The 115,343-nt window shown below is 64.1% G+C and carries 87 protein-coding genes (1 of these 87 running past the window's edge); 50 read left to right on the top strand and 37 right to left on the bottom strand.

Annotated features, from left to right (window positions below; translation table 11 throughout):
• From QME24_RS07135 to QME24_RS07110, 6 genes are all read right to left on the bottom strand, one after another.
• Positions 1 to 461, bottom strand: partial view of an SDR family NAD(P)-dependent oxidoreductase gene (locus QME24_RS07135; protein WP_182364700.1) — the 5' portion only. It extends 307 nt beyond the left edge of the window; only the first 461 of its 768 coding nucleotides appear in the window; its start codon is at positions 459 to 461; the stop codon falls past the left edge of the window.
• A 14-nt stretch (positions 462 to 475) separates the two neighbouring features.
• Positions 476 to 2,122, bottom strand: coding sequence for an AMP-binding protein (locus tag QME24_RS07130; RefSeq protein WP_280091365.1), 1,647 nt, complete (start codon positions 2,120 to 2,122; stop codon positions 476 to 478).
• Positions 2,123 to 2,279: 157 nt separating this feature from the next.
• Complete coding sequence (locus QME24_RS07125; protein WP_280091366.1) at positions 2,280 to 6,773, bottom strand: NEL-type E3 ubiquitin ligase domain-containing protein; 4,494 nt, start codon at positions 6,771 to 6,773, stop codon at positions 2,280 to 2,282.
• Between the two features lie 98 nt (positions 6,774 to 6,871).
• Positions 6,872 to 11,371: an NEL-type E3 ubiquitin ligase domain-containing protein gene (locus tag QME24_RS07120; protein ID WP_280091367.1), complete on the bottom strand. Its 4,500-nt coding sequence runs from the start codon at positions 11,369 to 11,371 to the stop codon at positions 6,872 to 6,874.
• Positions 11,372 to 11,438: 67 nt separating this feature from the next.
• Positions 11,439 to 12,461: an AraC family transcriptional regulator gene (locus tag QME24_RS07115; RefSeq protein ID WP_054904903.1), complete on the bottom strand. Its 1,023-nt coding sequence runs from the start codon at positions 12,459 to 12,461 to the stop codon at positions 11,439 to 11,441.
• 92 nt (positions 12,462 to 12,553) lie between these two features.
• Entirely contained in the window at positions 12,554 to 13,618 is a 1,065-nt protein-coding gene (locus QME24_RS07110) for an AI-2E family transporter (RefSeq protein WP_009684185.1), read from the bottom strand.
• Positions 13,619 to 13,753: 135 nt separating this feature from the next.
• On the opposite strand from QME24_RS07110, the gene yegQ reads away from it, so the two are divergent.
• From yegQ to QME24_RS07090, 4 genes are all read left to right on the top strand, one after another.
• Entirely contained in the window at positions 13,754 to 15,088 is a 1,335-nt protein-coding gene (gene yegQ / locus QME24_RS07105) for a tRNA 5-hydroxyuridine modification protein YegQ (protein WP_280091368.1), read from the top strand.
• Positions 15,089 to 15,133: 45 nt separating this feature from the next.
• Positions 15,134 to 15,562 (top strand): DUF411 domain-containing protein, encoded by a 429-nt coding sequence (locus QME24_RS07100; RefSeq protein ID WP_054904905.1) that lies wholly within the window; start codon positions 15,134 to 15,136, stop codon positions 15,560 to 15,562.
• Positions 15,562 to 15,999: a YqaA family protein gene (locus tag QME24_RS07095; protein WP_009684188.1), complete on the top strand. Its 438-nt coding sequence runs from the start codon at positions 15,562 to 15,564 to the stop codon at positions 15,997 to 15,999. Before QME24_RS07100 ends, QME24_RS07095 begins: the two co-directional genes overlap by 1 nt.
• Before the next feature lie 75 nt (positions 16,000 to 16,074).
• Entirely contained in the window at positions 16,075 to 17,073 is a 999-nt protein-coding gene (locus QME24_RS07090) for an alpha/beta hydrolase (protein WP_009684189.1), read from the top strand.
• 20 nt (positions 17,074 to 17,093) lie between these two features.
• Here QME24_RS07090 and zapE read toward each other — a convergent pair whose 3' ends face one another.
• From zapE to QME24_RS07065, 5 genes are all read right to left on the bottom strand, one after another.
• Positions 17,094 to 18,206, bottom strand: coding sequence for a cell division protein ZapE (zapE, locus tag QME24_RS07085; RefSeq protein WP_054904906.1), 1,113 nt, complete (start codon positions 18,204 to 18,206; stop codon positions 17,094 to 17,096).
• Positions 18,207 to 18,239: 33 nt separating this feature from the next.
• Positions 18,240 to 19,391 (bottom strand): PQQ-dependent sugar dehydrogenase, encoded by a 1,152-nt coding sequence (locus QME24_RS07080; protein ID WP_280091369.1) that lies wholly within the window; start codon positions 19,389 to 19,391, stop codon positions 18,240 to 18,242.
• Positions 19,392 to 19,413: 22 nt separating this feature from the next.
• Positions 19,414 to 19,731 carry a hypothetical protein gene (locus QME24_RS07075; protein WP_009684192.1) on the bottom strand — a complete coding sequence of 106 codons (318 nt, stop codon included), beginning with the start codon at positions 19,729 to 19,731 and terminating at the stop codon, positions 19,414 to 19,416.
• Between the two features lie 144 nt (positions 19,732 to 19,875).
• Complete coding sequence (gene speB / locus QME24_RS07070) at positions 19,876 to 20,841, bottom strand: agmatinase (protein ID WP_161892099.1); 966 nt, start codon at positions 20,839 to 20,841, stop codon at positions 19,876 to 19,878.
• A gap of 24 nt (positions 20,842 to 20,865) precedes the next feature.
• Complete coding sequence (locus QME24_RS07065; protein WP_232891974.1) at positions 20,866 to 21,945, bottom strand: extracellular solute-binding protein; 1,080 nt, start codon at positions 21,943 to 21,945, stop codon at positions 20,866 to 20,868.
• A 102-nt stretch (positions 21,946 to 22,047) separates the two neighbouring features.
• Here QME24_RS07065 and QME24_RS07060 point away from each other — a divergent pair, with 102 nt between their 5' ends.
• Positions 22,048 to 22,938 carry a LysR family transcriptional regulator gene (locus QME24_RS07060; RefSeq protein ID WP_054904909.1) on the top strand — a complete coding sequence of 297 codons (891 nt, stop codon included), beginning with the start codon at positions 22,048 to 22,050 and terminating at the stop codon, positions 22,936 to 22,938.
• A 108-nt stretch (positions 22,939 to 23,046) separates the two neighbouring features.
• Here the strand turns inward: QME24_RS07060 and QME24_RS07055 are convergent, their stop codons facing one another.
• Together QME24_RS07055 and QME24_RS07050 are read right to left on the bottom strand one after the other, a co-directional pair.
• Positions 23,047 to 25,473, bottom strand: a complete 2,427-nt coding sequence (locus tag QME24_RS07055) for a TonB-dependent receptor (protein ID WP_280091376.1) — start codon at positions 25,471 to 25,473, stop codon at positions 23,047 to 23,049.
• A 124-nt stretch (positions 25,474 to 25,597) separates the two neighbouring features.
• Complete coding sequence (locus QME24_RS07050) at positions 25,598 to 26,722, bottom strand: sigma-70 family RNA polymerase sigma factor (RefSeq protein WP_280091370.1); 1,125 nt, start codon at positions 26,720 to 26,722, stop codon at positions 25,598 to 25,600.
• Positions 26,723 to 26,856: 134 nt separating this feature from the next.
• On the opposite strand from QME24_RS07050, the gene QME24_RS07045 reads away from it, so the two are divergent.
• Entirely contained in the window at positions 26,857 to 27,339 is a 483-nt protein-coding gene (locus QME24_RS07045) for an LEA type 2 family protein (RefSeq protein ID WP_192439867.1), read from the top strand.
• Between the two features lie 11 nt (positions 27,340 to 27,350).
• On the opposite strand, the gene QME24_RS07040 is transcribed toward QME24_RS07045, so the two are convergent.
• On the bottom strand, positions 27,351 to 27,614 hold the full coding sequence (locus QME24_RS07040) for a hypothetical protein (RefSeq protein WP_009684201.1): 264 nt from the start codon (positions 27,612 to 27,614) through the stop codon (positions 27,351 to 27,353).
• Positions 27,615 to 27,736: 122 nt separating this feature from the next.
• On the opposite strand from QME24_RS07040, the gene QME24_RS07035 reads away from it, so the two are divergent.
• Positions 27,737 to 28,057 (top strand): DUF883 family protein, encoded by a 321-nt coding sequence (locus QME24_RS07035; RefSeq protein ID WP_047149846.1) that lies wholly within the window; start codon positions 27,737 to 27,739, stop codon positions 28,055 to 28,057.
• Positions 28,058 to 28,083: 26 nt separating this feature from the next.
• On the opposite strand, the gene QME24_RS07030 is transcribed toward QME24_RS07035, so the two are convergent.
• Entirely contained in the window at positions 28,084 to 28,701 is a 618-nt protein-coding gene (locus QME24_RS07030) for a tRNA-(ms[2]io[6]A)-hydroxylase (protein WP_009684203.1), read from the bottom strand.
• Between the two features lie 155 nt (positions 28,702 to 28,856).
• On the opposite strand from QME24_RS07030, the gene QME24_RS07025 reads away from it, so the two are divergent.
• Positions 28,857 to 29,720, top strand: coding sequence for a universal stress protein (locus QME24_RS07025; protein ID WP_280091371.1), 864 nt, complete (start codon positions 28,857 to 28,859; stop codon positions 29,718 to 29,720).
• 54 nt (positions 29,721 to 29,774) lie between these two features.
• Here the strand turns inward: QME24_RS07025 and QME24_RS07020 are convergent, their stop codons facing one another.
• The 6 genes from QME24_RS07020 to QME24_RS06995 all read right to left on the bottom strand — a co-directional run bounded on the left by QME24_RS07020 (position 29,775) and on the right by QME24_RS06995 (position 37,043).
• Positions 29,775 to 29,978 carry a formate dehydrogenase subunit delta gene (locus QME24_RS07020; protein ID WP_009684206.1) on the bottom strand — a complete coding sequence of 68 codons (204 nt, stop codon included), beginning with the start codon at positions 29,976 to 29,978 and terminating at the stop codon, positions 29,775 to 29,777.
• On the bottom strand, positions 29,975 to 32,845 hold the full coding sequence (fdhF, locus tag QME24_RS07015) for a formate dehydrogenase subunit alpha (RefSeq protein ID WP_280091372.1): 2,871 nt from the start codon (positions 32,843 to 32,845) through the stop codon (positions 29,975 to 29,977). The genes QME24_RS07020 and fdhF overlap by 4 nt, the downstream gene beginning before the upstream one ends.
• A complete protein-coding gene (locus QME24_RS07010; protein ID WP_280091373.1) occupies positions 32,842 to 34,401 on the bottom strand; it encodes a formate dehydrogenase beta subunit in 1,560 nt (519 codons plus the stop codon). Before QME24_RS07010 ends, fdhF begins: the two co-directional genes overlap by 4 nt.
• Entirely contained in the window at positions 34,395 to 34,877 is a 483-nt protein-coding gene (locus QME24_RS07005) for a formate dehydrogenase subunit gamma (protein ID WP_029885286.1), read from the bottom strand. Before QME24_RS07005 ends, QME24_RS07010 begins: the two co-directional genes overlap by 7 nt.
• A 228-nt stretch (positions 34,878 to 35,105) precedes the next feature.
• Positions 35,106 to 35,603, bottom strand: a complete 498-nt coding sequence (locus QME24_RS07000; protein ID WP_232891978.1) for a PaaI family thioesterase — start codon at positions 35,601 to 35,603, stop codon at positions 35,106 to 35,108.
• A gap of 57 nt (positions 35,604 to 35,660) precedes the next feature.
• On the bottom strand, positions 35,661 to 37,043 hold the full coding sequence (locus QME24_RS06995; RefSeq protein WP_232891979.1) for an amino acid permease: 1,383 nt from the start codon (positions 37,041 to 37,043) through the stop codon (positions 35,661 to 35,663).
• A gap of 256 nt (positions 37,044 to 37,299) precedes the next feature.
• Here QME24_RS06995 and gcvA point away from each other — a divergent pair, with 256 nt between their 5' ends.
• Positions 37,300 to 38,196: a transcriptional regulator GcvA gene (gcvA, locus tag QME24_RS06990; RefSeq protein WP_029885289.1), complete on the top strand. Its 897-nt coding sequence runs from the start codon at positions 37,300 to 37,302 to the stop codon at positions 38,194 to 38,196.
• Positions 38,197 to 38,321: 125 nt separating this feature from the next.
• Positions 38,322 to 39,572: an aspartate aminotransferase family protein gene (locus tag QME24_RS06985; RefSeq protein ID WP_280091374.1), complete on the top strand. Its 1,251-nt coding sequence runs from the start codon at positions 38,322 to 38,324 to the stop codon at positions 39,570 to 39,572.
• Positions 39,573 to 39,575: 3 nt separating this feature from the next.
• Here QME24_RS06985 and QME24_RS06980 read toward each other — a convergent pair whose 3' ends face one another.
• A complete protein-coding gene (locus QME24_RS06980) occupies positions 39,576 to 39,878 on the bottom strand; it encodes a hypothetical protein (protein WP_280091375.1) in 303 nt (100 codons plus the stop codon).
• A gap of 243 nt (positions 39,879 to 40,121) precedes the next feature.
• Between QME24_RS06980 and QME24_RS06975 the strand changes: the two genes are divergently transcribed.
• Together QME24_RS06975 and fusA are read left to right on the top strand one after the other, a co-directional pair.
• Positions 40,122 to 40,547 (top strand): hypothetical protein, encoded by a 426-nt coding sequence (locus QME24_RS06975; protein ID WP_054904919.1) that lies wholly within the window; start codon positions 40,122 to 40,124, stop codon positions 40,545 to 40,547.
• Positions 40,548 to 40,620: 73 nt separating this feature from the next.
• Positions 40,621 to 42,732: an elongation factor G gene (fusA, locus tag QME24_RS06970; protein WP_054904920.1), complete on the top strand. Its 2,112-nt coding sequence runs from the start codon at positions 40,621 to 40,623 to the stop codon at positions 42,730 to 42,732.
• A gap of 118 nt (positions 42,733 to 42,850) precedes the next feature.
• On the opposite strand, the gene QME24_RS06965 is transcribed toward fusA, so the two are convergent.
• On the bottom strand, positions 42,851 to 44,293 hold the full coding sequence (locus QME24_RS06965) for a SulP family inorganic anion transporter (protein ID WP_054904921.1): 1,443 nt from the start codon (positions 44,291 to 44,293) through the stop codon (positions 42,851 to 42,853).
• Between the two features lie 266 nt (positions 44,294 to 44,559).
• On the opposite strand from QME24_RS06965, the gene QME24_RS06960 reads away from it, so the two are divergent.
• From QME24_RS06960 to nuoN, 15 genes are all read left to right on the top strand, one after another.
• The gene (locus QME24_RS06960) at positions 44,560 to 45,324 is read left to right on the top strand and encodes a secretin N-terminal domain-containing protein (protein WP_177331330.1); all 765 of its coding nucleotides are present in this window, start codon (positions 44,560 to 44,562) and stop codon (positions 45,322 to 45,324) included.
• 490 nt (positions 45,325 to 45,814) lie between these two features.
• Entirely contained in the window at positions 45,815 to 47,140 is a 1,326-nt protein-coding gene (gene aceA, locus QME24_RS06955) for an isocitrate lyase (RefSeq protein ID WP_009684219.1), read from the top strand.
• Positions 47,141 to 48,483: 1,343 nt separating this feature from the next.
• Positions 48,484 to 48,897: an NADH-quinone oxidoreductase subunit A gene (locus QME24_RS06950; RefSeq protein WP_003251427.1), complete on the top strand. Its 414-nt coding sequence runs from the start codon at positions 48,484 to 48,486 to the stop codon at positions 48,895 to 48,897.
• Positions 48,898 to 48,906: 9 nt separating this feature from the next.
• Positions 48,907 to 49,584: an NADH-quinone oxidoreductase subunit B gene (locus QME24_RS06945; protein WP_003251429.1), complete on the top strand. Its 678-nt coding sequence runs from the start codon at positions 48,907 to 48,909 to the stop codon at positions 49,582 to 49,584.
• 79 nt (positions 49,585 to 49,663) lie between these two features.
• A complete protein-coding gene (gene nuoC / locus QME24_RS06940) occupies positions 49,664 to 51,445 on the top strand; it encodes an NADH-quinone oxidoreductase subunit C/D (RefSeq protein ID WP_009686425.1) in 1,782 nt (593 codons plus the stop codon).
• A gap of 2 nt (positions 51,446 to 51,447) precedes the next feature.
• Entirely contained in the window at positions 51,448 to 51,945 is a 498-nt protein-coding gene (gene nuoE / locus QME24_RS06935) for an NADH-quinone oxidoreductase subunit NuoE (protein WP_003251433.1), read from the top strand.
• Positions 51,942 to 53,303 carry an NADH-quinone oxidoreductase subunit NuoF gene (gene nuoF, locus QME24_RS06930; protein WP_054904798.1) on the top strand — a complete coding sequence of 454 codons (1,362 nt, stop codon included), beginning with the start codon at positions 51,942 to 51,944 and terminating at the stop codon, positions 53,301 to 53,303. Before nuoE ends, nuoF begins: the two co-directional genes overlap by 4 nt.
• Before the next feature lie 132 nt (positions 53,304 to 53,435).
• The gene (nuoG, locus tag QME24_RS06925) at positions 53,436 to 56,150 is read left to right on the top strand and encodes an NADH-quinone oxidoreductase subunit NuoG (protein WP_280091768.1); all 2,715 of its coding nucleotides are present in this window, start codon (positions 53,436 to 53,438) and stop codon (positions 56,148 to 56,150) included.
• Positions 56,147 to 57,154: an NADH-quinone oxidoreductase subunit NuoH gene (gene nuoH / locus QME24_RS06920; protein WP_029886631.1), complete on the top strand. Its 1,008-nt coding sequence runs from the start codon at positions 56,147 to 56,149 to the stop codon at positions 57,152 to 57,154. The genes nuoG and nuoH overlap by 4 nt, the downstream gene beginning before the upstream one ends.
• An 11-nt stretch (positions 57,155 to 57,165) precedes the next feature.
• Positions 57,166 to 57,714 (top strand): NADH-quinone oxidoreductase subunit NuoI, encoded by a 549-nt coding sequence (gene nuoI / locus QME24_RS06915; protein WP_016488223.1) that lies wholly within the window; start codon positions 57,166 to 57,168, stop codon positions 57,712 to 57,714.
• 10 nt (positions 57,715 to 57,724) lie between these two features.
• The gene (gene nuoJ, locus QME24_RS06910) at positions 57,725 to 58,225 is read left to right on the top strand and encodes an NADH-quinone oxidoreductase subunit J (protein WP_009686420.1); all 501 of its coding nucleotides are present in this window, start codon (positions 57,725 to 57,727) and stop codon (positions 58,223 to 58,225) included.
• Between the two features lie 3 nt (positions 58,226 to 58,228).
• Positions 58,229 to 58,537 carry an NADH-quinone oxidoreductase subunit NuoK gene (gene nuoK / locus QME24_RS06905; RefSeq protein ID WP_003251446.1) on the top strand — a complete coding sequence of 103 codons (309 nt, stop codon included), beginning with the start codon at positions 58,229 to 58,231 and terminating at the stop codon, positions 58,535 to 58,537.
• Positions 58,534 to 60,387 (top strand): NADH-quinone oxidoreductase subunit L, encoded by a 1,854-nt coding sequence (gene nuoL / locus QME24_RS06900; RefSeq protein WP_280091769.1) that lies wholly within the window; start codon positions 58,534 to 58,536, stop codon positions 60,385 to 60,387. Before nuoK ends, nuoL begins: the two co-directional genes overlap by 4 nt.
• A 49-nt stretch (positions 60,388 to 60,436) precedes the next feature.
• Positions 60,437 to 61,969, top strand: a complete 1,533-nt coding sequence (gene nuoM / locus QME24_RS06895; RefSeq protein WP_029886633.1) for an NADH-quinone oxidoreductase subunit M — start codon at positions 60,437 to 60,439, stop codon at positions 61,967 to 61,969.
• Between the two features lie 7 nt (positions 61,970 to 61,976).
• Entirely contained in the window at positions 61,977 to 63,446 is a 1,470-nt protein-coding gene (gene nuoN / locus QME24_RS06890) for an NADH-quinone oxidoreductase subunit NuoN (protein WP_009686417.1), read from the top strand.
• A gap of 78 nt (positions 63,447 to 63,524) precedes the next feature.
• On the opposite strand, the gene QME24_RS06885 is transcribed toward nuoN, so the two are convergent.
• Complete coding sequence (locus QME24_RS06885; protein WP_110676793.1) at positions 63,525 to 63,788, bottom strand: ogr/Delta-like zinc finger family protein; 264 nt, start codon at positions 63,786 to 63,788, stop codon at positions 63,525 to 63,527.
• Positions 63,789 to 63,988: 200 nt separating this feature from the next.
• Between QME24_RS06885 and QME24_RS06880 the strand changes: the two genes are divergently transcribed.
• Positions 63,989 to 64,357 carry a helix-turn-helix domain-containing protein gene (locus QME24_RS06880; protein ID WP_029886636.1) on the top strand — a complete coding sequence of 123 codons (369 nt, stop codon included), beginning with the start codon at positions 63,989 to 63,991 and terminating at the stop codon, positions 64,355 to 64,357.
• On the opposite strand, the gene QME24_RS06875 is transcribed toward QME24_RS06880, so the two are convergent.
• From QME24_RS06875 to QME24_RS06865, 3 genes are read right to left on the bottom strand one after another with little or no spacing between them, the layout of a single operon-like run.
• Positions 64,354 to 64,716, bottom strand: coding sequence for a hypothetical protein (locus QME24_RS06875; RefSeq protein ID WP_009686414.1), 363 nt, complete (start codon positions 64,714 to 64,716; stop codon positions 64,354 to 64,356). The two genes, QME24_RS06880 and QME24_RS06875, sit on opposite strands and share 4 nt — an antisense overlap.
• A complete protein-coding gene (locus tag QME24_RS06870) occupies positions 64,709 to 65,053 on the bottom strand; it encodes a head completion/stabilization protein (RefSeq protein ID WP_009686413.1) in 345 nt (114 codons plus the stop codon). Before QME24_RS06870 ends, QME24_RS06875 begins: the two co-directional genes overlap by 8 nt.
• 11 nt (positions 65,054 to 65,064) lie before the next feature.
• Positions 65,065 to 65,313 (bottom strand): helix-turn-helix transcriptional regulator, encoded by a 249-nt coding sequence (locus QME24_RS06865; protein WP_009686412.1) that lies wholly within the window; start codon positions 65,311 to 65,313, stop codon positions 65,065 to 65,067.
• A 219-nt stretch (positions 65,314 to 65,532) separates the two neighbouring features.
• Here QME24_RS06865 and QME24_RS06860 point away from each other — a divergent pair, with 219 nt between their 5' ends.
• Complete coding sequence (locus QME24_RS06860; protein WP_192439861.1) at positions 65,533 to 67,605, top strand: TonB-dependent receptor; 2,073 nt, start codon at positions 65,533 to 65,535, stop codon at positions 67,603 to 67,605.
• 70 nt (positions 67,606 to 67,675) lie between these two features.
• On the opposite strand, the gene QME24_RS06855 is transcribed toward QME24_RS06860, so the two are convergent.
• The gene (locus tag QME24_RS06855; protein ID WP_054904804.1) at positions 67,676 to 68,236 is read right to left on the bottom strand and encodes an NADPH-dependent FMN reductase; all 561 of its coding nucleotides are present in this window, start codon (positions 68,234 to 68,236) and stop codon (positions 67,676 to 67,678) included.
• A 156-nt stretch (positions 68,237 to 68,392) separates the two neighbouring features.
• Between QME24_RS06855 and QME24_RS06850 the strand changes: the two genes are divergently transcribed.
• The gene (locus QME24_RS06850; protein WP_009686408.1) at positions 68,393 to 68,611 is read left to right on the top strand and encodes a hypothetical protein; all 219 of its coding nucleotides are present in this window, start codon (positions 68,393 to 68,395) and stop codon (positions 68,609 to 68,611) included.
• Between the two features lie 61 nt (positions 68,612 to 68,672).
• On the opposite strand, the gene dnaQ is transcribed toward QME24_RS06850, so the two are convergent.
• The 3 genes from dnaQ to QME24_RS06835 are packed head-to-tail and all read right to left on the bottom strand — an operon-like array spanning position 68,673 to position 70,717.
• A complete protein-coding gene (gene dnaQ / locus QME24_RS06845) occupies positions 68,673 to 69,431 on the bottom strand; it encodes a DNA polymerase III subunit epsilon (protein ID WP_054904805.1) in 759 nt (252 codons plus the stop codon).
• A 50-nt stretch (positions 69,432 to 69,481) separates the two neighbouring features.
• Positions 69,482 to 69,928 carry a ribonuclease HI gene (gene rnhA, locus QME24_RS06840; protein WP_029886642.1) on the bottom strand — a complete coding sequence of 149 codons (447 nt, stop codon included), beginning with the start codon at positions 69,926 to 69,928 and terminating at the stop codon, positions 69,482 to 69,484.
• A 15-nt stretch (positions 69,929 to 69,943) separates the two neighbouring features.
• Entirely contained in the window at positions 69,944 to 70,717 is a 774-nt protein-coding gene (locus QME24_RS06835) for a methyltransferase domain-containing protein (RefSeq protein ID WP_029886643.1), read from the bottom strand.
• An 85-nt stretch (positions 70,718 to 70,802) separates the two neighbouring features.
• Here QME24_RS06835 and gloB point away from each other — a divergent pair, with 85 nt between their 5' ends.
• The 7 genes from gloB to QME24_RS06800 all read left to right on the top strand — a co-directional run bounded on the left by gloB (position 70,803) and on the right by QME24_RS06800 (position 80,638).
• Complete coding sequence (gloB, locus tag QME24_RS06830; protein ID WP_054904806.1) at positions 70,803 to 71,582, top strand: hydroxyacylglutathione hydrolase; 780 nt, start codon at positions 70,803 to 70,805, stop codon at positions 71,580 to 71,582.
• A gap of 100 nt (positions 71,583 to 71,682) precedes the next feature.
• Positions 71,683 to 73,113, top strand: coding sequence for a lytic transglycosylase domain-containing protein (locus tag QME24_RS06825; protein WP_054904807.1), 1,431 nt, complete (start codon positions 71,683 to 71,685; stop codon positions 73,111 to 73,113).
• 158 nt (positions 73,114 to 73,271) lie between these two features.
• Entirely contained in the window at positions 73,272 to 75,101 is a 1,830-nt protein-coding gene (locus tag QME24_RS06820) for an extracellular solute-binding protein (protein WP_202981961.1), read from the top strand.
• Entirely contained in the window at positions 75,098 to 76,933 is a 1,836-nt protein-coding gene (locus tag QME24_RS06815; protein WP_047149855.1) for an extracellular solute-binding protein, read from the top strand. The genes QME24_RS06820 and QME24_RS06815 overlap by 4 nt, the downstream gene beginning before the upstream one ends.
• Position 76,934: 1 nt before the next feature.
• On the top strand, positions 76,935 to 78,008 hold the full coding sequence (locus QME24_RS06810) for a microcin C ABC transporter permease YejB (protein ID WP_009686399.1): 1,074 nt from the start codon (positions 76,935 to 76,937) through the stop codon (positions 78,006 to 78,008).
• Position 78,009: 1 nt separating this feature from the next.
• A complete protein-coding gene (locus QME24_RS06805; RefSeq protein ID WP_054904809.1) occupies positions 78,010 to 79,029 on the top strand; it encodes an ABC transporter permease in 1,020 nt (339 codons plus the stop codon).
• A gap of 1 nt (position 79,030) precedes the next feature.
• Complete coding sequence (locus QME24_RS06800) at positions 79,031 to 80,638, top strand: ABC transporter ATP-binding protein (protein ID WP_054904810.1); 1,608 nt, start codon at positions 79,031 to 79,033, stop codon at positions 80,636 to 80,638.
• Positions 80,639 to 80,701: 63 nt separating this feature from the next.
• Here QME24_RS06800 and QME24_RS06795 read toward each other — a convergent pair whose 3' ends face one another.
• Together QME24_RS06795 and QME24_RS06790 are read right to left on the bottom strand one after the other, a co-directional pair.
• On the bottom strand, positions 80,702 to 81,811 hold the full coding sequence (locus QME24_RS06795) for a methyl-accepting chemotaxis protein (protein WP_054904811.1): 1,110 nt from the start codon (positions 81,809 to 81,811) through the stop codon (positions 80,702 to 80,704).
• Positions 81,812 to 81,848: 37 nt separating this feature from the next.
• Positions 81,849 to 83,630: an EAL domain-containing protein gene (locus tag QME24_RS06790; protein WP_054904812.1), complete on the bottom strand. Its 1,782-nt coding sequence runs from the start codon at positions 83,628 to 83,630 to the stop codon at positions 81,849 to 81,851.
• Between the two features lie 315 nt (positions 83,631 to 83,945).
• Here QME24_RS06790 and QME24_RS06785 point away from each other — a divergent pair, with 315 nt between their 5' ends.
• The 8 genes from QME24_RS06785 to QME24_RS06750 all read left to right on the top strand — a co-directional run bounded on the left by QME24_RS06785 (position 83,946) and on the right by QME24_RS06750 (position 99,519).
• Entirely contained in the window at positions 83,946 to 86,873 is a 2,928-nt protein-coding gene (locus QME24_RS06785) for an aminotransferase (RefSeq protein WP_232891984.1), read from the top strand.
• Between the two features lie 558 nt (positions 86,874 to 87,431).
• Positions 87,432 to 88,991 carry a glycogen synthase GlgA gene (glgA, locus tag QME24_RS06780; protein ID WP_054904814.1) on the top strand — a complete coding sequence of 520 codons (1,560 nt, stop codon included), beginning with the start codon at positions 87,432 to 87,434 and terminating at the stop codon, positions 88,989 to 88,991.
• Between the two features lie 14 nt (positions 88,992 to 89,005).
• Positions 89,006 to 90,748 carry a malto-oligosyltrehalose trehalohydrolase gene (treZ, locus tag QME24_RS06775; RefSeq protein WP_054904815.1) on the top strand — a complete coding sequence of 581 codons (1,743 nt, stop codon included), beginning with the start codon at positions 89,006 to 89,008 and terminating at the stop codon, positions 90,746 to 90,748.
• Positions 90,745 to 92,826, top strand: a complete 2,082-nt coding sequence (gene malQ, locus QME24_RS06770; protein ID WP_280091260.1) for a 4-alpha-glucanotransferase — start codon at positions 90,745 to 90,747, stop codon at positions 92,824 to 92,826. Before treZ ends, malQ begins: the two co-directional genes overlap by 4 nt.
• A complete protein-coding gene (locus QME24_RS06765; RefSeq protein WP_232891987.1) occupies positions 92,823 to 95,597 on the top strand; it encodes a malto-oligosyltrehalose synthase in 2,775 nt (924 codons plus the stop codon). The genes malQ and QME24_RS06765 overlap by 4 nt, the downstream gene beginning before the upstream one ends.
• A gap of 17 nt (positions 95,598 to 95,614) precedes the next feature.
• The gene (locus tag QME24_RS06760) at positions 95,615 to 95,896 is read left to right on the top strand and encodes a DUF2934 domain-containing protein (RefSeq protein WP_029886657.1); all 282 of its coding nucleotides are present in this window, start codon (positions 95,615 to 95,617) and stop codon (positions 95,894 to 95,896) included.
• A 155-nt stretch (positions 95,897 to 96,051) separates the two neighbouring features.
• Entirely contained in the window at positions 96,052 to 98,205 is a 2,154-nt protein-coding gene (gene glgX, locus QME24_RS06755) for a glycogen debranching protein GlgX (RefSeq protein ID WP_054904818.1), read from the top strand.
• A gap of 405 nt (positions 98,206 to 98,610) precedes the next feature.
• Entirely contained in the window at positions 98,611 to 99,519 is a 909-nt protein-coding gene (locus QME24_RS06750) for an autotransporter outer membrane beta-barrel domain-containing protein (protein ID WP_280091258.1), read from the top strand.
• Between the two features lie 55 nt (positions 99,520 to 99,574).
• Here QME24_RS06750 and glgB read toward each other — a convergent pair whose 3' ends face one another.
• From glgB to QME24_RS06735, 3 genes are all read right to left on the bottom strand, one after another.
• Positions 99,575 to 101,785, bottom strand: a complete 2,211-nt coding sequence (glgB, locus tag QME24_RS06745) for a 1,4-alpha-glucan branching protein GlgB (RefSeq protein WP_192439848.1) — start codon at positions 101,783 to 101,785, stop codon at positions 99,575 to 99,577.
• The gene (gene treS, locus QME24_RS06740) at positions 101,782 to 105,102 is read right to left on the bottom strand and encodes a maltose alpha-D-glucosyltransferase (RefSeq protein WP_232891990.1); all 3,321 of its coding nucleotides are present in this window, start codon (positions 105,100 to 105,102) and stop codon (positions 101,782 to 101,784) included. The genes glgB and treS overlap by 4 nt, the downstream gene beginning before the upstream one ends.
• A 102-nt stretch (positions 105,103 to 105,204) precedes the next feature.
• Positions 105,205 to 107,223, bottom strand: a complete 2,019-nt coding sequence (locus tag QME24_RS06735; RefSeq protein ID WP_280091257.1) for an alpha-1,4-glucan--maltose-1-phosphate maltosyltransferase — start codon at positions 107,221 to 107,223, stop codon at positions 105,205 to 105,207.
• Positions 107,224 to 107,365: 142 nt separating this feature from the next.
• Here QME24_RS06735 and QME24_RS06730 point away from each other — a divergent pair, with 142 nt between their 5' ends.
• The gene (locus QME24_RS06730; protein ID WP_009686375.1) at positions 107,366 to 107,527 is read left to right on the top strand and encodes a hypothetical protein; all 162 of its coding nucleotides are present in this window, start codon (positions 107,366 to 107,368) and stop codon (positions 107,525 to 107,527) included.
• A gap of 87 nt (positions 107,528 to 107,614) precedes the next feature.
• Here the strand turns inward: QME24_RS06730 and QME24_RS06725 are convergent, their stop codons facing one another.
• On the bottom strand, positions 107,615 to 109,297 hold the full coding sequence (locus QME24_RS06725; RefSeq protein WP_054904822.1) for an AMP-binding protein: 1,683 nt from the start codon (positions 109,295 to 109,297) through the stop codon (positions 107,615 to 107,617).
• A 322-nt stretch (positions 109,298 to 109,619) separates the two neighbouring features.
• On the opposite strand from QME24_RS06725, the gene QME24_RS06720 reads away from it, so the two are divergent.
• The 4 genes from QME24_RS06720 to QME24_RS06705 are packed head-to-tail and all read left to right on the top strand — an operon-like array spanning position 109,620 to position 115,175.
• The gene (locus QME24_RS06720) at positions 109,620 to 110,783 is read left to right on the top strand and encodes an isovaleryl-CoA dehydrogenase (protein ID WP_054904823.1); all 1,164 of its coding nucleotides are present in this window, start codon (positions 109,620 to 109,622) and stop codon (positions 110,781 to 110,783) included.
• Positions 110,784 to 110,798: 15 nt separating this feature from the next.
• Positions 110,799 to 112,406, top strand: coding sequence for a carboxyl transferase domain-containing protein (locus QME24_RS06715; RefSeq protein WP_280091256.1), 1,608 nt, complete (start codon positions 110,799 to 110,801; stop codon positions 112,404 to 112,406).
• A 4-nt stretch (positions 112,407 to 112,410) separates the two neighbouring features.
• Positions 112,411 to 113,226 carry a gamma-carboxygeranoyl-CoA hydratase gene (locus QME24_RS06710; RefSeq protein WP_054904825.1) on the top strand — a complete coding sequence of 272 codons (816 nt, stop codon included), beginning with the start codon at positions 112,411 to 112,413 and terminating at the stop codon, positions 113,224 to 113,226.
• Positions 113,223 to 115,175, top strand: coding sequence for an acetyl/propionyl/methylcrotonyl-CoA carboxylase subunit alpha (locus tag QME24_RS06705; RefSeq protein WP_054904826.1), 1,953 nt, complete (start codon positions 113,223 to 113,225; stop codon positions 115,173 to 115,175). The genes QME24_RS06710 and QME24_RS06705 overlap by 4 nt, the downstream gene beginning before the upstream one ends.
• Positions 115,176 to 115,343 lie beyond the last annotated feature (168 nt).

Genomic DNA, 115,343 nt, shown 5'->3' with positions numbered 1-115,343 from the left:
CCATCATACGCCGCGATGGAGGCGGTGTTGATGATCACGCCACGCTCGCCATCCTCGCCGGCAACGCCTTCAGCCATGGCGGCGGCAGCCAGGCGCAGCAGGTTGAAGCTGCCGACCAGGTTGACGTTGATCACCTTGGCGAAGCTGGCCAGGCCATGCGGCCCCTGTTTGCCCAGCACTTTCTCGGCGCCTACGATACCGGCGCAGTTGATCAGCCCGTGGAGGCTACCGAACGCACTGACGGTTGCATCGACTGCTGCCTGGGCAGCCTGCTCGTCGCTGATGTCAGCCACCGCGAAGCGGGCATGCTCGCCCAGTTCACGCGCCTTGGCCTCAACGGCCTGGGCATTGAGGTCAACCAGCATGACCTTCGCACCCGCCTCCACCAGCATCTGCGCAGTGGCAGCGCCCAGCCCGGATGCCGCGCCGCTGACTATGAAGTGTTTGTTCGCTATTTGCATGGTCGGTTTTCCTTTCAGGCGCTGGCAGGGGTGGCCTGCGGCGCTTGTTGTTTGGCGACTTCCTGGTTACGCAGGATGAAGCGTTGCAGCTTGCCGCTCGGGGTCTTGGGCAGGTCGCTGACAAATTCGATTTCGCGGGGGTAGGCGTGCGCGTACAGGCGCTGACGCACATGCTGACGCAATGCCTCTTCAAGTTCGGGGGTGCCGTGATAGCCGCTGGCCAACACCACGAACGCCTTGATCAACTCGGTGCGCTCCGGATCCGGCTTGCCGATCACCGCAGCCTCGATCACTGCCGGGTGTTCGATCAACGCGCTTTCCACGTCGAAAGGGCCAACACGGTAACCAGAGGTGGTGATCACATCGTCACTACGCCCGACGAAGCTGATGCTGCCGTTGCGGTTCAACTCGACGGTATCGCCGCTCAGGTAGTACTTGCCGACGAAGGCCTTGGTCGGCAAACCCTGGTAGCCAGCGAACCAGCATAGCGGCGACCGCTCGCGGTCGACCGCGAGAATGCCTGGCTCGCCGGCCGGCAGCTCGCGCCCCTGCTCGTCCAGCACCACGATCCGATGGCCCGGGGTGGCGAAGCCGGCCGAGCCCGGGTGCACCGGGTGCTGCAGGCCATGATGGTTGCACAGCACCATGCCCAGTTCGGTCTGCCCGTAGTGGTCGTGGATGGTCACCCCCAGTTCGTCGGCAAACCAGCGAATCACTTCCGGGTTCAACGGCTCACCGGCACTGCTGACAACGCGCAGGCGGCCTTTGACCGGTGCCGCGAAGGCATCGCCGGCCGCGATCAGCAAACGGTAAGCGGTGGGCGACCCGGCCAGGTTGGTGATGCCCAGCGTTTCGATCACCCGCACACAGCTTTCGACACTGAACGGGCCATCGTAGAAGGTGGTGGCATGCCCCAGGGACAGCGGCCCGGTGACGGCGTAGTACAAGCCATAGGCCCAGCCGGGGTCGGCCAGGTTCCAGAAGTTGTCTTCGCGGCGCAGGTCGATGGCATCGCGCATGTAGCCCTGGAAGGCGACGATGGCACGCAACGGTACTTCCAGCGGCTTGGCCGGGCCGGTGGTACCGGACGTGAACATCAGCAGGAACGGGTCGTCGCCCGAGCGCATCACGGGCTCGCATTCAGGCGCGGCGCCGGCCAGGCACTGCTGGAAATCCAGTTCGCCACTGCGGGCGTTCACCGTGATGACCGTCGGGCAGGCGTGTACATCGTCCAGCTTGCCCCGGTTGACGCTGTCTGTGACAACGACACGGGCGCGGGACTGTTCAAGACGGTGCTCGATGGCCTTGGGCCCGAAGGCGGTGAACAAGGGCTGGTACACCGCCCCGATGCGCCAGGTGGCCAGGATGCTGACCAGCAACTCGGGGGTGCGTGGCAACAGCCCCGCCACCCTGTCGCCCGCCTGCACGCCTTGCGCCTTGAGCACATTGGCGAACCGGGCGGCCAGCATGTGCAATTGCTCGAAGCTGTAGCGGGCAGTGTGGCCATCGCGATCGACATGCAGCAGTGCCACCTTGCCATGGCCTAGGTGGCGGTCACAGCACTCGACACAGGCGTTAAGGGTTTCGAGGTTGCCGTGCAGTGCCCCAGCTACGGTGTTGCCAAGCTCGAACAGGCGGACAGCCTCGGCGTAATCACGCATCGTCGGACTCCTGGTTTGTTGTTTTTGGAGTTAACCATCGGTCCGACGATGTTCGCGCCGCGCGTCACCCGCGGCAATGGCCAAAGCTGTCAATCTGGGTGACCGGTTTGGCCGTGCGCAGGCCGTGCAATGCGCTCGCGCGCTACCCTGCGGCGGGTCAAGCCCTGTTCAGGCGTTCCCGGGTCAAGCGCAGGGCCAAGGCTTCCAGCGCCTCCTGGCGGTCGCGCATCAGTGTTCGGGCCTGGGCGTCGTAGGCACCACTGCCCAACTGCTGCATACGCTCTTCCAGCGCCTCCATGGCCTGCTCGAATTGCTGCTGGATCAGGGCGAAGTCCTGTGGGTGTTCGGCGCGCAACACCTCAATCCAGAAGTCCCGCTGGCTGATGTAGCGCGTGATGTCTTCACTCGCCTCCCCTGCCAGCACTGCATTGCAGGCACGCTCCAGGTCGGTTTCAGAGACCACGGCCAACGCACCGAACAGCATGTACCGTGGCTGGCCGATCAGGTTCAAGCGTTCAGCCAGCCCTGTGCGGTAGGCCAGGCTGACCTCGACTTCCTCTTCGGCATGATCGCCGCGCTGCCAACGGCCATCCGCGTAGCGGCTGTTGATGTCCGCCCTGGCCACTGCCAGTACGGTGTCAAGGCGGTACAGGCGCCGTGCCAGCACCAGCCGCGCATCACGGGTAGCCACAGGCTCACCGCCCTGGGTGGCGTGCAGTACCTGGTACCGGACCTCCAGGTTGCTGAAGCAATTGGCGAGATTGTCGGCGCACGCACGTGGTTCGTCGGCCAGCGCGAACAAGGCTTCGCGCAGGTCGCGGTCCACCGACAGCGCCTCGACCAGGGGCCACACCCTGGCGCCCAGTTGTTCAGGCGCAAGGCGGAACTCGGCACTCTGGGTCATCCCCACCAGCAGTTCGAAGAATGCATCACTGCCAGGTTCACTGCGCAAGGCCTGCCACAGCTCGCGGCCTAGGGCCTGGTCAGCCTCTGCGCGCGTGCCCAGCCATGCGTGCATGGCCTGCTCTTGTGCACCTTCGCCAAGCATGAGCGGGACGGGCACGATTTCAGGTGCATAGAGTTGCTCGCGCAACGCAGTGGGCAGCGCGTTGCCTTCCACGTCCACGACCTGCCTCACCGCGGCCGGGGCGTCGAGCAATGCCTGGGGCAGCTCGGCAATCTGGTTGTCGCGCAGATCGGCATACTCCAGGCGCGCACACCATTGCAGGCCTGAAGGCATGCTGGTCAGCCCGGTACGCCGCAAGCGCAGCCGCTGCAGCCGGTGCAGCCCCGATACATCCAACTGTAGAGCGCCCAGCGGGTTGTCGTTCAGGTCCAGCCGGCGCAAATTGACGCAGCGCAACAACGCAGCCACTTGCCCCGCGCTGGGGCGGATGCGGTTGTTGCGCAGTATCAGCTGGTTCAGCTCGGGCATCTCTTCAAGGCCCTCGGGTAGCTCACGCAGGGCATTGTCGCTCAGGTCGAGCGTGCGCAGGTGCCGGAAGCAGCCCAGGAAACCAGGGGGCAGCGCAGGAACGTGCAAACCTGCCAGTGTCAGTTCCGCCACATGGCCAAAGCTGCTGCCCTGCGGCAACGTCGGCAACTCCCCTACCGCCATGTCAGCCACGTGCAGCCGCAGGCCGACCGGGTTGTTTTGCGCATCGAACACCCGCTCACCTTCCAGCCGCCAGCCGCGGAGCAATGCAGAGGCCAACCGCCGGCGCGCATGCCGGGCCGGGCCCATGACGCGGAACACCCAGCGCTGCAGCTCTTCGTTCAGGCGCCGGAATTCCTGTTCCTGCAGCAACAGGCTGTCGAAGGGCGAGCCGTCGATCTCTGCCATGATCCCCAGGTAACGCTCGACATCGTCATCACTGAACGACGGGTAAAGCCCACGCAGGCGGTTGCGCAACATCTGCTCGATCGACGATGCGGAAGGTAGCCTGCTGGCGCCGCCGCCGAGCAGGTAACCCAGGCGCCCGTCAGGCAAGCGTCGCATCGAGGTGCCCAGCGCCCGCGCTTCACGCCACCCAAGCAGCTTCAGCAGGTCCGAGGAACGCTCGGGTATCGCGCCTTGCAGGGCCAGGCGCAAGCTGTCGGCAGCAGCCCCACCCGTGGTACCCAGGCGCTGGCGAGACGCGCTCGGCAGGCACGCCGCCAGGACCTCGAACAGCCCAGCGGGTTCTGCCACCTCCCGTTCGGCAGGCAGGCCCTGTTCGTCATACAGGGTGAAGGCCCCGTCGCGCCAGACCATGACCAGCGTCTGCTGGCTGCCCGCCTGGGGAAGCAACCGTTCCTGCAAAGGGCCGAACACTGACCGGTCCCGCAACTCCAGGTTGAACATGCTTTGCGCAAACCCCTGCCGACGCAGCAGGGCAAACGCCAGCGCGACCGCATCGGGGTGATAGCTGCAGCGCAGGTAGAACACCTCGCGCGCCCTTGTCAGGCGGGCCAGTTGCAACGAGGCACGGGCCTGTTGCGCCAAGCCCAGGGGGAGCCGGCCGGTGCTTTCCATCTGCGCCCGCATGGCATCGCTGGCGTGGCTCAGCACGTCGAGCGTGTAGGCGTGCGGCAAGCCGGGATAGTCGCGCGTCAGCAGGCTCTGCAAATTGTCTGCACCGAGGTGGCAACACGAGAAGTACTCGAACATCCCTTCGCGCAGGCTCTGCGCATGCAACGCGATCTGCGCGAGCTGGGCAGGCAGCGTATCCGCCTCGATATCCAGCTCATGCACGCACCACTGCAACAGCTCGGTATCGTTCACGGTGGTATCGAGCTGCTGGAAAAACGTTACAATCCTGGCCTCCACCGCAAACCGCTCGAGGGTGTCGCGCAGCTGAACCGGAAGGGGCCGCTCCTCAACCAGCAAACCGCGCAGAAAAGCCTCGTCGACATCGGCCACTTTCAGTATCTGCGTCAATCGCTCTGGGGCAAGTGACTGTGCGGCCGGCCACAATCGCGCCAGCAGACGTGCAGTGCCCTGCCATTCCAATGGCCGTTCAGTCACCAGGCGCCAGGCGCGCTCGCCATTGGTTTGCAAGGCTGGCCCGTAAACATCGGGACCCTCCCGGTGCAACAACCGCCAGGTACCGTTGCGATCCTCGCGCACGCTGTACAATGCCTCATCGCAACGCCACCAATGGCCGCTGCCATCGGTCAACAGACCGTTCTCCAGCGTGGTCAATGGCGCTGCTGGCAGCGCCTGGCGGTAAGGGGCCAGGTCATCGTGCCACAAGCGTGCCTGGCCCGCCTCATTGGTCACCGGGTGCAGTTGCCCGACAAAGGCGCTGTGCAAGGCATAGGCCCCGCCAAGCACAACGCCGTTGACCGCCAGCGAGGTGGCCACCTGCATCATGTGCTGCAAGGCTTCGTGCTGATGGCCCTGGCTCCAGTCACTGAAACCTTCGAACACCTGCCCCAGCAGTTGCCTTGCCATGTCGGCCATCAACAGCGTGCCAACCACCGGCACGAACAACCCGGCCAGGTTGAGCAACACCTCGCCGACACCCTCCAGGGCACGCAACCGCTCAGCCGCAGCATCGCTATCGGCCTGTTCGGTGGGCACCGCCAGGTATTGGGCATCGGCCTTGATGCGCTGAATGTGCCAGGCGGCCATCTGCTCGAAGATGGGCGTCGACGTCGAGAGCCTGCGCGGTTGCAGATCAGGCTCGTCGTCTTGCAGGCGTGTGGCGAGCAACGCCTGGTAGCCGGCACGCTCGCTGAGCGCAATCCGCCGTGCAAACGCGCTGCGGTAATGGGGAGCAGCCATTACCGCGACCAATGCGCGGTTGGCAGTGGGCCAATCAGGGTAGTACTGCAGTGGCCGAGCCTGATCATCTGGCAGGTACAACAGCACCCCCTTGAGCAGCAGCAACCTCCCTGTCCCACCGACGGCAATCGACCACGAGTCGAGCAATTCGATGACCAAGGCGCCGTCCACCCGGCAACCCAGCACCTGCAGCCCGCCCACCCGAACATAATGGCTGCCGGGGTTCGTCGGGGTGTCGCCACGACCCAGTTGGCGCAGCATCCGCACTTCATTGATCTTGAGCTGCCCCTTGAGGGTGGCAATTTCTGTAGCCAGCGCCAGTTCCAGGCGCTTGTCCAAGGCCAGGTCGCGTTCAAAGGCCGCGTTCATGATCGCGGCCAGATGCCCCTGGTAGGCCTTGCCGACATCGGCTTCCCGGCAGGCGGCCACGACCGCGTCGATAGTTGCAGGCAGGGCTTGTTCTTCACGCTCGGGCGCAATGGGCGGCCGTACCAGCGCGGTCTGCTCGAAGAACGACTCCCTGGGCTTGAAGTTCTGTAACAGCTTTTCCAGCGCGGGCACCCTGACGAAGTACGATTCGAACTGGCGGATGCCGCCAAGGTCCACACGCAGGCGCCGGCGCTCTTCACGCCAGGTCAGCCGATCAAGCGGTACACCAAGGCCCAGGGCGCCGTTCAGGCGCGCCTCGGCAAACGCCATCAGTGGCTGCAGGTGTTCGGTAACACTGCTGAGTGTGCGCTGGCTGGCAAGGTGCGCATCCAGTGCAGACTGCAGCGCAGCAAGGCCAACAGGGCTGGCCTTGCTTAGCCAGGCAGGCAAGCGGTTGGCAATGAAGCGCTCTACCGGGTGTTGGAGCCAGGGTTGTACAGGTTGCGAGGGCATGTCAGTGTTCCTTGACGGGGATCATGACCCCCGACTGTGCCGCCTTCGCCAGCGGCGATGGCAGCAGGAAACGATCGCCTGCCGCCAACGCCCGGCAGTCACCCCGAAGCGCGCTCAGTCCTGCTGCCTGACCCCGTGGGCAGGTCCATCGCCTCGCGGGTCAAACGCAACAGCAACGCCTCGATCGCCGCCTTGCGCTCTTCCGCCAGCCTGTCGAAATCGCGCAGGTAGGCGCCTTCATTGGCCGCCTCCGCGCCCAGCCCCTCCATGCGGCCCCAGAAAGGCGCTTCCACGGCATTGAACGCTGCTGGTTGTTCGCGCCGCAGGTACTCCTGCCAGAAATCACGTTGCGCGATGAAGCGGGGCAACTGCTCGGTAGCCTCCGCTTCACGCACCGTTGCAGCCGCTGCAGCCAGTTGCTGCCGGCTGACGGCGGCGATGGTCTCGAACTGCATCGTTCTCGGCTGCCCTGGCAGGTCCAGCTCCTCAGCCAGGCCGGTGCGATACGCCAGGCTGACCTCGACTTCATCGACATGCTGCCCTTGCGCCAGGCGCGCCTTCACATCCTCTCGGGCCAGGCGCTCCACCTGTTCCAGACGAAACAGCTGCCTGGCCACACGCAAGCGGGTGATCCGTGCGGCCACGGGTTCCACCTGTTGCAATGACTGGCGCAGATACAAGCGCACTTCCAAGGCACTGAAACAGCTCGCGACGCTGTCGGCACAGGTTCGCGGGTCGGCAGCCAGGTTGAACAGTTCTTCGCGCAACACCGTGTCGCTCTGCATCGCCTCCAGCATGCGCCACACACGCCGCCCCAGGTCATCGGGAATGACCTGATAATCGCGCGTGTCGGTCAGCTCCGTCAGCAACCGGAAGAATGCATCGCTGCCTTCTTCACGCTGAACGCCATCCCACCGGGCCTCACTGAAACCCCGCTGCGGCGCCGCGACCAACGCCAGCCAACGCTCGCGTGCGGTGGCGATGGCCAGCAAAGGCTCGTCAACGGCAGCCTCCACTGCACCTGCGGCAAGCATGCGCTGCCTGACGGCATTCGACAGCGGGTTACCCGATAACTGCACCGCCCGCCGCAACCCCTCAGGCGCCTCCAGCAGCGGCTCTGGCAGTGCACCGATATGGTTGTCGCGCAAATCCGCGAGCTCCAGCAACCGGCAGCGGTGCAACTGCGCAGGTACCGTCTGCAAGTTGGCGCCGCGCATGTGCAGCTCGCGCAGGCGCCCCAAGGTGTCCAACTGCAGCGCAATGGCGCCCAGGGGGTTGTGATTCAGATCGAGGACACGCAGGCGCGTCAGGCTGCCGAGGGTTGCAACACCCGCCGCCGTCATGCGGATCTGGTTGCCAGCCAGGCTGAGGTTGGTCAGGTGCGACAGGTGCCTGAGGTCGGCGGGCACCTCGCTCAGGCGATTGCCACTCATGTTCAACCAGCGCAGTTGGGTGAAACAGCGCAGGAAGCTGGCCGGCACATGCTCCACGGCCAGGTCGCTGAGTATCAGTTCAGCAAGATGGTTGAAATCGGTGCCCGCCGGCAGCTCCGGCAGGCTGCGCAAGGGTACGCCCGTCAGGCTCAGGCGCATGCCCTGGGACACGCCGTGCTGGTCGACGATCCGCTCGCCGATCAGGCGCCAGCTGCGTCGCAGTTCGCCTGCAGCAGACAGCCGCGCCGCCTGGCTGGCACTGTTGCGGGTACCCTCCACCCACCGTGTCAACGCGTCGCTGAACCTGCGGTACTGTTGTTCCTGCAGCAACAGATTGCAGAACGCCGAACCTGGCCGCTCCAGCAGCAGCTCCAGAAAGGTCTCCACTTCCTCTTCATTGAAACCTGGATAGAGGCTTCGAATGCGGGTACGCAACACGCGCTGGCTGAAGTTACCCGCTGCGCCCCTGCCGCTGAGCACGTAGCCGACCCGGCCATCGGGCAGGCGCCGAACAGGGTTCGGCGGCACGCCAACGTCACTGGCACCCAGTAATTTCAACAGCGCAGCACGCCCCTGCGGTAGCCACCGTTGCAGGGCCAGGCGCAGTGCACTGTACGCTTGGTCGCCCTGCCAACCCAGGCGTTGCCTGTCTGCCGTGGGCAGGCAGGCCAGCAGCGCTTCGTAGAATTCAAGCGGCCGCTGCGCGCTGGCCTGTAGCTCGGTACCGGTCACGTCATACAGGCGGTAGTGGCCCTCCTGCCGGACCATCACCACGTTGGCGGCGGTTTGTTCCGGCTCAGGCAGCTGCGCCAGCCTACGCCCCGCAAGCGACCCCTCACGCAGTTCCACCTGCGCTGTTGCCGGCCACTTGGCGTGCTCGCGCAACAGGCAGAACACCAACTCGTCCAGGCCGGGGTGGTGGCTGCCAGCCAGAAACAGCCCTTCACGCATGCGCGTCAGCCTGGCCACCTGCAACAGCTCGCGGGCCTGCTGCGCCACCGCCAACGGCAGGCGCGCCTGGGTGCGCAGGATGACCCGCTGCTCGGTCGAGATATGCCGCAGAACCTCCAACACGTAGGCCGCTGGCAAGCCCGGAAAATCGCGGCGTATGAGCCAGGCCTGGGCGTCTGCCTCCAGATAGCGGCCGCCCAGGTAGTCCAGCAGCCGGGGGCGCAGGCTGGCCGCATGCCGGGTAACCTGCACCACCTGCTCATCCCGCGGCAGCGCTTGCAGCCCAAGGGCGTCCAGGCACCATTGCCACAGCTGACCGTCCGCACTGCCCACCTGGGCGAAGAAACGCTCGATTCTTTCACCTGCAGCAAAGCGCTCCAACGTGTCACGTAACGCGACCGGCATCGGTCGCTTCTCCACCAGCAAACCGCGCAAATACTCCTCGGATACGTCGGCAACCCTGAGCACCTGCGCAACCCGCGCCGAGCCCAATGATGATGATGCAGGCCACAGGCGCTGCAGCAGCCCTTGGGCCCCTTGCCATTCCAGCGGCCGTTCGCCGGCCAGTTGCCAGGAGGCTTCAGCGTTCCACTCCAGGGCAGGGCCGAAGGCCTTGTCATCGGTGACGTCCTGCAAGCGCCAAGGGCCATGCTCACCCTGCGCCCGTACCCGCCAGTAGCTACCGTCGTGGTACCACCAGTGCCGAACCCCATCGCTCAGCAGGCCATTGTCCAGTTCGCGCAGCGTTCCGCTCGGCCGCGCGCTCTGGTAACGCGTCAGGTCGTTAGACCAAAGCCGTTGCTGCCCTGCATCGTTGGTGACGGGCTCCAGGCCATCGACAAAAGTACTGCGCACGAAGCCACGCGCCACCACCGTGGCGCCGCCGGCAACCGCCGCCGTTACCGCCAGGTTCTCCGCCACCCCCAGCAAATGCTCGATAGCCTCATGCTGATGGCCCAGGCTCCAGTGCCTGGCCCCTTCGTAAACCTCCGACAAGGTCTGCACGACCATGTCGGCAAGCAGCAATGCGCCAACCGTCGGCACGAACAACCCCGCCAGGTTGAGCAGTGCCAGCCCTGCCGACGCCAACGCGTGCTCACGTGCCAGCGTCTGGCTGGAATCGGCATCAGCGGTGGGCACCGCCAGGAACCGTGCATCCTCGCGAATCCGTTGCAACTGCTGTACCGCCAGGCCTTCGAACTGACCCTGCGGCAGGTTGGCGAAGGTCGGCTCCAGATCAGGTTCCTCATCGGCCAGCCGCTTGGCCAGGGTGGCGACGAATCCTGCCCGCTCATGCAAGGCAATGCGTTCCACCAGCGCCGCATACCGAGCGGGATCCTTGAACATCTCGACCAGCTCGAAGTTCACCACACGCCAGGAAACCAAGTGCCGGAAGGCAGCGTGGGCATCGTCCGACAGCACCAGTTGCACACTGCCGGCATACCGCTGGTTGCCGTTGGCAACCTCAACCACCAGTGCCCCGTGCACCGTGCAACCCAGCACCTGCAACGGGCCGCAGCGCACGGTGCGGCCGTTTGAAAGGGCAGTTCTGCGGCCTGCCACTATATCGCGCACTATCTGTACATCCTCTGCCGGCAGAAGCCCGCGTGTGGCGGCTATCTCCAGTTGCAAGGCCAGGGTTCGGCGCAAGCTGGTGGCCAGAGTTTGCTCAAAGGCAGGGGTGAACAACCGGGCCAGGTGTTCCTGGTAGCGTGCGCCCACATCGGTACTGCGGCAGGCCTCTACAATCCGTGCCGCATCATCGAGGGCCACACGTTCCGGCACGTCGGTAGCGGGGTCTGCGGGGTATACCAGTGCCGTCTCCAGATAAAAGGATTCGCCGCTGGCAAAGTTTTGCATCAACCTCTGCAACGCCGGCACCCTCACGAAGTAGGACTCATCCGTGGGCAATTTTCCTGGCTCGACCTTGAACCTGCGCCGCTGCTCGCGCCATTCCAAGCGGTCAAGATCCAGCAGCGCGCCGCCCTCCCGGTGAAGGCCCTGGGTCAGCAAGCGGCGGGCAAACGCATCGATCGGCTGCAACTGCCGGAGTACAGCCGACATTTCAGCCTGGCTTGTGAGGTAGGCGCTATAGGCATCGCGCAGCGCCATGATTTGTGAGGCGCTGGCCCGCCTCAACCAATCAGGCAGTATCTGGCTGATGAAATCATCCGTCGCGCGTTCGAGCTTGGGGTGCAGGGGTGCCTGTGGCATGAAGGGGTGCTCCTTTGGCTGGAAACCCCCGACGCTGACGCATTGGCGCTGTGTGCAGCAGACGGAATCAGTTGCCAGCGTGGCGAGCCTGGACCACCGCGCGGTATTGCCCCGGGTTGCAGCCGAACCACTTGCGAAAGGCCTTGTAGAACGAACTGGCATCGGCAAAACCCAGCCGTTCGGCGATCTCGCCCATGGCTGGCTCGGCGCCGACCAGCCAGGTGGTGGCAAGCTCGCGCCGCACACTGTCCTTGAGCCCCTGGTAGGTCTGCCCCTCTTCAGCCAGGCGCCTGCGCAGCGTAGAAGCAGACAGGCACAGCGTTTGCGCCAAGTGCTCCAGCGCTGGCCATTGTGCAGGTGCCTGGCGCAGCAGATCGGTACGAATGCGCCGCGCCAGGCTGGACGGGTCACGGTAACGCACCAGGATGTTGGCGGGCGCTTCGGCGAGAAAACGCTGCAATTCCTGCTCGCTGCGCCGCACCGCCAGGCCAAGGCAATCGGCGGGGATGATCATGCGCGTACGCGGGCGGCCGAACTGCAGGCTTTCGGAAAACATCACCCGGTAATCATCACAGAACGGTGGCTCGGCGCAGCGCAGGTCGATCGCCAGGATGGGGATGCGCCGCCCGGCCAGCCAGCAGGCCACGCCATGCACGATCATCCAGAAGGTGAAGTAGGTGAAGGCACGGCGCGGCTCCGCGCGCGGTTCGTTGATAACGATCTCGGCCAGGCCCGGTTGGCGCACCAGGCACGGCTGCAGGTCTTCGAGCATCAGTGCCAGAAAGCCCAGGGCCGTTTCCAGGCCTTGCCCCAGGGTTGGCTGAGCCATGCTCGCACGGCACATGAACGCCAGGCTGCCAGTGCGCAGCCCGCGAGGGTCCATGGCAAAGAACTCGTCATTGCAGCGCCGGGCCAGCAAGCGCCACAGGCGCGCATAGGATTGCGCGGCAACGCGCGCCTCGGGCAGCTCGAGGCAACTGGCATCGATGCCGGCACGCGCCAGCAGGGCGGCATTGGCTTCGCCCGCTGGGCAGGTCTGCATCAGCGCCTCACGCACCAGTTGCATGGAGATCGTATCTTTCGTGCTCATCGGTTGTTCCGGGCCCAGTCACCGGCCATCTTAGGCCGCTGGCGCGAAAACACCAGCCCTTGGTCACACCGCGCAACTGCCATGGCCGGCCGTCACTGCGGCAATTGCACCTGTGGCTTGGCCTCGGCGAAGATCGCCCAGCTGGACATGAACAGCGCCGCGATCAACGGCCCGATAACGAAGCCGTTGAGCCCGAACACCGTCAACCCACCCAATGTGGATACCAGGATCAGGTAGTCCGGCATGCGCGTGTCCTTGCCTACCAGAATCGGCCGGAGCAGGTTATCCACCAGGCCGATCACCAGCACCCCGAACGCGGTCAGGATGATGCCCGGCAATATCGCCCCGGTCAGCAGGAAGTAGACGGCCACGGGTGCCCAGACAATGCCCGCGCCCACCGCCGGCAGCAGCGACAGCAACGCCATCAGCACCCCCCAGACCAGGGCACTGGGAATATCCAGCACCCAGAAGATGAAGCCACCCAACGCACCTTGGGTCACGGCCACCAGCACGTTGCCCTTGACCGTGGCCCGCACCACCCGGTTGAACTTCAGTTGCAAGCGGCGTTTCTGGTGCTCGGGCAGCGGCACTGCCAGGCGCACACGGCGGGCCACATCGGCGCCTTCACGCAGGAAGAAGAACAGCAGGTACATCATGATGCCAAAGCCGATCAGGAACTCGAACGTACCTTGGCCAAAGCTGAAGGCCTGGCTGGCCAGCACCTGGCTGCCCTGGGTCGCCCACTTGGTGATCTTGTCGCGCAAACCATCGAGGTTGCCCACGCCCAGGTGGTCCAGCCCGTTTTGCGCGAACGCCGGCAGCATGTCCTTGCCCCGTTCGACGTAACCGGCAATGTCCAGCTGCCCGCTTTCGATCCGTTGGTACAGGGTCGCGCCTTCCTGCACCAGCAGCAGGCTGGTGATGATCACCGGCAGCACCGCCACCAGCAGGCAGATCATGGTCGTGGTGATCGCTGCCAGGTTGCGCCGGCGACCAAAACGCATCACCAGGTTGCGCTGCAGCGGGGCAAACAGGATAGCCAGCACAACCGCCCAGAATATCGCGCCGTAGTACGGCAGCAGGATCCACACGAAAGCGATGGTCACCAGCGCCAGGAGTACCGCGAGGGCTTTGTTCTGTAGGGCAGTTTCATTCATTGCAGGTCCTCGAATGGCGTATGCGATATTAGTTCGCGCCGCTTGGCCAAAAGTGCCGCTACATCCGTTGATATATATCAAAACATGCACCAGCCCCGTGCCTTAGCATCCGCGCCCTTTGCCCCGGTGCGCACCATGACCCTGATCAGCAAGCCCGAACTCCTGGCCCCTGCCGGCACCCTCAAGACCATGCGCTATGCCTTCGCCTATGGCGCCGACGCGGTCTATGCCGGCCAGCCGCGCTACAGCTTGCGGGTGCGCAACAACGAGTTCGACCACACCAACCTGGCACTGGGCATTGCCCAGGCCCACGCGCTGGGCAAGCGCTTCTACGTCGTGGTCAACATCGCCCCGCACAACGCCAAGCTGAAGACATTCCTCAATGACCTGGCACCGGTGATCGCCATGGCGCCGGACGCGCTGATCATGTCAGACCCCGGCCTGATCATGCTGGTGCGCCAGCATTTTCCGGACATGCCGGTGCACCTGTCGGTACAGGCCAACACGGTAAACTGGGCCAGCGTACAGTTCTGGCAAGGCATGGGCCTTGGCCGGGTGATCCTGTCACGCGAGTTGTCACTGGAAGAAATCGGCGAAATCCGCCAACAGGTGCCGGGCATGGAGCTGGAAGTGTTCGTGCATGGCGCCCTGTGCATGGCCTACTCCGGCCGCTGCCTGTTGTCGGGTTACCTCAACAAGCGTGATGCCAACCAGGGCACCTGCACCAACGCCTGCCGCTGGAAGTACGATGCCACGCCCGCCACCGAGAACGCCGTGGGCGACATCGTTCGCCAAGTGCAGCCCACCCTGGGCCTGGGCGCCCCTACCGACCAGGTGTTCCTGCTGCAGGAAAGCAACCGGCCCGGTAGCGAAATGCCGGCGTTCGAAGATGAGCACGGTACCTACATCATGAATGCCAAGGACCTGCGCGCCATCCAGCACGTGGAACGTCTGGTCGGCATGGGCGTGCATTCGCTGAAGATCGAGGGCCGCACCAAGTCGCATTTCTACTGCGCCCGCGCCGTGCAGGCGTACCGCCAGGCAATCGATGACGCAGTGGCCGGGCGCCCCTTCGACCGCGCGCTGATGGACAACCTGGAGTCGCTGGCACAACGGGGCTACACCGAAGGTTTTCTGCGCCGCCACGTGCACGACGAGTACCAGAACTACCAGCGTGGCAACTCGGTGTCCGAGCGCCAGCAGTTCGTTGGCGAGCTGACCGGGGTGCGCGTCGACGGCCTGGCCGAGGTCAAGGTGAAGAACCGCTTCAGGGTGGGCGACCACCTCGAGCTGATGACCCCGCGCGGCAACTACCATTTCGACTTGCAGCGCCTGTGCAACGGTCAGCGGCAGGCCATCGGGGTAGCGCCGGGTGATGGCCACGTGGTCTATTTGCCGGTTCCGGAACAGGTCGCCCTCGACCACGCGTTGCTGATGCGTGACCTTGCCCCCGAAGCAGCCACCCGCTGAGAATCCTGTACTATGGACCGGTTTGCTCTGAAGGAGTGTTGCGACATGCTGCGTAAACATCTGTTGACCCTGGGCCTGCTGGCCATGAGCGGCCTGGCCCAGGCTGGCGACACCATCGACGTGTACCGCGACCCCAACTGCGGCTGCTGCAAGGCCTGGATCAGCCACCTGCGCGATAACGGTTTCACCGTCAACGACCATGTCGAACCGAACATGAGCTCGGTCAAGCAGCGCCTGGGCGTGGCCCCACGCCTGGCTTCGTGCCATACCGGTGTGATCGACGGCAAGTTCGTCGAAGGCCACGTGCCGGCCGAACAGGTACGCCTGTTGAGCCAGCGCAACGACCTCAAGGGCTTGGCCGTGCCGGGCATGCCGATGGGCTCACCGGGCATGGAAATGGGCGACCACAAGGATGCCTACCAAGTGATCGGGGTGACCCAGGGCGGCCAGGACACCGTGGTCGCCAACTACTGATGCTCGGCCTGTGGGCGCTGTTTTTCAGTGCCTTTGGCGCCGCCACCCTGCTGCCGCTGCAATCGGAAGCCGTGCTGGTCGGGCTGTTGCTGGGCCAGCCCGAGGCCTGGGCCACCCTGCTGCTGGTCGCCACCTTGGGCAACGTGCTCGGTTCGGTGGTGAACTGGCTGTTGGGCCGGGCCATCGAGCACCTGCGCGACAAGCGCTGGTTCCCCTTCAGCACCGCGCAGTTGGCGCGTGCGCAGCAGCGCTACCAGCGCTGGGGACAATGGTCGCTGCTGCTCAGCTGGATGCCGGTGATTGGCGACCCCTTGACGCTGATTGCCGGGATCATGCGTGAACCGTTCTGGCGCTTCCTGCTGCTGGTGAGCGTGGCCAAAGCAGGGCGCTATGCAGTGCTCACCATGATCACCCTGGGCTGGTTTCACGCTCGGTAACACCTTTCGCCCTCCCCTTGGTCCATGGGCTGTTACAGTGCTTTTTTCCTACAAGGTTCTACAGGGAGTTCTCCCATGCTGCGCGCAACAGCTCTGGCCTTGGCGTGCCTGGCCGGCGGTTCGGCCGTCGCTGCCGAATCGCCCACCTTCGGCCCCCAGCTCGAAGGTTTCCGCTACCCGCATCCGCTCCAGCATTTCGACTTCAAGTCCCAGGGCCAGGCCCTGCAGATGGGCTACATGGACGTGCCTGCACAAGGCCAGGCCAACGGCCACAGCGTGGTGTTGATGCACGGCAAGAACTTCTGCGCCGCTACCTGGGAAACCACCATCGAGGCGCTGAGCAAGGCCGGCTACCGAGTGATCGCCGTCGACCAGGTCGGCTTCTGCACGTCCAGCAAACCGGCGCACTATCAGTACAGCTTCCAGCAGCTGGCAGACAATACCCATGCCCTGCTGGAGCGCCTGGGGGTCAAGCGTGCCAGCGTGCTCGGCCACTCAACAGGCGGCATGCTCGCCACCCGCTACGCGCTGATGTACCCGCAACAGGTCGAGCGGCTGGCAATGGTCAACCCGATCGGCCTGGAAGACTGGAAGGCGCTTGGCGTGCCCTACCGTACCGTGGACCAGTGGTATGCCCGCGAGCTGAAGCTCAATGCCGAGGGTGTACGCGAGTATGAGCGCAAAACGTATTACGCGGGCCGCTGGAAGCCGGAATACGAGCGCTGGGTGCAGATGCTGGTGGGGCTAAACCAGGGCCCCGGGCATGAAGCGGTGGCGTGGAACTCGGCATTGATCTACGACATGATTTTCACCCAGCCGGTGTACCACGAGTTCAAGGACCTGCAGATGCCCACCTTGCTGTTGATCGGCGACAAGGACAGCACGGCGATCGGCAGTGATATCGCGCCGCCGCAGGTCAAGGCCAGGCTGGGCAAGTACGCCGAACTGGGGCCGCAGGTGACCAAGCTGATCCCCAAGGGCGAGCTGATCACCTTCGAAGGCATGGGGCACGCGCCGCAGATCGAAGAGCCGGTCAGGTTCAACCGCACGCTGATCGAATGGTTGGGGCGCTGAGCGCTGAGCGGCTGTCGGGCTTAGCCCCCTCCAAACCGCTGCAGTTGCATCTCCCGTAGCCGGCTCAGGGTGCGTTGAAAAGGGAACGCCAGGTAACCCTGGGTGTAGAGGGCATCCAGCGGTACGTGCGCTTCCAGGTACAATGCCACCCGGCGGTCATAACACTCGTCGACCAGGGCAATGAACCGGCGCACCGCGTCGTCCTTGGGCGACAAGGCGGGTAGCTGGCGATCGCCCGCCGCTACCCGCAGCGCCGCATCCTCGGTGCCACGGGCAATGCGCCCCGCCCGCTGTTCACCGCCCAGCGCCGGCACTGCCGATAACACAATGGCTGCAAAACGGTCGCACAAAGCCATGAAATCCACGGCTGCCAGGGGTTGCTCGCACAGGTCGGCAAAACGGCACCAGATGGCGTGGTCATTGCGGCGCACCACCTGGACTTGCCGGGTGCCGATCGGCAACGGCCGGTCGGTGCCGCCATCGTCGGGGCCAAGCTGGCGGAACACCTCGCCCAGCCGGCTGGCCTGCCCCGCCTCTACCACCCAGTAGCGCTGCTGCGCTGCGCCGGGGTGCAGGCGGTGATCCTGCCCGCCAGCCACCGGCAGCACCTGCATGTGGCGCTGGATTGCGGCGATAGCCGGCAGGAAGCGCTCGCGGTTGAAACCGTCGCGGTACAGTTGCTCGGGTGGCTGGTTGGACGTGGCGACAACCACCACACCCTCGTCGAACAGCACCTGGAACAGCCGGCCAAGAATGATCGCATCGCCAATGTCGTTGACGAACAGTTCGTCGAAGCACAACACCCGGATCTGGCCGGCGAGCTCCCGGGCCAGCGCTTGCAATGGGTCGGCAGTGCCGTTCAGCTGAAACAGGCGCTGGTGCACCCACGCCATGAAATGGTGGAAATGCTGGCGTCGGCTGGGCACGGTCAGGCAGCGATGGAACTGGTCCATCAGCCAGGTCTTGCCACGGCCGACCGGCCCCCATAGGTAAATACCCTGGGCCGGGCGGCCCTGTTCAAGGGCCTGAAAACAGCCCTGCAAGGCGTCAACGGCGCGCGCCTGGGCAGGGTCGGCGACATAGCCCTGGGTCGCCAGGGCTTGCTGGTAAAGGAATTGCGGGGTCATGGCCATGCCGCATTCTACACGGCCAAGGGCGCGCCAGGTTCAGGGCTCCTTGCTCAGGCCGACCTTGAGCAGCGCGCCATCCTTGTCATCGGTGAGTACGTACACATACCCATCCGGCCCCACCCGTACATCGCGGATGCGCGCTTTCAGATCACCGAGCAGGCGCTCTTCATGCACCACGTTGTCACCCTTCAATTGCAAGCGGATCAGTTCCTGCGTGGCCAGCGCACCAATGAACAGGTTGTGGTCCCACGCCTTGAAGGTGGGGCTGTCGTAGAACGCCATCCCGCTGATGCCCGGCGACTTCTCCCAGACCTGGTGTGGGTCGACCATACCCTTGACATGCTTGCCCTTGGCCTCGGGAATCGGCAGCAGCGAATAATTGATGCCATGGGTGGCGACCGGCCAACCGTAGTTCTTGCCGGCCTCGGGAATGTTGATTTCATCACCACCGCGCGGGCCGTGTTCGTGGGTCCACAGCTTGCCAGTCCAGGGGTTGAGCGCAGCACCTTGCTGGTTGCGGTGGCCATACGACCAGATTTCCGGCCGCACATTGTCCCTGCCGACAAACGGGTTGTCCTTGGGCACCTTGCCATCCGGCCAGATTCGCACGACCTTGCCCTGCAGTTTGTCCAGGTCCTGCGCGGTAGCGCGCTGGTTGTTCTCGCCCAGGGCGATGAACAGGTAGCCATCGCGGTCGAACACAAGCCGCGAGCCGAAATGGTTACCCACCGACAGCTTGGGCTGCTGGCGGAAGATCACGTTGAAGTTCTCCAGCCGGGCGCGGTCTTCGGACAATTGCCCGCGGCCGACCGCCGTGCCGGCCTTGCCGTCACTGCCCTCCTCGGCGAAGGACAGGTAGACCGTGCGGTCTTTGGCAAAGTCTGGCGACAACGCCACATCCAGCAGGCCACCCTGGCCCTCGGCCCACACTTTCGGCACGCCATTGATGGGCGGGCCGACCTTGCCCTCGGCGTTGACCAGGCGCAGGTTGCCGGCACGCTCGGTGACCAGCATGTCCTTGCCACCCGGCAGGAAAGCCAGTGCCCATGGGTTGCGCAGGCCATCGGCCACGGTGCTGACGGTCAGGCTGCCTTCTTCACTGGGAAACTGCTGTTCGGACGCGGCCTGGGCCAGCAGGGGCAGCAGCGCAGCGGCGGTCAGGGTGGCTAGCCAGGGTGCTCGGAGCATGCACAATTCCTTTCAAGTGGGCTTATGGCGCACGCGGGTTGTCGCGCGCTGGCCGGGACGGTTCCAGGTTCGGGGTTTGCTGCTGGCGACGCAGGTTGTCGCCATTGCCGATGCCGCGGTTGTCCAGCGTGGGCACACGCTGTTGCGGCTCGGTAGACGGGCCGCGCACCGGCGGGGTGGCCGGCAGGCTGCCTTGGCGGCTGTTGGGGTTGGCGCGCTGAATCGGGCTGTTGTACGGGTTGCGGTAGTCGGCAGCGAGCTGCAACGGTGGCTGCGGAGCCGCGTGCACGGGCAGGCACAAGGCCAGGCCAAGGGCCAGCGTGGGCAATGTCGGACTCATGCTTCACCTCCTGTAGGAAAACGCGGCGCCTGCTGGCTTTGATAGCCTGAGGCGCCAGGGGTTCGCGGCCAGATGTGTGAAAGCAGGTGGAGTTGCATCCTGATGTTTCAGCAGGCGCCGTGGGGGCCGCTGGCGGCCCCGCCCTCATTGGCCGGTATCGACCTTGTGCCGAGCGGCATACAGGCACAGCATCTCCATCGCCAGGGTTGCCCCGGCCAGTGCGGTAATGTCGGCATGGTCGTAAGCCGGTGCCACTTCCACCAAGTCCATGCCTACCAGGTTGATGCCGCGCAGCCCGCCGAGAATCTCCAGTGCCTGCACCGTGCTCAAGCCACCACACACCGGCGTGCCGGTGCCAGGCGCGTAGGCCGGGTCCAGGCAGTCGATATCGAAGGTCAGGTACACCGGGCGCTCGCCCACGCGCTGGCGAATCGCCGCAATGACCGCCTCGGTGCCCTGCCGGTGCACCTGCCGGGCGTCCAGGATGGCGAAGCCCTGGCTGTCGTCGTTAGTGGTCCGCAGGCCGATCTGCACCGAGTGGGCGGGGTCGACCAGGCCTTCACGGGCGGCATGCCAGAACATGGTGCCATGGTCGATGCGTTTGCCCTCCTCGTCCGGCCAGGTGTCGCTGTGCGCATCGAAATGCACCAGCGCCAGCGGGCCATGGTGGCGGGCATGGGCCTTCAACAGTGGGTAACTGATGAAATGGTCGCCGCCCAGGGTGAGCATCGCGCAGCCGGCTTGCAGAATGCGTTCGGCATGGGCTTCGATGCTGCCGGGTACCGACTGCGGCGTGCCGCTGTCGAAGGCGCAGTCGCCATAGTCGATCACCGCCAGGTGGTCGAAGGGGTCGAACGCCCACGGCCAGTGGCGGGCCCAGGCCTGCTGCACCGAGGCGGCACGAATGGCCCTGGGGCCGAAGCGTGCGCCGGGCCGGTTACTGGTGGCGGTATCGAACGGTACGCCGCTGACCACCACATCCACCCCACGCAGGTCGCGGCTGTAGCGGCGGCGAGCAAAACTGGTGATGCCGGCATAGGTACTTTCGGCGGCAGTGCCATACAGGCTGTCGCGGGTAATGGCCTGGTCGTTGTTCAAGGCTTGCTCCACGGTCGGGCTCCTCGGTCTGCAGGGTTATTGGCGGCTGCGAAAGGCAGTCCACAGGCGGTTGCGCTGGCGCAGGTCGGCCAGGGCCATGCTGCGGTCGGCGAACAGCCGCTGACGAACTTCGGCCGGTGGGTAGATATCCGGGTCGGTGCGCACGGCTTCATCCACCAGCGGCGTGGCGGCCTGGTTGGCGTTGGCGAAAAACAGCGTGTTGGTCAGCGCCGCCACCGACTCAGGCTTGAGCATGAAGGCGATGAACGCCCGCGCCGCCTCCGGGTGCGGTGCATCCTTGGGGATGGCCAGGTTGTCTTGCCACACCAGCGTGCCCTCGCGGGGGATGCGGTAGATCAGCTCGAACGGCTTGCCGGCACGCCGGGCCTGGTCGGCGGCCATGGCGGCATCGCCGTTGTAGGTCAGCGCCAGGCACACGCTGCCGTTGGCCAGGTCGCTGATCTGCCGGCCATTGGCAACGTAGCTGATCGACGGCTGCAATTGGCCCAGCAGCTTCTGGGCAGCTGCCAGGTCGTCCTTGCTCTGGCTGTACGGGTCCTTGCCCAGGTAGTTCAGGGCCACGCCGATCACTTCCTGCGGCGAGTCCGGCATGGCGATACCGCAGTCTTTCAGGCGGCTGGCGTACTCGGGCTTGAACAGCAGGTCGAGGCTGTCCAGCGGTACCTCCCCCAGGCGCTGGCGCACCGCCTGTACGTTCACCCCCAGGCCCAGGGTGCCCCAAGTGTAAGGCACCGCGTAACGGTTGCCGGGGTCGGCCTCGGCGAGCTTGGCCAGCAGGTCGCGGTCGAGGTTGGCATAGCCAGGCATGGCCTGAGCCTGCAACGGCTGCAGGGCATTGGCCTTCAGCGCCCGCGCCAGCACCGTGGCGGACGGCACGACAACGTCGTAACCGCTGCCCCCGGTAAGCAGCTTGGTTTCCAGCACTTCGGTGGTATCGAAGGTGTCGTAGCGGACCTTGTAGCCGGTCTCCTGCTCGAAGCGCCGGAGGGTCTGCGGGGCGACATAGTCGGCCCAGCTGTAAAGGTTCACGACTCTCTCTTCGGCTTGCAGCGGCAAGGCCAGTACCAGCGACAACAGGCACAACGATGAACGCATGACAGACACCTCGGCAAATGGGTGGATGCCGCGAGCATGTCAGCCGGGTTACATTGAAGAAATGGCAAGTTTGCAAAGCTGACATTCACCAGGAGCAATGCAATGCTCGGACAAGTGCATGACCCCGACCTGCACCTGCTGCGGCTGTTCGTCACTGTAGCCGAGGCCGGTGGCTTCAGCGCTGCACAGGGGCTGCTGGGCTTGAGCCAGCCCACCATCAGCCAACGCATGGCCCAGCTGGAAACGCGCCTGGGCTACCGCCTGTGCAGCCGGGGCAAGGGAGGGTTCCGGCTGACCGAGAAAGGCCGGATGCTGTTGGAAGCCACGCGCGCGCTGCTGCTGAACATCGAGCAGTTCCGCCAGCAGGCCAACGGTGTTGCCGGGCGACTGCTGGGCACCGTGCGCATCGGCCTGGCGGAAAACCAGGACAAGCAGGTGAGCCTCAAGCTGGCGGCGGCGATCGCGGCATTTCGCCGCCGCGTCGAGTCGGTGCAACTGGAACTGATCAGTGCGCCACCGGCGGAGCTGGAGCGGTTGTTGCTGGAGCAGCGGCTGGACTACGCCATCAGCTATTTTTCCGGTAAACAGGCGGCGTTCGACTATCAGCCCTTGTTCGAGGAACGGCAGCGGCTGTATTGCGGGAAAGGGCATCCCTTGTTCGGCATGCCGCAGGTGCCGCGCCAGCGTTTGCTGGAGCAGGACCAAGTGCGCCACCCATACCGTTTCATCGAAGGCGACGAGCCGTTCCAGAGCAGGCACGGCATGGCGGTGGCAGAACAGATCGAGAGCGTGCTGACGTTCATTCTGTCGGGCAGGCACATTGGTTATCTGCCGTGTCACAGCGCCCTGGCCTGGGAGGCCGAAGGGCAGCTGTGGGCACTGGACCCGGGGCTGGATTTTGTCGTGCCGTTTACCCTGGCCCGGCACCGGGCGCAGGTGGCCGGCGAGGCACAGCAGGCATTCGCCGAAGATGTATTGGCGGCCTTCGCCTGAAAGCCAAGCACGGTGCCTGTAGGAGCGGCCTTGCGTCGCGAAGGGCCGCAAAGCGGCCCCGGCAAGCAATACTGAATGCTCAACCCAAAGGGCCCCAGGCGCCCGGGCTCAGTAAGCCAAGCTCCAGGTCAGCGTATAGGTGCGCCCGCGCCCCTGGTAGTCGTACAGGTACGCCGGCCCGTAGGTCGGCGAATAGAAGAGCGTCGCGCGCTGCCCCCAGACCGTACTGTACTGCTTGTCCAGCAGGTTCTGGATACCCGCGCTGAAGGTGCCGAAACCGGTGTCCTGGCTGGCCAGCAGGTCGAAGGTGGTGTAGCCGTCGATCTCATGGTCGGCATCGTCCTTCAGGCTGAATGCATGGTTGGCCTGCAACCGCGCGCTGCGGCCGTCACCCTTCCAGCCAACGAAACCGGTGGCCTTCGACAACGACGCATAGCGGGCATCGCGTTTGATCCAGCCGCCGTCGACCGCCTCTTCCTCGGAGCGGGTCAGGTGCAGCGTGCCGCCCGCTTCCCAACCACTCTGGAAGTGGCGGGTCAATGCCCCTTCAAAGCCGAAGTCACGGCTCTTCTGCTCTTCGACATTGATGGTCAGCGTTTGCGAGTCGACGTTGATGATCTTGTCCGACCAGATGTAGTACAGCGCTGCCTGGGCGTCCCAGTCCAGGTCGGCATAGCGCCAGCCCAGCTCCACCTGACGGCTCTTGATCCCGGCCAAGGGGTTGTCTGCCACGCTCAGGCCCGGCTTGCCGTAGTACTTGGCCGGGTCTGGCAGATCGAAGCCTTCGCCATAGTTGGCCCACGCCTGATGGCCATTTTTGAAGTCGTAAATGGCGCCGACGTTGAACAGGTTGACCTGGTAATCGTTACTGCCGCCGGGCACGCCCTTGAAGTCGCTGACATCCACGTCCATCTGCTGGCGCCGGGCGCCGCCAGACAAGGTCAGGTTGTCGGTGGCGCGCCAGTCCAGCTGGCCATACAGCGAAACGCCATCCACCCGATAGCTCGGGTAACGTGCGGCCTTGCTCTCCTTCTCCAGGTCCAGGCCACCGGATTCGGACGAGGTCCGTGCGTTGAAGGTGGTCTGCTCGGCACTGAAGCGCTCGCGGTCCAGGTCCACGCCATAGGTCAGCTTGAGCGTGTCCCATTGCTTGGCGAACAACCCCTTGAGGCTGGAAACCTCGAAGTTCTGCTGCGAGGCAGCAAAATACACCCCCCGCGAGCCTGTAGGGGTGGCCCGGTTGTAGTACGGGAACGGGTAGAAGTTGTCGTCTTCCTTGCGGTACGACGCTTGCAGGTAGAAGTCCTGGCCGAGCACGTCGCTGTGGTGGTAGTTGGCGTTGAGCAGCAGGCGCCGGGTGCGCGGCTCCAGGCCGGCTGAATAACCGCTGCGCAGCTCGGCGTCTTCCAGGTCGGAGGGCGCGTTGTAGTTCAGGTTGGGGAAGTAGATGCCGGTGCTGCCGTGGTTGCCCGAGTCGTAATACTGGGCCAGCAGGTCAAGGCTTTGCTGCTCGTTCAACTGCATGCCCAAGCTGCCGAGCACATCGACCGTGCGGTTGTACTGCAGGTCGGTCTGGGTGTTGTCGATGAATATCTGCTCGCCGGCCCCGTCGTAGAACGCTTCGTTCTGCTCGCCGGAGATACCCAGGCGGGCATTGACCCGCTCGTTGCCGCCGCTGATCGACTGGGCAAAGCGGGTGGCCAGGTCGTCGCTGTTGTTGAAGCCGCTGCTGGCACCCAACTGGGTCTCGAAACGGGCCGGCCCGGGTTCGCCCTTCTTGGTGACGATGTTGATGATACCGCCGGTGGCGCCCCCGCCGTACATGGCGCTGGCACCAGACAGCACTTCGACGCGCTCGACATTGAACGGCGAAATGCTGTCGAACTGGCGTGACAGCCCCCGCGAGCTGTTCTGGCTGACCCCGTCGATCATCACCAGCACATTGCGCCCACGCATGTTCTGGCCGTAGTTGGTGCGCCCTTCCGGTGCCAGGTCCAGGCCCGGCACCAGCTTGCCGATGGCTTCCTTCAGGCTGACGCCACTGTCGATCTGTTCGCGCAGTTGCTGTTGGTCGACCACCCACACGGTCCCGGGGATTTCGCTGATTGCCGTACTGGTACGCGAAGCCACACTGACTTCGATCGGCTTGAGGTTGACCGCCTGCGGCGCAGCCTCGGCCTTGCGCAGGGTCACCGTGCGGGCATCGCTGAATTGCCAGCCCATGCCACTACCGGCCAGCAATTGTTGCAGCGCCTGCTCGACACTGTAGCTGCCGCGCAGGGCCGGGCCGGCCAGGCCGGCGACATCGCCGGTGGTGTACAGCAAGTGCAGGCCGGCCTGGTCGGCAAACGAGGTCAGGGCTTGGTCCAGCGGCTGCGCAGGCAGGTCGAGCTGAACCTGCCGGGCCTGCAGCTGGGCGTTTTCGGCGGTGGTCGAAGCAGCCGCCTGCAGCGGGCCGGTCAGCATGGCCAGGGCACTGCAAGACAACAGGGCATGGTGAAGTGAACCGCGGCGGCGGGGCAAAGGCTTGGGCATCAGAGACACGTAGGCGCTTCCTGGCAAGTCGTAAATGAGAATGAGTTGCTGATCAGTCCCACTACGACGATCTGGCTTGCAGGAACTTGCAGTGGCCACTGCAAATTTTTTCTGCGCTGGCCGCTCAATGCACCACGGCCAACCAAGGCAGGTAGGTCACCTTCAGCCCATACCGCTGCTCCAGGGTGCGCAACAGCGCCTGCGGCTCATCCAGGTCGAAGACCCCACTCACCTCCATCGCCGCCAGCTTGCTGTCGGACAGCACGATGCGCCCGTGCCGGTAACGCTCCAGCTCTTGCAGCACCTGCCCCAACGGCTTGCCATTGAAGATCAGCTTGCCGCGCTGCCAGGCCAACTGGGCACCGGCATCCGCCGCTACTGCCAACGGCTGCTCGCCGACCTTGGCCTCGCCCCGTGCCAGTACCACGTGCCCATCACGGCGCACGCTGAAGGTGGCGGCACGGCCCTGCACCGCTGCACCGGCCGTGTCCACCACGAACGGCCGGGCATCATCGGCCATTTCGAACAGTGCCTCACCTGCAGCCAGCACCACGCGCCGCTCATGCTCGCTGAATACCACACGCAAGGCGCTGGCACTGTTCAGGGTGACCCGGGTGCCATCGGCCAACGTCACGACCTGCCGCTCACCCACGCCAGTGTGGTAATCGGCCAACAACACCGGCGCCTGCTGCCAGGCGACCAGGGCAGTGACCAGCAATACCCCGCAGGCCGCTACGCCCGCCTGCTGCAGCCACCGGCGGCAATGGCGCAGGGCCTGGCCAATGTACTTGGCCACCATGCTTTCCGACACGCCAAGGCGTTGTGCGACCTGCTTCTGGGTCAGGCCGTCGACGCGGTTCAGCAACAAGGCCTGGCGGGCCTTGCAGGGCAACTGCAACAGCGCCTGATCGAGCAGTTGCAGGCGCTCACGCGCCAGCAACACCGCCTCGGGCGCTGGCGCTGGGCAGGCTAGCTCGCCTGCCCCGGCGCAATCATCGTGGCTGGCCGCGATGCGTTGCTCGCGGCGCAGGGCGTCGATGGCCAGGTTACCCGCCACGCGGAAGATGAAACTGCGCGCGTGCAGCACCGGCAACGCCTGCTCGTCGATGTTCACCAGCTTGAGGTAGGTTTCCTGCGCGACGTCGGCGGCACGCTGGCGGTCGCTCATGCGCCGGGTCAGGAACTGCAGCAAGTCGTCGTAGTGCTCCTGGAAACTCGCCAGCAGGCCCGACACAGGTGAAGTCAGCATGGGTTTGGGAACGACCAGTAAGAGAAGTTATCGGCTGTTAATGAGAAACAGTATCTTTCATCTGACCCAACACTTTCAACGCCGGCGCGCATTTGCCACACTGACGGCTCGTTCACTTAGGCAAGGTCGTACCCATGGTTGCCCGACTGCACCGCTACACCCGCCTGTTCATCGCCCTGTGCCTGACCAGCAGCCTGGCGGCCTGCGCGCTCCTGCAGCCACGCGACCCGCTGAACATCAGCGTAATCGGCATCGAACCGCTGCCGGGGCAGGAACTGGAGCTGCGCATGGCCGTGAAAATGCGGGTGCAGAACCCCAACGAAGAGGCAATCGACTACAACGGCATCGCCCTCGACCTGGAGGTGAACGGCCAGCCACTGGCTGCCGGGGTCAGTGACCAGCAGGGGCACATTGGCCGCTACGACGAGGCAGTGATCGTGGTGCCGGTGAGCATCACGGCGTTCTCTTTCCTGCGCCAGGCCTATGGGCTGGGCCAGGTGGGTACCCTGCAGGGCCTGCCCTACAAGCTACGCGGCAAGCTGGCCAGCGGGCCACTGGGCACCGTGCGCTTCACCGACGAGGGCAAGCTGGACCTGCCCAAAGGGACCACCTGGTAACCAGCGGGCGCTCAGCGGTTGGCGCTGGCTGCTGCCATCAGCTTGTTGACTTCGCTGCGGACCATGCTGGCGTATTCGGGCGGCGACATGCCCTCCAGCTCAGCGCGCACCCACTCGGCCCACTTGCCTTTGCGCCGTGGCTTCTCGGCGATCAGCCGGGCGGCTTCGCCCTTGGCCTTGCCCAGGTTGGTCTGCCACATTTCGAACAGCCGGGCCTTCTCTGCCTCGATCTGCGCCCGTTCCTCGAAGCTCATGTTGGCCAGATTGAAACTCATGCATCACCTGCTAGACCGTAAATGGCGGCTATCTTACACCAACGCGCCAATCTCACGCCGACGCAACTTTTCCGGCGCGCAAGTATCCATTGTTCAAACCACCCATCGACGAGGACACTTTAATGGCCCGGAAAAAAGCCACGCTGGCCGACAGCGATCAAATCAAGGACCAGGTCTTCAGTGAGTTGCAGGCGCTGATCGAAGAATCGGAGAAGCTGCTCAACGACAGCGCTGCCCTGGTTGGCGAAGAAGCCGACAGCCTGCGCGCGCAGGTCAGCCTGAAGCTGAAACAGGCACGCCAGGCCGCCGCAAACATGCGTGACAAGGCGCAGCCCATGGTCAACGCCACGCAGGACTACATCGGTGGCCACCCGTGGCAAACCGTGGCCATTTCCGCCGGCCTCGGCCTGGTGGTGGGCCTGCTGCTGGGCCGGCGCAACTGACCGAGCGGCCGCGCCGGCGGCACGCTTCAGGCGGCTTGCGCCAGCGGAATCCCGCTGTGGAAGCGCAGCTCCTGGTCGGGTGACTGGATAAGCTCCGCTTCCGCCGCGCGCACCAGTTCAATGCGGCGGGCAATGTCCGCCGCATCCCCATAGTGGTGCGCCAGTTTCAGGTAGCCTTGGTAATGGCGCGCCTCGCTTTTCAGCAGGCCATGGTAGAAACGGCCCAGCTCTTCATCCAGGTGCGGCACCAACGCGGCAAAGCGCTCGCAGCTGCGCGCTTCGATGAACGCCCCGACCACCAGCGTATCCACCAGCTTGACCGGCTCATGGGCGCGCACCAGCCGGCGCAGCCCCGATGCGTAGCGCCCCGCCGACACCGGCCGCAGCGGTACGCCACGGCGTTTCATCAGGCGCAGCACCTGCTCGTGGTGCACCAGCTCCTCGCGCGCCAGGCGCGACATCATGTTGATCAGGTCAAGGTGGGTGTTGTACTTGGCGATCAGGCTCAGGGCTGTGCTGGCGGCCTTGAATTCGCAGTTCTTGTGGTCGATCAGCAAGGTTTCCTGGTCGGCCAGTGCTGCTTCGATCCAGGCGTCTGGCGTCGGGCAGCCCAGGAAGGCATCGATTTCGGGGGTCAGGGACATGAGCATGCAACCACACGGAACAGGCAGGGCTGGCGATTATACCGGCGGTGGCGGTCGGCGCCAGTGGCTATGCTTGATGTGTATCAAGCACCCGCGCGGGCAGCGGGGACTATAGTCAGGCATTGGTCGCCCCCCTTTGACTGGAGTTAACGCCCATGCAAGCCATCCGCAGCATTCTCGTGGTGCTCGACCCCGAACACGCCCACAGCCGGGCACTGACCCGGGCCAAGCTGATTGCAGGCGTCACCGGCGCGCGCCTGCACCTGCTGATGTGCGACAAACGGCATGACCACAGCGCGCTGTTGAGCGTGCTGAGCCGCCAACTGCACGACGACGGTTATGACAATGTCTCCCACGAAGAGGCCTGGCGCGATAACCTGCACGACAGCATCATCTACGTGCAGCAGGCCGAAGGCTGTGAGCTGGTAATCAAGGAACACCGCCCCGACAATCCGCTGAAAAAGGCCCTGCTCACCCCCGGTGACTGGAAACTGCTGCGCCAATGCCCGTGTGCCGTGCTGATGGTCAAGAGCGAGCGGCCGTGGACTGGCGGCAGGATTCTGGCCGCGGTGGACGTTGGCAACCAGGACGAGGATCACCGCCGCCTGCACGCCAGCATCATCGACCATGGCCATGACATCGCCGCGCTGGCCAAGGGCGAGCTGCATGTCATCAGCGCACACCCGTCGCCCATGCTGTCCGCGGCCGACCCGGTCTACCAGTTGAGCGAAACCATCGAGGCACGCTACCGTAAAGCGTGCGAGGCGTTCCAGGCCGAGTACGGCATCAGCGAGGAACGCCTGCACGTGGCTGAAGGACCGGCAGATGTGCTTATCCCCCATACCGAGCAGCGGTTGGATGCGGTGGTGACCGTGATCGGTACGGTGTGCCGCACAGGGATTACCGGGGCGTTGATTGGCAATACTGCAGAGGTGGTACTCGATGAGCTGAAGGGCGACGTGCTGGTGCTCAAGCTTGAAGAGACCAGCACCAAGCTGGCCGAACGGGTCCGGGGTTGACGCCCCCTGCAGGCGGGCCACAGCGGCGCGCCTGCAGGGGGCCGCAGGTACCCGTCAGCCCAATGCTTCACGCACCTTCGGGTCCAGCCCCTCCCCGTCGTTGGCTGCAATCCACTCCAGCAACTGCCTGCGCATGGCCGGCGTCCAGAAGCTTTGCAGATGCTGGCGTACCCCTTGCACGGCCAGCGCTCGGTTAGGCTCGCTGTCGAAGTAATGGGCAATCTGGTTGGCCATCTTGACCAGGCTGGCGCTGCTCATTGGCGTACCTCGGCTTTCTCCGCTGTGCGGCGCTCCTGCAGCAGGCGCCGCTGTTCGTCACTGAAGTCCTGATAGCGCTGCTGCCATTGCGAAGGCTGGAACACTTTGACCACCTCCACCGCCGTGACCTTGTACTCGGGGCAGTTGGTAGCCCAGTCGGAGTTGTCGGTGGTGATCACGTTGGCCCCCGACTCGGGGAAGTGGAACGTGGTGTACACCACCCCCGCGGCCACCCGCGCACTGACCTTGGCGCGCAGCACCGTCTGCCCGGCACGGCTGCCAATGCCGACCCAGTCGCCGTCCTGGATACCCCGGCTTTCGGCATCGGTAGGGTGGATTTCCAGGCGGTCGGCGTCGTGCCAGGCCACGTTGCCGGTGCGCCGCGTCTGCGCGCCGACGTTGTACTGGCTGAGGATGCGCCCGGTGGTCAGCAACAACGGGTAACGGCTGTTGACCTTTTCGTCGGTCGGCACATAGCCGGTGAGCATGAAGCGGCCCTTGCCCCGCACGAACTGGTCGATGTGCATGGTTGGCGTGCCATCCGGCGCGGCCTCGTTGCAGGGCCATTGCAGGCTGCCATGGCGTTCGATTTCGGCGTAGCTGACCCGGCGGAAGGTTGGGGTCAGGCGGGCGATTTCATCCATGATCTCGGACGGGTGGCGGTAGTGCATCGGGTAGCCCAGGGCGTCGGCCAAGGCGATGGTAGCTTCCCAGTCAGCCTTGCCGGCCAGCGGTTCCATGACCTTGCGCACCCGTGAAATTCGCCGCTCGGCGTTGGTGAAGGTGCCGTCTTTTTCCAGGAACGAACTGCCCGGCAGGAACACATGGGCGAACTTGGCGGTTTCGTTGAGGAAGATGTCCTGCACCACCACGCACTCCATCGCGAGCAAGGCTGCGGTGACGTGCTGGGTGTTGGGGTCACTTTGGGCAATGTCTTCACCCTGGCAATACAGCGCCTTGAAGCTGCCGTCCAGCGCTGCCTCGAACATGTTGGGAATACGCAGGCCCGGGTCGGGCTGCAAGGTCACGCCCCAGGCCCGCTCGAACTCTTCACGCACCGCCTGGTTGGAAATATGCCGGTAACCGGGCAATTCATGGGGGAACGACCCCATGTCGCACGAACCTTGCACGTTGTTCTGGCCGCGCAGTGGATTGACCCCTACCCCTTCACGGCCGATGTTGCCGGTGGCCATGGCCAGGTTGGCGATGGCCATCACCGCGGTGCTGCCCTGGCTGTGCTCGGTCACCCCAAGGCCGTAATAGATGGCCGCATTACCGCCGGTGGCGTACAGCCGGGCGGCGGCGCGGATCTGCTCTGGCGCTACGCCACACACCGGGCCAAGCACTTGCGGGGCGTTCTCGGCACGGCTGACGAAGTCGCGCCAGCGGGCGAAGTCTTCGGTTTCGCAGCGGGCATCGATGAAGCCCTGGGCCAGCAGGCCCTCGGTGACGATCACATGGGCCAAGGCGTTGAGCATGGCCACGTTGGTACCAGGGCGCAGTTGCAGGTGCAGCTCGGCACGGGCGTGCGGCGCGTCGACCAGGTCGATACGCCGTGGGTCGATCACGATCAGCCGCGCGCCCTGGCGCAGGCGGCGCTTTAGCTGCGAGCCGAACACCGGGTGGGCGTCGGTAGGGTTGGCACCGATCACCAGTATCACGTCGGCCTGCATCACCGAGTCGAAGCTTTGCGTACCTGCCGACTCGCCGAGGGTCTGCTTCAGGCCATAACCGGTCGGTGAATGGCAGACCCGGGCACAGGTGTCGACGTTGTTGTTGCCGAACGCCGTACGCACCAGCTTCTGCACCAGGTACGCCTCTTCGTTGGTGCAGCGGCTGGAGGTAATGCCGCCAATGGAGTCACGCCCATACTTGAGCTGGATACGGCGCAATTCGCTGGCGGCGTAGTTCACCGCCTCGTCCCAGCTGACCTCTTGCCACGGGTCCTCCAGGCGCTTGCGGATCATCGGTTTGGTGATGCGGTCCGGGTGGGTCGCGTAGCCCCAGGCGAAACGCCCTTTGACGCAGGCGTGGCCATGGTTGGCACCGCCGTTCTTGTCCGGGACCATGCGCACCAGCTTGTCCCCTTTCATTTCTGCGCGGAACGAGCAACCCACACCGCAGTAGGCACAGGTGGTGACCACCGAACGCTCGGGCTGGCCCAGTTGCACCAGGCTTTTTTCCGTCAGGGTCGCGGTTGGGCAGGCCTGCACACAGGCGCCGCACGACACGCACTCCGAAGCCAGGAAATTGTCCCCGCCGGCCGCCGCCACCCGCGACTCGAAACCACGCCCGGTGATGGTCAGGGCGAAGGTGCCCTGGATGTCCTCGCAGGCGCGCACGCAGCGGCTGCAGACAATGCACTTGCTCGGTTCATAGTCGAAATACGGGTTGGAAACGTCCTTTTTCTCAGCCAGGTGGTTGGCGCCTTCATAGCCATAGCGCACCTCGCGCAGGCCAACCTGCCCGGCCACGGTCTGCAGCTCGCAGTTGCCGTTGGCCGAACAGGTGAGGCAGTCCAGCGGGTGGTCGGAGATGTACAGCTCCATCACGTTGCGGCGCAAGCCGGCCAGGCGCGGGGTTTCGGTGCGCACCACCATGCCTTCGCTGACCGGCGTGGTGCACGACGCCGGGTAGCCGCGCATGCCTTCGATTTCCACCATGCACATGCGGCACGAGCCAAAGGCTTCAAGGCTGTCGGTGGCACACAGTTTGGGGATGCTGGTGCCGAGCATGGCCGCGGCGCGCATCACCGAGGTGCCAGCTGGCACACTGATGGCACGGCCGTCGATGCTCAGGCTGACCTGCACGTCGCTGTCGCGAGCCGGGGTGCCCAGGTCGGTTTGCGGGTCGAAGAAGTTGATCACTGTGCGGCCTCCGTGGTGGTCAGCCCGAAATCGGCGGGGAAGTACTTGAGGGCGCTGGCGACCGGGTAGGCGGTCATGCCACCCATGGCGCACAGCGAACCGTACTGCATGGTGTCGCACAGGTCGCGCAGCAACAGGGCGTGGTCATGGCGCTCGCCCGTTTCGCTGCTGGCGATCAAGCGGTCGACCACCTCCATGCCCCGTGTCGAGCCGATGCGGCACGGGGTGCACTTGCCGCACGACTCCTCGGCGCAGAACTGCAAGGCAAAACGCGCCATGCTGGCCATGTTCAGGGTGTCGTCGGCGACCACCACACCGCCATGGCCGAGCATCGCGCCCATGGCGGCGAAGGCTTCATAGTCCAGCGGCGTGTCGAAGTGGCTGGGTGGCACCCAGGCGCCAAGCGGGCCGCCGACCTGCGCAGCTTTCAGCGGCCGGCCGCTGGTCGTGCCGCCCCCGTATCCCTCTACCAGCTCGCGCAGGGTCAGGCCAAAAGCCCGCTCCACCAGGCCGCCGTGGCGCACATTGCCGGCCAGCTGGAACGGCATGGTCCCCAGTGAGCGGCCCATGCCGAAGTCACGGTAGAACGCCGCGCCCTTGGCCAGGATGATCGGCACCGAGGCCAGGGTGAGCACGTTGTGCACCAGTGTGGGCAAGCCGAACAGGCCTTGCAGCGCGGGCAATGGCGGCTTGGCGCGGACGATGCCGCGCTTGCCCTCGATCGATTCGAGCAGTGCGGTTTCTTCACCACAGATGTAGGCGCCGGCCCCCACCCGTACCTGCAGCTCGAAAGCCCGGCCGCTACCGGCTACGTTGGCCCCCAGGTAACCGGCCGCACGGGCGATGGCAAACGCCTGCTCGAGCACACGGATGGCATCGGGGTATTCCGAGCGCACATAGATGTAGCCCATGTCGGCGCCCACGGCGAGGCCGGCAATGATCATGCCCTCGATCAGCAGGAACGGGTCGCCCTCCATCAGCATGCGGTCGGCAAAGGTGCCGGAGTCGCCCTCGTCGGCATTGCACACCACGTACTTCTGGCCTGCGCCAGCGTCCCGTACGGTGCGCCACTTGATACCCGCCGGGAAGGCCGCACCACCGCGGCCGCGCAAGCCGGAGTCCAGTACGGCAGCGACCACTTCGGCGCCGTCCAGCGCTACCGCGGCTTCAAGGCCGGCGAAACCGCCGTGCGCCCGGTAGTCATCCAGCGACAACGGCCGGGTAATGCCGGCGCGGGCAAACAGCAGCCGTTGCTGGGTCTTGAGGTAGGGGATGGCCTCGACCGGCCCAAGCGCCAGCGGGTGCTGGGCGGGCTCACCAGCCAGGGCATCGAGCAGCGCCGGCACGTCTTGTGCGGTAACCGGGCCAAAGCCGAGGCGGCCTTGCGCACTGTCGCACTCGACCAGCGGCTCCAGCCAGTACAGCCCACGCGAGCTGGTGCGCTGGATCTCCAGCGGCAACTGGCGCCGCTCGGCTTCGCGCTGGAAGGCCTCGGCGACCTGGTCGGCGCCCACGGCGCGGGCGACCGAATCACAGGCAATGAACAGCTTCAGCATGCTGCATCCTCCTGGCAGGCATTGACCAAGGCGCGCAAGCGCTCGGGGGTGAGCCGTGCATGCACCTGGCCGTCGAGTTCCAGCGCGGGTGAGCAGGCGCAGGCGCCCAGGCAATACACCGGGCGCAGGCTGATGGCGCCGTCGGCACTGGTGCCATGGTCGTCGAGTGCCAGCTGTTCACGCAGCTGCGCCGCGAGTGCCTCGGCGCCACGGCTCTGGCACGACTCGGCGCGGCACAGGCGCAAGGTATGGCGTGCCGGCGGCGCAGTGCGGAAATCATGATAGAAACTGATTACCCCACGCACCTCGGCCAGGCTGAGGTTGAGGGCGTGGGCCAGTTCGGGAACGGCGGCATCGGGGATGTAGCCCAGGTCATGCTGGATAGCATGCAGCATCGGCAACAGGGCGCCGGGGGTGTCTTTGTCGCGCGCCAGAATGCGCTGGATAACGGGCAGGTGGAGCAATTCATCAGGCATACAGCGGACCTCGGCATCACGGACCCTGCCTGTTTTGTTGTAATGGCAGGTATCCAGCGTGTTCTGCTGCGGCACGCCGGCAACGTCACGGTTGCGCGATGGCGGCGGCCTCCTCGCTGACGGCCGCGCATCTGCGTGCGCTGGTCCGACGGCATCCTGCAAGCATGGCACTTATGCCGCCGAAGGGTTGCGTACGTGCGACCAGGCGCATTCTGAAACCGACGCTGGTCAGCCCCGGCCGTGGGCCTTGAGCTTGAGTTTCTCGGTATCGACGCGGACGAACACCGAGTCCGCCGTCACGGTCAGCACGTCGCCAGCCCAGACTTCACAGATCACCCGGCTCTTGCGCCCTACTTCACCTTCTACCCGGGCCTTGAGCAGCAATTCGATGCCCATCGGGGTGGGTTTCAGGTAGGTCAGGTTGAGCGTCCCGGTCACGCAGTCGATGCGCGGCAGGCTGCCCGGCGCGCGGCCTTCGTGCCGGTAGTGGTAGGCCATGGCGGTCCAGTTGGAATGGCAATCCACCAGCATCGCCAGCAGGCCGCCGTACACCAGGCCTGGCCAACCGCTGAAGGTGCTGTCCGGGGCATGCCTGCAGACCAGGTGGATACCATCGGCATGCCAATGGCTTTGCAGGTGCAACCCGCTGGGGTGGGAGCAACCGCAGCCGTAGCAGGTACCGTCTGGTGCCGCCATGGCCTGGAGGGAAAGGGGCTGGTCGTTCATACGCTTCCTGTGCTGATGAAAAAGGGGGCGCGCAACGCCCCCATTAAAGCAGAAACATCAGGCGGCCTGCGCAACCACGCGGCCACGCCGCTGGGTCAACGACACCAGCAGGATGAACACCGTCACCCCGGCGGTCATCAGTGTTTCATAGCGGTAGGCATCGCTGAACAGCATGTAGCCCAGCACCATGACAATGGTGCCGATCACCAGCCAGGTCAGGTAGGGGAACAGCCACATTTTCAGCTCCAGCGGGCGCCCTTCGCGCTCGGCGCGGGCCCGCATGCGCAGCTGCGACACGGCGATCACCAGGTACACCAGCAACGCGATGGCACCGGTGGTAGACAACAGGAAGCCAAACACCTTGCCAGGGAACACATAGTTGACCAGGCAACCGGCGAAGCCTGCCAAGGTGGAGAACAGCACGGCCACGGTCGGCACCCCAGAGCCGGAAATGCGCTTGGTCATGCTCAGCGCCTGGCCACGCGCGCCCAGCGAATAGAGCATGCGCGAGGCTGTGTACAGGCCCGAGTTCATGCAGCTGGTCACTGCCACCAGCACCACCAGGTCGACCAGCAGCTTGGCCCCCGGCACGTTCAACACCTCCAGCACCCGCTGGAATGAACCGACCGCCCTCAACGCCGGGTCGTTCCAGGCCACCAGCGACACCACCAGGAAGATCGAGGCCAGGTAGAAGATGGCGATGCGGTAGACCACCAGGTTGGTGGCACGGCGGATCTTGTCTTTGGGGTTGGCGGTTTCGTCAGCGGCGATGGTGACGATTTCGGCACCGAAGAACGAGAAGATGGTAATCAGCACGCCACCCAGTACGGTGCCGAAGCCGTTGGGCATGAAGCCGCCGTGGTCCCACAGGCGGCTGACCCCGGACACCTCGGCCAGCGGCCAGAAACCGAACACCGCCAACCCGCTGACCACGATGAACGCAATGATCGCCACCACCTTGACCAAGGCGAACCAGTACTCGAACGCACCGAAGTTCTTCACGCTGACCAGGTTGGTGCCCGCCAGCACCAGCATGATCAGGAAGGCGAACAGCCACGAGGGCACGCCCGGGAAGTAGGCATGCAGGATGTCGGCGCCGGCGATGGCTTCGACCGGAATGATCAGCACCCAGAACCACCAGTACAGCCAGCCGATGGTGAACCCGGCCCACGGGCCGATGGCCTCGCTGGCATAGGTCGAGAACGAGCCGCTGTTGGGGTTGGCGATGGCCATTTCACCCAGCATGCGCATGACCAGCAGCACCAGCAGGCCGGTCATGGCGTAGGAAATGAGGATCGCCGGGCCGGCGGTGGCAATGGCATTGGACGAGCCGATGAACAGGCCGGCGCCGATGATGCCGGCGATGGAAATCATGGACACCTGGCGCGAGGTCAGGCCGTGCTGCAAGGAGCGCTGTTTCTTGTTGTCGTGAGAAGCCATGAAGAACCCTCGAATGGGTCGGCCGCGGCATGGCGGCTGAAGGTCGGAGCAGAATTCTTTTAAATTTCTGATGCGCGTTGTTGTTGTTTTACAAAAACCAAAAGCGGGTTAACGACCTCCTCTTTACATGACCGGTTGTCATTGTTGATCCAGGTCAGTATTAATCTATAGGCCGGGGTCAACAAACGACCTTTTCGAAACACATAATTCCGTTTTGGAATGAACTCCTTACTTTTTTGCTCGGTATTCACCCGTCATGTCCAAACGCCTGATGCCCTCGACCACCGCCCTTCAGTGTTTCGAAGCGGCCGCCCGCCACCTCAGCTTCACCCGTGCGGCGCAAGAGCTGCACCTGACCCAGAGCGCCGTCAGCAAGCAGGTGGCGCAGCTTGAAGACATGCTCTCGCACTCGCTGTTCCAGCGTATTCGCCGGCGCCTGCACCTGACCCCGGCCGGCGCCCTGTACCTCACCGAAGTGAACAAGATCCTCACCCAGATCGATATTTCCAGCCGCTACATCCTCAGCTATGGCGACGAAACCGAAGTGCTGCGCATTGCTACCCAGCCCACCTTCGGCGCGCGCTGGCTGGTGCCCAGGCTCAAGGGCTTCGGCGACCGCTACCCGCGTATTCACCTGGACATACGCAACGAGCTGGAGCCGTTCGACCTGGTCCAGGCCAAGGCCGACATCGCCTTTTTCTTCGGCCAGGGCACCTGGCCCGGGGCAACCTGCATCGAATTGTTCAGTGAAGAGGTCGTGCCGGTGTGCAGCCCGCAGCTAGTGGCCAGCCACCCTTTCGACAGTGCCCAGGCGCTGACCGAGCACCGCCTGTTGCAGTGCGTGTCGCGGCCCGAAGCCTGGCATGAGTGGTTCCTGGGGCTGGGCTTGCACAGCCAGAACAGCTACCACGGGCCGCGTTTCGACACCTTCTACCTGTGCATCCGCGCGGCCATCGCCGGTTGTGGCATCGCCCTGATCCCGCGCTACCTGGTGGCCGAGGAATTGAGCGAAGGCAAGCTGGTGGTGGCCTGGGACCACCCGGTGCCGAGCAATGGCCGGCACTTCATCGCGCATGCCGAACATGCCGCCGAAGTGCCCAAGATAAGGGCTTTTGTGCAGTGGATACGGGAGCGCGTAGCTGAGGGGGATTGATTTGAATGGCGAAGTATCGGCCAGATCACGAATCCATGGAATGACCGCAATCGAATAATTCGTTTGCGGAATAACCTGCGAACACGTTTGGATAATAAGAAACTCGAACAAGGTCCGCGTGCACCATGAACCAGGAAAGTATCAGCCAATCGATTGCCATCGTTCACCCAATCACACTTTCCCATGGCCGCAATGCCGAAGTCTGGGACACTGACGGCAAACGTTACATCGACTTTGTCGGTGGTATCGGCGTGCTCAACCTGGGCCACTGCAACCCGGCCGTGGTCGAGGCCATCCAGGCCCAGGCCACCCGCCTCACTCACTATGCCTTCAACGCCGCCCCCCATGGCCCGTACCTGGCGCTGATGGAGCAACTGAGCCAGTTCGTACCGGTCAGCTACCCGCTGGCCGGCATGCTCACCAACAGCGGCGCGGAAGCCGCGGAAAACGCCCTGAAAGTGGCCCGTGGCGCCACCGGTAAACGGGCCATCATCGCCTTCGACGGGGGCTTCCACGGCCGCACCCTGGCTACCCTGAACCTCAACGGCAAGGTCGCCCCGTACAAGCAACGGGTCGGCGAGCTGCCCGGGCCGGTCTACCACCTGCCCTACCCCAGCGCCGACACCGGGGTCACCTGCGAACAGGCACTCAAGGCCATGGACCGCTTGTTCAGCGTCGAGTTGGCCGTGGAAGACGTGGCGGCGTTCATTTTTGAGCCGGTGCAGGGAGAAGGTGGTTTCCTGGCCCTCGACCCGGCCTTCGCCCAGGCCCTGCGCCGCTTCTGCGACCAGCACGGCATCCTGATCATCATCGACGAGATCCAGTCAGGCTTTGGCCGCACCGGCCAGCGCTTCGCCTTCCCGCGCCTGGGGCTCGAGCCCGACCTGCTGTTGCTGGCCAAGAGCATTGCCGGTGGCATGCCCTTGGGTGCGGTGGTCGGGCGCAAGGACCTGATGGGGTCATTACCCAAGGGCGGCCTCGGCGGCACCTACTCGGGCAACCCCATTGCCTGTGCGGCAGCACTGGCCAGCCTGGCGCAGATGACCGACGAGAACGTGGCTACCTGGGGTGAGCGCCAGGAGCAGGCCATCGTCAGCCGCCACCAGCGTTGGACGGCCTCGGGCCTGTACCCGCTCATCGGGCGCCTGACCGGCGTGGGCGCCATGCGCGGCGTTGAATTCGTCAATGCAGACGGCAGCCCCGCCCCGGCGCAACTGGCCAAGGTGCTGGACGCGGCGCGCGCCAAAGGCCTGCTGCTGATGCCCAGCGGCAAGGCGCGGCACATCATCCGCCTGCTGGCACCGCTGACCATCGAGGCCGAGGTGCTCGAAGAAGGGCTGGATATCCTCGAGCAGTGCCTGGCGGAGTTGAACTGAGCGTTACAGCCCCAGCTCTGCCGGGGTGAGCATGTCGGACTCGAACGCGATCCAGCCGCCTTCGAGTTCGGCATGGCCATTGACGATCGGGCCGTAGTAGGTCAGGCCGTTCTCCAGGGTGACGCAAATGTGCGTGGCACTCTTTTCAGGCGCCGCGAGCGTACCGACGAAATGCACCTTTTTCAGGGTCTCGGTCACCGCCTCCAGGCCAACGCGCATACCGGGGTTTTCCGATGCCTCGGTATCGCCCCCACGGTCCTCGGCGCTGATGGTGACGGTGGCGATGTACGGGTACTGGGTGCTCAAGCGGGGTTACCTCAATGGGTGGGTAGGCGTATGGGCGCGTAGAGTACGGCAGGCGTTGCCTGTTGTCTCTACTGGCCTCATCGCTGGCAAGCCAGCGCCCACAGGCATACAACCCTTGAATACGCTGCAGCCCTTGTGGGAGCGGGTTCACCCGCGAAGCGGCCAGCCCTGCAACAGGTGATCTGGCCGCCCCGATCTGTTAGGGTGCCCGCCGATGCACGCCACACCACACGAGGATCCCGAGTGAGCGCCGAAGAACCCCTGATCGCCGACCTGTTCGATGTCGACAAACGTCTGTCCCTCAAGCCGGTGGTGGACTTCAACAGCTACCTGCGCAACGCTTTCGGCGAGGGCCCGTGCCGCTGCCACCGCTGCGTCGAAGGTGCCGACCCCAGCACCTATAGCCACGCGCACACCTTCACCTTCGACGCCCGCCCGTGGCACCGCCGTTTCGCCAGCACCGCCGGCAGCGATGTGGCCCAGGTGCTGAAGAAAGCCTGGCTGTCCTATACCAAGGCCGACCTGAACCTGATCGGCGCGCTGGACCTGGCCACGCTCAAGACCTTCACCGAAGCCGGCCTGCACCCACGCTTGCTGGCTTTGCTACCGGCGTGTGGCCTGGCTCGCGAAGTGGATGGCCAGTGGCTGCTGCAGGCCCAGGCCGACTGACAGCCCGGCGGCACGGCAGGATTCCACGGGTCTGCTAACGTGGTGGAATCCGCCCAGCCGCAGGTAGTCCGCCATGGCCCGCACAACGCCCATCGAACTGTACCGCAACATCGGCATCGTCGCCCACGTCGACGCCGGCAAGACCACGACTACCGAGCGGATCCTGTTCTACACCGGGGTCAACCACAAGATGGGCGAGGTGCACGATGGCGCCGCGACCATGGACTGGATGGCCCAGGAGCAAGAGCGCGGCATCACCATCACCTCGGCGGCGACCACGGCCTTCTGGCAAGGCTCGACCAAGCAGTTCGCCGACAAGTACCGGTTCAACATCATCGACACCCCCGGCCACGTCGACTTCACCATCGAAGTGGAACGCTCGCTGCGCGTACTCGATGGTGCCGTGGTGGTCTTCAGCGGCGCCGACGGCGTCGAGCCCCAGTCCGAAACGGTCTGGCGCCAGGCCAACAAGTACCATGTGCCGCGCCTGGCCTACATCAACAAGATGGATCGCCAGGGCGCCGACTTCCTGCGGGTGGTCAAACAGATCGACCAGCGCCTGGGCCACCACCCTGTGCCGATCCAGCTGGCCATTGGCAGTGAAGAGCATTTCATCGGCCAGATCGACCTGGTGAAGATGAAAGCTATCTACTGGAACGATGCCGATAACGGCACCAGCTATCGCGAAGAAGAGATACCTGCCGAGCTCAAGGCGCTGGCCGATGAATGGCGCGCGAAGATGGTGGAGGCCGCGGCTGAGGCCGATGACGAACTGACCGAGAAGTTTCTTGAGGGCGAAGAACTGAGCATCGAAGAAATCAAGGCCGGCCTGCGCAAACGCACCCTGAACAACGAAATCGTACCCACCATCCTCGGTTCCTCGTTCAAGAACAAGGGCGTGCCGCTGATGCTCGATGCGGTGATCGATTACCTGCCTGCCCCGTCGGAAATCCCGGCAATCAAGGGCACCGACCCCGACGACGAAAACAAGCACCTGGAACGCCACGCCGACGACAAGGAGCCGTTCTCGGCCCTGGCCTTCAAGATCGCCACCGACCCGTTCGTCGGCACCCTGACCTTCGCCCGGGTGTACTCCGGGGTGCTCAGCTCCGGCAATGCCGTGCTCAACTCGGTCAAGGGCAAGAAAGAGCGCATCGGCCGCATGGTGCAGATGCACGCCAACCAGCGCGCGGAGATCAAGGACGTATGCGCCGGTGACATCGCTGCCCTCATCGGCATGAAGGACGTGACCACCGGCGACACCCTGTGCGACATGGACAAGCCAATCATCCTGGAACGCATGGACTTCCCCGACCCGGTGATTTCCGTGGCCGTGGAACCGAAAACCAAGGCCGACCAGGAAAAAATGGGCATCGCCCTGGGCAAACTGGCCCAGGAAGACCCGTCATTCCGCGTGCGCACCGACGAAGAAACCGGCCAGACCATCATCTCCGGCATGGGCGAGTTGCACCTGGACATCATCGTCGACCGCATGCGCCGTGAATTCAACGTCGAGGCCAATATCGGCAAGCCGCAGGTGGCCTACCGCGAGAAAATCCGCAACACCTGCGAGATCGAGGGCCGCTTCGTCCGCCAGTCCGGCGGCCGCGGCCAGTACGGTCATTGCTGGATCCGCTTCGCCCCCGGTGACGAAGGCAAGGAAGGCCTGGAGTTCGTCAACGAGATCGTCGGCGGCGTGGTGCCCCGCGAATACATCCCGGCGATCCAGAAGGGTATCGAAGAACAGATGAAGAACGGCGTGCTGGCCGGCTACCCGCTGATCAACCTGAAGGCAGCGGTGTATGACGGCTCGTACCACGATGTGGACTCCAACGAGATGGCCTACAAGATCGCAGCGTCGATGGCCACCAAGCAACTGTCGCAAAAAGGCGGCGCGGTACTGCTGGAGCCGGTGATGAAGGTGGAAGTGGTCACCCCCGAGGAATACCAGGGCGACATCCTGGGTGACCTGAGCCGGCGCCGGGGCATGATCCAGGACGGCGACGAAACCCCGGCGGGCAAGGTGATCCGCGCCGAGGTGCCGTTGGGCGAAATGTTCGGCTACGCCACCTCGATGCGCTCGATGACCCAGGGCCGGGCCAGCTTCTCGATGGAGTTCACCCGCTATGCCGAGGCCCCAGCCAGCATTGCCGATGGCATCGTCAGGAAGAACCGCGGGGAGTGATTCATTTGCCTGTGCCGGCCTCTTCGCGGGCACGCCCGCTCCCACTGGGGCAGCGCCTGCGCCATTCCTGTGGGACCGGGCATGCCCGCGAAGAGGCCAGCACAGACAATAACCTTTCTCAGTGCTGCTCCCCTGCCCGCTTCAACAGCTTCTTGCACCGCTCCGACAGATGCACCACGCGCAGGTGCTTGCCCGCCTTGGCATAACGCTCGCGCAAGGTCTGCAGTGCGGCAACCGCCGAGTAATCGACAAAGCTCAGGTGCTGGCAGTCCAGCGTGACCTGGGCCGGGTCGCTGGCGGCATCGAACTGGTCGAGAAATGAAGTGGTCGAGGCGAAGAACAGCGTGCCATGCACTTGATAACGTTTGCTGCCATCGGCGTCTTCATGGCTGTCGGCGTACAACTCCCGGGCATGCTGCCAGGCAAAGTTCAGCGCCGCGATCACGATGCCGAACAGCACTGCCATGGCCAGGTCGGTAAACACCGTGACCACGGTCACCGCTATGATCGCCAGCACATCGTTGACCGGCACCTTGTGCAACACCCGCAAGGACGCCCAGGCAAAGGTCTGCTGGGCCACCACGAACATCACGCCAACCAGCGCCGCCAGGGGAATACGCTCGATCAAAGGCGACAGGAACAACACGAACAGCAGAATCATCACACCGGCTACCACACCCGACAGCCGGCCACGGCCATTGGAGCTCAGGTTGATCACCGTTTGCCCGATCATCGCGCAACCCCCCATGCCACCGCACAGGCCCGACACCATGTTCGCGGCGCCCAATGCCACGCACTCGCGGTCCGGGTAGCCGCGGCTTTCGGTGATTTCGTCGGTCAGGTTCAGCGTGAGTAGGGTTTCCAGCAGGCCGACCATGGCCATCAGCACCGCGTAGGGGGCGATGATCTTGAGGGTTTCCAGGTTCCACGGCACATCCGGCAGCGCCAGCCCCGGCAAGCCGCCAGCGATGTGCGCCATGTCACCCAAGGTGCGGGTGGGCAAGCCGAGCAGGTACACCAGCAAGCCAACGCCAAGAATCGCCACCAGTGCCGGCGGTACGGCGCGGGTGAGCTTCGGCAGCAGGTAGACCACCGCCATGGTCAGCGCCACCAGGCCAATCATCAGGTACAGCGGCGTACCACTGAGCCAGTGCTCACCGTTTTTGAAGTGCTCCAGCTGGGCCATGGCAATGACAATGGCCAGGCCGTTGACGAAGCCCAGCATGACCGGGTACGGCACCAGGCGCACCAGCTTGCCCAGGCGCAGCAGGCCGAACAGAATCATCACCACCCCGCCCAGCAGCACCGTTGCCAGCAGGTATTGCGCGCCGTGCTGCACCACCAGCGCCACGATCACCACCGCCATCGAGCCGGCAGCCCCGGAAATCATGCCCGGCCGACCGCCGAACAGTGCGGTCAAGGTGCAAATGATGAACGCACCGTACAGGCCCATCAGCGGGTTAAGGTGGGCCACCAGGGCAAAGGCGATGCACTCGGGCACCAAGGCAAACGAGGTGGTCAGGCCGGCGAGCAGGTCGGCGCGTAGTCGGGTGTGTTTCATGGGCATCCTGTAATTAGCCGGACAACAGCCTGGGCACCTGTACGGCCTTTAGAGCGGGCAAAAATCGAAGGCGGGATGTTACGGAATTTGTCTGACAGCAGCCACCGCGCAATGTGCCGAAGGGCTCTCAGGCTCCCTGGCACGGCCTGTGGAGGGCGATTATCTGCAATTATCTGGCTGACTATAATTTATAGTTTCCTGGATAAAGCCAGGATAAAAGGCAGTTTTTGATGTGCATCCAGCACAGGCAGGACGCCTTTGCCATCATGGCAACCCCACCTGCGGAGATCATGGACATGCCGCTACGCCCCATAAGCGCCGCCCTGCTGGTGGCCGCCAGCCTCACCGCCCAGGCCGCCACCGAGGTATTGCCGCTGCAGCACCGCAGCAGTGCCGAACTGCTGCCTGCCGCACAGGCATTCATCGCCAAAGACGGCACGGTCAGCGCCTTCGAGAACAAGCTGATCGTCAACGCCAGCCCCGAGCGCATCGACGACCTGCGTGCCTTGCTGCAGCAGCTGGATACCGCGCCCAAGCGCCTGCTGATCAGCGTTGACAACAACGACAGCAACTTCCAGGACAACCGGGGCAACGGCCAGGTCATTCGCTACGGCACCAGCAACCGCGACGGTGGCATGCAGCAAGTTCAGGCCAGCGAAGGCCAGCCAGCACTCATCCAGGTTGGCCAGAGCATCCCGGTTACCAGCACCAGCACCGACGGCTACGGGCGCCTCCAGAGCAACACCGAATACCGCAACGTGACCCAAGGTTTCTATGTCACCCCGACTCTGAGCGGAGAAACGGTTCGTCTGCAAATAAGCACAAATAATGACCGCATCAGCCAGGAACGTGCAGATGTAGTAAAAGTGCAAAGTACCGACACAACCATCACTGGCAAGCTCGGCGAGTGGATCACCCTGGCGGGCTACAACCAGCAGAGCCAAGCGGACCGCAGTACGTCAAGCCGCAGTTACAGCACCCAGCGCGGTGAAAACATGACTTTGCGTGTAAAAGTCGACCTTCTCGACTGATCCCAGGCAATTCAAGGCCTCGACCAAAGGCCTTGAAACTGACTGACAAGTCGTATTAGACCAAAGATGTAGTAAGCACAAAAAACCACTACAAAACATTTGACAGGGTGTTTTTCCCAAGGGCATGATGGCCTCGCTCCCGCTAATCAGGGGCCCTGGCAAGGGCCTTCGAGGCGCGCTCCTCCCACCCCCGGAGGCGCCTTGTGTCTATACGGCCCACAAGGCGGTTCGACGGGATTGCGACTGCAACGAAGAAGTTGTCCCGAGGGACGGAAGCGCATCACCGCAGTACTGGCAATCGCGTAGCACCGCAGTTAGGCATCCACGAGCCGACCTGCCGGGGCGCCCTCTGCCTGGCCTGCACTCTCCTTCCCCTTCGAGCCTTCGCGTTCGCCGCCGCACACCTGCGAACAGGACAGCCGCCAGGCACCTGATCTGCTCCGAGCATCAGCACAATTAACTCAAGATCGATGCGACGAGGTTTATTTCCATGGCACTGACACGCGAACAGCAAATTGCAGCCCTCGAGAAAGACTGGGCCGAGAACCCGCGCTGGAAAGGCGTGACCCGTACCTACACCGCCGCTGATGTCGTTCGCCTGCGTGGCTCCGTGCAACCCGAGCACACCTTTGCCCGCCAGGGTGCAGAGAAACTGTGGAAGCTGGTCACCGAAGGTGCCCACCCGTCCTTCCGCCCTGAGAAAGACTTCGTCAACTGCATGGGCGCCCTGACTGGCGGCCAGGCAGTCCAGCAGGTAAAAGCCGGCATCCAGGCCATCTACCTGTCCGGCTGGCAGGTTGCCGCCGACAACAACTCGGCCGAGTCCATGTACCCGGACCAGTCGCTGTACCCGGTCGACTCGGTACCGACCGTGGTCAAGCGCATCAACAATGCGTTCCGCCGCGCTGACCAGATCCAGTGGAAAGCGGGCAAGAACCCGGGCGACGAAGGCTACATCGACTACTTCGCGCCGATCGTGGCTGACGCCGAAGCCGGTTTCGGCGGCGTACTGAACGCCTACGAGCTGATGAAGAACATGATCGAAGCAGGCGCCGCCGGCGTGCACTTCGAAGACCAGCTGGCCTCGGTGAAAAAGTGCGGCCACATGGGTGGCAAGGTACTGGTACCGACCCAGGAAGCCGTACAGAAGCTGGTGGCTGCACGCCTGGCTGCTGACGTATCGGGCGTACCGACCATTATCCTGGCCCGTACCGACGCCAACGCCGCCGACTTGCTGACCAGCGACTGCGACCCGTACGACCAGCCGTTCGTGATTGGCGAGCGCACCCGTGAAGGCTTCTACAAGGTACGCGCCGGCCTCGACCAGGCCATCGCCCGCGGCCTGGCCTACGCGCCGTATGCCGACCTGATCTGGTGCGAGACTGCCAAACCGGACCTGGACGAAGCCCGCCGCTTCGCCGAAGCGATCAAGAAGGAGTACCCGGACCAGATCCTTTCGTACAACTGCTCGCCTTCCTTCAACTGGAAGAAGAACCTGGACGACGCCACCATTGCCAAGTTCCAGCGCGAACTGTCGGCCATGGGCTACAAACACCAGTTCATCACCCTGGCCGGCATCCACAACATGTGGCACGGCATGTTCAACCTGGCGCACGACTACGCCCGCAACGACATGACCGCCTATGTGAAGCTGCAGGAGCAGGAATTCGCTGACGCCAGCAAGGGCTACACCTTCGTGGCGCACCAGCAGGAAGTGGGCACTGGCTACTTCGACGACATGACCACTGTTATTCAGGGTGGGGCTTCGTCGGTGACTGCACTGACTGGTTCGACTGAGGAAGAGCAGTTCCATTGATAGTGGAATGCGGTTGAACGAAGGCCCGGGGCTTGTAAAAGCGCCGGGCCTTTGTTTTTGCCGGTACCGGCCCTTTCGCGGATGAACCCTGTAGGAGCGGCCTTGTGTCGCGAAAGGGGTGCGTAGCGCCCCCGGGATCTATGCGCCAACGCAAAATTGCCGGGGCCGCTCTGCGGCCCTTTCGCGACACAAGGCCGCTCCTACAGGCGAATCGCGCCTATCAGGGGTGCCTCTGTGCTGCATGCCAGTTCAGCTTGCCGGCTCCCACATCTGTTTCGGGCCAGTCCATCCTGGGCCAGCGCAGGCGACCGCCTAGTAAATACGGCGCGGTATCGAGCCATGCGCCAAAGGGGGCGCGCGCAAATCACACAGGCATCATTGGCCCGAAACAGATGTGGGAGCCGGCTTGCCGGCGATGCGCCGCGCGGGCGGCGCTCGGTCTCACAGGCGCTGCATTCCTTTCGCCATACAAATGGCAGCCCTCACGCGACCCAACGGCAGCCCCAACAAACCCCATAATCAGGTCTATCTTGAGGCAGCAAACCAGCAAGGACCGCATCAGGGCGGCGAGGTGCCTGCCTTGGTTTTTGCGGTGTTGCGCAGATCGAGCGCCGCCCGCGCGGCGCATCGCGAGCTGCGCTCGCTCCTACGCTTGTTTCGGGCCAGTTATGCCTGTGGGATTTGCGCGCGAACGCTTTGGCGCACGCCTCGATATGGCGACGTACAAACAAGGCGGTCGCGCGCGGGCGGCGCTCGGTTTCACAGGCGCTGCATTCCTTTCGCCATACAAATGGCAGCCCTCACGCGACCCACGCCAGCCCAACAAACCCCACAATCACGTCTATGCTTGTGGCAGCACCGCACCCAGGGCAGCACTGGCCGGCCGCTTCATCAGCCAGTCATGACCCAACCACTAAAGTATTGACCCAGAGCGGTGCAACCGCCGCGCAAAGCTGCTAGAACACGGCCCTTTCGCATTTACAAGTAGGGGGACTCGCCAGATGAACTTTACAAGGCTCAGAACAGCCCAGTTAAATGGCACCAGGCCAAATGATATTAATTATCATTACGAAACTTGTAATTCGTTACCACTCGCAAGAAACATAATTAACAAAAGCGCACGCAATGCCCGAATTTCAAGGCTTTCAGCCATTTACGCGCTGCTGTTGCACTAAATCCTACGGATAAATTTGCTACAGAAATTTTACTTGCACCAGGTTTACCCATAAAATCAGCGCGATTGATTCAGCTGCGACATTTGGTCACTGCATGTGCGACACCAGGTCGCCGCTCTACACTTTTTTCAGACTGCAGAGCTGGGTCTCTGTATAAGGATTTCTAGCATGTCCGATTCGGCAGGACTCATCGCCCACAACTGGGGCTTTGCCATCTTCCTCCTGGGTGTCGTCGGCCTGTGCGCCTTCATGCTCGGCCTGTCCAGCCTGCTCGGTAGCAAGGCATGGGGCCGCGCCAAGAACGAACCCTTCGAATCCGGCATGCTGCCCGTCGGCAGCGCCCGCCTGCGCCTGTCCGCCAAATTCTATCTGGTCGCGATGCTGTTCGTGATCTTCGATATCGAAGCCCTCTTTCTCTTTGCATGGTCTGTGTCCGTCCGCGAAAGCGGCTGGACCGGGTTCGTCGAAGCACTCGTTTTCATAGCAATTCTGTTGGCAGGTCTTGTCTACCTATGGCGCGTCGGGGCACTTGATTGGGCTCCCGAAGGTCGCCGCAAGCGGCAAGCGAAGCTGAAACAATGAGGCTTTGGCATGCAATACAATCTCACCAGAATCGATCCGGATGCGCCCAACGAGCAGTACCCGGTCGGTGAACGGGAAACCGTCACTGATCAACTGCTGGAGGACCAGGTCCACAAGAACATCTTCATGGGCAAGCTCGAAGATGTGCTGCGTGGCGCGGTCAACTGGGGTCGCAAGAACTCACTGTGGCCGTACAACTTCGGCCTGTCCTGCTGCTACGTGGAAATGACCACGGCCTTCACGGCCCCCCACGACATCGCCCGCTTCGGCGCCGAAGTCATCCGGGCCTCGCCGCGTCAGGCCGACTTCATGGTCATTGCCGGTACCTGCTTCGTGAAAATGGCGCCGATCATCCAGCGCCTGTACGAGCAGATGCTCGAGCCCAAGTGGGTGATCTCCATGGGGTCGTGCGCCAACTCCGGTGGCATGTACGACATCTACTCGGTCGTTCAGGGGGTCGACAAGTTCCTCCCCGTGGACGTCTATGTGCCTGGCTGCCCGCCACGCCCTGAGGCTTTCCTGCAAGGCTTGATGCTGCTGCAGGAGTCGATCGGCCAAGAACGACGCCCGCTTTCCTGGGTTGTTGGTGATCAAGGTATTTACCGTGCCGAGATGCCAGCCCAGAAAGACTTGCGTCGTGAGCAGCGCATTGCCGTAACCAACCTGCGCAGCCCCGACGAAGTCTGATCCAGCGACCTGCCGCCCGCTCCCCATGGAGCCGGCGGCCTGGCTTCATTCTTAACGTTGACCCAAAGCGACCGAGACCATGACAGCGGACAACGCTATTTTCATTCCGCCCTACAAGGCTGACGACCAGGATGTGGTCGTCGAACTGCACAACCGTTTTGGCGCCGAAGCATTCGTCGCCCAGGAAACCCGCACCGGCATGCCCGTGCTGTGGGTCAAGCGCGCCCAACTCAAGGAAGTGTTGAGCTTCCTGCGTGGCGTGGCCAAGCCGTACAGCATGCTGTACGACCTGCACGGCGTCGACGAACGCCTGCGTACCCAGCGCCGCGGCCTGCCAGCCGCCGACTTCAGCGTGTTCTACCACCTGCTGTCGATCGAGCGTAACAGCGACGTGATGATCAAGGTGTCGCTCAGCGAAGGCGACCTCAACCTGCCATCGGTGACCAGCATCTGGCCGAACGCCAACTGGTACGAGCGCGAAGTCTGGGACATGTTTGGCATCGACTTTGCCGGCCACCCGCACCTCAGCCGCATCATGATGCCCCCCACCTGGGAAGGCCACCCGCTGCGCAAGGACTACCCGGCCCGTGCCACCGAGTTCGACCCGTACAGCCTGACCCTGGCCAAGCAGCAGCTCGAAGAGGAATCGGCGCGCTTCAACCCCGAAGCCTGGGGCATGAAGCGTCAGGGCGCCAACGAGGACTACATGTTCCTCAACCTCGGCCCCAACCACCCTTCGGCGCACGGTGCATTCCGCATCGTGCTGCAGCTGGACGGTGAAGAGATCGTCGACTGCGTACCGGACATCGGCTACCACCACCGTGGCGCCGAGAAAATGGCCGAGCGCCAGTCCTGGCACAGCTTCATCCCCTACACCGACCGTATCGACTACCTCGGCGGGGTGATGAACAACCTGCCGTACGTGCTCGCGGTGGAGAAGCTGGCCGGCATCCAGGTGCCGCAGAAGGTCGACGTGATCCGCATCATGCTCGCCGAGTTCTTCCGCATCACCAGCCACCTGCTGTTCCTGGGCACCTATATTCAGGACGTGGGTGCCATGACCCCGGTGTTCTTCACCTTCACCGACCGCCAGCGCGCCTACACCGTGATCGAGGCGATCACCGGTTTCCGCCTGCACCCGGCCTGGTACCGCATCGGTGGCGTCGCCCACGACCTGCCGCGCGGCTGGGACAAGCTGGTCAAGGACTTCGTCGAATGGCTGCCCAAGCGCCTCGACGAGTACACCAAGGCGGCCTTGCAGAACAGCATCCTCAAGGGCCGTACCATCGGCGTCGCTGCCTACAACACCAAGGAAGCACTGGCCTGGGGCACCACCGGTGCGGGCCTGCGCGCCACCGGTTGCGACTTCGACCTGCGCAAAGCCCGCCCTTACTCCGGCTACGAGAACTTCGAGTTCGAAGTACCGCTGGCCCACAACGGCGATGCCTACGATCGCTGCATGGTCCGCGTCGAGGAGATGCGCCAGAGTATCCGCATCATCGACCAGTGCCTGCGCAACATGCCGGAAGGCCCGTACAAGGCGGATCACCCGCTGACCACGCCGCCGCCGAAAGAGCGCACCCTGCAGCACATCGAAACCCTGATCACGCACTTCCTGCAAGTCTCGTGGGGCCCGGTGATGCCGGCCAACGAGTCGTTCCAGATGATCGAGGCGACCAAGGGCATCAACAGTTACTACCTGACGAGCGATGGCGGCACCATGAGCTACCGCACCCGGATCCGTACCCCGAGCTACCCGCACCTGCAGCAGATCCCTTCGGTGATCAAAGGCAGCATGGTCGCCGACCTCATTGCGTACCTGGGCAGTATCGACTTCGTTATGGCTGACGTGGACCGCTAAGCATGAACAGCACGCTTATCCAGACAGACCGTTTCGCCCTGAGCGAAACCGAGCGCTCGGCCATCGAGCACGAAATGCATCACTACGAGGACCCGCGCGCGGCGTCCATCGAAGCCTTGAAGATCGTTCAGAAGGAACGCGGCTGGGTGCCGGACGGCGCCATTCACGCCATCGGCGAAGTGCTGGGCATTCCGGCCAGCGACGTCGAAGGTGTAGCCACCTTCTACAGCCAGATTTTCCGCCAGCCAGTCGGCCGCCACATCATCCGCGTGTGCGACAGCATGGTCTGCTACATCGGCGGCCACGAATCGGTGGTCAGCCAGATCCAGAGCGAACTGGGCATCGGCCTTGGCCAGACTACCGCAGACGGCCGCTTCACCCTGCTGCCGGTATGCTGCCTGGGCAACTGCGACAAAGCCCCGGCGCTGATGATCGACGACGACACCTTCGGTGACGTGCAGCCGGCTGGCGTTTCCAAACTGCTGGAGGGTTACGTATGACCATTACTTCCTTCGGCCCGGCCAACCGCATCGCGCGCACGGCCGAAACCCACCCGCTGACCTGGCGCCTGCGTGACGACGGCGAACCGGTATGGCTGGCCGAGTATGAATCGAAGAACGGCTACGCCGCCGCGCGCAAGGCGCTGGCAGACATGTCCGCCGACGAAATCGTGCAAAGCGTCAAGGACTCCGGCCTCAAGGGCCGTGGTGGCGCCGGCTTCCCCACCGGGGTGAAGTGGGGCCTGATGCCCAAAGACGAATCCATGAACATCCGCTACCTGCTGTGCAACGCGGACGAAATGGAGCCCAACACCTGGAAGGACCGCATGCTGATGGAGCAACAGCCCCATCTGCTGGTGGAGGGCATGCTGATCAGCGCCCGCGCCCTGAAGGCCTACCGCGGCTACATCTTCCTGCGCGGCGAATACACCACCGCCGCGAAGAACCTCAACCGCGCCATCGATGAAGCCAAGGCCGCAGGCCTTTTGGGCAAGAACATCCTGGGCAGCGGTTTCGATTTCGAGCTGTTCGTGCACACCGGTGCCGGGCGCTACATCTGCGGTGAAGAAACCGCGCTGATCAACTCGCTGGAAGGCCGCCGCGCCAACCCGCGCTCCAAGCCGCCCTTCCCTGCTGCGGTGGGTGTATGGGGCAAACCGACCTGCGTGAACAACGTCGAAACCCTGTGCAACGTGCCAGCCATCGTCGCCAACGGCAACGACTGGTACAAGTCGCTGGCCCGTGAAGGCAGCGAAGACCACGGCACCAAGCTGATGGGCTTTTCCGGCAAGGTCAAGAACCCGGGCCTGTGGGAACTGCCGTTCGGCGTTACCGCCCGCGAGCTGTTCGAGGACTACGCCGGTGGCATGCGTGACGGCTTCAAGCTCAAGTGCTGGCAGCCAGGCGGCGCCGGTACCGGCTTCCTGCTGCCCGAGCACCTCGACGCGCAGATGTACGCCGGTGGCATCGCCAAAGTCGGCACCCGCATGGGTACGGGCCTGGCCATGGCGGTCGACGACAGCGTCAACATGGTGTCGCTGCTGCGCAACATGGAAGAGTTCTTCGCCCGCGAGTCGTGTGGCTGGTGCACCCCTTGCCGTGACGGCCTGCCGTGGAGCGTGAAAATGCTCCGCGCACTGGAAAACGGCCAGGGCCGCGCCGAAGACATCGAGACGCTGCTGGGGCTGGTCAACTTCCTTGGCCCAGGCCGTACCTTCTGTGCTCACGCACCGGGTGCCGTCGAGCCATTGGGCAGTGCCATCAAGTACTTCCGCTCGGAGTTCGAGGCCGGTGTGGCGCCTGAAAGCGCTGGCACCCTGCGCCCGAACCTGGCGAAGCCGATTGTGGTCGGCGCATAAGAAGATAGAACGCGGGTGGTCCGTGCCACCCGCCAGCCCGCCGGCAGGCCCGAATGACTCGTGGCGTGCCGCAGGCTCACCGATTTCCATTAGCCACGCCCGCTCACGCGGGCCAACGAAGAACTTTGAACAATGGCCACTATCCACGTAGACGGCAAAGCGCTCGAAGTCAACGGTGCTGACAACCTGTTACAGGCGTGTCTGTCACTCGGCCTCGACATCCCTTATTTCTGCTGGCACCCCGCGCTTGGTAGCGTGGGTGCCTGCCGGCAGTGCGCGGTCAAGCAGTACACCGACGAGAACGACACCCGTGGTCGTATCGTCATGTCCTGCATGACCCCTGCTTCCGACGGCACCTGGATCTCCATCGACGATGAAGAGTCCAAGGCGTTCCGCGCCAGCGTCGTCGAATGGCTGATGACCAACCACCCGCACGACTGCCCGGTGTGCGAGGAAGGCGGTCACTGCCACCTGCAGGACATGACGGTAATGACCGGCCACAACGAGCGCCGCTACCGTTTCACCAAGCGTACCCACCAGAACCAGGACCTCGGCCCGTTCATCGCCCATGAGATGAACCGCTGCATCGCCTGCTACCGCTGCGTGCGCTACTACAAGGACTACGCCGGCGGGACCGACCTGGGTGTCTACGGCGCCCACGACAACGTGTACTTCGGTCGCGTCGAAGACGGCGTGCTGGAAAGCGAGTTCTCCGGCAACCTGACCGAAGTCTGCCCAACGGGCGTGTTCACCGACAAGACCCACTCCGAGCGCTACAACCGCAAGTGGGACATGCAGTTTGCCCCGAGCATCTGCCATGGCTGCTCCAGCGGCTGCAACATCAGCCCGGGCGAGCGCTACGGCGAGCTGCGCCGTATCGAAAACCGCTTCAACGGTTCGGTGAACCAGTACTTCCTGTGCGACCGCGGCCGCTTTGGCTACGGTTACGTCAACCGCACGGACCGCCCGCGCCAGCCACAACTGGCCGACGGCACCAAGCTGGGTCTGGACGCCGCCCTGGACAAGGCCGCCGACCTGCTGCGCGGCCGCACCATCGTCGGTATCGGTTCGCCACGCGCCAGCCTCGAAAGCAACTACGGCCTGCGTGAGCTGGTCGGTGCCGAGTACTTCTACTCGGGCATGGAAGCTGGCGAGCTGGCCCGGGTGCGCCTGGCCCTGGACGTGCTGAACAACAGCCCGCTGCCGGTGCCGACCCTGCGCGACATCGAAGACCACGACGCCGTGTTCGTGCTGGGTGAAGACCTGACCCAGACCGCTGCCCGCGTCGCCCTGGCTGTGCGCCAGGCGACCAAGGGCAAGGCCGAGGCCATGGCCGAAGCGATGAAGGTGCAGCCTTGGCTCGACGCTGCCGTGAAGAACATCGGCCAGCACGCGCTGTACCCGCTGTTCATCGCTTCGCTGGCGCAAACCAAGCTGGACGACGTGGCTGAAGAGTGCGTGCACGCAGCCCCCGCCGACCTGGCCCGCCTGGGCTTCGCCGTGGCCCACGCCATCGACCCGAGCGCCCCGGCCGTCGAAGGCCTGGACGCCGAAGCCAAAGCCCTGGCCCAGCGCATCGCCGACGCCCTGGTGGCCGCCAAGCGCCCATTGGTGGTAGCGGGCACTTCGCTGGCCGACCCGGCCCTGATCGAAGCCGCCGCCAACATCGCCAAGGCCCTGAAGCTGCGCGAGAAAAACGGCTCCCTGAGCCTGGTGGTGCCAGAGGCCAACAGCATCGGCCTGGCCATGCTCGGTGGCGAGTCGGTAGATGCCGCGCTGGACGCCGTCATCAGCGGCAAAGCCGATGCGATCGTGGTGCTGGAAAACGACCTGTACGCCCGCGTAGCGGCTGCCAAGGTCGACGCAGCCCTGGCGGCCGCCAAAGTGGTGATCGTCGCCGACCACTCGAAAACCTCGACGGTCGACCGCGCCCACCTGGTGTTGCCGGCCGCCTCGTTCGCCGAAGGCGACGGTACCCTGGTCAGCCAGGAAGGCCGTGCCCAGCGCTTCTTCCAGGTGTTCGACCCGCAGTACCTGGACAGCAGCATCCAGATCCACGAAGGCTGGCGCTGGATGCACGCCCTGCGTGCCACCCTGCTGAACAAGCCGGTCGACTGGACGCAACTGGACCACGTCACCAGCGCCTGTGCGGCTGCCGCGCCGCAACTGGCCGGCATCGTCAATGCCGCGCCAAGCGCCGCGTTCCGCATCAAGGGCATGAAGCTGGCCCGCGAGCCGCTGCGCTACTCCGGCCGTACCGCCATGCGCGCCAACATCAGCGTGCACGAACCACGTACCCCGCAAGACAAGGACACCGCGTTCGCCTTCTCCATGGAAGGCTACTCGGGCTCGGCCGAACCGCGCCAGCAGGTGCCGTTCGCCTGGTCGCCGGGCTGGAACTCGCCACAAGCCTGGAACAAGTTCCAGGACGAGGTCGGTGGCCACCTGCGTGCTGGTGACCCGGGCGTGCGCCTGATCGAGTCGCAAGGCGACCGCCTGAACTGGTTCAGCGCCATTCCGGGCGCCTTCAACCCGGCCCGTGGCACCTGGACTGCCGTACCGTTCTTCCACCTGTTCGGCAGCGAAGAAAGTTCCTCGCGCGCCGCCCCGGTGCAACAGCGTATTCCGGCGGCCTACGTGGCCCTGGCCAAGTCCGAGGCCGACCGCCTGGGCGTCAACGAAGGTGCGCTGCTGAGCCTGACCGTTGCCGGTGTGGCCCTGCGCCTGCCGCTGCGTATCAATGAAGAGCTGGGCGCTGGCCTGGTCGCGCTGCCGAAAGGCCTGGCCGGCATTCCGCCTGCCATCTTCGGTGCACCCGTCGAAGGTCTGCAGGAGGCAGCACAATGAGCTGGTTCACCCCCGAAGTGATCGATGTGATCATCCAGGTCGTCAAGGCTATCGTGGTGCTGTTGGCCGTGGTGGTCTGCGGCGCGCTGCTCAGCTTCGTCGAACGCCGCTTGCTGGGCTGGTGGCAGGACCGCTACGGTCCTAACCGTGTCGGCCCGTTCGGCATGTTCCAGATCGCAGCCGACATGCTGAAGATGTTCTTCAAGGAAGACTGGAACCCGCCCTTCGTCGACAAGATGATCTTCACCCTGGCGCCAGTCGTGGCCATGAGCGCCCTGCTGATTGGCTTCTCGATCATCCCGATCACCCCGGGCTGGGGCGTCGCCGACCTGAACATCGGCCTGCTGTTCTTCTTCGCCATGGCCGGCCTGTCGGTCTACGCGGTGCTGTTTGCCGGCTGGTCGTCGAACAACAAGTACGCCCTGCTGGGCAGCTTGCGGGCGTCGGCCCAGACCGTGTCGTACGAAGTGTTCCTGGGCCTGGCGCTGATGGGCGTGGTGGTGCAGGTGGGCTCGTTCAACATGCGCGACATCGTCGAGTACCAGGCGCAGAACCTGTGGTTCATCATTCCGCAGTTCTTCGGCTTCTGCACCTTCTTCATCGCTGGCGTGGCCGTGACTCACCGTCACCCGTTCGACCAGCCGGAAGCGGAACAGGAACTGGCCGACGGCTACCACATCGAGTATGCCGGCATGAAGTGGGGCATGTTCTTCGTCGGTGAGTACATCGGCATCATCCTCATCTCGGCGCTGCTGGTAACCCTGTTCTTCGGCGGCTGGCACGGCCCGTTCGGCATCCTGCCGCAACTGCCGTTCCTGTGGTTCGCATTGAAGACCGCGTTCTTCATCATGCTGTTCATCCTGCTGCGCGCCTCGATCCCGCGCCCACGCTATGACCAGGTGATGGACTTCAGCTGGAAGTTCTGCCTGCCGCTGACCCTGATCAATTTGCTGGTGACCGCTGCGCTCGTGCTCTACAACACGCCAGCCGTCGCGGCCCAGTGAGGATTTGACCCATGTTCAAGTATATCGGCGACATCGTTAAGGGCACCGGCACCCAGCTGCGCAGCCTGGCCATGGTGTTCTCCCACGGGTTTCGCAAACGCGACACCCTGCAGTACCCCGAAGAGCCCGTGTACCTGCCGCCGCGCTACCGCGGCCGCATCGTGCTCACCCGCGACCCCGACGGCGAGGAGCGCTGCGTAGCGTGCAACCTCTGCGCGGTGGCCTGCCCGGTCGGCTGCATCTCGCTGCAGAAAGCCGAAACCGAGGACGGCCGCTGGTACCCGGAGTTCTTCCGCATCAACTTCTCGCGCTGCATCTTTTGCGGCCTGTGTGAAGAAGCGTGCCCGACCACCGCGATCCAGCTGACTCCGGATTTCGAAATGGCCGAGTTCAAGCGTCAGGACCTGGTGTACGAGAAAGAAGATCTGCTGATCTCCGGCCCCGGCAAGAACCCTGACTACAACTTCTACCGTGTTGCGGGTATGGCCATCGCTGGCAAGCCGAAAGGCGCTGCACAGAACGAAGCCGAGCCGATCAACGTGAAGAGCTTGCTCCCATAAGGACAGAAAGATGGAATTCGCTTTCTACTTCGCATCCGGGATCGCCGTGGTGTCCACCCTTCGGGTGGTGACCGGCACCAACCCCGTGCACGCCTTGCTTTACCTGATCATTTCGCTGATTTCCGTGGCCATGATCTTCTTCTCCCTGGGTGCGCCGTTCGCCGGTGCCCTGGAAGTGATCGCCTACGCCGGCGCCATCATGGTGCTGTTCGTGTTCGTGGTGATGATGCTCAACCTCGGGCCGGCTTCGGTGGCCCAGGAGCGCGGCTGGCTCAAGCCCGGCATCTGGGCCGGGCCGGTCATCCTTGGCGCCCTGCTGCTGGCAGAGCTGCTGTACGTGCTGTTCGTCACCCCGAGCGGCGCCGGCATCAGCGGTACCACCGTGGGCCCGAAAGCCGTGGGGGTCAGCCTGTTCGGCCCCTACCTGCTGGTGGTCGAACTGGCGTCGATGCTGCTGCTGGCGGCAGCTGTGACCGCCTTCCACCTGGGCCGCAACGAGGCGAAGGAGTAAATCATGGGTGCTATCCCTCTCGAACATGGCCTGGCAGTCGCCGGCATCCTGTTCTGCTTAGGTCTGGTTGGCCTGATGGTCCGCCGCAACATCCTCTTCGTGCTCATGAGCCTGGAAGTCATGATGAACGCCTCTGCCCTGGCGTTCGTCGTCGCCGGGGCCCGTTGGGTCCAGCCCGACGGCCAGGTGATGTTCATTCTGGTGATCAGCCTGGCAGCTGCCGAGGCCAGCATTGGCCTGGCCATCCTGCTGCAGCTGTACCGCCGGTTCCACACTCTCGACATCGATGCTGCCAGTGAGATGCGCGGATGAACCTTCTCTTTCTGACTTTCGTCTTTCCCCTCATCGGCTTCCTGCTGATGTCGTTCTCGCGCGGACGGTTCTCGGAGAACCTGTCCGCGCTGATCGGCGTCGGCTCGGTAGGCCTGTCGGCGGCCACGGCCGCCTACGTCATCTGGCAATTCAACGTCGCCCCACCTGAAGGCGGCGCTTACAGCCAGTTGCTGTGGCAGTGGATGTCGGTGGACGGCTTCGCGCCGAACTTCACCCTGTACCTGGACGGCCTGTCGGTCACCATGCTCGGCGTGGTCACCGGTGTCGGCTTCCTGATCCACCTGTTCGCCTCCTGGTACATGCGTGGCGAAGCCGGCTACTCGCGCTTCTTCTCGTACACCAACCTGTTCATCGCCAGCATGCTGTTCCTGATCCTTGGCGATAACCTGCTGTTCATCTACTTCGGCTGGGAAGGCGTGGGCCTGTGCTCGTACCTGTTGATCGGCTTCTACTACAGCAACCGCAACAACGGTAATGCCGCGCTCAAGGCATTCATCGTCACCCGCATCGGCGACGTGTTCATGGCCATCGGCCTGTTCATCCTGTTCGCCCAGCTGGGTACCTTGAACGTGCAGGAGCTGCTGGTGCTGGCACCACAGAAATTCCAGGCGGGCGACACCTGGATGGTGCTGGCAACGCTGATGCTGCTGGGCGGTGCGGTGGGTAAATCGGCCCAGCTGCCACTGCAGACCTGGCTGGCGGACGCGATGGCCGGCCCGACTCCGGTTTCGGCACTGATCCACGCCGCGACCATGGTGACTGCGGGCGTGTACCTGATCGCCCGTACCAACGGCCTGTTCCTGCTGGCACCCGACATCCTGCACCTGGTAGGCGTAGTCGGTGGCGTGACCCTGGTACTGGCCGGCTTCGCTGCGCTGGTGCAAACCGACATCAAGCGTATCCTCGCCTACTCGACCATGAGCCAGATCGGCTACATGTTCCTGGCCCTGGGCGTCGGTGCCTGGGACGCGGCGATCTTCCACCTGATGACCCACGCGTTCTTCAAGGCACTGCTGTTCCTGGCCTCCGGTGCGGTGATCGTGGCCTGCCACCACGAGCAGAACATCTTCAAGATGGGCGGCCTGTGGAAGAAACTGCCCCTGGCCTATGCCAGCTTCGTGGTCGGTGGCGCGGCCCTGGCCGCCCTGCCGATCGTGACGGTAGGCTTCTACTCCAAGGACGAGATCCTCTGGGAAGCCTTCGCCAGCGGCAACACCGGCCTGCTGTACGCCGGCCTGGTGGGCGCATTCATGACCTCGCTGTACACCTTCCGCCTGATCTTCATCGCCTTCCACGGCGAAGCCAAGACCGAAGCGCATGCCGGCCACGGCATCAGCCACTGGCTGCCGCTGGGCGTACTGATCGTGCTGTCGACCTTCATCGGTGCCTGGATCACCCCACCGCTGGCCGGCGTGCTGCCTGAAAGCGCCGGCCATGCCGGTGGCGCCGCCAAGCACGCGCTGGAAATCACCTCGGGGTCGATCGCCATTGCCGGTATCCTGCTGGCAGCCCTGCTGTTCCTGGGCAAGCGCAGCTTCGTCAGTGCGGTGGCCAACAGCAGCATCGGCCGCGTGCTTTCGGCCTGGTGGTTCGCTGCCTGGGGCTTCGACTGGATCTACGACAAGCTGTTCGTCAAACCTTACCTGCTGATCAGCCACATGCTGCGCAAGGATCCGGTTGACCGCGGCATTGCCCTCATCCCTCGCCTGGCTCGCGGCGGCCACGTCGCCATGAGCAAGACCGAGACAGGCCAACTGCGCTGGTACACCGCCTCGATCGCCGTTGGCGCAGTGCTGGTACTCGGCGCTGTGGTAGTGGCTGCGGTATGACCATGAACTTTGCGAACCTTGCGACCCTGCAAAAGGAAACGAACCCGTCATGATTTTGCCTTGGCTGATCCTGATCCCCTTCATCGGCGGCTTCCTGTGCTGGCTGGGTGAGCGCTTCGGCGCCACCCTGCCGCGCTGGATCGCGCTGCTGACCATGTCCCTGCTGCTAGGCATCGGCCTGTGGCTGTGGGCTCACGGCGATTACACCCTCGCCCCCGCACCTGGCGCCGAACCGGCCTGGGCCCTGGAATACAAAGTCCAGTGGATCCAGCGCTTCGGCATCAGCATCCACCTGGCCCTCGATGGCCTCTCGCTGCTGATGATCCTGCTTACCGGCCTGCTCGGTGTGCTGTCGGTCCTGTGCTCGTGGAAAGAAATCCAGCGTCACGTCGGCTTCTTCCACCTCAACCTGATGTGGATCCTGGGCGGCGTGGTCGGTGTGTTCCTGGCACTGGACCTGTTCCTGTTCTTCTTCTTCTGGGAAATGATGCTGGTGCCGATGTACTTCCTCATCGCGCTCTGGGGTCACAGCTCGGCAGATGGCAAGAAGACCCGGATCTACGCGGCGACCAAGTTCTTCATCTTCACCCAGGCCAGCGGCCTGATCATGCTGGTGGCGATCCTTGGCCTGGTCCTGGTCAACTACAACACCACCGGCGTGCTCACCTTCAACTACAGCGACCTGCTCAAGGCCCAGTTGCCTGCGGGCGTGGAATACCTGCTGATGCTGGGCTTCTTCATCGCCTTTGCGGTGAAGCTGCCGGTGGTGCCGTTCCACTCCTGGTTGCCTGACGCTCACGCCCAGGCGCCCACTGCAGGTTCCGTGGACCTGGCCGGTATCCTGCTGAAGACTGCGGCCTATGGCCTGCTGCGCTTCGCCCTGCCGCTGTTCCCGAACGCCTCGGCCGAGTTCGCGCCGATTGCCATGACCCTGGGCCTGATCGGCATCTTCTACGGTGCGTTCCTGGCTTTCGCGCAAACCGACATCAAGCGCCTGATCGCCTTCTCCAGCGTCTCGCACATGGGCTTCGTGCTGATCGGTATCTACTCCGGCAGCCAGCAGGCCCTGCAAGGCGCGGTAATCCAGATGCTGGCCCACGGCCTGTCGGCTGCCGCGCTGTTCATCCTGTCGGGCCAGCTGTACGAGCGCCTGCACACCCGTGACATGCGCCAGATGGGCGGCCTGTGGCACCGTATTGCCTACCTGCCCGCCATCAGCCTGTTCTTCGCCGCTGCCTCGCTGGGCCTGCCCGGCACCGGCAACTTCGTCGGCGAGTTCCTGATCCTGCTCGGCAGCTTCGTGCATGTACCGTGGATCACCGTGATCGCCACCACCGGCCTGGTATTTGGCTCGGTGTACTCGCTGATCATGATCCACCGCGCCTACTTCGGCCCGGCCAAGAGCGACACCGTACTGGCCGGCATGGACGGTCGCGAGCTGATCATGGTGCTGGGCCTGGCGGTCCTGCTGATCCTGCTGGGCGTGTATCCGCAGCCATTCCTCGACACCTCTGCCGCCACCATGAGTGGTGTGCAGCAGTGGCTCGGCTCCGCTTTCACTCAACTCGCTTCGGCCCGGTAAGAGCGCTATGGAATTCACCACTCAACACTTCATCGCATTGGCGCCGATGCTGATCACCACCATCACCACGGTGGTGGTGATGCTGGCGATCGCCTGGAAGCGCAACCACTCGCAAACCTTCCTGCTGTCCACCGTGGGCCTGAACCTGGCGCTGCTGTCGATCCTGCCGGTGCTGAAGGTGGCACCGTTGGCGGTCACCCCGCTGCTGACCATCGACAAGTTCGCCTGCCTGTACATGGCGATCATCCTGGTGGCCACGCTGGCTTGCGTCACCCTGGCCCACGCCTACCTGGGCGAAGGCTCCAAAGGCTTCCCGGGCAACCGTGAAGAGCTCTACCTGCTGCTGCTGATGTCGGCACTCGGTGGCCTGGTGCTGGTCAGCGCCAACCACCTGGCGGGGCTGTTCATCGGCCTGGAGCTGCTGTCGGTGCCGGTCTACGGCCTGGTGGCCTATGCGTTCTTCAACAAGCGCTCGCTGGAAGCCGGTATCAAGTACATGGTGCTGTCGGCCGCCGGTTCAGCGTTCCTGCTGTTCGGCATGGCCTTGCTGTACGCCGACGCCGGCAGCCTGAGCTTCGACCAGATCGGCAAGGCCCTGGCGGCTACCAGCATGCCAAGCCTGGTGGCCCAACTGGGCCTGGGCATGATGCTGGTCGGCCTGGCCTTCAAGCTGTCGCTGGTACCTTTCCACCTGTGGACCCCGGACGTGTACGAAGGCGCCCCGGCGCCGGTTGCCGCATTCCTGGCAACCGCCAGCAAGGTCGCGGTGTTCGCCGTGGTCGTGCGCCTGTTCATGCTCTCCCCTGCTGCCAGCAGCGGCGTGCTGAGCACCGTACTGGCGGTCATCGCCGTTGCCTCCATCCTGGTCGGTAACCTGCTGGCGCTGACCCAGAGCAACCTCAAGCGCCTGCTCGGTTACTCGTCCATCGCCCACTTCGGTTACCTGCTCATCGCCCTGATCGCCAGCAAGGGCCTGGCCCTGGAAGCCATGGGCGTGTACCTGGTCACCTACGTGATCACCAGCCTGGGCGCCTTCGGGGTCATCACCCTGATGTCCTCGCCCTATGGCGGCCGTGACGCCGATGCCCTTTACGAATACCGCGGCCTGTTCTGGCGCCGCCCGTACCTGACTGCAGTGCTGACCGTGATGATGCTGTCGCTGGCGGGCATCCCGCTGACCGCCGGTTTCATCGGCAAGTTCTACATCATCGCCACCGGTGTCGAGTCGCACCTGTGGTGGCTGGTTGGTGCCCTGGTGATCGGCAGCGCCATCGGCGTGTACTACTACCTGCGTGTCATGGTCACCCTGTACCTGGTCGAGCCGAACCTGCGTCGCCACGACGCACCGCTGAAGTGGGAGCAGCGCACCGGTGGCGTCATGCTGCTGGCCATCGCCATTCTTGCTTTCGTACTGGGTGTGTACCCGCAACCCCTGCTGGAAATGGTCCAGCAAGCCGGCCTGCAACTGATCGGCTGATTGCCCTGGCAATGAAAACACCCCGCTGATGCGGGGTGTTTTTTTATGTGCGTGTTTTAGGTCGCTGAGCATGCCAGCTCATTCACCAGGGCTACCCAGCCCTGCGCCCGGCAGGGCCGCCTTGCGCAAATCACCATTGGCTGAAGGCAGGTAGACTTCCGGGTTGGGCATGCCGCTGGGCGACAGTTCATGGGTCATTTCGAATTCGGCACGTACCGACCAGCCACAGGCCTCGGTTGTGCATTGCAAATAAGCAATGCGCAGGAAAATATGGCGACCTTCACTGGTGCGGATGCGCATCCTGCTGTGGCAGTGCGGGCAGACAAGCTTGTAAGTACTCACGGCAAGTACCTGCAAGCACTGTTCAGGTTCAACTTCAGTGAGAATGCTCGCCGGAGTGTGTCAGTATTGGCCACAAAATCGGGACTATTCTTCAGTTTGGTGTTTCTCATTGCAGAAATGCTCCTTAAAACGCAGGGCTGTATTCATAACGAGTAGTTTAAGCCCATGGAATATCATTAAACCAGTCATGGATATTTGTTATGAGTACTCACGTACTGGCTGCGGTGCTCACGCGGCTCAAGCTTCTAACTGGCGCGCAGTCCGACGCCGATCTTTCGCGCGCACTGTCGGTGAGCCCGCAGACGCTCAGCAGCTGGAAGGTGCGCGATAGCATTCCCTATTCCCTTTGCATCGAGATCGCCAGGCAACATGCCTGCTCGCTGGACTGGCTTCTGCTCGGCCATGGCGAGCAGGCCCCGGCAAGCCGGGGCCTGACGGGTTGGGAAGCCGATGTGCTCGAGCGCCTGCGCACCTTGTCCCCCAGCGACCGCCAAGCCATCTTGCTGTTCATCGAAGACAAGCAGCGAATCCGGCAACTGGAACAGCGGTTGAGCGAGCTGGCGGGTTAACCCCGCTTACGCCAGCGCTGGATCAGTTCACGCGGGTCGAGGGTGTCGACCAGCACCATGACCTTCAGGCTGACCGGAATGACGATTACCGCTGCCACAAAACCGGCCATGCCACGTGACAGCAAGGGCACCGACTCCGAAATCAGCGGCTCGAACAAATGGCCCACGCCTACGGTGACGAACACCAGCAAGAGTTTCTTGGCCAGTGTCAGCCGCTTGGCGGTGTTGGTGATCAACCGGTCGCGTGCGGCACTGACCAGCAACGCCCCCAGCAACGCGGCGAACAACACATTGCCATCCACCCCCAGCATCTGCGCCAGGGTTGAACCCAAGTGGTCGCAGAACCATTGTTCAGGCATGTTTCAGCCCTCGTCGCGGTCCTGCAAGGCAAGGCGCGGAACCCAAGGTATGCAGGATCGCGGCTTCGACAAAACGGGTGTAACACACGTGCAAGGCGCGCCCATGGTCATGCCCGGCCACGTCCTCGAGGCGTTGGTAGCCCCGCTCACGCAGTGCCGCTCGCCAGCGGGCGAACTCGCTTGCCGCGGCAATCACGGCACAGCGCGCGGCCACCTCCAGCGCCGCATCACTGACTGGCTGCTGCAGCTTCAGCCGTTCATGCAACCTGCCCAAGTCCACCCGCGGCCAGAACGGGTCGTGGCTATCGGCAATGCGTGGTAGGCGATCGGTACTCATGCGTCACCTCCTCATTGCTCGGCCAGCATGCCGTAACGAATAGCCTTGATCACTGCAGCTACCCGGGTGGGCACATCGAATTTGCGCAGGATGTTGGACACGTGGAAATTCACGGTCGACTCCTTGCACGCCAGGATCTGCCCGATTTCCCAGGAACTCTTGCCATAGGCGCACCACAGCAGCACCTGCTGTTCACGTGGTGTCAGGCGCACCGGGGCGTCCGCCAGAGGGTGCTGCGAATGTCGAGCGTTGTCGGTCATGTTTGAACTCCACGGGTGAGTGAGCACGGCACGCTTGCCGATCTGCGTTCACCTTACGAAGCCCGGGCGGCAGCCTCCATCGCCGCCGCTTGTAAAGAACTTTCGTACAAAAGCGTCTGACGAAAGCAGCGGGAAAATGAGTGCTTTTCTTCGTGCTCCCGGCGGCATTTCGCTCGTCTCAACGCCGTTGTCCATTCGCTTTTCGCCTGGAGTCGTACAATGCGTCGCGTTATGCCCCTGTCATCCTGCCTGGGCCTGCTGGCTGCCATGGGCGCCACCCAGCCCGTCGTGGCGGCACCCTCGGTCGAGCTCGACCAGGTGCTGATCACCGACGAGGAGCAGACCGAACTGACGGCCGCCACCCAGCGCCTGCGCGAAATACCGGGCGCCAGCAACCTGGTGGACATGCAACGCGTCGGCCAAGGCCGGGTGGCCAGCAACCAGGACGTGCTGGCCTACCAGCCCGGTGTGTTCGCACAATCGGCAGGCAACGACGGGATCAAGTTGTCGATCCGCGGCTCAGGCCTCAATCGTGCCCCGGGGGCACATGGCTCTGGCATCTACACGATGTTCGACGGGCTGCCATTGACCGGCCCGGGGGGCACCCCCTACGAGCTGTTCGAACCCTTGTGGCTAAGCCGCGCGGAAGTGTTGCGCGGCGCCAACGGCTTCGATCAGGGCGCGCTGGCACTGGGTGGCGCGATCAACTACGTCACCCACACCGGCTATGACGCTGCACCGCTGCAGGTGCGCTACGAGGTGGGCAGCCGCGGCTACCAGCATCGGCATATCAGCTCGGGCCAGGTGCTGGGCGACCTCGACTACTACGTCGCGTTGACCGATGCCGAATACGACGGTTACCAGGCTCACAGCAGCGGCAGTGCCAAGGGCGTGGCTGCCAATGTCGGCTACCGCTTCAACCCCAACCTCGAAACGCGCTTCTACCTGCGCTACCGGGAAACCGAGAACGAACTGGCCGGGCGCCTGACCAAGGACCAGATCAAACACCACCCTCGGGCGGCCAACCCGGCCTACCTGGCCCGTGACGATAGCCGCCCGCAACCGGGCAGCACCTGGGTAGGCAACAAGACTACCTTCTACCTCGACGATGACGCGCGGGTGGAAGCCGGCCTGGTCTACCACGACTACCCCATGGACCTGCGCGAAGGGCCGATGCGCCTGAAGGTGGCCTATACCGACGTCAGCGGCACGCTCAACTATTCGCGCCGCGACAGCCTGTACGGCCACGAGAGCAAGACCACCCTCGGCTGGCGCACCACCAAACACCTGCCAAACAGCGGCGCCTCGCAGTTCGCCCGCACTGGCGACGTGTTCGGTGCAAGGACGCGGGACTTCACCTACCAGGGCTCCGATACCGTGCTGCATGCCGGCAATGACCTGGAACTGGTGCCCAACCTGTGGCTGACCACCGGCCTGGCCATGATCTACACCCGGCGTGAAAGCGACGTCACCTACCCTGCCGAGGGCGGCAAAGTGAGCATGCATGACTGGGATTACGCCCCCCGTGTGGGCTTGCGCTACGACCTTCGGCCGGACCTGCAGGTGTATGGCAACCTCAGCCGTTCGGTCGAGCCGCCACACCCCTGGTCGCTGATCTGGAGCGCACCGAGTACTGGCGGCAAACAGATCCAGCCGATCAAAATGCAGAACCAGACTGCAACCACCCTGGAAGTGGGCGCACGTGGCGATTCGGCCATCGGCCGCTGGGACCTGGCCTGGTACTACGCACAGGTGCGCCACGAACTGCTCGCCGTGGAAGTGGTGCCGAACTTCACCTCCGAGTTCAATGCCAGCGCCACAGTGCACCAAGGTGTGGAAGCCGGCCTCGTCAGCACCTTGTGGGAACGCGCAGGCACGGGCAAGTTGAGCCTGCGCCAGGCCTATACATTCAGTGATTTCCACTACCGCGATGACGAGGCGTTCGGTGACAATCGCCTGCCTGGCATCCCCATGCACTATTACCAGGCCGAGCTGCGCTACGACTGGCCGAACGGTTTCCATGCCGGGGTGAATACCCAGCTGGCATCCAAGGTTCAGGTGGACTACGCCAACAGCTACCACGCTGATGAATATGCCCTGCTCGGCGCGCGTATCGGTTGGGATTCACCCCGCCAGGACTGGCAAACCTGGCTGGACCTGCGCAACCTCACCAACCAGCGTTATGCAGCGACGGTGACGCCCGCCTACAACGATGCCGGTAATGACAATGCGCGCTCCACCCCGGGCGAAGGCTTTAGCGTATACGCCGGGGTTTCCTACAGCTTCCGCTAACGCATGGCGCCCCTTGCAGCAGCGGGCCAGGCCACTGCGGCAAGGGGCATCCCACGAGTGGGTTGGCGGTTCAGACCGACCGGTTCAGCTTCACCCATGAAGCAAACTTGTCGATGAAGGCCTGCAGGAATGGCCGGGTCTTGTCGTTGAGCTTGCCCGACTCGTCGAACAGGTTGGCGGCACCGCCAATGTAGGCTTCGGGCATCTGCATGCACGGCATGTCCAGAAATACCAGCGCCTGGCGCACGGCATGGTTGGCACCAAAGCCGCCGATAGCCCCTGGCGAAACGCTCACCACCGCAGTGGGCTTGCCGCTCCAGGCACTGTGCCCGTAAGGCCGCGAGCCAACGTCAATGGCGTTCTTCAGGCAGCCGGGGACCGAGCGGTTGTATTCAGGGGTGACGAACAGCACGGCATCGCTACGGCGGATCTCCTCGCGAAACCGTGTCCAGGACTGAGGAGCGCCTTCGGCCTCGACATCCTCGTTGTACAGCGGCAGATCGCCAATTTCGACGATTTTCAGGGCAAGACTGGACGACGCCAGCTCCGCAAGCGCGCGGGCGACCTTACGGTTGTAGGACTCCTTGCGCAAGCTACCGACAACAACCGCAACCGAATACACCTGGCTCATGGCAATTTCCTACCTATACGGGTTAAAGGACGTTGTAGTTATAGATGACCGTTTCTCGCCGCTTTGGTTTTTTTTCATCGACGCGAAAACTTCCAGCCCTCCTGCACGGTCTATGACTACAGACATTTCCTACGTATTTCAGAGGTTTCCACCCAAATGGCAGCAGTAATGGTCGGCCAATTCCACGCCCGTGACGCCGAAGGCCGCATCTACCCCGTGCACGAGTTCCAGGAGTCGACCCTGCAACTTGACGGCAGCACACTGGGCGCCCCCATCACAACCTACCGCCTGGCCATCGGCGACAAGGTCAATTACCTGGGTGAAAACCGCTTCGAGCTGGCCCGCAGCGGTGTCGAGCTCATTCGCATTCCGTGAAGCAAGCCGTGGCGCATTGCCGGTGATGGATGACCGGCAGCAGCAAGACAGATAGCCACAATCAGCCGGCAGCTGACTCGGTCAGCACCTGCCACATCGAAGGCCCGCCTGCCGATTTGGCTATGGCTGCCAACCGCTCGGCATGCGCTTCCAGCTCTTGGGCATTGGCCATGATCACGCGCCCCGGCGCTCGCCCGGTGATCCGGCGGATTTCGCTGCCGCCGCCAACCTCCCCGTCACCCTCGGCATCCGCCCCATGACCGGCCAGCGACAGGCTGGTCTGGCCACCGGTCATCGCCAGGTAGACGTCGGCCAGCAGTTCCGAGTCGAGCAGTGCGCCGTGCAGCTCACGGCCCGAGTTGTCGATATCGTAGCGTTTGCACAGCGCATCGAGGCTGTTGCGCTGCCCCGGGTGGCGCGAACGCGCCAGCAGCAAGGTGTCGAGAACGGTGCAGTACTGCGACACGTCCGCGCGATGCTGCTGGCCCAGCAAGGCGAATTCGTTGTTGATGAAGCCTACGTCGAACGCCGCGTTGTGGATGACCAGCGTGGCGCCCTGGATGAACTCGAAGAACTCATCGGCCACATCGGCGAAGCGCGGCTTGCCGACCAGAAACGCGTCGGTGATGCCGTGGACGTTGATCGCCCCCTCGTCACTTTCGCGGTCCGGCTGCAGGTAGACATGGAAATGCCGCCCGGTCAGCCGCCGGCCGATCACCTCGACACAGCCGATTTCGATGATCCGGTGACCTTCGCCAACCGGCATACCCGTGGTCTCGGTATCGAGAATCACGTACCGTTTATCTTGCTGCTGCTCCACGCCGGGTGCTCCAACTTGCATCAGTTACAAAGCGGCGATTGTACCCCAGCTCAACGCTGGGCGCGCACCTCATCGACCCCACGGTTGGCCAACTGGTCGGCCCGTTCGTTGCCGGGGTGGCCGATGTGCCCGCGTACCCACTTCCAGGTGACCTTGTGGCGGTTGACCTGCTCATCGAGCAGTTGCCACAGGTCGGCGTTTTTTACCGGCTCCTTGGCCGCGGTTTTCCAGCCGCGCTTCTTCCAATTGACCATCCACTCGTTGATGCCCTTCATCACATATTGCGAGTCGGTGGTCAGCACGACTTCGCATTCACGCTTGAGCGACATCAGCCCCTGGATCGCCGCCATCAGCTCCATGCGGTTGTTGGTGGTTTCACGTTCGCCGCCCCACAGTTCCTTCTCGACGCCCTTGTAGATCATCAGCACCCCCCAGCCACCCGGGCCAGGGTTGCCCTTGCAGGCACCATCGGTAAACATTTCGACGCTATCGCTCATGTACCACTCTTGAATTCAGTGCTTGTCAGTTTCAGGGTTGGCTGCCGTGCGGTTGACCTTGGCCAGCGGCAGCGGCAGCAGCTTGCCCATGGGCTCGCGACGCTGCTGACGCAGGGGCCGCAGCCCTACCACCATCTTGCGCGCCACCAGCAGGTAGACCCCACCACCGGCACCTTGCCAGCCGCCGGCCAGCCGCTCCCAGCCTTGCAGGCGCTGCTGCCAGGCCGGTGAGGCAAGCGGCGGACGATAGCACCCGAAGCGGCGTTTCTCCAGCGCGAAGCCCAGCAGGTTGAGCCAGTCGCCAACCCGCGACGGCGAGATGCAGCGCGCCTTGCGCAAGGCGCCATGGCTGAAGAAATGGCGCATGCCCCAACTGCTCCACGGGTTGATGCCCACGATCAGCAAGTGCCCACCCGGGCGCACGGCACTGGCTGCCTCGCGCAGCAGGCCATGCGGGGACAGGCAGAAGTCCAGGCCATGCTGCAGCACCACCACGTCGGCAGCATGCTCGCTCAGCGGCCAGGCCTGTTCCTCGCAGACAATTTCAACCCCAGGCAACGGCGCACCAAGGCGCACATTGCGCTGCACCTGGGGTGCCTGGGGCGGTGCTTCGGCGCAGGGCCCGTAATGCACCAGGTAACCGCCAAAAAAGCGCCCCAGCTCTTCCTCCAGCAGTTGGTCTTCTTCCTTGAGCATCAGTTGGCCGAGTGGGCCATTGAACCACTCACGGGCCAGGCTGATCAGCTCGACCCAGTCCGGATCGGCCTGGGCAAAGGCTTGGTCGGTCATTGCGCTCTCCCTCGAAGGTTCTCCCGCCGCGCCATCGCGGCTAAGATGCCTTCATGTGCCACGCTAGGTGAATCGGATCCGCACCATGATACAGATCGATGCTCTTCCCGCTTTCTCCGACAACTACATCTGGTTGTTACAGGATACTGCCAAACGCCGTTGTGCGGTGGTCGACCCCGGCGACGCCGGCCCGGTGGAGCGTTGGCTGGCCGCCAACCCCGGCTGGGCGTTGAGCGACATCCTCATTACCCACCACCACAACGACCACGTCGGCGGCGTGGCACGGCTCAAGCAACTGACCGGCGCGCGGGTCTGTGGCCCGGCCAACGAGCAGATTCCCTGCCGTGACCTGGCGCTGGACGAGGGCGCCGAGGTGGAAGTGCTGGGCGTGGTATTCCAAGTGCTGGCGGTGCCCGGCCACACCCTGGGCCATATCGCTTTCTTCAGTGACCAGCCGGCAACCCCGCTCCTGTTCAGCGGCGATACCCTGTTCGCGGCCGGTTGCGGGCGCATGTTCGAGGGCACGCCCGAGCAGATGCAACCCGCCCTGGCCCGCCTGGCTGCCCTGCCCGCGCACACCCAGGTGTACTGCGCCCACGAATACACGCTTGCCAACCTGCGCTTCGCCAGGGCCGTCGAGCCCGACAACCGGCATGTGCAGCAGCGCTTCGACGAGGTGACCCGGTTGCGCGCCGACCAGCGCATCACATTGCCGACAACAATTGGCCTGGAGCGCCTGACCAACCCTTTTTTGCGCACCTCTGAAACATTAGTTAAACAAAAAGCAGACGAATGGAAGGGACACTCCAACGCTACGCATGTCGCTGTTTTTGCTGCCTTGAGGTCTTGGAAAGACACCTTCTGATAACCGCAAGATATATCGCAATCTGTCTTCAACGGTTGACCCGGCCCGGAGCGGTTTCTAGAATCGCCGAAATTTTTTGCCCGGATACCTGTCTCAGCCGATGTCTTCCCGTAGCCGCAGAACCTCTCATTCAGTCGCCCTGACGCGCCTGGCCCAAATCAGTGCGCTGGCTCTGGCCGCCACTCTGGTGGGTTGCCAGAGCACCCGTCAGCTCGACGAATCCGATAGCGTTCGCGCGCACAACTACCAGGCGCGGATCAAGCACAAACCCGCGCCGCTGCTGGTCAAGCCGGCCGAGCAGGCGCCACAGGACGTGTGGGAGCGCATGCGCCAGGGCTTTGCCCTGCAGGACAGCATCGACGTCAACCCGCGCATCGAGCAACAGCGTTTGTGGTTCGCCAGCAACCCCACCTTCATCGAAAGCGCTGGCGAGCGCGGCAGCCTGTACCTGCACTACATCGTCGAGCGCCTCGAGGAGCGTGACATGCCCCTGGAGCTGGCGCTGCTGCCAGCCATCGAAAGCGCCTACAACCCGATGGCGTATTCGCGGGCCAGCGCCGCAGGCATGTGGCAGTTCATGCCGGCAACCGGTCGCCACTTCAACCTGCGCCAGACCAATTTCTATGACGGCCGCCGCGACATTACGGCCTCGACCAATGCTGCGCTGGACTACCTGACCCGCCTGCATGACATGTTCAACGGCGACTGGCTGCTGGCGCTGGCCGCCTACAACGCCGGCGAAGGCACGGTCAGCCGCGCCATCGAGCGCAACGAGAAGCTTGGCCTGCCGACCGACTACTGGAACCTGCCACTGCCGCAGGAAACCCGTGACTACGTACCCAAGTTGCTGGCGCTGTCGCAGGTGGTGTCCACGCCTGAAGCCTATGGCGTCAATCTCACCCCGATCGCCAACGAACCGTACTTCGAAGCAGTGGCGATCAACGAACGCTTGGACCTGACCCGGGTTGCCGCCTTCGCCAACATCGACGAGGACGAGCTGATCCAGCTCAACCCGGCTTTCAAGAAACGCATGACCGTCGATGGCCCGAAACAGCTGCTGGTGCCAACCGCCAAAGCACAGCTGCTCAGTGCCAGCCTGTCCAACCTCAACCCCGAGCAACTGGTCAGCCTGCAACCGCCAAAAGCCGCATTCGCCCGCGCCGTGGCCGAAGCCAAGGCACCGATGGCCACGCGTAGCTACCGGGTCAAGCGGGGTGACAACCTCGGTGCCATCGCCAAGGCCAACCGCGTATCGATCAAGGACATCAAGCGCTGGAACCGCCTGTCCGGCAACAACCTGCGCGCTGGCCAGGTCCTGGCCCTGCGCGGTGGCAACGCCCCGAGCGCCGCCGGCAATCGCGTAGCGGCGTCGGCGCAGCGCTCTACCCAGTACAAGGTGCGCAAGGGTGACTCGCTGTACCTGGTGGCCAAGCGCTTCAACGTGGAAATGAAGCACCTCAAGCGCTGGAACCCGCGCAGCGGTCATGCCCTCAAGCCCGGGCAGACCCTGACCGTCTACGTCGGGCATTGAAAGTCGCAAGCTGCAAGCTGCAAGAAAAAAGCAATTCGCGTACACCGCCGCTTTTTCTTGAAGCTTGAAGCTTGAAGCTTGCCGCTCTCTTTTTCCCACCCCCCCAAGCTGTTACTGTACGCCGACAAAAGCCCAACGCCTCTGGATCGGATGCCGACTTGATACGTCCCCTCCTGCTGTCAATCAGCCTGGCCTTGAGCTTTCCCGCAGTCGCGATGGTGAGCGAAAGCCACGGATACGCGCAGTTCGGCACGCTCAAGTACCCAGCCACGTTCACCCACTTCGACTGGGTCAACCCGCAAGCGCCCAAAGGCGGCACGTTGCGGGCGATGGCCTTTGGCACCTTCGACACCCTCAACCCCTATACCTTCAAGGGGTCGAGCCCGGTTACCACGCCCAACTTCCAGCAGTACGGCATCAGCGAGCTCAACGAGCCGCTGATGGTCGGTACCGGCCAATACGACCCGTCCGGCGACGAGCCCACCTCCAGCTACGGCCTGATTGCCCGCTCGGTGGAATACAGCGAGGACCGTAGCTGGGTGGTGTTCAACCTGCGCCCGGAAGCCCGCTGGCATGACGGCAAGCCGATCACCTCGGCAGACGTGGCCTTCTCCTACCGCACGTTGCTCAAGGACGGCCACCCGATCTACCGCACCAACCTGCAGGAGGTGCAGCGGGTCGACATCCTCGGCCCGCTGCGCATCCGCTTCGTGTTCAAGCGCGCTGGCAACCCACTGCTCATCCTGCGCCTGGGCGAGATGCCAGTGCTGCCCAAGCACTACTGGCAGCACCGTGACTTCAAGGCCACTACCTTCGAGCCGCCATTGGGCAGTGGCCCGTACCGCATCACCGAGGTGCAGCCGGGGCGCCGGCTGGTGTTCGAGCGCGTCAAGCGTTACTGGGGCAAGGACCTGGCCGTCAACCGAGGCAAGTACAACTTCGATCGCGTGGAGTACGAATTCTACCGTGATGCCACCGTGGCCTTCGAAGCGTTCAAGGCCGGTGAATTCGACATCTATATCGAACACCAGGCGAAAAACTGGGCCAACGGCTACAACTTCCCGGCCGTGCGCCGTGGCGAGGTGATCAAGGCGCAGATCCCGCACCGCATCCCCACGCAAACCCAGGGCCTGTTCATGAACAGCCGCCGGGCGACCTTCAGCGACCCGCGGGTACGCCAGGCACTGGGGCTGATGCTCGACTTCGAGTGGACCAACCGCGCCCTGTTCAGCAACGCCTACCGGCGCTCGACCAGCTACTACCCCAACAGTGAGTTCGCCGCCAGTGGTGTGCCCACCGGCAAGGAATGGCTGCTGCTGGCCCCATTCCGTGACCAGTTACCCGCCAAACTGTTCAGCGAACCGTACCAGGTCAGCCACACCGCCGGCCGTGGCGTCAGCCGCGAAACCTTGCGCCAGGCACTGGCCCTGCTCGCCGAGGCGGGGTGGAAGCTGAACGGCCAGCGCCTGGTCGACAGCAAAGGCCAGCAGTTGCGCATGGAGCTGTTGCTGGTAAACCCCAACCTTGAACGCATCCTGCAACCTTATGTCGAAAATCTGTCCAGCATCGGTATCGATGCGCGCTTGCGCACCGTGGACCGTGCCCAGTACAAACAACGCCTGGACCAGTTCGATTTCGACATGATTCTGATGACCCTCAATCAGACCCTGAGCCCCGGCCTGGAGCAGTGGTTGTACTTCCATTCGAGCCAGGCCGGCACCAAGGGCAGCAAGAACTATGCAGGGGTCAAGGACCCGGTGGTCGACCACCTGCTCGACACCCTGTTGGCCGCACGCACCCGCGACGACCAGGTGGCTGCCGCCCGCGCCCTGGACCGCGTCCTCTCATGGCAGTACTACATGATCCCCAACTGGTACCTGGACAACCATCGCCTGGCCTACCGCAACCGGTTCGCCTTCGTCACCACACCGCCCTATACCCTTGGGCTGAACAGCTGGTGGATAAAGACTTCGGAGAAAGCCCAATGATGCCAACGCACCGCTTGCGCCGGCTGGCTGGCAGCTTGTTGCTCGCCTGCCTGAGCCTTCCCGCCCTGGCCGCACCGCAACATGCCCTCACCCTGTACGACGAGCCGCCCAAATACCCTGCCGACTTCAAGCACTTCGACTACGTGAACCCCGAGGCGCCCAAGGGTGGCACCTTCCGCCAGTCCAGTTTCGGCGGGTTCGACAGCCTCAACCCGTTCATCAACAAGGGCGTGCCGGCCGAAAACATCAGCATCATCTACGACACCCTGATGCGCCAGAGCCAGGACGAACCCTTCACCGAATATGGCCTGGTCGCCGGCAAGATCGAGAAAGCCCCGGACAACAGCTGGGTGCGCTTCTACCTGCGCCCCGAAGCACGTTTCCACGATGGCCACCCCATGCGTGCCGATGACGTGGTGTTTACCTTCAACGCCCTGATCAAGGATGGTGCGCCGCTGTATCGTCAGTACTATGCCGACGTCGCCGAGGTGGTCGCCGAAGACCCGTTGAAAGTGCTGTTCAAGTTCAAGCACCGGAACAACCGTGAGCTGCCGCTGATCCTCGGCCAGTTGCCGGTGCTGCCCAAGCACTGGTACGAAAACCGCGACTTCAACCGCGGCAACCTGGAAATTCCACTGGGCAGCGGCCCGTACAAGGTGGCCGAGGTCAAGGCCGGGCGCTCAGTACGCTACGAGCGGGTCAAGGACTACTGGGCCAAGGACCTGCCGATCAACCGTGGGTTCTACAACTTCGATGTCATGACCTTCGACGCCTACCGTGACACTACCGTAGCCCTGCAAGCGCTCAAGGCCGGGGCGTTCGACTATGGCCTGGAAGTCAGCGCGAAAAACTGGGCCACCGCCTACGACGTGCCCGCTGTGCGCGAAGGCCGGCTGATCAAGGAAGAGCTGCCCAACGGCAACCCCACTGGCATGCAGGGCTTCATTTTCAACATCCGCCGGCCGGTATTCCAGGATGTGCGCGTACGCCACGCCTTGAGCCTGCTGCTGGACTATGAATGGACCAACAAGCAACTGTTCAACGGTGCCTACACCCGTACCGGCAGTTACTTCGAAAACTCGGAAATGGCCGCCCGTGGCTTGCCCAGCGCCAGCGAACTGAAGATCCTCGAGCCGCTGCGCGGCAAAGTACCCGACCAGGTGTTCACCGAGGCCTTCCACAACCCGGTCAGCGACGGCAGCGGCATGATCCGCGAGCAGCAGCGCCAGGCCTACAAGCTGCTGCAGGAGGCCGGCTGGAAAATCGTCGACGACAAGATGGTCGATGCCCAGGGCAAACCGGTAAGCATCGAGTTCCTGCTGGCGCAGACCGAGTTCGAACGCATCCTGCTGCCGTTCAAGCGCAACCTGGCTGACCTGGGTATCGAGCTGAACATCCGCCGGGTCGATGTCTCACAGTATATCACCCGCCTGCGCTCACGCGATTTCGACATGATCGTCGGCGGCTATCCGCAGTCCAACTCGCCCGGCAACGAGCAGCGCGAATTCTGGTCCAGTGCCGCCGCCGACAACCCCGGCAGCCGCAACTTCATCGGCCTGCGCGACCCGGCCATCGACCAGCTGGTCGACCAGCTGATCAATGCCGACTCGCGCCAAAGCCTGATCGACCATTGCCGCGCCCTCGACCGGGTATTGCTGTGGGGCTATTACGTGATCCCCAACTGGCACATCAAGACCTGGCGGGTCGCCTACTGGAACCACATCGGGCACCCGAAAGTGTCGCCCAAGTACGACATCGGCATCGACACCTGGTGGATCAAGCCCGGGGTAAGCCCGGCCGTCAGCGCAGCCCCTGCGGACGAGGCCAACTGAGATGCTGGCCTACATCCTGCGCCGCCTGCTGCTGATCATCCCGACCCTGTTCGGCATCCTCATCATCAACTTCATCATCGTCCAGGCTGCCCCCGGTGGCCCGGTCGAGCAGATGATCGCCAAGCTCGAAGGCTTCGAGGGCGCCACCAGCCGCATTGCCGGTGGCGGTGCCGAGGTGTCCGTGGCCGGCTCCAACTACCGTGGCGCCCAAGGCCTGGACCCGGCGCTGATCGCCGAAATCGAGCGCATGTACGGGTTCGACAAATCGCCGCCCGAACGCCTGTGGATCATGATCAAGAACTACGCCCGACTGGATTTCGGCGACAGCTTCTTCCGCGATGCCAAGGTCATCGACCTGATCATCGAAAAGATGCCGGTGTCGATCTCGCTGGGGCTGTGGAGCACCCTGATCATGTACCTGGTGTCGATCCCGCTGGGCATCGCCAAGGCGGTACGCCATGGCAGCCACTTCGACGTGTGGACCAGTTCGGCGATCATCGTCGGCTATGCGATCCCCGCCTTCCTGTTCGCCATCCTGCTGATCGTGCTGTTCGCCGGCGGCAGCTACTTCGACTGGTTCCCGCTGCGCGGCCTCACCTCCAACAACTTCGACGAGCTGAGCACCACCGGCAAGGTGCTGGACTACTTCTGGCACCTGGTGCTGCCAATCACCGCGCTGGTCATCGGCAACTTCGCAACCATGACCCTGCTGACCAAGAACAGCTTCCTCGACGAAATCAACAAACAATACGTGGTGACCGCCAAGGCCAAAGGCCTGAGCCGGCCGCGGGTGCTGTATGGCCATGTGTTCCGCAACGCCATGCTGCTGGTGATTGCCGGCTTCCCTTCGGCGTTCATCGGTATCTTCTTCACCGGCTCCCTGCTGATCGAGGTGATCTTCAGCCTCGACGGCCTGGGCCTGATGAGCTTCGAGGCGGCCATCAACCGCGACTACCCGGTGGTCTTCGGCACCCTGTTCATCTTCACCCTGCTGGGGCTGGTGGTGAAACTGATCGGCGACCTGACCTACACCCTGGTCGATCCACGCATCGACTTTGCCAGCCGGGAGCACTGAAATGGCCTTGTCCCCCCTCAACCGACGGCGCTTCGAGCGCTTCAAGGCCAACCGCCGTGGCTGGTGGTCGCTGTGGTTGTTCCTGATCCTGTTCGGCCTCAGCCTGGGTGCCGAACTGATCGCCAACGACAAACCGATTGCCGTGCGCTACGACAACCAGTGGTACTTCCCCGCCTTCAAGCGCTACCCGGAAACCACGTTCGGCGGCGAGTTCCCGCTGGAAGCCAACTACAAGAGCCCCTACATCCGCGAGCTGCTGGCCAAGAAAGACAGCTTCGTGCTGTGGGCGCCGATCCCGTTCAGCTACCAGAGCATCAACTACGACCTGCGTGTTCCGGCCCCGGCACCGCCCTCGGCGGACAACTGGCTAGGCACCGACGACCAAGGCCGCGACGTGCTGGCGCGGGTGATCTACGGCTTCCGCATATCGGTGCTGTTCGCCCTGACCCTGACCGTGGCCAGCTCCATCATCGGCGTCCTCGCGGGTGCCTTGCAGGGGTTTTATGGCGGTTGGGTCGACCTGGCCGGGCAACGCTTTCTGGAAATCTGGTCGGGGCTGCCGGTGCTGTACCTGCTGATCATTCTTGCCAGTTTCGTGCAGCCGAACTTCTGGTGGCTGCTGGGCATCATGCTGCTGTTTTCCTGGATGAGCCTGGTCGACGTGGTGCGCGCCGAGTTCCTGCGCGGCCGCAACCTGGAGTACGTGCGTGCCGCCCGAGCCCTGGGCATGCGCAACGGCGCAATCATGTACCGGCACATCCTGCCCAACGCCATGATCTCGACCATGACCTTCATGCCGTTCATTCTCACCGGCGCCATCGGTACCCTCACGGCCCTGGACTTCCTCGGCTTCGGCCTGCCCGCCGGTTCGCCCTCGCTGGGCGAGCTGGTGGCCCAGGGCAAGTCCAACCTGCAGGCACCCTGGCTGGGCATCAGCGCCTTTGCGGTGCTGGCGCTGATGCTGAGCCTGCTGGTATTCATCGGCGAATCCGCCCGCGACGCCTTCGACCCGAGGAAGTGACATGAGTGAACAGAACCTGATCGAAGTGCGCGACCTGGTCGTCGAGTTTGTAACCGGCGACCAAGTCAACCGGGTGGTCGATGGCATCAGTTTCGACATCCGCAAAGGCGAGACGCTGGCACTGGTCGGTGAAAGCGGCTCGGGCAAGTCGGTGACTGCGCACTCGATCCTGCGCCTGCTGCCCTACCCCTTGGCCCAGCACCCCCGCGGCAGCATCCGCCATGAAGGCAAGGACTTGCTGCAGCAGAACGAAAAAACCCTGCAGCGCATTCGCGGCAACCGCATTGCGATGATCTTCCAGGAGCCGATGACGTCGCTGAACCCGCTGCACTGCATCGAAAAGCAGATCAATGAAATCCTTCTGCTGCACAAGGGCCTGACCGGCAAGCAAGCCACTGCGCGCACCCTGGAGCTGCTGGAAATGGTCGGCATCCCGGAGCCGCGCAAACGCCTCAAGGCCCTGCCCCACGAGCTGTCCGGCGGGCAACGCCAGCGGGTGATGATCGCCATGGCCCTGGCCAACGAGCCGGAACTGCTGATTGCCGACGAACCGACCACGGCGCTGGATGTGACCGTGCAGCTGAAAATTCTCGACCTGCTCAAGGAACTGCAGGCACGCCTGGGCATGGCGCTGCTGCTGATCAGCCATGACCTGAACCTGGTGCGGCGCATTGCCCACCGCGTGTGCGTGATGCAGCGCGGGCAGATTGTCGAGCAGGCGGACTGCGCGGCCCTGTTCAGCGCGCCGCAACACCCCTACACGCAGATGCTGATCAATGCCGAGCCCAGCGGGCTGCCGGCGCACAACCCGGTAGGTGCGCCGCTGCTGCAAGTCGATGAGCTCAAGGTCTGGTTCCCGATCAAGAAAGGCCTGCTGCGGCGTACTGTCGACCATGTCAAGGCGGTGAACGGGGTCAACTTCAGTTTGCCGCAGGGGCAAACGCTGGGCATCGTCGGGGAGTCCGGGTCGGGCAAGTCGACATTGGGCCTGGCGATCCTGCGGCTGATTGCCAGCCAGGGGGGTATCCGCTTCCACGGGCAAGACCTGCAGGGGATGAACCAGAAAGCTGTGCGCCCGTTACGGCGCGAGATGCAGGTGGTGTTCCAGGACCCCTTCGGCAGCCTCAGCCCGCGCATGTGCGTGGCAGACATCGTTGGGGAGGGCTTGCGCATTCACGGTATCGGCAATGCCCAGGAGCGGGAGGCGGCCATCATTGCGGCGCTGGAGGAGGTAGGGCTCGACCCGGGCACCCGGCACCGCTACCCGCATGAGTTTTCGGGTGGGCAGCGCCAGCGCATTGCCATCGCCCGGGCGCTGGTGCTCAAGCCGGCGCTGATTCTGCTGGATGAGCCAACCTCGGCGCTGGACCGCACGGTGCAGCGCCAGGTGGTCGAGTTGCTGCGTAATCTGCAGCAAAAATACAACCTCACTTACCTGTTCATCAGCCATGACCTGGCGGTGGTCAGGGCACTGAGCCATCAGTTGATGGTGATCAAGCATGGGCAGGTGGTTGAACAGGGGGATGCGCAGGCAATCTTTCATGCACCGCAACATCCGTATACCCGGCAGCTACTGGAGGCGGCGTTTCTGGAGGTGGAGCCTTCGTGAAGCCGCGCCCGGGCAGTTTGCTGGGGTGATGCGAGCCTGGGCGGCGCGTTGCCCGCTGCCTGGCTACAGGTCTTCGCTCACCCGGCCAACGGCCGCCACCACTTGCCTGGCACCGACCTGAATACCGCCTATGGCCGTACTCGCCTGGGTAACGAAATCCACCGCATTGGCCGCTTCCTGGCGGCTGCGCTCGACCTCGCTGACCGCCTGGTTGGCCAGCAGATGATTGTGCGCGACCACCGCATCGATCTCGGCCGTGGCGGTGCTGGTGCGCCCCGCCAGCTTGCGCACTTCATCGGCCACCACGGCGAAGCCCCGCCCCTGGTCGCCGGCGCGCGCAGCTTCGATCGCCGCATTCAGGGCCAACAGGTTGGTCTGCGACGCAATGGCCCCAATGGTCTGCACGATCGTACTGATGACCGTCGACTGCTGGCCCAAGGCAGCAATGGTATCGCCGGCGCAGTGCAATTGGCTCGCCACGTTCTGCATGGCCTGCTGCATGCCCTGCATCACCGTGACACCATCGCTGGCACTGGCGTCCGTGCGCCGGGAAATGTCCAGCGCCATGTTGGCCGCCTGCCTTACCGCCTGTTCACGCTCGACCTGGGCGGTCACCACCGTGGCGAATTTGACCACTTTCACCAGCTTGCCACTGGCATCATGGACCGGGTTGTAGCTGGCCTCCAGCCAGATCTCGCGCCCTTGGCTGTCAATACGCCGGAATCGCCCGGTCACGTACCGGCCAGCATTGAGCGTGCGCCAGAACGCCGTGTACTCGGCACTGGCGGTTTCCTTGGCATCACAGAAAATTCGATGGTGCTGGCCGATCAGTTGCTCCAGGCGGTAGCCCATGGCGGCGAGAAACATCGGGTTGGCAGCTTGCACCCTGCCGTCCAGGCCAAACTGGATCATCGCCGTGGAACGCAGCAAGGCCTCGAGCAACGCCTGGCTTTCCAGCCCAGGCGCGGCCAGCCACTGTTGCAGGGGCATGCCCACGACATCGCCCGGCGCGGCGCCGAGTGCCTGGGCCAAACCCGCGGTGCACTCCGCGATACGGTTCTGCCCGTCCAGGCGCAGCATGGCACCCTGCTCGAGTTCGGCCAGCCGCTGACGCAGTTGCACGAGCTCGGCCTGTTGCGCTGCCAAGGCAGTTTTAAGGTGGCGATTAAACATCAATAAGACCTGCGATGTTATGCATCATGATGGGAAGTCAGACAACAGACACTTTCTGTTGAGTGTCGTGAAACCACTCCTTGAAAACGGCTGCAGGCATCGGTCTGGCGATGAAATAGCCCTGCGCTTCAACACAGCCCCAGGCGCAGGCCTGGACCAACTGTTCGGCGGTTTCGATCCCTTCGGCGGCCACTTGATAACCGAGTTCGTTGGCCAGCCCTACCACCGACTGCACCAACAATGCTTCACGCGTGCCCGAGGCGGCACGGTGCACCAGCGACCTGTCGAGCTTGACGATGCTGGCGGGGATTTGCGTCAGGTAAACCCAGTTGCTGTAGCCCGTGCCGAAGTCATCGATGGCAATGGCGATGCCTGCCTGGTGCGCACGCAGCAGTTGCTGCAGCACTTCTTCGGGCTGTTCAATCAAGACACTCTCGGTGAATTCGAGCTGTACCCGCTGCGGCTCGATGGCCTGGGCCTGCAAGTTGTGCAGCAGTGCATCCATGAACCCTGCGCTTTCCAGATCGCGCGCGGTGACGTTGAAGCTGAGACTGAAATCCAGGTCCCGGGTACAAGCCAGCACCCGCAAGGCTGCGCGCATCACCCAAAGGCTGAGGCTGGCCATGAGCGCCGTTTTTTCAGCCAAAGGGATGAACTCCGCCGGGGCGACATCGCCCAGTAGCGGGTGGCGCCAGCGCAGCAAGGCTTCGGCAGAACCGCATCGGCCCGAAGGCAGCTCAATCCGCGGTTGCAGGTGCAGGCTCAGTTCACCGTCGCTCTGCAGGGCCTGGGACAACGAGGCCAGCAACAGGAACGCCCGGCGTTGCGCAGCGTCCACTTCCGGCTCGTACCACGCATGCCGGCCAGGCGTGCGCCGCGCGGTATCCGCTGCCGCGACTGCCCGGCGCATCCATTCCAGGCCGTCGCGGTCTTCGCTTTGCTGGGTGATGGGGGCAATGCCGATACCGGCGTCCAGCAACACCGGAATCTGGTGGCACTGCGCAGGCGCTTGCAGGGCGTCGACAATCCGCTCGCACAAAGGCTGTACGTCGGCGGCGTCTTCCAGCAGCACACCGAAGCGGGTCGGGCTGATCTTGTACAACGACAAGCCGTTATCCAGCTGGCTGGCGATGCGCGCCTTGGCCTGCAGCGTCAGGTCGTGGGCAAAGTTGTAACCCAGGCCGCGGATGAGATCGCTGAGGGCCTCGGCGGCCATGATGTCCACCGCCAACAGGGTCAGCGACTTACCCCGGTCCAGGCCCGCCACCACATCACATTCGAGCTTCAGGCGGTTGAACAGGCCGGTGGCCTGGTCGTGAAAATTGTTGCGGCGCATGCCGGCGATGATGTGCATGGCCATTTCGCTGAAGGACGTCAGCATCGACCGTTGCGCCTCATCCAGGGCGGGCCGTGGTGCAGTATCGATGATGCAGAAGCTGCCGATGGCCACCTGGCTGTCTACCAGCAGCGGGGCCCCGCAGTAATAGCGAATGCCAGGCTCACCCGTGACCAGAGGGTTGTCGGCAAAGCGCGGGTCCAGGGCAGCGTCCAGCACTTCCAGTGGCTGTGCCTGGAGAATGGTGTGGGCACAGAATGAAACATCCCGGGGGGTGGCATCAGCGGCCAGCCCGGCCTTGGCCATGAACCATTGCTCACACTCCCCTACGATCGAAACCAGGCAGATCGGCATGCAAAAGTAGCGGCGGGCCATCTCGACCAGCGCAGTCAGTTCGCTGCTCTGCGGCTGATGCAGTACGCACCATTCGGCGATCTTCGCCAAACGGTCGGGTTCATTGGGCGGAACGGGGGCAACTTTCATGGCATCTCACCTGTCCCACGCGGACCCAAGCATAGAGTAATAGCACTACGCTACATCAATACTTGTACAGAGAGAAATTTTTGTACAACTTTTCGCATTAAATTTCGACAGACGGTGATGCAACATCACCTGCCTAGTAAGAGATCGGCCCACGAAGGAAGTTCACCAACCCCCGGTTTCACGGGCACACACGTACCGTTTCAGTGATTAACAGCCACTGCACCAGTCATCAGAAAATCTGATGACGATCGTCTTTAGTCATCAGCCAGGTAGGGCATAAAGTCGCTCCGTCCACCCGCCTCAACGGTAGAGCCCATGTCCAGTCACCCCCAAACTGCCTCCCCTGCCCTCCACGCGCTGGTCCAGCGTTCCAGCTTGCCAGGCCCTGTGCTCAGCGCCCCCCAGGCGCAAGGCCTGCTGCAGGCCCACTACGGCCTCACCGGTGAGTTGTCGGCCTTGGGCAGCCAGCAGGACCTGAACCTGCGCGTGGTCGCGCCGCAAGGCAGCTTCGTGCTCAAGGCATGCCATGGCAGCTACGCCCAGGTCGAACTGGAGGCCCAGCATGCGGCCCTCGCCTACCTGCGCGAGCATGGCCTGCCCGTGCCAGGCGTGCGCCCGGCACTCAGTGGCGAAGCCTTGCTGGCCCTGGACGTCGCAGACCAGCCATTACGGGTACGCCTGCTGGAATACATCGAGGGGCAACCGCTGACGCGCCTTGCCCACCTCCCGGCGCAACTGATGGCCGAACTGGGCGGGCTTTGCGCAAAGCTTGATCGGGCCTTGGCCGGTTTCGACCACCCTGGCCTCGAGCGCACCCTGCAATGGGACCCCAAGCATGCGCAAACGCTGATAGAGCACCTGCTCCCTGTGCTGCACGATGCCGACCAGCGCCGCCGCATCACACAGGCCACCGCGGTCGCTGCCCACCACCTGGCACCCCTGATCGGCAGCCTGCCAAGCCAAGCCGTGCACCTGGACATCACCGACGACAACACCGTGTGGGCGCGCGACGACCAGCGCCAATGGCAATTGCGAGGGCTGATCGACTTCGGCGACCTGCTACGTACCTGGCGCATCGCTGACCTGTCGGTAACCTGTGCGGCGCTGCTGCACCACGCCGAAGGCGACCCGCTGCGGATCCTCCCGGCGATCCGCGCCTACCAGGCCCACAACCCACTCACCGAGGCAGAGCTACGGGCCTTGTGGCCACTGGTGCTGAACCGCGCCGCAGTACTGGTGCTGAGCAGCGCACAGCAGTTGGCGGTGGACCCAGGCAACCAGTACACCCGCGACAATGTCGCCCATGAGTGGGAAATTTTCGATACCGCCACCGCCGTGCCCTTCGCCCTGATGCAGGCAGCGATCCTGCGGGCTGCGGGGTTGCCGGTCGCCACGCCAGACATGAGCGGCTGCGCGCCGCTGCTTCCCGAACTGCAAGGGCAGGCGGTGCACCGGCTCGACCTCGGCGTGCTCAGTGCGCACTATGAGGCGGGCAACTGGGAGCAACCTGGCTTCGACCAGCACCTGCTCACCCGGCAACCTGCCCCGGCCTGCACCCTGTACGGGCAGTATCGCCTGTCGCAAACCCATATCGACCGCGCCGCAGAACCGGCCACTTGCGCCCTCGGCGTTGAACTGCATGTGCCGCACGCAAGCCTGCTCCAGGCACCGGCGGCCGGCACCTGGCAGCGCCATGGCGATGCTGGCGGTTGCCTGCGTACTGCGCACTGGGCCCTGTGGCTACAGGGGCTGCAGGATGCGCCAGCCGATGGCCAGGCCGTGGCCCAGGGCCAGGCGCTGGGCCGTAGTTGCGGCGTGCTTCGCGTGCAAGTGTGCCTGGGCACCGACACCCAGCCACCGTTCTTCGCCAGCCCTTCCCATGCCGATGCCTGGCTGGCCCTGTGCCCTTCCCCCGCGCCGCTGCTGGGCCTGGACTGCGATGCCGAGCCACTGCCTGACCCACAGGCCCTGTTGGCGCGTCGCGACGCCAGCTTCGCGCGCTCGCAGAAACACTACTACGCGCAGCCACCCCACATCGAACGTGGCTGGCGCAATTACCTGTTCGACATGCAAGGCCGCGCTTACCTCGACATGCTCAACAACGTTGCGGTACTGGGCCATGGCCACCCGCGCATGGTCGCCGAGTCGGCGCGGCAGTGGTCGTTGCTCAATACCAACTCGCGCTTTCACTACGCAGCCGTCACCGAGTTCTCCGAGCGTTTGCTGAAGCTGGTACCCGAAGGCTTCGACCGGGTATTCATGGTCAACAGCGGTACCGAAGCCAACGACCTGGCGATACGGCTGGCCTGGGCCTACAGCGGCGGGCGCGACCTGCTCAGCGTGCTGGAGGCCTACCACGGCTGGTCGGTGGCCACCGATGCCATCTCCACGTCGATCGCCGACAACCCGCAGGCGTTGCACACCCGCCCGGACTGGGTGCACCCGGTCGAGGCGCCGAATACCTTCCGCGGCCGCTACCGTGGCGCCGACAGCGCAGCAGACTACCTGCGCGATGTCGACACCAAGCTGGCCGACCTCGATGCCCGTGGCCGACAGCTGGCCGGCATCATCTGCGAACCGGTGTACGGCAATGCCGGTGGCATCGCGCTGCCAGCGGGGTACCTGCGCGAGGCCTATGCCAAGGTCCGGGCCAGGGGCGGCGTGTGCATCGCCGACGAGGTCCAGGTCGGTTATGGCCGCCTGGGTGAATACTTCTGGGGCTTCGAGCAGCAAGGCGTGGTGCCCGACATCATCACCATGGCCAAGGGCATGGGTAACGGCCAGCCGCTGGGGGTGGTCATTACCCGCCGCGACATTGCCGAAGCACTGGAGGCCGAGGGTTATTTCTTCTCGTCTGCCGGTGGCAGCCCGGTCAGTTGCCGCATTGGCATGGCAGTACTGGACGTGATGCAGGAAGAAGGCCTGTGGGACAACGCCCGCGACACCGGGCGCTATTTCAAGGCGCGCCTGCAGGCGCTGGTCGACAGGCACCCGCTGGCCGGCGCCGCGCATGGCTCGGGCTTCTACCTGGGCCTGGAACTGGTGCGTGACCGCGAAACACTGGAGCCCGCGACGCAGGAAACCCAGCTGCTCTGCGACAGGCTGCGGGAATTGGGCATCTTCATGCAACCCACAGGGGATCACCTGAACATTCTCAAGATCAAGCCGCCAATGTGCACCAGCCGGGCCAGCGTGGATTACTTCGTCGACAGCATCGACCGGGTGCTGGGTGAAGGGCTGTAGCGGCTCACCTTCTGCCAGATCGAGCGCCGCGCGAGCGGCGCTTCGCGGATAAACCCCGCGCCCACCCACGGCCCTTTTTCGGGCGAGCACAAGCGCACCAACATGGCGCATGCCCTCCATCGCGCCACAAAAAGGCGCGGCATCAGCACGCAATTACCCTCCCCGCTTCATGCTTGTTCACATCCACTCACAAACGCCAACGTTTGCGTCTAGCCCGCATGCTCTCAAATGTGACCAGTGGGTCACCTTTTCTGCCTTTTCTCTCCTACACTCGGTTTTCGGCCCGCGATTTGCTCAATGGAAGAGTGACGAAAATAAGTCGAACTTTACGGAACGCGGGCAGGTCAGGAACTAAGTAGGCCAAACGCAACGGGATCCCCCAGCCTCGGCCACCACCCCTACCCGCTCAAACGCCTTCGGCCGGAACGCCGAGCGCGCGGTGCCTGTGCGCACGACCATGGGGCATGGAAAGCAGTACGTATTCAGCAAGCAGAGAGAACTAACACGAAACAACGCCACGGGTGCCAGCACCCGGCAAGCATAGGGACGGAGAGAAGTATGATCAGTGCCGCTGTCGAGCCACACGTAAACACGTTCATCACCGAGAAGCGCGAACCGCTCACCCCGGATTTCGCCACGACAGCCAAGGCACCCGGCGCCCAGCGCCAGCACAACCCCAACAAGCGCAAGATTCTGTTCGTGACCTCGGAAATCGCCGATCTGGTCAAGACGGGCGGCCTGGGTGACGTGTCTGCAGCCCTGCCGCGCGCCCTGGCGCACCTGCACGATGTTCGGGTATTGATCCCGGGCTACCCACAGGTGGTCGAAAGCGACAACCCGATCCATATCGTCGGCGAACTGGGCGGCCACGCAGCCCTGCCGCCATGCAAGATCGGCCGCATGGACATGCCCGACGGCCTGGTCATCTATGTGCTCATCTGCCCCGAACTGTACCAGCGCGACGGCACCCCCTACGGCGCCAACAACGGTCGCGACTGGCCAGACAACCACATCCGTTTCGCTCGCCTGGGCCTGGCCGCGGCGGAAATCGCAGCCGGCGAAGGCATGATCCACTGGAAGCCCGAAGTGGTGCATGCGCATGACTGGCCGGCCGGCCTGGCGCCAGCCTACATGCACTGGCGCGGCCTCAACACGCCAACCCTGTTCACCATCCACAACCTGGCCTACCAAGGTGTGTACAGCCGTGGTTGCAGCCCCGAACTGGCCATCCCGGAACACGCCATGCAGCAGGAAGGCATGGAGTTCTACGGCAAGCTGTCGTTCCTCAAGGCCGGCCTTGCCTACTCCAGCCACATCACCACGGTCAGCGCCACCTATGCCCGGGAAATCACCACCCCGGAATTCGGCTGCGGCCTGGATGGCTTCCTCGCCAGCAAAGCCCAGCAAGGCCTGCTTGGCGGCATACCCAACGGTATCGACGAAAGCTGGGACTCGGCCACCGACAAGCACCTGCAGCACAACTTCAGCATCAATGACTGGGAAGGCAAGGCACGCAATACCCACGAAGTACGCCAACTGTTCGGCCTGGACGACTCCGACGGCCCACTGTTCGCAGTGGTTTCGCGCCTGGTTTACCAGAAAGGCCTGGACCTGACCTTGGGCGTGGCCGACTACATCGTCGAACAAGGCGGGCAGATCGCGATCATCGGCCGTGGCGAGCCGGAGGAAGAACAGGCCATGCGCGAACTGGCGCTGCGCCACCCAGGCCGTATCGGGGTACGCATCGGCTTCAACGAAACCGACGCCCGGCGCATGTTCGCCGGCAGTGATTTCCTGCTGATGCCCTCGCGCTACGAGCCCTGCGGGCTCAGCCAGATGTATGCCCAGCGCTTTGGCTCGCTGCCAGTGGCGCGCAATACCGGCGGCCTGGCCGACACCATCGAGTGCGGGGTCACGGGCTTCCTGTTCAACGAGTCGACCGTCGACAGCTACCGCGAAGCGCTTGGCCGCGCCTTCTACGTTTATGGCAAGAAGGACCTGCTCAACGCCATGCGCTGCCTGTCGATGACCCAGCCGTTCAACTGGTGCCAGGCGGTGGAACCCTACGCCCGGCTGTACGAAGACCTGGTCAAGCAAGCACAACTGAGCCACTACTGAGCGAGGGCTGTAAGATGCACAGGCATGGCGCACACTTGCTGGACGCCACGTCGGCGCGCTTCGCCCTATGGGCACCCGATGCGCGCAGCGTGAGCGTGGAACTGGAGCAGCAGCCGGCTATCGCCCTGCAGCCCGATGAAGACGGTTGGTTCAGCGGCGTGGCGCCCTGCCGGGCCGGCGACCGTTACCAATTTCGAATTGATGATGAACTGCAGGTGGCCGACCCGGCGTCGCGCTACCAGCCTACTGGCGTGCACGGCCCCAGCCAGGTGGTGGATGTGGCCAGCTACCCCTGGCAGCACCCGTGGCTAGGCCGCCCCTGGCACGAGGCGGTCATTCAAGAGCTGCACGTAGGCCTGCTCGATGGTTACCAGGGCGTAGCCCGGCAACTGCCGAAGCTTGCCGCGCTGGGTATCAGCGCAATAGAGCTGATGCCCCTGGGGCAGTTCCCGGGCGAGCGCAACTGGGGCTACGACGGTGTATTGCCCTACGCCCCGCAGCACACCTACGGCAGCCCCGAGCAACTGTGCGCGTTGGTCGACCAGGCCCATGGTGAAAAGCTGATGGTGCTGGTGGACGTGGTGTACAACCACTTCGGCCCTGACGGCAATTACCTGCACCAGTATGCCAGCCCGTTCTTCCGGGAAGACCGGCAGACGCCCTGGGGCGCGGCCATCGACTTCCGCCGCCCGCAGGTGCGCGAATACTTTATCCAGAACGCACTGATGTGGCTGTGCGACTACCGCTGCGACGGCCTGCGCCTGGATGCCGTACATGCCATCGACCAACCCGATTTTCTGGTGGAACTGGCCGAGCGCGTGCGTGCCGCAGTGGAGCCCGGGCGCCACGTGTGGCTGGTGCTGGAGAACGAACACAACCAGGCCACCCTGTTGCAACAGGGCTTCGACGCGCAGTGGAACGATGACGGCCACAACGCCCTGCATGTGCTGCTCACCGGCGAAACCGAAGGCTATTATGCCGACTACAAGGACCGCCCCATCGACCAGCTGGCACGCTGCCTGGCCGAAGGCTTCGTGTTCCAGGGCCAGGCCAACCGCCACGGTACGCCGCGCGGCGAACCCAGTGCGCATCTGCCACCCAGTGCCTTCGTACTGTTCTTGCAGAACCACGATCAGGTGGGCAACCGCGCCCTGGGCGAGCGCCTGACCCGCCTGTGCCCACCGCCGGCGCTGCGCGCTGCCACCACCTTGCTGCTGATGGCACCGATGATCCCCCTGCTGTTCATGGGTGACGAAGAAGGCAGTTGCCAGCCCTTCCTGTTCTTTACCGACTTCCACGACGAACTGGCCGATGCAGTGCGCGAAGGCCGCCGTGGCGAGTTCGCCCATTTCAAGGCCTTCGCTGACCCCGAGCAGCGCGAGCACATCCCCGACCCCAACGCCGAAAAGACCTATGCCGCATCGCGCCCTTACAGCAAGCAGGTGCTGGCCGGCTGGCATGGCCTGTATCAGCAGTTGCTCGACCTGCGCCGCCACCATGTGATCCCGCACCTGCCTGGCAGCTGTGCGCTGGGCGCCGAGGTGCACGGTGACAAGGCAGTCACCGCACGCTGGCAGCTGGGCAATGGCAACACCTTGCGCATCGACCTGAACCTGGCCGACAGCCCGCAGCCGGTCGAGCTGCCGCCACCGCCCTTGCGGTTGTTCGACAGCGGCGATGCTCGCCACCCCGACAGCCAACTGGCGGCGTACAGCTGCGTGGTCAGCCTGCTTCCCCCTGCCCAGGAGCGCCCATGAGCGAAACCGCCCTGCACCGCTTGGCGAACCGCGTCGGGCTTAGCCGCGACTGGATCGACGCCAATGACCGCCCTCAGCGCGTGAGCGACCACGTGCTGCTCAACCTGCTCGAAAGCCTGGGCCACCCGGCCGGCGACGATGCGGCAATCGCCGCAAGCCTGCAGGCCTTGGAGACCGCTGACGACAGTGAGCACCTACCGCCCTTGTTGACGGCGGACCAGGGCCAGCCGCTGGACCTGTCACGCTATTTCAGCGCGGCCAGCGTCGCCCGTTGCACCCTCGAGGACAGCGCCACGCGTGTGCTGGAACTTGACCGGCAGGCCCGCCTGCCCGGTGAACTGCCTGTCGGCTACCACCAGGTCGAAATCGACAGCCGCCGTTTCACGGTGGCCGTAGCGCCGCCCCGTTGCCATAGCCTTGAAGACAGCCTTGAGCACAGCGCGCAGCAAACACCCGCGCGCTGCTGGGGGCTGGCGGTTCAGCTGTACAGCCTGCGCCGCCCTGGCGACGGCGGTTATGGCGACTGCCTGGCCCTTGAACAACTGGCCCGCTCGGCCGCAGAGCGCGGCGCCGATGCCTTGGCCATCAGCCCGATTCATGCCCTGTCGGCCATCGACCAGGAACATTACAGCCCCTACTCGCCCTCCAGCCGCCTGCTGCTCAATACCTTGTACGCCAGCCCCGCCGCCCTGCTGGGTGAACGGGAAGTGCGCATGGCCATCGAAGCCTGCGGCCTGGAGCAACAGCTGGAAGAACTGCAGCAGCGCCCACTGGTTGACTGGCCACGTGCCGCCAGCGCCCAGCTGCGTGTGCTGGAGGCGCTGTACCAGGGGTTCAGCCAAGGCAGCCACCCGCTGCGCGAGGACTTCGACAGTTTCCGCAAAGCCGCCGGGGAAGCGCTGGAGCATCATTGCCGCTTCGAAGTGCTGCAGGCCCATGCCGTGGAGCATGGCCTGGGCGCCGACTGGCGGCACTGGCCCACGCCCTGGCAAGACCCCTGTCACCCGCAAGTCCAGGCCATCGCCGAGGCCTACCCGGCCAAGGTGGAGTTCCACGCGTTCTGCCAATGGCTCACCGAGCGAGGCCTGCAACGCGCCCACGAGGCCGCCCGCGGCAACGGCATGAGGGTGGGCCTGATCGCCGACCTGGCAGTTGGCGCCGACGGTGCCGGCAGCCAGGCCTGGAGCCGCCAGGACGAATTGCTGTCGGGCCTGAATGTGGGCGCACCGCCCGACATTCTCAACCGGGCCGGACAAAACTGGGGCATTTGCGCCTTTTCGCCCGAAGGCCTCAAGCGCAACGGCTACCGCGCGTTCATCGAAATGTTGCGGGCCAACCTGGCGCATGCCGGCGGCCTGCGCATCGACCACGTCATGGGCCTGCGCCGGCTGTGGCTGATACCGCAAGGCGCCGAGCCCAGCGAAGGTGCCTACCTCAACTACCCGCTGGAGGACCTGCTGCGGCTGCTGGCGCTGGAATCGCACCGCCACCAGGCCATCATCCTTGGCGAAGACCTGGGCACGGTGCCCGCCGGCCTGCGCGAAGTCCTGGCCGAGAAAGCCGTGCTGGGCATGCGCGTGCTGCCTTTCGAGCAGCGCCAGCCTGGGCAGTTCACGCCGATACTGGACTGGCCCGACAACGCCCTGGCCACTACCGGTACACACGACTTGGCGCCCCTGGCCGGCTGGCTGAAAGACCGCGATATCGACTGGAGCCACCGCTTGCAACTCATTGACGCTGCCACCGAACTGCACTGGCGCCACGACCGCCAGAAACAACACGACGGCCTGCGCCGCACCTTGCAAGCCAACTATGGCGTGCTCAACGACGATGACGCCGTGATCGATGCCGCCATCCGCTACGTGGGCCATACCCGGGCGCCACTGGTGCTGGTACCGCTGGAAGACCTGTTGGGCTGCGACGAGCAACCCAACCTGCCAGGCACCACCACCGGCCACCCCAACTGGCGCCGGCGCTTCGCCCGCCCGGTGCATGAACTGCTCAATGACGACGATGCCGCGCGGCGCCTGGAGCTGCTTGCCCAAGCCCGCGAACAAGCCTGGGAGCGTGACCGATGAAGCCCTTGAGCGCCACCTTGCGCCTGCAGTTCCACAGTGACTTCACCCTCGACCACGCCGTGTCGCTGGTGCCCTACTTCGCCCAACTGGGCATCAGCCACCTGTATGCCTCACCCATCCTCAAGGCCCGTGCCGGTTCACGCCACGGCTACGACGTGGTCGACCCGACCCAGGTCAACCCCGAGCTGGGCGGCGAGGCGGCGTTGCAGCGCCTGGTCGCGGCCTTGCGCCAGCATGGCATGGGGCTGATCCTCGACACCGTGTCCAACCACATGGCCGTAGGCGGCGCGGACAACCCGTGGTGGCAATGCCTGCTGGCCTGGGGCCGGCGTAGCCCGTACGCAGAATTCTTCGACATCCAGTGGCATTCCAGCGATCCGCTGTTGGCCGGGCAATTGCTGTTGCCGTTCCTGGGCAACGACTATGGCGTGTGCTTGAAAAACGGCGAACTCCCGCTGGAGTTCGACAAGGACCGGGGCGTGCTGCAAGTTGCCCACTACCAGCACCGTTTCCCGATTTGCCCGATCGACTACGGCTGGATCCTGGCCCTGAGCCCGGACCCCGCCCTGCAGGCCCTGGCAGAGCATTTCACGGCGCTGGGCGAAGCGGCCACGCCATTGGCTGACGCCCTGCCCCTGCAGGCCGAACTGGCGCGCCTGGTGCAGCAGGGTGCCGACCTCGAATCGGCCCTGGTGGCGTTCGACAGCCGTGCCGAAAGCGGCTTCAAGCGCCTGCACCTGCTGCTGGAGCGCCAGACTTACCGGCTGGCCAGCTGGCGCACCGCCGCCGACGACATCAACTGGCGGCGCTTCTTCGACATCAACGAACTGGGTGGCCTGCGGGTCGAGCGCGCGGTGGTGTTCGAGGCGACCCACGCCAAGCTCTTCGAGCTGATCGAACGCGGCCTGGTGGACGGCCTGCGCATTGACCATATCGACGGCCTGGCCGACCCGCGCGGCTATTGCCGCAAGCTGCGCCGGCGCGTCGACGGCCTGCTGGCCAGTCGGCCGCTGAACGCCGCGGTCGAACACTTCCCGATCTACGTGGAAAAGATTCTCGGCAGCGGCGAACACCTGCACCTCGACTGGCACACCGACGGCACCACTGGCTACGAGTTCATGAACCAGGTATCGCTGCTGCAGCACGACCCGGCCGGCGAAGCACCGCTGACCGAGTTGTGGGCCAACGTCAGCGAGCGCCCGGCCTTTGCTGAAGAAGTGCGCCAGGCGCGCCACCTGGTGCTCAATGCCAGCCTGGCAGGCGACTGCGAGTCGGTAGCCCAGGCGCTGTTGCAGGTCGCCCGCAACGACCTGATGACCCGCGACCTGACCTTGGGCGCCATCCGCCGTGCCCTGCAGGCGCTGGTGGCGCACTATCCGGTGTACCGCACCTACTTCAATGCTTGCGGGCGCCCGGCTGAAGACGAAGTGTTTTTCCAGCAAGCCCTGACCAATGCCCGCCAGGACCTGGCCGAAGCCGACTGGCCGTTGCTCGACCAACTGGAACAGTGGCTGGGTGGCCAAGGCTGGCGGCAATTGCCGCCGGGGCGCGCGCGCAAGCAGTTGCGCCATGCCTGCGTGCGCTTCCAGCAACTGACCGCACCCAGTGCCGCCAAGGCGGTGGAGGACACGGCCTTCTACCGCAGCGCGCGGCTGCTGTCGCGCAACGATGTGGGCTTCGAGGCCGAGCGCTTCAGTGCCCCGCTGGCACACTTCCATAACGAAGCGCAACGGCGCCTGCGCGACTTCCCCGACAACCTGCTGGCCACCGCCACCCATGACCACAAGCGTGGCGAAGACACACGCGCCCGCCTGGCCGTGCTCAGCGAGCGGGGGCCGTGGCTGGCCAGCCGCGTGGAGCACTGGCGCGAGCTGGCGGCGCCGCTGCGTGCGCCGCTGGAGGACGGCCTGGCGCCCAGCCCCGGCGACGAACTGATGCTGTTGCAGACGCTGCTCGGCAGTTGGCCGCTGGACCTTGACCTGCACGACGCCAACGCCTTGCGCCAATACGCCGAACGCGTGCGCCAGTGGCAGCAGAAGGCCCTGCGCGAGGCCAAGCTGCGCAGCAGCTGGAACGCACCGAACGAAGCCTACGAGGCGGCCTGTGCCCGCTACCTGGACGGTTTGCTGCTGGGCAGTGAAAACCAGCAGTTGCGCCAATCGGTGGCCGATGCCGCACAAGTGCTCGCCTGCCCCGGCGCCCTCAATGGCCTGGTGCAAGCCCTGCTGCGCATGACCACCCCGGGCGTGCCCGACCTGTACCAGGGCAACGAGTACTGGGACCTGAGCCTGGTCGACCCGGACAACCGCCGCGCCGTGGACTACGCTTTGCGGCGTGCCACCCTGGAAAGCGCCACCCCCGTGGCCGAGCTGCTGTCGCACTGGCGCGACGGCCGCCTCAAGCAGGCCTTGGTCGCCCGTGTGCTGGACTGCCGCCAGGCACATGCCGAGCTGTTCCGCCGCGGTGCCTACCTGCCGCTGACGGTACAGGGCCGGCATGCCGACAAGGTCGTCGCCTTCGCCCGGCTGGGTGAAGGCGAACGCGCCATCGTCGTGGCCCCGCGCCTGGCCAGCAGCCTGCTCGGCAGCGCGCCAACACCGTTGATCCCGGCACAGAACTGGGACGACACCCGGCTGGTTTTACCGTTTGCCGTATCACCTGCCAATTCGACGGGACTTTTCCCATGCGCGGCGGTCAGCTCATCAAGGGAGCTGATGTTGAGCGCCGTGCTGGCGGAGTTTCCGGTCAACCTGTTGATCCAACAATCTTGAGCATCAGGAGCGTTTCGATGAGTGTCGATGAAAAGCGTATTCGCGAATTTGCCTACCAGATCTGGGAGTCAGAAGGTAAACCCGCCGGCCAGGAAGACCGCCACTGGGAAATGGCTCGCAAGCTGGCCGAGGCCGAGGCCCTGGCACCAAAAGCCGCACCGCGCAAGCGGGCCCCTGCCAAACCCAAGCCGGCAGCCGAGCCCAAGCCGCCGGCCGAACCCAAGGTAGCGGCACTGCCGGGGGTTAAACCCGCGGCGGCGAAGAAACCAAGGGCGGTCAAAAAGCCAACTGCCGGTTAAACCGGTTTCGGCCACTTCGCGGCCTGCCCGCTCCCCCATGATCGCCACACGGCTGGCGGTCGTGGTTGCTTCAGGGGACCGGGCGCCACTGATAGGGCACCTGGGCAGCACTGCATCACTTCCATACCTTCCACCACGGCCATTTGAGGATTGCCATGAGCCCCCGTACCCCAAAGAAAACCCGCTCGGTTGCCCCAACCCGCATCCGCGAAGGCCAACCCTTTCCCCTCGGCGCCACCTGGGATGGGCTGGGCGTCAACTTCGCCCTGTTTTCGGCCAATGCCACCAAGGTCGAGCTGTGCCTGTTCGACGCCACCGGCGAGCATGAGCTCGAACGCATCGAGCTGCCCGAATACACGGACGAGATCTACCATGGCTACCTGCCCGATGCGCACCCTGGCCTGGTGTATGGCTACCGCGTCTATGGCCCGTACGAGCCGCAAAACGGTCACCGCTTCAACCCCAACAAACTGCTGATAGACCCTTATGCCAAGCAGCTGGTCGGCGAACTCAAGTGGTCCGAGGCACTGTTTGGCTACACCATCGGCCACCCCGACGACGACCTGTCGTTCGATGAACGTGACAGCGCCCCCTTCGTGCCCAAGTGCAAGGTGATCGACCCGGCCTTCACCTGGGGCCGTGACGAGCGCGTACAAGTACCTTGGGAGCGCACCATCCTCTACGAGGCGCACACCCGCGGCATCAGCATGCGCCACCCCGCCGTGCCGGAGGAGCTGCGCGGTACCTTCGCCGGCTTGGCCAATGACGAATTGCTCAAGCACATCAAGGACCTGGGTGTTTCCAGTATCGAGTTGTTGCCGATTCACGCGTTCGTCAACGACCAGCACCTGCTGGACAAGGGCCTGAACAACTACTGGGGCTACAACAGCATCGCCTTTTTCGCGCCCCACCCGCGCTACCTGGCCAGCGGCAAGATCGCCGAGTTCAAGGAGATGGTCGCGCACCTGCACGACGCCGGGCTGGAGGTGATTCTCGATGTGGTCTACAACCACACCGCCGAGGGCAACGAACGCGGCCCGACCCTGTCGATGCGCGGTATCGACAACGCCTCGTACTACCGCCTGATGCCCGATGACAAGCGCTACTACATCAACGACTCCGGCACCGGCAACACCCTCGACCTGAGCCACCCCTGCGTGCTGCAACTGGTCACCGATTCGCTGCGCTACTGGGCTGGCGAAATGCACGTGGACGGCTTCCGCTTCGACCTGGCGACCATCCTTGGCCGGTACCATGACGGCTATAGCGAGCGCCACGGCTTCCTCGTGGCCTGCCGCCAGGACCCGATGCTGAGCCAGGTCAAACTGATTGCCGAGCCGTGGGACTGCGGGCCGGGCGGCTACCAGGTGGGCAACTTCGCCCCCGGCTGGGCCGAATGGAACGACCGCTTCCGTGACACCGTGCGCGCCTTCTGGAAAGGCGATGAAGGCCAGCTGGCCGACTTTGCCGCGCGCATGACGGCCTCGGGCGACATGTTCAACAACCGCGGCCGCCGGCCGTACTCCTCGGTCAACTTCATCACCGCGCACGACGGTTTTACCTTGCGCGACCTGGTGTCGTACAACCACAAGCACAACGAAGACAACGACGAAAACAACCAGGACGGTACCGACAACAACCTGTCGTGGAACTGCGGCGCCGAAGGGCCGACCGAAGACCCGGCCGTGAACGCCCTGCGCATGCGCCAGATGCGCAATTTCTTCGCCACTTTGCTGCTGGCCCAGGGCACGCCGATGATCGTGGCGGGCGACGAGTTCAGCCGCACCCAGCACGGCAACAACAACGCCTACTGCCAGGACAGTGAGATCGGCTGGATCAACTGGGACCTCGACGAGGAAGGCAAAGAGCTGCTGGCCTTCGTCAAGCGCCTGACTCGCCTGCGCCTCACCTACCCGGTACTGCGCCGCTCGCGGTTCCTGGTCGGCGATTACAATGAAGCGATCGGGGTCAAGGACGTGACCTGGCTGGCGCCGGATGGCGGCGAGATGACCGTGGAGCAGTGGGAAGACCCGCACGGCCGCTGCCTGGGCATGCTGATCGATGGCCGCGCGCAGGTCAGCGGTATTGCCCGGCCCGGCGCCGAGGCAACCGTGCTGCTGATCGTCAACTCGCACCATGATGTGGTGCCGTTCAAGCTGCCGACAGTACCGGATGGCGACCACTGGAACTGCCTGATCGACACTGACCGGCCCGAACTGCGCAAGGGCCAGCACCTGCAGTTCGACAGCACCTTCGAGGTGAAGGGGCGCTCTATGGTGTTGATGGTGTTGCAACGCGAAGACGAGTGAACCGGGCAGGCGCGGTGGGCAGGTGCCCGCCGCGGCCTCTTCAGTGCCTGTGAGATCGAACGCCGCCACTGTCGAAGCCTGGCGCTAGCAATCATTCTTCATAGCGCCCGTGCGGGAAATAGCAAACGCCGCTATAGCAGCACGGTTTTTCTTTTGAATCAGCGCCTTGGTCACCCCCACAAAAGGTGAACGGGCCTTTCACATTTTCTTGACGCAAGCCCTCCCCTCTCCTTAGCTGAAGATTACCGAGCAGTAAGAATCTCGCGCCGAGCCTCTAGCGCGCGCCTTTGGGCGCGTGTGCCGAAGCGGGCGTGCTGGTTTGGGTCGCCCTCTGTTTTGCCGTACAGCCTGTGACAACAGACCAGGTCCTCAAGCTGTACTTCACAAGAGCAAAGGAGACCCGCCATGAAAACCACTTCGAGCCCCGTGCGCATCGACCGTCTTTTCTACGCGGTTTCCACGTCGCTGCTTCTGGCAACCCCGGTGGAAACGTTCGCGTATGAGTGGTCACAGCTTTATCCGCCCCTACCCCGCAACGGCACGCAAGCGCCCGAACTGCTCGCAGCGCCCGACCAGCAGCTGATGACCGGCCCCGAGCTGTTCGTGCGTGCAACGCCAGCAGGCGATGTGCAACGCGCCGGGAGGGTGGTCGGCCACAACAACCTGCAAAGCAGCTTCAATGGCATGCGCCCGCTATTGGGCGACAAGCCGCGCAATGCCGCGCAACTGACCGGGGAAAGCCAGGGCATGTACTGGAGCATGGCCCACGCACAGGGCTGGCACCTGAATGCCGTGGCCGTGGGTTCGCGCATCGAGGTGGATGGCCGGGGTGACACCGGCCAACGGCCGGGCGACAGTGGCCACGCGATGACTTTCTCGGTGGAGGGCGGCTATCCGATCCCCCTGGCTGGCAGTTGGGTGATCGAACCCCAGGCGCAGTTGATGAACCAGCAGTTCTTCCCCGGCAGCCAAGGGCAGCACGCAACCCGGCAGGCCTTCGACAGCCAGCCCAGCTGGAGCGGCCGCGTCGGCGCCACATTGTCCGGGCGCTATGAAATGCGCGGCATGCCCCTGGAGCCTTATGTGCGGACCAACGTGTGGTATGACTTCAGCAACCCTGACGAAGTGAAGCTGGAACAGGTCGACAAGATCTCCAGTTCGCGCTTTTCGACAACGGTGGAACTGGGCCTGGGGCTGGTGGCGCGGGTAACGCCCTCGGTGGCCATGTTCGTCAGTGCCGACTACAGCAGCGATGTGGATGGCAATGACCTCAATGGGCTGATTGGCAGCCTTGGAGTGCGCATGCGGTGGTAGCCTGCGCTGGCCCTGGCGCCGGCAAACCAGCGGCAGGGCCAGCACAGCAGGTGCATCAGGCGGGCTTCATCACCAGCACACCCAGCGGGGGCAGGTTCAGGGCCAGCGACTGCGGCTGGCCGTGGCTGGCGATGTCTTCGCTGTGCACCAGCCCAAGGTTGCCGACATTGGAGCCGGCGTACATCTCGGCATCGCTGTTCAACAGCTCCTGCCAGCGCTCGCCGAACGGCACGCCGATGCGGTAACCCTCACGCGGAACCGGGGTGAAGTTGGCGACCACCAGCACGGGTTCGCCACTGCTGCTCCAGCGCAGCCAGGCAAACACGCTGTTCTGTGCATCGTCACCGATCAGCCATTGGAAGCCCTGTGGCTGGCAGTCCTGCTCATGCAACGCCGGGACTTCGCGGTACAGCCGGTTGAGGTCACTCACCAGGCGCTGCACGCCTTGGTGCTCAGGGTACTGCAGCAGGTACCAGTCCAGCTGGCTATCGTGGTTCCACTCCCGCCACTGGCCAAATTCGCAGCCCATGAACAGCAGCTTCTTGCCGGGGTGGGCCCACATGAAGGCCAGGTAAGCGCGCAGGTTGGCGAACTTCTGCCAGCGGTCGCCGGGCATCTTGTCGATCAGCGAGTGCTTGCCGTGTACCACTTCGTCGTGGGAAATGGGCAGGATGAAATGCTCGGAGTAGGCATACACCAGGCCAAAGCTCATCTCGTTGTGGTGGTGGGCACGGTGGACCGGGTCGTTCTGGATATAGTGCAGGGTGTCGTGCATCCAGCCCATGTTCCATTTGTAGGCAAAGCCCAGCCCGCCCTGCTCGATCGGCTGGCTGACCCCGGGCCAGGCGGTGGACTCCTCGGCGATGATCAACGCCCCCGGCACCTCATGGGCCGCCACACCGTTGAGGTGGCGAATGAAGTCGATGGCCTCGAGGTTTTCGCGCCCGCCGTGGCGGTTGGGCACCCACTCGCCGGCCTTGCGCGAATAGTCTCGGTACAGCATCGAGGCCACCGCATCGACGCGCAGCCCGTCGATGTGGAAATGCTTCAACCAATGCAGCGCAGAGGCCATCATGAACCCGCGCACCTCATTGCGGCCCAGGTTGTAGATCAGCGTGTTCCAGTCCTGGTGGTAGCCTTCCAGCGGGTTGTCGTACTCGTACAGGGCCGTACCGTCGAAGCGCGCCAGGCCATGTTCGTCTGTGGGGAAGTGCGCCGGTACCCAGTCGAGCAATACCCCGATGCCGCCCTGGTGGCAGGCATCGATGAAGGCGGCGAAGTCCTCGGCACTGCCGTAGCGCGAGGTGGGGGCGAACATCGACAGTGGCTGGTAGCCCCAGGAACCGCCGAACGGGTGTTCCATGATCGGCAGCAGTTCAATATGGGTGAAGCCCAGCGCCTGCACATACGGCACCAGGCGCTCGGCCAGTTCCCGCCAGTTGTAGTAGCGCCCGACTTCGCCGGCCTCGTCCATTTCGCAGCGCCAGGAGCCGGGGTGCAGCTCATAGATCGACAATGGCGCGTTGTACGCATGGCGCTGCGCCCGTTGCGCCATCCAGTCGTGGTCTTGCCAGGCATGGCCCAGCTCACCCGCTACCTTGGACGCCGTGCTCGGCGGCAATTCGGTGGCGCGGGCCAGGGGGTCGGCCTTCAACGGCAGGATGCCATCCTTGCCGAGCACTTCGAACTTGTAGGTTTCACCCACGCCCAGCCGGGGGATGAACAGCTCCCACACCCCGGCACCATGGCGCAGGCGCATCAGGTGGCGACGCCCATCCCAATTGTTGAAGTCGCCCACCACCGATACCCGCCGGGCGTTGGGGGCCCACACCGAAAAGCGCACCCCGTCGACGCCCTCGACCTGCACCGGCTGCGCGCCGAAACGCCCGGACAGGTCGCGGTGGTTGCCCTCGGCAAACAGGTGCAGGTCCATGTCGCCCAGTTGCGGACCGAAGCTATACGGGTCCTCGGTCACCTGCTCGCCACCGGCCCAGCCGATCTGCAGCAGGTAAGGCTGTGCTGTATCGAGGTGCGCGGTGAACAAGCCTGGCAGGCTGCCCTGCGCCATTTCGGTGAGGAGGCGCCCGTCTTCGCGGGCAAGAATGCGCACATTCAGGGCGCCGGGGAGGAAGGCGTTGACCACCTGCCCGCCTGCGCCGTCGTCATGGGGGCCGAGTACCGCAAATGGATCGGCGTGTTCGGCGCGGGCCAGGGCATCGAGGTCCCGTTGCCGAAGGCCGCCGTTTTCACGCGTTGTTACGTTCATTCTGACTCTCCCCAGGTACTGATCAGTCCATGCAGGCCATGCAAAGGCACGGCCAGCCAACTCGGCCGGTTCTCGGCTTCATAAGTAATTTCGTAGGCGGCCTTTTCCAGGCAGAAAAGCTCCAATGCAGCGCGCTCGCCTTCCGCCTGCTGCCAGGCGTGGGGCATGGCAGCGGTGGCCAGGCCGTACGCCTCGATAAAGGCATGCCGCGACTGGTGCAGGTACTGCCGGGCCACCCGTTGCCGGGCTTGCCGTGCCGCCTCGGAAAGGTCCACCGTAGACGCGCTGCGCAAGATCATCGCAGCAGCATAGTCGAACGACCGCAATACGCCGCTGACATCTTTGTAGGGGCTGTGTTTGGCCCTGCGTTCTTCCAGGGGCCGGGCCGGCTCACCCTCGAAATCGATCAGGTAGGCATCACCCTGCACCACCAGCACCTGGCCCAGGTGCAAGTCACCGTGCACGCGCATCAGCAAGCCGCCCTCGGCCTGCCCGGCCAGCTGGCGAACGTGCTCGACCAGGCCGTCACGCTGTTGCTGCAGGTCGTCGACCAGCGCCTGGCTGTCGCGGTCCAGGTGGTCGCGGTGCTGCGCCAGCAGGTCGAGGGCATGGGTCAACTCGGCACTGATCTGGGTCACCCAGCGTTCGCGGTCCTGGGCATCGCTGGGCCGCGGCTGGAAGGCCGGGTCATCGGTGGGTGCTGCCAGCAACACGTGCATCTCGCCCAGGCGCTGGCCGAACAAGGCGGCAAAGGCTGTGAGTTCGGCGAGGGCGTCGGTATGTGCCTCGGTATCCGAATGGGTGGGCTCCATCTGGTCACGGATAGCGCGCTCAAGCGTGTTCTGGGTCCAGGCCCAGGCATCGCCCTGGTTGCTCAGGTAGCCTTGAGCGATCATCAGCAGGTGCGGGGCTGCCTGCGCATCCACGCGGCTGACCCAGGCCAGCAGTGGTGAAATATTGGCAAAGCCGGCAGCGGTCAGGTAGGCGCTCATTTCAAGCTCCGGGTGAATGCCCGGGTTGACCCGGCGGATCAACTTGAGCACCACGCGGTCGCCGATGACCACCGAGCTGTTGGACTGTTCGGCGCTGAGGTAGCGCACCTCGCTTTCTTCATTCAGCCCCAGGCCGGCCAGTTGCTCGGTGCTGTCGAAACGCAGCTCGCCGTCAGCGTCGCCGCACGCCAGCCGCGTGCTTTCCTGGCACGCACGCAATACGGCGCGGATGAACGGCTCAAGCACGAACGCATCGGTAATCAGACCCACCTGATGGGCCCGTCGCACCCGGGACAACGCCAGTTGCTGTGGCAGCGCACTGTTGATCTGCTCCTCGGGCAGCAGCCCGAACGGCAATTGATAACGGGTGGCCACGCCGTCACTGAGCACCTCGAGCTCGCTGAGTAATACCGGCGTAGTGACGATGCCGAAACGCACGCCATAACACAGCCGTACCTGGTCTATGGGCCCTTCCTTGCCCGCGAACCAGCGCCGTTTCGGCAGGTACTGGGGCAGGATGTTGGTTTGCAGGGTGTCGCTGGCAGGCGCCGCCAGCAGTTCTTCCATGCGTTTGCGCAATACCAGGGTAATCAATTCGGGTAACCCCTCGGTGGGCTGGGCGTGCCAGCTGGGCATACGATCGTGCGAAGCCAGCAGGAACCAGTAAAAGCCATAAGGTGGCAAAGTCAGCAGGAACGGCAGCTGACCGATCGGCGGGAACGCACTGCCGCCGAGCATCTCCACCGGTACTTTGTCGGCGTACTGTGACAATTCCAGTTCTGCCGCCTGGGCGGCGCGGGAAACGTTGGCTACGCACAGGATGACCTCGGTGTTGCCATCGGCATCGGTGTATTCGCGAATGTAGGCCAGGATGCGCCGGTTGCTGGGGCTCAGCGTGCGCAGCGTGCCACGGCCGAAAGCCTTCTGCTGCTTGCGCACCGCCAGCATGCGCCGGGTCCAGTTGAGCAGCGAGTGCGGGTCGTGGCTTTGTGCCTCGACGTTGACCGTCTGGTAGCCGTACAACGGGTCCATCACCGGGGGCAGCACCAGGCGCTGTGGGTCGGCGCGGGAAAAACCGCCATTGCGGTCCGGCGACCATTGCATGGGCGTGCGCACGCCATCGCGGTCGCCCAGGTAGATGTTGTCGCCCATGCCCAGCTCGTCACCGTAGTACAGCGTGGGCGTGCCGGGCATCGACAGCAGCAGGCTGGTGAGCAGTTCGATGCGCCGGCGGTCACGCTGCAGCAAGGGCGCCAGGCGCCGACGGATGCCCAGGTTGATGCGCGCGCGGCGGTCTTCTGCGTAGTAGTTCCACAGGTAGTCGCGCTCGCGGTCGGTGACCATTTCCAGGGTCAGCTCGTCGTGGTTGCGCAGAAAGATCGCCCATTGGCAGTTGGCCGGGATCTCCGGGGTCTGGCGCAGGATGTCGGTGATCGGGAAACGGTCCTCCATGGCCAGGGCCATGTACATGCGCGGCATCAGCGGGAAATGAAAGGCCATGTGGCATTCGTCGCCGTCGCCTTCGCCGAAGTACGGGCGGGTGTCCTCCGGCCACTGGTTGGCTTCGGCAAGCAGCATGCGGTCTGGGTAGTTGGCATCGATCTCGGCGCGAATGGCCCTGAGCACCCCGTGGGTTTCAGCGAGGTTTTCGTTGTTGGTGCCATCGCGTTCGATCAGGTAAGGGATGGCGTCCAGGCGCAGCCCGTCCACGCCCAGGTCGAGCCAGAAGCGCATCACCCCGATTACCGCCTTGAGCACCTGCGGGTTGTCGAAGTTGAGGTCTGGCTGGTGCGAGTAGAAGCGGTGCCAGAAATACTGGCCTGCCACCGGGTCCCAGGTCCAGTTGGACTTTTCGGTGTCGAGGAAAATGATGCGGGTGCCATCGTACTTCTGGTCGTCATCGGACCATACGTAAAAGTCGCGCGCCTTGCTGCCGCGTTTGGCGTGGCGGGCGCGCTGGAACCAAGGGTGCTGGTCGCTGGTGTGGTTGATGACCAGTTCGGTGATAACCCGCAGGCCACGCTTGTGCGCCTCGGCGATGAAGCGCCGGGCATCGGCCATGCTGCCGTAGTCGGGGTGCACGGCCTTGTACTCGGCGATGTCGTAGCCGTCGTCGCGCCGCGGCGAAGGATAGAACGGCAGCAACCACAGGGTGTTGACGCCCAGCTCGGCGATGTAGTCCAGCTTGCTGATCAGGCCGGCGAAATCACCGATGCCATCGTTGTTCGAGTCGAAGAACGACTTGATGTGCAACTGGTAGATGACAGCGTCCTTGTACCACAGCGGGTCGTCGATGAAGGCTGCCGGGCGGGAACGCTTGGCCATGGGTGACTCCTTGCATGTCTGTGGACCGTGTTGGCTGGCGTTGCGGCTGCCGTGCAGCCTATTTACCGGCGATGGGCCGCGAGGCGGCCCGGTACCTATGCCCTAACCGGCCTTTTCGATTCGCCAGATGCCGAATGGTTGGTGCCAAGGTTCGATGCGCATGAACTGGGTCTTGCCGTACCACGACCAGCGGTGGCCATTCATCAGGTCTTCACCCTGGGTTTGGGCGTTGTCATCGAGCCCCAGCTCCCACAGCGGCAGCTCGAAGTGCGCCTCCTGGGCGTTGTGCGGGTCTAGGCTGATTGCCACGAGGATGTAGTTGTCGCGCTCGGGCGTACGCTTGGCGAAGTACAGGATGTTGTCGTTCCAGCAGTTGAAGAACGCGACGCCGAGGTGGGTTTGCAAGGCCGGGTTCTGCCGGCGGATGCGATTGAGCTGGGCGATTTCGGCAATGATGTTGCCAGGCTGGCTGAAGTCGCGTGGGCGCAGCTGGTATTTCTCCGAGTCCAGGTATTCCTCCTTGCCTGGCAACGCGGCGCTTTCGCACAGTTCGAACCCGGAATACATGCCCCACAACCCTGAACCCATGGTCGCCAATGCTGCACGAATGAGGAAACCGGCACGGCCGGAGGTGTGCAGGAAGAACGGGTTGATGTCGGGGGTATTGACGAAGAAATTGGGGCGGTAGCACTGGCTCCATGGCGGCTGGTTGAGTTGCTCGAAAAATTCGCGCAGCTCTTGCTTGGTGTTGCGCCAGGTGAAGTAGGTGTAGCTTTGCGCATAGCCGACCTTGCCCAGGCGCGCCATCATGGCAGGCTTGGTGAACGCCTCTGCGAGGAAGATGACCTCCGGGTACTGGCTGCGCACATTGGCGATCAGCCATTGCCAGAACGGCAGCGGCTTGGTGTGCGGGTTATCGACGCGGAACGTCTTCACGCCTTCCTCGACCCAGCCCACCACCACATCGCGCAGCGCCAACCAAAGGCTGGGTACTGCGTCGGGGGCATAGAAGTCGACGTTGACGATGTCCTGGTATTTTTTTGGCGGGTTCTCGGCATAGCGGATGGTGCCGTCTGGGCGCCAGCTGAACCAGCCCGGGTGCTGCTTGAGCCAGGGGTGGTCCTGGGAGCACTGGATGGCCAAGTCGAGGGCAATTTCCAGGCCGTGCTCGGCAGCAGCAGCCACCAGGCGGCGGAAGTCTTCACGGCTGCCCAACTGCGGGTGAATGGCTTCGTGGCCACCCTCTGCACTGCCGATGGCATACGGGCTGCCCGGGTCACCCGGCTCGGCCGTGAGCGCATTGTTGCGCCCCTTGCGGTGCTGCAGGCCAATAGGGTGAATGGGCGGGAAGTACAGCACGTCGAAGCCCATGTCACGGATCATCGGCAGCCGCTGGTGCACATCGTTGAAGGTGCCATGGCGCTGCGGGTCATCGGTGATCGAGCGTGGGAACAGTTCGTACCAACTGGCGAACTGCGCAGCCGGCCGGTCCACATCGAGCGGGAAATCGCGGCTGCGGGCCAGGTAGCTGCGGTGCTCGGCCTCGGCCATCAGCCGGGCGGTGCGCGGGTCCAGCAGCAGCGCCACCTGGTCATCACTGCCCACCTCCGCCAGGCGCTGCAGCACGGCCTCAAGCTCGTTGCGCACGGCGCCATCGCACAGGGCAATGCCCTGGCCGAGCATCAGCCGCCCCTCTTCCAGCTCCAGCCTGACCTCGACGCCGGCGTGGTACTTTTTTTCCAGGTCGTGGCAGTACGTGGCGAACGGGTCGATCCAGGCCTGGATGCCGAACAGGTGCGGCCCCAGCTCGGTGGGGGTGAACTCGGCCAGCCACAGGTCGTTGCCCGCCGACTGCATCGGCACCGAGTGCCAGCGCTGGCTGTGCGCCGGGCGCCAGTTGAGCACCACGGCCAGGCGGTCATGTCCATCGCTGTAGACCTTGCTGCTGACGGCAACCGGTTGACCGCTGATGGCCTTGGCGGCGAAGGTGCCGGCGTCGAGCACCGGCTGGGTGTCCTCGATCACGATGCGTGGGGCCAGCAGCGCCTGGGCCAGGCTAATGGCCTGGTCAGGATGATCGTTGGCCATTGGCACGCTTTCAAAAAGCTCGTTTCGTGACATCGACCTTGCTCCCTCAGGCTGGTGGCGGTAAGGGTTCAGAGCCGGGCGCGGGCGTGAGGGTTCAAAAAAAACTGAGCGAATCGCAGCTGGCCGAAGTCCAAGCCTGCAGTACCTCTTCAAACCACCCACGCGAGGTCAGGCCATGAACATTCCAACACCACCGGAAACCCCCGATCCGAACATCGACGACCCGAGCTTGCCGCCGCCCGTGCCGGAGCAAGACCCGGACGAGCTGCCGGTCAAGCCAACCGAACCGCCGACGGTGGGCGACCCGCCGAACCAGGAACCACCGGTGAAAGCCTAAGGGTAGACCAGGTTACCGACCTTGCCGCCTGCAAGGTCGGTGCAGGCGGGCAACTGCCGGTGCGGGTAAACCGGGCAGCCTGGTCAGTCAACCCGCGCCATCGGCACCGAGTTCGGCGATGCTGATCTCGCGCATGCGAAACTTCTGCACCTTACCGGTTACCGTCATCGGGTATTCGTCTACGAAACGGATATGCCGCGGCACCTTGTAGTGGGCTATGCGTGCCTTGCACCAGCATTGCAGTTCTTCGGCGGTGGCCGTGTGGCCAGGGTGCAACTTGACCCATGCGACGATCTGCTCGCCATAACGGCTGCACGGAATACCGATCACCTGGGCGTCCGCCACTGCCGGGTGGGTATAGAAGAATTCTTCCAGCTCGCGCGGGTAGATGTTCTCGCCACCGCGAATGATCATGTCCTTGTTGCGCCCCACGATCCGCACGTAGCCGTGTTCGTCCATTACCGCCAGGTCACCCGAGTGCATCCAGCCGGCCGGGTCGATGGCTGCCGCGGTACCCTCTGGGTTGTCCCAATAGCCGAGCATCACGCTGTAGCCGCGGGTACATAGTTCGCCGATCTCGCCGCGCGGAACGATGCAGCCGTCAGCGTCCACCAGCTTGTTTTCCAGCTGTGGCTGCGTGCGGCCAACGGTGGCAACGCGTAGCTCCAGCTCATCCTCTGGCCCGGTTTGCAGCGAAACCGGGCTGGTTTCGGTCATGCCATAGGCGATTTGCACCTCGGCCATGTGCAACTGGTCGATCACCCGGCGCATCACCTCGATCGGACAAGTCGCCCCTGCCATGATGCCGCTGCGCAGGCTGGAAAGGTCCACCTGGGCGCGTAGCGGGTGGTCGAGCATGGCGATGAACATGGTAGGCACGCCATAGAGAATGCTGGCACGCTCCTCGGCCACGGCACGCAGGGTGAGTTCGGCATCGAAGGCATCGTTGGGGTAGATCATGGTGCTGCCGTGGGTGATGCAACCCAGGTTGGCCATGACCATGCCAAAGCAGTGGTACAGGGGCACCGGGATCACCATGCGGTCGCGCTCGCCCAGGCCCAGGCTTTCGCCGACCATGAAGCCGTTGTTGAGGATGTTGTAGTGGCTCAGCGTGGCGCCCTTGGGTGCACCGGTAGTGCCGGAGGTGTACTGGATATTCACCGGTTGGTCGAACTGCAGCCCGCTTTGGCGGGCCAGGTAGGCTTCGCTCGAGGTTTGCCCGGCCAGCCCGGCCAGGGCTTGCCATGCCAGGAAACCAGCCGGCGGGTTGGCTGCCAGGCTGATGACCCCGCGCAGCTCGGGTAGGCGCTGGCTGGCCAGTGCGCCCGCGGGGGCGCTCGCCAGCTCTGGCACCAGCGCCTGAACCATGGCGTGATAATCGGAGCTTTTGAAAGCATCGGCGCAGACCAGCCAACGGCACCCGGCCTGGCGCAGCACGTATTCCAGCTCACCCACCCGGTAGGCCGGGTTGATGTTGACCAGGATCGCACCGACCTTGGCACTGGCCAGTTGCAACACGCACCATTCGGCGCAGTTGGGTGACCAAAGGCCCAGCCGGTCGCCGCGGTTCAGGCCCAGCGCCATCAAGGCGCGGGCACACCCGTCGACCTGTTCGGCCAGTTGCCGCCAGCTGTAGCGCAGGCCCTGGTGGCGCGAAACCAGGGCTTCGCCATCGGCGCAACGCGCCACGGTGGCGTCAAAGGCCTGGCCGATGGTCTGGGTCAGCAACGGTTGGTCCTGGCGGCCGCGGGTATAGCTTGGTTGACTCATGGGTGTCCCTTCTTGTGGTTGTTCTGGGCACGGCTGAAGCAAGCGGAGATACTCTGGCGCAGATTTACGTTTACGTAAAGGTGACGATCAGATTGACACCCGGCCCAAGCCAGGTTTACGTTAACGTAAAGGTGAAGAACAACACCGATCCTCAGGCGTGAAGCCGAACCCTGTGGGAGCGGGCGGGCCAGCGAATGCGATCATTCAGGAAATGACGGCGGCCCTGCTGATGCGTTCGCGGGCACGCCCGCTCCCACAGGGTCCGGCGACAGCTCCATGAGCTACGGTGTAACCCATTTCAAGAACAACAAGGTGCCCCTGCATGCATTACCCCACCCTGAACTTCGCCCTGGGCGAAACCATCGACATGCTCCGTGACCAGGTGCGCACCTTCGTCGCCGCCGAGCTGGCCCCGCGTGCCGCGCAAATCGACCATGACAACCTGTTCCCTGCCGATATGTGGCGCAAGTTCGGCGACATGGGCCTGTTGGGCATCACCGTGTCGGAAGAATATGGCGGCGCCGGCCTCGGCTACCTGGCCCACGTAGTGTCCATGGAGGAAATCAGCCGGGCCTCGGCGTCGGTGGCACTGTCGTACGGTGCCCACTCCAACCTGTGCGTCAACCAGATCAACCGCAACGGCAGCCACGCACAGAAACTCAAGTACCTGCCCAAGCTGATCAGCGGCGAGCACATCGGCGCGCTGGCCATGAGCGAGCCCAATGCCGGCTCCGACGTGGTGTCGATGAAGCTGCGCGCAGAAAAGCGCGGCGACCGCTACGTACTCAATGGCAGCAAGACCTGGATCACCAACGGCCCCGACGCCAATACCTACGTGATCTATGCCAAGACCGACCTGGACAAGGGTGCCCACGGCATTACCGCGTTCATCGTCGAGCGCGACTGGCCAGGCTTCAGCCGCAGCAACAAGTTCGACAAGCTGGGCATGCGCGGCTCCAACACCTGCGAGCTGTTCTTCGACAACGTCGAAGTACCGGAAGACAATATTCTCGGCCAGCTGAACGGCGGCGTACGCGTGTTGATGAGCGGCCTGGACTACGAGCGCGTGGTGTTGTCGGGCGGGCCGACCGGCATCATGCAAAGCTGCATGGACCTGGTGGTGCCGTACATTCACGACCGCAAGCAGTTCGGCCAGAGCATCGGCGAGTTCCAGCTGATCCAGGGCAAGATCGCCGACATGTACACCCAGCTCAATGCCAGCCGCGCCTACCTGTATGCCGTGGCCCAGGCCTGTGACCGTGGCGAGACCACCCGCAAGGACGCTGCCGGGGTCATCCTGTACACCGCCGAGCGGGCAACGCAAATGGCCCTGGAAGCCATCCAGATCCTTGGCGGCAACGGCTATATCAATGAATTCCCGGCTGGCCGCCTGCTGCGCGATGCCAAGCTCTACGAGATCGGTGCCGGCACCAGCGAAATCCGTCGGATGCTGATCGGCCGCGAACTGTTCAACGAGACGCGCTGATCTGCGCCAGGGGTCATGATGATTCTCAAGTCACAGCTCAACACCAAGGCGGCGGATTATGCCCACAGCCATGCCGCCATGGCCGCCCAGGTCCAGGCCCTGCGCGGCCTGCTGGCCCAGGTCGCCCAGGGCGGCGGGCCCAAGGCTCAGGAACGGCACACCTCCCGCGGCAAACTGCTGCCACGCGAGCGCATCGACCGCCTGCTGGACCCGGGCTCGCCGTTCCTCGAGATCGGCCAGTTGGCGGCCCACGAAGTTTACGGCGAGGACGTGCCGGCTGCCGGGGTGATCGCCGGCATCGGCCGCGTAGAAGGCGTGGAATGCATGGTCGTGGCCAACGACGCTACGGTCAAAGGTGGCTCGTACTACCCGCTGACGGTGAAAAAGCACCTGCGTGCGCAGACCATCGCCCAGCAAAACCGCTTGCCGTGCATCTACCTGGTGGACTCGGGCGGTGCCAACCTGCCCCGCCAGGACGAGGTGTTCCCTGACCGCGAGCACTTCGGTCGGATCTTCTTCAACCAGGCCAACATGAGCGCCCAGGGCATCCCGCAGATCGCCGTGGTGATGGGCTCGTGCACTGCCGGTGGTGCCTACGTGCCGGCGATGGCCGACGAAGCGATCATGGTGCGCCAGCAGGCAACCATTTTCCTCGCCGGCCCGCCGCTGGTAAAAGCCGCCACGGGCGAAGTGGTCAGTGCCGAGGACCTGGGCGGGGCCGATGTGCACTGCCGTACCAGTGGCGTGGCCGACCATTACGCCGACAACGACGAACACGCCCTGGCCATTGCCCGGCGCTGCGTGGCCAACCTCAACTGGCACAAGCTGGGCAAGCTGCAACGCCTGGCCCCGGTGGCACCGCTGTACGCCGCCGACGAGCTGTATGGCGTGGTGCCCGCCGATGCCAAGCAGCCGTTCGATGTGCGCGAAGTGATCGCCCGGTTGGTCGACGGCTCGCTGTTCGACGAATTCAAGGCGTTGTTCGGTACCACCCTGGTCTGCGGCTTTGCCCACCTGCATGGCTACCCGGTGGCGATCCTGGCCAACAACGGCATCCTGTTCGCCGAAGCGGCGCAAAAAGGCGCGCACTTCATCGAGCTGGCCTGCCAGCGCGGTATCCCGCTGCTGTTCCTGCAGAACATCACCGGGTTCATGGTGGGCAAGAAGTACGAGGAAGGCGGTATCGCCAAGCATGGCGCCAAGCTGGTGACTGCCGTGGCCTGCGCCCAGGTGCCGAAATTCACGGTGATCATCGGCGGCAGCTTCGGTGCCGGCAACTATGGCATGTGCGGCCGTGCCTACGACCCACGCTTTTTGTGGATGTGGCCGAACGCGCGGATCGGTGTGATGGGCGCCGAGCAGGCCGCCGGTGTGCTGGCCCAGGTCAAGCGCGAGCAAAGCGAGCGCAGTGGCCAGCCGTTCAGTGCCGATGACGAAGCCAGGCTCAAGCAGCCGATTCTCGACCAGTACGAACAGCAGGGCCACCCCTACTACTCCAGTGCCCGGCTATGGGACGACGGCGTCATCGACCCGGCGCAAACCCGCGACATCCTGGGCCTGGCACTGTCCGCTGCGCTGAACGCGCCGATCGAAGCGAGCCGCTTCGGCATTTTCCGGATGTGACCCCATGAGCGATTTCAGCACCCTCGAAGTGATTCGCGACCCCCGCGGCTTCGCCACCCTGTGGCTTAGCCGCGAGGACAAGAACAACGCGTTCAACGCGCAGATGATCCGCGAGCTGATCGTCGCCATCGATCGCCTGGCCGACGATACCGGCTTGCGCTTCGTACTGTTGCGCGGGCGTGGCCGGCACTTCAGCGCCGGTGCCGACCTGGCCTGGATGCAGCAGTCGGCGCAGCTGGATTTCAACACCAACCTGGATGACGCCCATGAACTGGGCGAACTGATGTACGCCCTGCACCGGCTCAAGGTACCGACCCTGGCCGTGGTCCAAGGTGCGGCGTTTGGCGGGGCACTGGGCCTGATCAGTTGCTGTGACATGGCCATTGGCGCCGAAGACGCCCAGTTGTGCCTGTCGGAAGTGCGCATCGGCCTGGCCCCGGCGGTGATCAGCCCGTTCGTGGTCAAGGCCATCGGCGAGCGTGCCGCGCGCCGCTATGCCCTGACTGCCGAGCGCTTCAGCGGTATACGGGCCCGCGAACTGGGCCTGCTGGCCGAGGTGTACCCCGCCACTGAGCTGGACGCACAGGTGGCGCTATGGGTGAACAACTTGCTGGAGAACGCTCCGCTGGCCCTGCGTGCCACGAAAGAGCTGCTGCGTGAAGTGGACGACGGCGAACTCAGCCCGGCGCTGCGCCGCTACTGCGAGAACACCATCGCCCGTATCCGCGTCAGCGCCGAAGGCCAGGAGGGCCTGCGCGCCTTCCTGGAGAAACGCCCACCCGCCTGGCAAACCGCTGAGACCAAGGAGCCGCGCCCATGAGCCGCCCCGCTTTGACCACCCTGCTGGTCGCCAACCGCGGCGAAATCGCCTGCCGGGTGATGCGCACCGCCAAGGCCATGGGCCTGACCACCGTCGCCGTGCATAGCGCCATCGACCGTGACGCGCGGCATAGCCGCGAGGCAGATATCCGCGTGAACCTGGGCGGCACCAAGGCCGCCGACAGCTACCTGCTGGTCGACAAGCTGCTGGCTGCTGCCAAGGCCAGCGGTGCCCAGGCCATTCACCCAGGCTACGGTTTCCTGTCCGAGAACGCAGGCTTCGCCCGCGCCATCGAGCAGGCGGGGCTGATTTTCCTCGGCCCACCGGCCAGCGCCATCGACGCCATGGGCAGCAAGTCGGCGGCCAAGGCGTTGATGGAGGCCGCCGGGGTGCCCCTGGTGCCCGGTTACCACGGCGAAGCCCAGGACCTCGACACCTTCCGCGACGCGGCCAGGCGCATCGGCTACCCGGTGCTGCTCAAAGCCAGCGCTGGCGGTGGGGGCAAGGGCATGAAGGTGGTCGAGGAGGAAAGCCAGCTGGCCGATGCCCTGGCGTCGGCCCAGCGTGAGGCGCAGGCGTCGTTCGGCGATGCGCGCATGCTGGTGGAGAAGTACGTGCTCAAGCCGCGCCATGTGGAAATCCAGGTGTTCGCCGACCAGCACGGCCATTGCCTGTACCTCAACGAGCGCGATTGCTCGATCCAGCGCCGCCACCAGAAGGTGGTCGAAGAAGCTCCCGCCCCCGGCCTGTCGGCCGAACTGCGCCGGGCCATGGGCGAGGCAGCGGTACGGGCGGCGCAAGCGATTGGCTATGTCGGTGCCGGTACGGTGGAATTCCTGCTCGACGCCCGTGGCGCGTTCTTCTTCATGGAAATGAATACCCGCCTACAGGTGGAGCACCCGGTCACCGAGGCCATTACCGGCCTGGATCTCGTGGCCTGGCAAATTCGTGTGGCGTGCGGTGAGGCCCTGCCGATCACCCAGGAGCAGGTGCCGCTGATCGGCCATGCCATTGAAGTTCGCCTGTACGCCGAGGACCCGGCCAACGAGTTTCTGCCGGCGACCGGCACGCTGGCGCTGTACCGTGAATCGGCATCTGGCGAAGGCCGGCGGGTGGACAGTGGCGTGAGCGAAGGCGATGCGGTGTCGCCGTTCTACGACCCGATGCTGGGCAAGCTGATTGCCTGGGGCGACAACCGCGAACAGGCACGCCTGCGCTTGCTGGCGATGCTCGACGAATTCGCCATTGGTGGGGTGAAGACCAACCTCGCGTTTCTGCGGCGCATTCTGGCGCACCCGGCGTTCGCCGCGGCGCAACTGGATACCGGCTTCATTGCGCGGCACCAGGCCGCTTTGCTGCCGGCACCACAGCCGCTGCCGGTCAGTTTCTGGGAGGCCGCAGCCGAAGCCTGGCGGCAGGGCCTGGCCGGGCAGCAGCGCGAAGATGACCCCGGTTCGCCATGGGCCGAGCGCAGCGGCCTGCGCCTGGGCCTGCCCGCGCGCAGTAGCCTGCACTTGGTCAGTGCTGGCCAGGACCACGCTGTGGGCCTGGAGCACAGTGCGGCGCCCACCTGGCAGTTACTGGGCGAGCAGTTGGTGCATGACCACGACGGCGTGCGTCGCCAGCACCTGGCGATGCGCCGCGGGGCCACGTTGTACTTGCAGTGGGGCGGCGAGATGCATGCCATCGAAGCCTTCGACCCGATCGCCGAGGCCGAGGCCAGCCACGGTCACCAGGGCGGCTTGGGCGCCCCCATGAACGGCAGTATCGTGCGGGTGCTGGTGGCGCCGGGGCAGCGGGTGGAAGCCGGTACCGCGCTGGTGGTGTTGGAGGCCATGAAAATGGAGCACAGCATTCGCGCGCCTCATGATGGCACGGTGAACGCGTTGTTCTGCCAGGAAGGGGATATGGTCAGCGAAGGGACGGTGCTGGTCGAATTGGCGGAGTGAGTTGGCTGGGGGTTGAGTGTTCGCCATACCCTTTGCAGCGCCTGTGAGACCGAGCGCCGCCCGCGCGGCGCATCGCGAGCTGCGCTCGCTCCTACGTTTGTTTCGGGCCAGTTATGCCTGGGGGATTTGCGCGCGCCCCCTTGGGGCATGGCACGATACCGCGCCGTA

Origin of the sequence: Pseudomonas sp. PARCl1, from assembly GCF_947311875.1 — a bacterium.
Taxonomy (GTDB): Bacteria; Pseudomonadota; Gammaproteobacteria; order Pseudomonadales; family Pseudomonadaceae; genus Aquipseudomonas; species Aquipseudomonas juntendi.
Note: the sequence above shows the minus strand (reverse complement) of the source record. Positions and strands in the feature narration are given on the sequence as shown.

Coding starts and splice junctions, on each gene's coding strand:
- QME24_RS07130 (WP_280091365.1), bottom strand. CDS start 2,122: ATGCGTGATTACGCCGAGGCTGTCCGCCTGTTCGAGCTTGGCAACACC.
- QME24_RS07125 (WP_280091366.1), bottom strand. CDS start 6,773: ATGCCCTCGCAACCTGTACAACCCTGGCTCCAACACCCGGTAGAGCGC.
- QME24_RS07120 (WP_280091367.1), bottom strand. CDS start 11,371: ATGCCACAGGCACCCCTGCACCCCAAGCTCGAACGCGCGACGGATGAT.
- QME24_RS07115 (WP_054904903.1), bottom strand. CDS start 12,461: ATGAGCACGAAAGATACGATCTCCATGCAACTGGTGCGTGAGGCGCTG.
- QME24_RS07110 (WP_009684185.1), bottom strand. CDS start 13,618: ATGAATGAAACTGCCCTACAGAACAAAGCCCTCGCGGTACTCCTGGCG.
- yegQ (WP_280091368.1), top strand. CDS start 13,754: ATGACCCTGATCAGCAAGCCCGAACTCCTGGCCCCTGCCGGCACCCTC.
- QME24_RS07100 (WP_054904905.1), top strand. CDS start 15,134: ATGCTGCGTAAACATCTGTTGACCCTGGGCCTGCTGGCCATGAGCGGC.
- QME24_RS07095 (WP_009684188.1), top strand. CDS start 15,562: ATGCTCGGCCTGTGGGCGCTGTTTTTCAGTGCCTTTGGCGCCGCCACC.
- QME24_RS07090 (WP_009684189.1), top strand. CDS start 16,075: ATGCTGCGCGCAACAGCTCTGGCCTTGGCGTGCCTGGCCGGCGGTTCG.
- zapE (WP_054904906.1), bottom strand. CDS start 18,206: ATGGCCATGACCCCGCAATTCCTTTACCAGCAAGCCCTGGCGACCCAG.
- QME24_RS07080 (WP_280091369.1), bottom strand. CDS start 19,391: ATGCTCCGAGCACCCTGGCTAGCCACCCTGACCGCCGCTGCGCTGCTG.
- QME24_RS07075 (WP_009684192.1), bottom strand. CDS start 19,731: ATGAGTCCGACATTGCCCACGCTGGCCCTTGGCCTGGCCTTGTGCCTG.
- QME24_RS07065 (WP_232891974.1), bottom strand. CDS start 21,945: ATGCGTTCATCGTTGTGCCTGTTGTCGCTGGTACTGGCCTTGCCGCTG.
- QME24_RS07060 (WP_054904909.1), top strand. CDS start 22,048: ATGCTCGGACAAGTGCATGACCCCGACCTGCACCTGCTGCGGCTGTTC.
- QME24_RS07055 (WP_280091376.1), bottom strand. CDS start 25,473: ATGCCCAAGCCTTTGCCCCGCCGCCGCGGTTCACTTCACCATGCCCTG.
- QME24_RS07050 (WP_280091370.1), bottom strand. CDS start 26,722: ATGCTGACTTCACCTGTGTCGGGCCTGCTGGCGAGTTTCCAGGAGCAC.
- QME24_RS07045 (WP_192439867.1), top strand. CDS start 26,857: ATGGTTGCCCGACTGCACCGCTACACCCGCCTGTTCATCGCCCTGTGC.
- QME24_RS07040 (WP_009684201.1), bottom strand. CDS start 27,614: ATGAGTTTCAATCTGGCCAACATGAGCTTCGAGGAACGGGCGCAGATC.
- QME24_RS07035 (WP_047149846.1), top strand. CDS start 27,737: ATGGCCCGGAAAAAAGCCACGCTGGCCGACAGCGATCAAATCAAGGAC.
- QME24_RS07030 (WP_009684203.1), bottom strand. CDS start 28,701: ATGTCCCTGACCCCCGAAATCGATGCCTTCCTGGGCTGCCCGACGCCA.
- QME24_RS07025 (WP_280091371.1), top strand. CDS start 28,857: ATGCAAGCCATCCGCAGCATTCTCGTGGTGCTCGACCCCGAACACGCC.
- QME24_RS07020 (WP_009684206.1), bottom strand. CDS start 29,978: ATGAGCAGCGCCAGCCTGGTCAAGATGGCCAACCAGATTGCCCATTAC.
- QME24_RS07010 (WP_280091373.1), bottom strand. CDS start 34,401: ATGCTGAAGCTGTTCATTGCCTGTGATTCGGTCGCCCGCGCCGTGGGC.
- QME24_RS07005 (WP_029885286.1), bottom strand. CDS start 34,877: ATGCCTGATGAATTGCTCCACCTGCCCGTTATCCAGCGCATTCTGGCG.
- QME24_RS07000 (WP_232891978.1), bottom strand. CDS start 35,603: ATGAACGACCAGCCCCTTTCCCTCCAGGCCATGGCGGCACCAGACGGT.
- QME24_RS06995 (WP_232891979.1), bottom strand. CDS start 37,043: ATGGCTTCTCACGACAACAAGAAACAGCGCTCCTTGCAGCACGGCCTG.
- gcvA (WP_029885289.1), top strand. CDS start 37,300: ATGTCCAAACGCCTGATGCCCTCGACCACCGCCCTTCAGTGTTTCGAA.
- QME24_RS06985 (WP_280091374.1), top strand. CDS start 38,322: ATGAACCAGGAAAGTATCAGCCAATCGATTGCCATCGTTCACCCAATC.
- fusA (WP_054904920.1), top strand. CDS start 40,621: ATGGCCCGCACAACGCCCATCGAACTGTACCGCAACATCGGCATCGTC.
- QME24_RS06965 (WP_054904921.1), bottom strand. CDS start 44,293: ATGAAACACACCCGACTACGCGCCGACCTGCTCGCCGGCCTGACCACC.
- QME24_RS06960 (WP_177331330.1), top strand. CDS start 44,560: ATGGCAACCCCACCTGCGGAGATCATGGACATGCCGCTACGCCCCATA.
- aceA (WP_009684219.1), top strand. CDS start 45,815: ATGGCACTGACACGCGAACAGCAAATTGCAGCCCTCGAGAAAGACTGG.
- QME24_RS06950 (WP_003251427.1), top strand. CDS start 48,484: ATGTCCGATTCGGCAGGACTCATCGCCCACAACTGGGGCTTTGCCATC.
- QME24_RS06945 (WP_003251429.1), top strand. CDS start 48,907: ATGCAATACAATCTCACCAGAATCGATCCGGATGCGCCCAACGAGCAG.
- nuoC (WP_009686425.1), top strand. CDS start 49,664: ATGACAGCGGACAACGCTATTTTCATTCCGCCCTACAAGGCTGACGAC.
- nuoE (WP_003251433.1), top strand. CDS start 51,448: ATGAACAGCACGCTTATCCAGACAGACCGTTTCGCCCTGAGCGAAACC.
- nuoF (WP_054904798.1), top strand. CDS start 51,942: ATGACCATTACTTCCTTCGGCCCGGCCAACCGCATCGCGCGCACGGCC.
- nuoG (WP_280091768.1), top strand. CDS start 53,436: ATGGCCACTATCCACGTAGACGGCAAAGCGCTCGAAGTCAACGGTGCT.
- nuoH (WP_029886631.1), top strand. CDS start 56,147: ATGAGCTGGTTCACCCCCGAAGTGATCGATGTGATCATCCAGGTCGTC.
- nuoI (WP_016488223.1), top strand. CDS start 57,166: ATGTTCAAGTATATCGGCGACATCGTTAAGGGCACCGGCACCCAGCTG.
- nuoJ (WP_009686420.1), top strand. CDS start 57,725: ATGGAATTCGCTTTCTACTTCGCATCCGGGATCGCCGTGGTGTCCACC.
- nuoK (WP_003251446.1), top strand. CDS start 58,229: ATGGGTGCTATCCCTCTCGAACATGGCCTGGCAGTCGCCGGCATCCTG.
- nuoL (WP_280091769.1), top strand. CDS start 58,534: ATGAACCTTCTCTTTCTGACTTTCGTCTTTCCCCTCATCGGCTTCCTG.
- nuoM (WP_029886633.1), top strand. CDS start 60,437: ATGATTTTGCCTTGGCTGATCCTGATCCCCTTCATCGGCGGCTTCCTG.
- nuoN (WP_009686417.1), top strand. CDS start 61,977: ATGGAATTCACCACTCAACACTTCATCGCATTGGCGCCGATGCTGATC.
- QME24_RS06880 (WP_029886636.1), top strand. CDS start 63,989: ATGAGTACTCACGTACTGGCTGCGGTGCTCACGCGGCTCAAGCTTCTA.
- QME24_RS06875 (WP_009686414.1), bottom strand. CDS start 64,716: ATGCCTGAACAATGGTTCTGCGACCACTTGGGTTCAACCCTGGCGCAG.
- QME24_RS06870 (WP_009686413.1), bottom strand. CDS start 65,053: ATGAGTACCGATCGCCTACCACGCATTGCCGATAGCCACGACCCGTTC.
- QME24_RS06865 (WP_009686412.1), bottom strand. CDS start 65,313: ATGACCGACAACGCTCGACATTCGCAGCACCCTCTGGCGGACGCCCCG.
- QME24_RS06860 (WP_192439861.1), top strand. CDS start 65,533: ATGCGTCGCGTTATGCCCCTGTCATCCTGCCTGGGCCTGCTGGCTGCC.
- QME24_RS06855 (WP_054904804.1), bottom strand. CDS start 68,236: ATGAGCCAGGTGTATTCGGTTGCGGTTGTTGTCGGTAGCTTGCGCAAG.
- QME24_RS06850 (WP_009686408.1), top strand. CDS start 68,393: ATGGCAGCAGTAATGGTCGGCCAATTCCACGCCCGTGACGCCGAAGGC.
- rnhA (WP_029886642.1), bottom strand. CDS start 69,928: ATGAGCGATAGCGTCGAAATGTTTACCGATGGTGCCTGCAAGGGCAAC.
- QME24_RS06835 (WP_029886643.1), bottom strand. CDS start 70,717: ATGACCGACCAAGCCTTTGCCCAGGCCGATCCGGACTGGGTCGAGCTG.
- gloB (WP_054904806.1), top strand. CDS start 70,803: ATGATACAGATCGATGCTCTTCCCGCTTTCTCCGACAACTACATCTGG.
- QME24_RS06825 (WP_054904807.1), top strand. CDS start 71,683: ATGTCTTCCCGTAGCCGCAGAACCTCTCATTCAGTCGCCCTGACGCGC.
- QME24_RS06815 (WP_047149855.1), top strand. CDS start 75,098: ATGATGCCAACGCACCGCTTGCGCCGGCTGGCTGGCAGCTTGTTGCTC.
- QME24_RS06810 (WP_009686399.1), top strand. CDS start 76,935: ATGCTGGCCTACATCCTGCGCCGCCTGCTGCTGATCATCCCGACCCTG.
- QME24_RS06805 (WP_054904809.1), top strand. CDS start 78,010: ATGGCCTTGTCCCCCCTCAACCGACGGCGCTTCGAGCGCTTCAAGGCC.
- QME24_RS06800 (WP_054904810.1), top strand. CDS start 79,031: ATGAGTGAACAGAACCTGATCGAAGTGCGCGACCTGGTCGTCGAGTTT.
- QME24_RS06795 (WP_054904811.1), bottom strand. CDS start 81,811: ATGTTTAATCGCCACCTTAAAACTGCCTTGGCAGCGCAACAGGCCGAG.
- QME24_RS06790 (WP_054904812.1), bottom strand. CDS start 83,630: ATGAAAGTTGCCCCCGTTCCGCCCAATGAACCCGACCGTTTGGCGAAG.
- QME24_RS06785 (WP_232891984.1), top strand. CDS start 83,946: ATGTCCAGTCACCCCCAAACTGCCTCCCCTGCCCTCCACGCGCTGGTC.
- glgA (WP_054904814.1), top strand. CDS start 87,432: ATGATCAGTGCCGCTGTCGAGCCACACGTAAACACGTTCATCACCGAG.
- treZ (WP_054904815.1), top strand. CDS start 89,006: ATGCACAGGCATGGCGCACACTTGCTGGACGCCACGTCGGCGCGCTTC.
- malQ (WP_280091260.1), top strand. CDS start 90,745: ATGAGCGAAACCGCCCTGCACCGCTTGGCGAACCGCGTCGGGCTTAGC.
- QME24_RS06765 (WP_232891987.1), top strand. CDS start 92,823: ATGAAGCCCTTGAGCGCCACCTTGCGCCTGCAGTTCCACAGTGACTTC.
- QME24_RS06760 (WP_029886657.1), top strand. CDS start 95,615: ATGAGTGTCGATGAAAAGCGTATTCGCGAATTTGCCTACCAGATCTGG.
- glgX (WP_054904818.1), top strand. CDS start 96,052: ATGAGCCCCCGTACCCCAAAGAAAACCCGCTCGGTTGCCCCAACCCGC.
- QME24_RS06750 (WP_280091258.1), top strand. CDS start 98,611: ATGAAAACCACTTCGAGCCCCGTGCGCATCGACCGTCTTTTCTACGCG.
- glgB (WP_192439848.1), bottom strand. CDS start 101,785: ATGAACGTAACAACGCGTGAAAACGGCGGCCTTCGGCAACGGGACCTC.
- treS (WP_232891990.1), bottom strand. CDS start 105,102: ATGGCCAAGCGTTCCCGCCCGGCAGCCTTCATCGACGACCCGCTGTGG.
- QME24_RS06735 (WP_280091257.1), bottom strand. CDS start 107,223: ATGTCACGAAACGAGCTTTTTGAAAGCGTGCCAATGGCCAACGATCAT.
- QME24_RS06730 (WP_009686375.1), top strand. CDS start 107,366: ATGAACATTCCAACACCACCGGAAACCCCCGATCCGAACATCGACGAC.
- QME24_RS06725 (WP_054904822.1), bottom strand. CDS start 109,297: ATGAGTCAACCAAGCTATACCCGCGGCCGCCAGGACCAACCGTTGCTG.
- QME24_RS06720 (WP_054904823.1), top strand. CDS start 109,620: ATGCATTACCCCACCCTGAACTTCGCCCTGGGCGAAACCATCGACATG.
- QME24_RS06715 (WP_280091256.1), top strand. CDS start 110,799: ATGATGATTCTCAAGTCACAGCTCAACACCAAGGCGGCGGATTATGCC.
- QME24_RS06710 (WP_054904825.1), top strand. CDS start 112,411: ATGAGCGATTTCAGCACCCTCGAAGTGATTCGCGACCCCCGCGGCTTC.
- QME24_RS06705 (WP_054904826.1), top strand. CDS start 113,223: ATGAGCCGCCCCGCTTTGACCACCCTGCTGGTCGCCAACCGCGGCGAA.